At 41.6% G+C, this 115343-nt stretch carries 109 protein-coding genes, 6 tRNA genes, 3 rRNA genes and 1 pseudogene (2 of these 119 running past the window's edge); 66 read left to right on the top strand and 53 right to left on the bottom strand.

Annotated features, from left to right (window positions below; all coding sequences use genetic code 11):
* Together KFB94_05090 and KFB94_05085 are read left to right on the top strand one after the other, a co-directional pair.
* Positions 1-163 carry the end of a CDP-6-deoxy-delta-3,4-glucoseen reductase gene (locus tag KFB94_05090; protein QVL46463.1) on the top strand. It extends 839 nt beyond the left edge of the window, so 163 of the gene's 1002 nt are visible here — the last part of the coding sequence; its start codon lies beyond the left edge, outside the window; its stop codon occupies positions 161-163.
* A gap of 53 nt (positions 164-216) precedes the next feature.
* Positions 217-471, top strand: coding sequence for a hypothetical protein (locus KFB94_05085; GenBank protein QVL46462.1), 255 nt, complete (start codon positions 217-219; stop codon positions 469-471).
* A gap of 832 nt (positions 472-1303) precedes the next feature.
* On the opposite strand, the gene KFB94_05080 is transcribed toward KFB94_05085, so the two are convergent.
* The 3 genes from KFB94_05080 to hemC all read right to left on the bottom strand — a co-directional run bounded on the left by KFB94_05080 (position 1304) and on the right by hemC (position 3822).
* On the bottom strand, positions 1304-1924 hold the full coding sequence (locus KFB94_05080) for an FKBP-type peptidyl-prolyl cis-trans isomerase (GenBank protein QVL46461.1): 621 nt from the start codon (positions 1922-1924) through the stop codon (positions 1304-1306).
* A 186-nt stretch (positions 1925-2110) separates the two neighbouring features.
* Entirely contained in the window at positions 2111-2872 is a 762-nt protein-coding gene (locus KFB94_05075; protein QVL46460.1) for a uroporphyrinogen-III synthase, read from the bottom strand.
* On the bottom strand, positions 2872-3822 hold the full coding sequence (gene hemC / locus KFB94_05070) for a hydroxymethylbilane synthase (protein ID QVL46459.1): 951 nt from the start codon (positions 3820-3822) through the stop codon (positions 2872-2874). The genes KFB94_05075 and hemC overlap by 1 nt, the downstream gene beginning before the upstream one ends.
* A gap of 133 nt (positions 3823-3955) precedes the next feature.
* On the opposite strand from hemC, the gene KFB94_05065 reads away from it, so the two are divergent.
* Positions 3956-4630, top strand: coding sequence for a hypothetical protein (locus KFB94_05065; protein QVL46458.1), 675 nt, complete (start codon positions 3956-3958; stop codon positions 4628-4630).
* Between the two features lie 26 nt (positions 4631-4656).
* On the opposite strand, the gene KFB94_05060 is transcribed toward KFB94_05065, so the two are convergent.
* Positions 4657-5319, bottom strand: a complete 663-nt coding sequence (locus KFB94_05060) for a response regulator transcription factor (GenBank protein ID QVL46457.1) — start codon at positions 5317-5319, stop codon at positions 4657-4659.
* Positions 5319-6311 (bottom strand): annotated as a pseudogene (locus tag KFB94_05055) (histidine kinase). Before KFB94_05055 ends, KFB94_05060 begins: the two are co-directional and overlap by 1 nt.
* Positions 6312-6431: 120 nt before the next feature.
* Here KFB94_05055 and argH point away from each other — a divergent pair.
* Both argH and KFB94_05045 read left to right on the top strand, forming a co-directional pair.
* Entirely contained in the window at positions 6432-7850 is a 1419-nt protein-coding gene (gene argH, locus KFB94_05050; GenBank protein ID QVL46456.1) for an argininosuccinate lyase, read from the top strand.
* A gap of 11 nt (positions 7851-7861) precedes the next feature.
* Positions 7862-8389, top strand: a complete 528-nt coding sequence (locus tag KFB94_05045; protein QVL46455.1) for a hypothetical protein — start codon at positions 7862-7864, stop codon at positions 8387-8389.
* A 16-nt stretch (positions 8390-8405) separates the two neighbouring features.
* Here KFB94_05045 and KFB94_05040 read toward each other — a convergent pair whose 3' ends face one another.
* Positions 8406-9626: an oxygen-independent coproporphyrinogen III oxidase-like protein gene (locus KFB94_05040; protein QVL46454.1), complete on the bottom strand. Its 1221-nt coding sequence runs from the start codon at positions 9624-9626 to the stop codon at positions 8406-8408.
* Between the two features lie 259 nt (positions 9627-9885).
* Between KFB94_05040 and KFB94_05035 the strand changes: the two genes are divergently transcribed.
* Positions 9886-10881 (top strand): DUF2971 domain-containing protein, encoded by a 996-nt coding sequence (locus KFB94_05035; protein ID QVL46453.1) that lies wholly within the window; start codon positions 9886-9888, stop codon positions 10879-10881.
* A gap of 40 nt (positions 10882-10921) precedes the next feature.
* Here KFB94_05035 and KFB94_05030 read toward each other — a convergent pair whose 3' ends face one another.
* The 7 genes from KFB94_05030 to KFB94_05000 form a co-directional block, all read right to left on the bottom strand.
* Positions 10922-11899 (bottom strand): IS110 family transposase, encoded by a 978-nt coding sequence (locus tag KFB94_05030; GenBank protein QVL46452.1) that lies wholly within the window; start codon positions 11897-11899, stop codon positions 10922-10924.
* Positions 11900-12910: 1011 nt separating this feature from the next.
* Positions 12911-14731 carry a DNA helicase RecQ gene (gene recQ / locus KFB94_05025; GenBank protein ID QVL46451.1) on the bottom strand — a complete coding sequence of 607 codons (1821 nt, stop codon included), beginning with the start codon at positions 14729-14731 and terminating at the stop codon, positions 12911-12913.
* A 394-nt stretch (positions 14732-15125) separates the two neighbouring features.
* Positions 15126-15344, bottom strand: a complete 219-nt coding sequence (locus KFB94_05020) for a hypothetical protein (GenBank protein ID QVL46450.1) — start codon at positions 15342-15344, stop codon at positions 15126-15128.
* Positions 15345-15360: 16 nt separating this feature from the next.
* On the bottom strand, positions 15361-15957 hold the full coding sequence (gene rdgB / locus KFB94_05015; protein ID QVL46449.1) for an RdgB/HAM1 family non-canonical purine NTP pyrophosphatase: 597 nt from the start codon (positions 15955-15957) through the stop codon (positions 15361-15363).
* 6 nt (positions 15958-15963) lie between these two features.
* Positions 15964-16692, bottom strand: a complete 729-nt coding sequence (gene rph / locus KFB94_05010) for a ribonuclease PH (GenBank protein ID QVL46448.1) — start codon at positions 16690-16692, stop codon at positions 15964-15966.
* A gap of 57 nt (positions 16693-16749) precedes the next feature.
* Positions 16750-17679 (bottom strand): serine/threonine-protein phosphatase, encoded by a 930-nt coding sequence (locus KFB94_05005; protein QVL46447.1) that lies wholly within the window; start codon positions 17677-17679, stop codon positions 16750-16752.
* 2 nt (positions 17680-17681) lie between these two features.
* Complete coding sequence (locus tag KFB94_05000) at positions 17682-18629, bottom strand: serine/threonine protein kinase (protein QVL46446.1); 948 nt, start codon at positions 18627-18629, stop codon at positions 17682-17684.
* A 130-nt stretch (positions 18630-18759) separates the two neighbouring features.
* On the opposite strand from KFB94_05000, the gene KFB94_04995 reads away from it, so the two are divergent.
* From KFB94_04995 to recG, 6 genes are read left to right on the top strand one after another with little or no spacing between them, the layout of a single operon-like run.
* Entirely contained in the window at positions 18760-19623 is an 864-nt protein-coding gene (locus KFB94_04995; protein ID QVL46445.1) for a YicC family protein, read from the top strand.
* A 42-nt stretch (positions 19624-19665) separates the two neighbouring features.
* Positions 19666-20277: a guanylate kinase gene (gene gmk / locus KFB94_04990; protein ID QVL46444.1), complete on the top strand. Its 612-nt coding sequence runs from the start codon at positions 19666-19668 to the stop codon at positions 20275-20277.
* A gap of 17 nt (positions 20278-20294) precedes the next feature.
* Entirely contained in the window at positions 20295-20501 is a 207-nt protein-coding gene (locus tag KFB94_04985) for a DNA-directed RNA polymerase subunit omega (GenBank protein ID QVL46443.1), read from the top strand.
* Between the two features lie 17 nt (positions 20502-20518).
* On the top strand, positions 20519-22726 hold the full coding sequence (locus tag KFB94_04980) for a bifunctional (p)ppGpp synthetase/guanosine-3',5'-bis(diphosphate) 3'-pyrophosphohydrolase (GenBank protein ID QVL46442.1): 2208 nt from the start codon (positions 20519-20521) through the stop codon (positions 22724-22726).
* Between the two features lie 22 nt (positions 22727-22748).
* The gene (locus KFB94_04975; protein QVL46441.1) at positions 22749-23132 is read left to right on the top strand and encodes a RidA family protein; all 384 of its coding nucleotides are present in this window, start codon (positions 22749-22751) and stop codon (positions 23130-23132) included.
* A gap of 37 nt (positions 23133-23169) precedes the next feature.
* The gene (recG, locus tag KFB94_04970) at positions 23170-25209 is read left to right on the top strand and encodes an ATP-dependent DNA helicase RecG (GenBank protein ID QVL46440.1); all 2040 of its coding nucleotides are present in this window, start codon (positions 23170-23172) and stop codon (positions 25207-25209) included.
* On the opposite strand, the gene KFB94_04965 is transcribed toward recG, so the two are convergent.
* Positions 25206-25787: a hypothetical protein gene (locus KFB94_04965; protein ID QVL46439.1), complete on the bottom strand. Its 582-nt coding sequence runs from the start codon at positions 25785-25787 to the stop codon at positions 25206-25208. The two genes, recG and KFB94_04965, sit on opposite strands and share 4 nt — an antisense overlap.
* 96 nt (positions 25788-25883) lie before the next feature.
* Here KFB94_04965 and KFB94_04960 point away from each other — a divergent pair, with 96 nt between their 5' ends.
* Together KFB94_04960 and ubiA are read left to right on the top strand one after the other, a co-directional pair.
* A complete protein-coding gene (locus KFB94_04960) occupies positions 25884-26432 on the top strand; it encodes a chorismate lyase (protein QVL46438.1) in 549 nt (182 codons plus the stop codon).
* Positions 26425-27294 carry a 4-hydroxybenzoate octaprenyltransferase gene (gene ubiA / locus KFB94_04955; protein QVL46437.1) on the top strand — a complete coding sequence of 290 codons (870 nt, stop codon included), beginning with the start codon at positions 26425-26427 and terminating at the stop codon, positions 27292-27294. The genes KFB94_04960 and ubiA overlap by 8 nt, the downstream gene beginning before the upstream one ends.
* A gap of 28 nt (positions 27295-27322) precedes the next feature.
* Here ubiA and KFB94_04950 read toward each other — a convergent pair whose 3' ends face one another.
* The 3 genes from KFB94_04950 to KFB94_04940 form a co-directional block, all read right to left on the bottom strand.
* Positions 27323-27814, bottom strand: coding sequence for a hypothetical protein (locus KFB94_04950; GenBank protein ID QVL46436.1), 492 nt, complete (start codon positions 27812-27814; stop codon positions 27323-27325).
* An 81-nt stretch (positions 27815-27895) separates the two neighbouring features.
* Positions 27896-28429: a hypothetical protein gene (locus KFB94_04945; GenBank protein QVL46435.1), complete on the bottom strand. Its 534-nt coding sequence runs from the start codon at positions 28427-28429 to the stop codon at positions 27896-27898.
* A 53-nt stretch (positions 28430-28482) separates the two neighbouring features.
* The gene (locus KFB94_04940; GenBank protein QVL46434.1) at positions 28483-29205 is read right to left on the bottom strand and encodes a hypothetical protein; all 723 of its coding nucleotides are present in this window, start codon (positions 29203-29205) and stop codon (positions 28483-28485) included.
* A gap of 337 nt (positions 29206-29542) precedes the next feature.
* Between KFB94_04940 and rplM the strand changes: the two genes are divergently transcribed.
* From rplM to KFB94_04880, 12 genes are all read left to right on the top strand, one after another.
* Positions 29543-29971, top strand: a complete 429-nt coding sequence (gene rplM / locus KFB94_04935) for a 50S ribosomal protein L13 (GenBank protein QVL46433.1) — start codon at positions 29543-29545, stop codon at positions 29969-29971.
* A gap of 10 nt (positions 29972-29981) precedes the next feature.
* Positions 29982-30374: a 30S ribosomal protein S9 gene (gene rpsI, locus KFB94_04930; protein QVL46432.1), complete on the top strand. Its 393-nt coding sequence runs from the start codon at positions 29982-29984 to the stop codon at positions 30372-30374.
* Between the two features lie 101 nt (positions 30375-30475).
* Complete coding sequence (locus tag KFB94_04925) at positions 30476-31525, top strand: N-acetyl-gamma-glutamyl-phosphate reductase (protein ID QVL46431.1); 1050 nt, start codon at positions 30476-30478, stop codon at positions 31523-31525.
* A gap of 6 nt (positions 31526-31531) precedes the next feature.
* Positions 31532-31891 carry a hypothetical protein gene (locus KFB94_04920; GenBank protein ID QVL46430.1) on the top strand — a complete coding sequence of 120 codons (360 nt, stop codon included), beginning with the start codon at positions 31532-31534 and terminating at the stop codon, positions 31889-31891.
* Positions 31892-31953: 62 nt separating this feature from the next.
* Positions 31954-32337 (top strand): polymer-forming cytoskeletal protein, encoded by a 384-nt coding sequence (locus KFB94_04915; GenBank protein ID QVL46429.1) that lies wholly within the window; start codon positions 31954-31956, stop codon positions 32335-32337.
* 40 nt (positions 32338-32377) lie between these two features.
* A complete protein-coding gene (gene erpA, locus KFB94_04910) occupies positions 32378-32743 on the top strand; it encodes an iron-sulfur cluster insertion protein ErpA (GenBank protein ID QVL46428.1) in 366 nt (121 codons plus the stop codon).
* Between the two features lie 270 nt (positions 32744-33013).
* Positions 33014-35818 (top strand): monovalent cation/H+ antiporter subunit A, encoded by a 2805-nt coding sequence (locus KFB94_04905; protein ID QVL46427.1) that lies wholly within the window; start codon positions 33014-33016, stop codon positions 35816-35818.
* On the top strand, positions 35818-36186 hold the full coding sequence (locus tag KFB94_04900) for a Na+/H+ antiporter subunit C (GenBank protein QVL46426.1): 369 nt from the start codon (positions 35818-35820) through the stop codon (positions 36184-36186). The genes KFB94_04905 and KFB94_04900 overlap by 1 nt, the downstream gene beginning before the upstream one ends.
* Positions 36183-37706 carry a monovalent cation/H+ antiporter subunit D gene (locus KFB94_04895; protein QVL46425.1) on the top strand — a complete coding sequence of 508 codons (1524 nt, stop codon included), beginning with the start codon at positions 36183-36185 and terminating at the stop codon, positions 37704-37706. The genes KFB94_04900 and KFB94_04895 overlap by 4 nt, the downstream gene beginning before the upstream one ends.
* On the top strand, positions 37703-38191 hold the full coding sequence (locus KFB94_04890) for a Na+/H+ antiporter subunit E (GenBank protein QVL46424.1): 489 nt from the start codon (positions 37703-37705) through the stop codon (positions 38189-38191). Before KFB94_04895 ends, KFB94_04890 begins: the two co-directional genes overlap by 4 nt.
* Positions 38185-38454 carry a K+/H+ antiporter subunit F gene (locus tag KFB94_04885; protein QVL46423.1) on the top strand — a complete coding sequence of 90 codons (270 nt, stop codon included), beginning with the start codon at positions 38185-38187 and terminating at the stop codon, positions 38452-38454. Before KFB94_04890 ends, KFB94_04885 begins: the two co-directional genes overlap by 7 nt.
* On the top strand, positions 38451-38762 hold the full coding sequence (locus KFB94_04880; protein ID QVL46422.1) for a Na+/H+ antiporter subunit G: 312 nt from the start codon (positions 38451-38453) through the stop codon (positions 38760-38762). Before KFB94_04885 ends, KFB94_04880 begins: the two co-directional genes overlap by 4 nt.
* Positions 38763-38815: 53 nt before the next feature.
* Here KFB94_04880 and gltA read toward each other — a convergent pair whose 3' ends face one another.
* The 3 genes from gltA to KFB94_04865 all read right to left on the bottom strand — a co-directional run bounded on the left by gltA (position 38816) and on the right by KFB94_04865 (position 42649).
* Positions 38816-40114 carry a citrate (Si)-synthase gene (gene gltA / locus KFB94_04875; protein ID QVL46421.1) on the bottom strand — a complete coding sequence of 433 codons (1299 nt, stop codon included), beginning with the start codon at positions 40112-40114 and terminating at the stop codon, positions 38816-38818.
* Positions 40115-40199: 85 nt separating this feature from the next.
* Complete coding sequence (locus KFB94_04870) at positions 40200-41312, bottom strand: anhydro-N-acetylmuramic acid kinase (protein ID QVL46420.1); 1113 nt, start codon at positions 41310-41312, stop codon at positions 40200-40202.
* A gap of 2 nt (positions 41313-41314) precedes the next feature.
* Entirely contained in the window at positions 41315-42649 is a 1335-nt protein-coding gene (locus KFB94_04865; protein ID QVL46419.1) for a M23 family metallopeptidase, read from the bottom strand.
* Between the two features lie 117 nt (positions 42650-42766).
* On the opposite strand from KFB94_04865, the gene KFB94_04860 reads away from it, so the two are divergent.
* The 13 genes from KFB94_04860 (at position 42767) to pnp (ending at position 59153) form a co-directional block, all read left to right on the top strand.
* Positions 42767-43972, top strand: coding sequence for a tyrosine--tRNA ligase (locus KFB94_04860; protein QVL46418.1), 1206 nt, complete (start codon positions 42767-42769; stop codon positions 43970-43972).
* 687 nt (positions 43973-44659) lie between these two features.
* A 16S ribosomal RNA gene (locus tag KFB94_04855) occupies positions 44660-46195 on the top strand.
* 111 nt (positions 46196-46306) lie between these two features.
* Positions 46307-46383 (top strand) — tRNA-Ile (locus KFB94_04850).
* A 15-nt stretch (positions 46384-46398) separates the two neighbouring features.
* Positions 46399-46474: transfer RNA gene (locus KFB94_04845), tRNA-Ala, on the top strand.
* Between the two features lie 414 nt (positions 46475-46888).
* A 23S ribosomal RNA gene (locus tag KFB94_04840) occupies positions 46889-49772 on the top strand.
* Between the two features lie 202 nt (positions 49773-49974).
* Positions 49975-50088 (top strand): 5S ribosomal RNA (gene rrf, locus KFB94_04835).
* Together the 16S, 23S and 5S rRNA genes with 2 tRNA genes alongside form the textbook arrangement of a ribosomal RNA operon.
* 274 nt (positions 50089-50362) lie before the next feature.
* A complete protein-coding gene (rimP, locus tag KFB94_04830) occupies positions 50363-50830 on the top strand; it encodes a ribosome maturation factor RimP (GenBank protein QVL46417.1) in 468 nt (155 codons plus the stop codon).
* Positions 50831-50886: 56 nt separating this feature from the next.
* Complete coding sequence (gene nusA, locus KFB94_04825; GenBank protein QVL46416.1) at positions 50887-52353, top strand: transcription termination/antitermination protein NusA; 1467 nt, start codon at positions 50887-50889, stop codon at positions 52351-52353.
* 104 nt (positions 52354-52457) lie between these two features.
* On the top strand, positions 52458-55130 hold the full coding sequence (infB, locus tag KFB94_04820; GenBank protein QVL46415.1) for a translation initiation factor IF-2: 2673 nt from the start codon (positions 52458-52460) through the stop codon (positions 55128-55130).
* A 16-nt stretch (positions 55131-55146) separates the two neighbouring features.
* A complete protein-coding gene (gene rbfA, locus KFB94_04815; protein QVL46414.1) occupies positions 55147-55512 on the top strand; it encodes a 30S ribosome-binding factor RbfA in 366 nt (121 codons plus the stop codon).
* Between the two features lie 4 nt (positions 55513-55516).
* Complete coding sequence (gene truB, locus KFB94_04810) at positions 55517-56416, top strand: tRNA pseudouridine(55) synthase TruB (GenBank protein QVL46413.1); 900 nt, start codon at positions 55517-55519, stop codon at positions 56414-56416.
* A 221-nt stretch (positions 56417-56637) separates the two neighbouring features.
* Entirely contained in the window at positions 56638-56907 is a 270-nt protein-coding gene (gene rpsO, locus KFB94_04805) for a 30S ribosomal protein S15 (GenBank protein QVL46412.1), read from the top strand.
* A 128-nt stretch (positions 56908-57035) separates the two neighbouring features.
* Complete coding sequence (pnp, locus tag KFB94_04800) at positions 57036-59153, top strand: polyribonucleotide nucleotidyltransferase (GenBank protein ID QVL46411.1); 2118 nt, start codon at positions 57036-57038, stop codon at positions 59151-59153.
* Positions 59154-59233: 80 nt separating this feature from the next.
* On the opposite strand, the gene dksA is transcribed toward pnp, so the two are convergent.
* Both dksA and folD read right to left on the bottom strand, forming a co-directional pair.
* On the bottom strand, positions 59234-59659 hold the full coding sequence (gene dksA, locus KFB94_04795) for an RNA polymerase-binding protein DksA (GenBank protein ID QVL46410.1): 426 nt from the start codon (positions 59657-59659) through the stop codon (positions 59234-59236).
* Between the two features lie 102 nt (positions 59660-59761).
* On the bottom strand, positions 59762-60622 hold the full coding sequence (folD, locus tag KFB94_04790) for a bifunctional methylenetetrahydrofolate dehydrogenase/methenyltetrahydrofolate cyclohydrolase FolD (GenBank protein ID QVL46409.1): 861 nt from the start codon (positions 60620-60622) through the stop codon (positions 59762-59764).
* Positions 60623-60713: 91 nt separating this feature from the next.
* Here folD and KFB94_04785 point away from each other — a divergent pair.
* The 5 genes from KFB94_04785 to KFB94_04765 all read left to right on the top strand — a co-directional run bounded on the left by KFB94_04785 (position 60714) and on the right by KFB94_04765 (position 62279).
* Positions 60714-60790, top strand: a tRNA-Pro gene (locus KFB94_04785).
* A 52-nt stretch (positions 60791-60842) separates the two neighbouring features.
* A tRNA-Arg gene (locus tag KFB94_04780) sits at positions 60843-60919 on the top strand.
* 15 nt (positions 60920-60934) lie between these two features.
* A tRNA-His gene (locus KFB94_04775) sits at positions 60935-61010 on the top strand.
* 185 nt (positions 61011-61195) lie between these two features.
* Positions 61196-61510 carry a hypothetical protein gene (locus KFB94_04770; protein QVL46408.1) on the top strand — a complete coding sequence of 105 codons (315 nt, stop codon included), beginning with the start codon at positions 61196-61198 and terminating at the stop codon, positions 61508-61510.
* Positions 61511-61535: 25 nt separating this feature from the next.
* A complete protein-coding gene (locus tag KFB94_04765) occupies positions 61536-62279 on the top strand; it encodes a molybdopterin-synthase adenylyltransferase MoeB (GenBank protein QVL46407.1) in 744 nt (247 codons plus the stop codon).
* A gap of 4 nt (positions 62280-62283) precedes the next feature.
* Here the strand turns inward: KFB94_04765 and KFB94_04760 are convergent, their stop codons facing one another.
* Both KFB94_04760 and KFB94_04755 read right to left on the bottom strand, forming a co-directional pair.
* Complete coding sequence (locus KFB94_04760) at positions 62284-63126, bottom strand: SPFH/Band 7/PHB domain protein (GenBank protein QVL46406.1); 843 nt, start codon at positions 63124-63126, stop codon at positions 62284-62286.
* Between the two features lie 17 nt (positions 63127-63143).
* Positions 63144-63587, bottom strand: coding sequence for an NfeD family protein (locus KFB94_04755; protein ID QVL46405.1), 444 nt, complete (start codon positions 63585-63587; stop codon positions 63144-63146).
* A 181-nt stretch (positions 63588-63768) separates the two neighbouring features.
* Here KFB94_04755 and KFB94_04750 point away from each other — a divergent pair, with 181 nt between their 5' ends.
* On the top strand, positions 63769-66594 hold the full coding sequence (locus tag KFB94_04750) for a valine--tRNA ligase (GenBank protein QVL46404.1): 2826 nt from the start codon (positions 63769-63771) through the stop codon (positions 66592-66594).
* A gap of 63 nt (positions 66595-66657) precedes the next feature.
* Positions 66658-66912, top strand: a complete 255-nt coding sequence (locus KFB94_04745) for a hypothetical protein (protein ID QVL46403.1) — start codon at positions 66658-66660, stop codon at positions 66910-66912.
* A gap of 147 nt (positions 66913-67059) precedes the next feature.
* Here the strand turns inward: KFB94_04745 and KFB94_04740 are convergent, their stop codons facing one another.
* Together KFB94_04740 and KFB94_04735 are read right to left on the bottom strand one after the other, a co-directional pair.
* The gene (locus KFB94_04740) at positions 67060-67296 is read right to left on the bottom strand and encodes a sulfurtransferase TusA family protein (GenBank protein ID QVL46572.1); all 237 of its coding nucleotides are present in this window, start codon (positions 67294-67296) and stop codon (positions 67060-67062) included.
* 22 nt (positions 67297-67318) lie between these two features.
* Positions 67319-67639: a rhodanese-like domain-containing protein gene (locus tag KFB94_04735; GenBank protein ID QVL46402.1), complete on the bottom strand. Its 321-nt coding sequence runs from the start codon at positions 67637-67639 to the stop codon at positions 67319-67321.
* A 384-nt stretch (positions 67640-68023) separates the two neighbouring features.
* Between KFB94_04735 and KFB94_04730 the strand changes: the two genes are divergently transcribed.
* Entirely contained in the window at positions 68024-68557 is a 534-nt protein-coding gene (locus KFB94_04730; GenBank protein ID QVL46401.1) for a PepSY domain-containing protein, read from the top strand.
* 3 nt (positions 68558-68560) lie between these two features.
* On the opposite strand, the gene KFB94_04725 is transcribed toward KFB94_04730, so the two are convergent.
* Entirely contained in the window at positions 68561-68809 is a 249-nt protein-coding gene (locus KFB94_04725; GenBank protein QVL46400.1) for a hypothetical protein, read from the bottom strand.
* A 122-nt stretch (positions 68810-68931) separates the two neighbouring features.
* On the opposite strand from KFB94_04725, the gene KFB94_04720 reads away from it, so the two are divergent.
* The 6 genes from KFB94_04720 (at position 68932) to KFB94_04695 (ending at position 75446) form a co-directional block, all read left to right on the top strand.
* Positions 68932-70275, top strand: a complete 1344-nt coding sequence (locus tag KFB94_04720; protein ID QVL46399.1) for a sensor histidine kinase — start codon at positions 68932-68934, stop codon at positions 70273-70275.
* Positions 70276-70294: 19 nt separating this feature from the next.
* Positions 70295-70939 carry a response regulator transcription factor gene (locus KFB94_04715; GenBank protein ID QVL46398.1) on the top strand — a complete coding sequence of 215 codons (645 nt, stop codon included), beginning with the start codon at positions 70295-70297 and terminating at the stop codon, positions 70937-70939.
* 422 nt (positions 70940-71361) lie between these two features.
* A complete protein-coding gene (locus KFB94_04710) occupies positions 71362-72360 on the top strand; it encodes a mitochondrial fission ELM1 family protein (GenBank protein ID QVL46571.1) in 999 nt (332 codons plus the stop codon).
* 44 nt (positions 72361-72404) lie between these two features.
* Positions 72405-73529, top strand: coding sequence for a glycosyltransferase family 4 protein (locus tag KFB94_04705; GenBank protein ID QVL46397.1), 1125 nt, complete (start codon positions 72405-72407; stop codon positions 73527-73529).
* Between the two features lie 2 nt (positions 73530-73531).
* Positions 73532-74539 carry a glycosyltransferase family 4 protein gene (locus tag KFB94_04700; GenBank protein QVL46396.1) on the top strand — a complete coding sequence of 336 codons (1008 nt, stop codon included), beginning with the start codon at positions 73532-73534 and terminating at the stop codon, positions 74537-74539.
* Entirely contained in the window at positions 74532-75446 is a 915-nt protein-coding gene (locus tag KFB94_04695; GenBank protein ID QVL46395.1) for a glycosyltransferase family 9 protein, read from the top strand. Before KFB94_04700 ends, KFB94_04695 begins: the two co-directional genes overlap by 8 nt.
* A gap of 56 nt (positions 75447-75502) precedes the next feature.
* On the opposite strand, the gene KFB94_04690 is transcribed toward KFB94_04695, so the two are convergent.
* From KFB94_04690 to KFB94_04675, 4 genes are all read right to left on the bottom strand, one after another.
* Positions 75503-75694, bottom strand: coding sequence for a hypothetical protein (locus KFB94_04690; GenBank protein QVL46394.1), 192 nt, complete (start codon positions 75692-75694; stop codon positions 75503-75505).
* A gap of 77 nt (positions 75695-75771) precedes the next feature.
* Entirely contained in the window at positions 75772-77007 is a 1236-nt protein-coding gene (locus KFB94_04685; protein QVL46393.1) for an O-antigen ligase family protein, read from the bottom strand.
* On the bottom strand, positions 77004-78767 hold the full coding sequence (gene msbA / locus KFB94_04680) for a lipid A export permease/ATP-binding protein MsbA (GenBank protein QVL46392.1): 1764 nt from the start codon (positions 78765-78767) through the stop codon (positions 77004-77006). The genes KFB94_04685 and msbA overlap by 4 nt, the downstream gene beginning before the upstream one ends.
* On the bottom strand, positions 78760-79929 hold the full coding sequence (locus tag KFB94_04675) for a nucleotide sugar dehydrogenase (protein ID QVL46391.1): 1170 nt from the start codon (positions 79927-79929) through the stop codon (positions 78760-78762). The genes msbA and KFB94_04675 overlap by 8 nt, the downstream gene beginning before the upstream one ends.
* Positions 79930-80167: 238 nt before the next feature.
* On the opposite strand from KFB94_04675, the gene pepN reads away from it, so the two are divergent.
* A complete protein-coding gene (pepN, locus tag KFB94_04670; protein QVL46390.1) occupies positions 80168-82777 on the top strand; it encodes an aminopeptidase N in 2610 nt (869 codons plus the stop codon).
* A 111-nt stretch (positions 82778-82888) separates the two neighbouring features.
* Positions 82889-83206: a PepSY domain-containing protein gene (locus tag KFB94_04665; protein QVL46389.1), complete on the top strand. Its 318-nt coding sequence runs from the start codon at positions 82889-82891 to the stop codon at positions 83204-83206.
* On the opposite strand, the gene KFB94_04660 is transcribed toward KFB94_04665, so the two are convergent.
* From KFB94_04660 to KFB94_04650, 3 genes are read right to left on the bottom strand one after another with little or no spacing between them, the layout of a single operon-like run.
* A complete protein-coding gene (locus tag KFB94_04660) occupies positions 83203-84540 on the bottom strand; it encodes a sensor histidine kinase (protein ID QVL46388.1) in 1338 nt (445 codons plus the stop codon). The two genes, KFB94_04665 and KFB94_04660, sit on opposite strands and share 4 nt — an antisense overlap.
* On the bottom strand, positions 84537-85205 hold the full coding sequence (locus tag KFB94_04655; GenBank protein QVL46387.1) for a response regulator transcription factor: 669 nt from the start codon (positions 85203-85205) through the stop codon (positions 84537-84539). The genes KFB94_04660 and KFB94_04655 overlap by 4 nt, the downstream gene beginning before the upstream one ends.
* Positions 85206-85207: 2 nt before the next feature.
* The gene (locus tag KFB94_04650; protein ID QVL46386.1) at positions 85208-85555 is read right to left on the bottom strand and encodes a PepSY domain-containing protein; all 348 of its coding nucleotides are present in this window, start codon (positions 85553-85555) and stop codon (positions 85208-85210) included.
* Positions 85556-85760: 205 nt separating this feature from the next.
* Between KFB94_04650 and KFB94_04645 the strand changes: the two genes are divergently transcribed.
* The gene (locus KFB94_04645; protein ID QVL46385.1) at positions 85761-86558 is read left to right on the top strand and encodes a MipA/OmpV family protein; all 798 of its coding nucleotides are present in this window, start codon (positions 85761-85763) and stop codon (positions 86556-86558) included.
* A 112-nt stretch (positions 86559-86670) separates the two neighbouring features.
* On the opposite strand, the gene KFB94_04640 is transcribed toward KFB94_04645, so the two are convergent.
* Both KFB94_04640 and KFB94_04635 read right to left on the bottom strand, forming a co-directional pair.
* Entirely contained in the window at positions 86671-89244 is a 2574-nt protein-coding gene (locus KFB94_04640; GenBank protein QVL46384.1) for a DUF2309 domain-containing protein, read from the bottom strand.
* Positions 89222-90763, bottom strand: coding sequence for an NADH-quinone oxidoreductase subunit L (locus KFB94_04635; GenBank protein QVL46383.1), 1542 nt, complete (start codon positions 90761-90763; stop codon positions 89222-89224). The genes KFB94_04640 and KFB94_04635 overlap by 23 nt, the downstream gene beginning before the upstream one ends.
* A 95-nt stretch (positions 90764-90858) precedes the next feature.
* Between KFB94_04635 and KFB94_04630 the strand changes: the two genes are divergently transcribed.
* The 5 genes from KFB94_04630 (at position 90859) to KFB94_04610 (ending at position 94710) form a co-directional block, all read left to right on the top strand.
* A complete protein-coding gene (locus KFB94_04630) occupies positions 90859-91746 on the top strand; it encodes a LysR family transcriptional regulator (GenBank protein ID QVL46382.1) in 888 nt (295 codons plus the stop codon).
* Positions 91747-92179: 433 nt separating this feature from the next.
* The gene (locus KFB94_04625; GenBank protein QVL46381.1) at positions 92180-92329 is read left to right on the top strand and encodes a hypothetical protein; all 150 of its coding nucleotides are present in this window, start codon (positions 92180-92182) and stop codon (positions 92327-92329) included.
* Positions 92330-92501: 172 nt separating this feature from the next.
* On the top strand, positions 92502-93215 hold the full coding sequence (locus KFB94_04620; protein QVL46380.1) for a carbonic anhydrase: 714 nt from the start codon (positions 92502-92504) through the stop codon (positions 93213-93215).
* 341 nt (positions 93216-93556) lie between these two features.
* A complete protein-coding gene (locus KFB94_04615) occupies positions 93557-94102 on the top strand; it encodes a DUF1311 domain-containing protein (protein ID QVL46379.1) in 546 nt (181 codons plus the stop codon).
* Positions 94099-94710 carry a hypothetical protein gene (locus KFB94_04610; GenBank protein ID QVL46378.1) on the top strand — a complete coding sequence of 204 codons (612 nt, stop codon included), beginning with the start codon at positions 94099-94101 and terminating at the stop codon, positions 94708-94710. Before KFB94_04615 ends, KFB94_04610 begins: the two co-directional genes overlap by 4 nt.
* A 1-nt stretch (position 94711) precedes the next feature.
* On the opposite strand, the gene KFB94_04605 is transcribed toward KFB94_04610, so the two are convergent.
* Positions 94712-95314 (bottom strand): DUF4893 domain-containing protein, encoded by a 603-nt coding sequence (locus tag KFB94_04605; GenBank protein QVL46377.1) that lies wholly within the window; start codon positions 95312-95314, stop codon positions 94712-94714.
* Positions 95315-95568: 254 nt separating this feature from the next.
* Positions 95569-96171 (bottom strand): LON peptidase substrate-binding domain-containing protein, encoded by a 603-nt coding sequence (locus tag KFB94_04600; protein QVL46376.1) that lies wholly within the window; start codon positions 96169-96171, stop codon positions 95569-95571.
* 474 nt (positions 96172-96645) lie between these two features.
* Here KFB94_04600 and KFB94_04595 point away from each other — a divergent pair, with 474 nt between their 5' ends.
* Complete coding sequence (locus KFB94_04595) at positions 96646-97119, top strand: DUF2244 domain-containing protein (GenBank protein QVL46375.1); 474 nt, start codon at positions 96646-96648, stop codon at positions 97117-97119.
* 85 nt (positions 97120-97204) lie between these two features.
* Positions 97205-97945 carry an SDR family oxidoreductase gene (locus KFB94_04590; GenBank protein ID QVL46374.1) on the top strand — a complete coding sequence of 247 codons (741 nt, stop codon included), beginning with the start codon at positions 97205-97207 and terminating at the stop codon, positions 97943-97945.
* 314 nt (positions 97946-98259) lie between these two features.
* Here the strand turns inward: KFB94_04590 and KFB94_04585 are convergent, their stop codons facing one another.
* From KFB94_04585 to KFB94_04560, 6 genes are all read right to left on the bottom strand, one after another.
* Positions 98260-98718, bottom strand: coding sequence for a spore coat protein U domain-containing protein (locus KFB94_04585; GenBank protein QVL46373.1), 459 nt, complete (start codon positions 98716-98718; stop codon positions 98260-98262).
* Entirely contained in the window at positions 98715-100949 is a 2235-nt protein-coding gene (locus tag KFB94_04580; protein ID QVL46372.1) for a fimbrial biogenesis outer membrane usher protein, read from the bottom strand. The genes KFB94_04585 and KFB94_04580 overlap by 4 nt, the downstream gene beginning before the upstream one ends.
* A gap of 138 nt (positions 100950-101087) precedes the next feature.
* Entirely contained in the window at positions 101088-101822 is a 735-nt protein-coding gene (locus KFB94_04575) for a molecular chaperone (GenBank protein ID QVL46371.1), read from the bottom strand.
* Between the two features lies 1 nt (position 101823).
* Positions 101824-102324, bottom strand: coding sequence for a spore coat protein U domain-containing protein (locus KFB94_04570; GenBank protein ID QVL46370.1), 501 nt, complete (start codon positions 102322-102324; stop codon positions 101824-101826).
* 575 nt (positions 102325-102899) lie between these two features.
* On the bottom strand, positions 102900-103592 hold the full coding sequence (locus KFB94_04565; GenBank protein ID QVL46369.1) for a sel1 repeat family protein: 693 nt from the start codon (positions 103590-103592) through the stop codon (positions 102900-102902).
* Between the two features lie 13 nt (positions 103593-103605).
* Positions 103606-103983 (bottom strand): DUF4149 domain-containing protein, encoded by a 378-nt coding sequence (locus tag KFB94_04560; protein ID QVL46368.1) that lies wholly within the window; start codon positions 103981-103983, stop codon positions 103606-103608.
* Positions 103984-104151: 168 nt separating this feature from the next.
* Here KFB94_04560 and KFB94_04555 point away from each other — a divergent pair, with 168 nt between their 5' ends.
* Positions 104152-104853, top strand: a complete 702-nt coding sequence (locus KFB94_04555; protein QVL46367.1) for a sel1 repeat family protein — start codon at positions 104152-104154, stop codon at positions 104851-104853.
* Positions 104854-105142: 289 nt separating this feature from the next.
* Here the strand turns inward: KFB94_04555 and KFB94_04550 are convergent, their stop codons facing one another.
* From KFB94_04550 to KFB94_04535, 4 genes are all read right to left on the bottom strand, one after another.
* The gene (locus tag KFB94_04550) at positions 105143-105826 is read right to left on the bottom strand and encodes an outer membrane beta-barrel protein (GenBank protein QVL46366.1); all 684 of its coding nucleotides are present in this window, start codon (positions 105824-105826) and stop codon (positions 105143-105145) included.
* Between the two features lie 152 nt (positions 105827-105978).
* Positions 105979-107256, bottom strand: a complete 1278-nt coding sequence (locus KFB94_04545; protein ID QVL46365.1) for an SCP2 sterol-binding domain-containing protein — start codon at positions 107254-107256, stop codon at positions 105979-105981.
* Positions 107249-108046 (bottom strand): SDR family NAD(P)-dependent oxidoreductase, encoded by a 798-nt coding sequence (locus KFB94_04540; GenBank protein QVL46364.1) that lies wholly within the window; start codon positions 108044-108046, stop codon positions 107249-107251. The genes KFB94_04545 and KFB94_04540 overlap by 8 nt, the downstream gene beginning before the upstream one ends.
* The gene (locus KFB94_04535; GenBank protein ID QVL46363.1) at positions 108046-108486 is read right to left on the bottom strand and encodes a DUF2141 domain-containing protein; all 441 of its coding nucleotides are present in this window, start codon (positions 108484-108486) and stop codon (positions 108046-108048) included. The genes KFB94_04540 and KFB94_04535 overlap by 1 nt, the downstream gene beginning before the upstream one ends.
* Before the next feature lie 85 nt (positions 108487-108571).
* On the opposite strand from KFB94_04535, the gene KFB94_04530 reads away from it, so the two are divergent.
* Positions 108572-109198: a TetR/AcrR family transcriptional regulator gene (locus tag KFB94_04530; GenBank protein QVL46362.1), complete on the top strand. Its 627-nt coding sequence runs from the start codon at positions 108572-108574 to the stop codon at positions 109196-109198.
* A 370-nt stretch (positions 109199-109568) separates the two neighbouring features.
* Here the strand turns inward: KFB94_04530 and KFB94_04525 are convergent, their stop codons facing one another.
* The 5 genes from KFB94_04525 to KFB94_04505 form a co-directional block, all read right to left on the bottom strand.
* Positions 109569-110300, bottom strand: a complete 732-nt coding sequence (locus KFB94_04525; protein QVL46361.1) for a hypothetical protein — start codon at positions 110298-110300, stop codon at positions 109569-109571.
* 242 nt (positions 110301-110542) lie between these two features.
* Positions 110543-111115 (bottom strand): hypothetical protein, encoded by a 573-nt coding sequence (locus KFB94_04520; GenBank protein QVL46360.1) that lies wholly within the window; start codon positions 111113-111115, stop codon positions 110543-110545.
* Between the two features lie 557 nt (positions 111116-111672).
* Positions 111673-112776: a Fic family protein gene (locus KFB94_04515; protein QVL46359.1), complete on the bottom strand. Its 1104-nt coding sequence runs from the start codon at positions 112774-112776 to the stop codon at positions 111673-111675.
* 233 nt (positions 112777-113009) lie between these two features.
* A tRNA-OTHER gene (locus tag KFB94_04510) sits at positions 113010-113075 on the bottom strand.
* A gap of 128 nt (positions 113076-113203) precedes the next feature.
* On the bottom strand, positions 113204-114718 hold the full coding sequence (locus KFB94_04505) for an autotransporter domain-containing protein (GenBank protein QVL46358.1): 1515 nt from the start codon (positions 114716-114718) through the stop codon (positions 113204-113206).
* A 178-nt stretch (positions 114719-114896) separates the two neighbouring features.
* Here KFB94_04505 and KFB94_04500 point away from each other — a divergent pair, with 178 nt between their 5' ends.
* Positions 114897-115343: the beginning of a hypothetical protein gene (locus KFB94_04500; protein QVL46357.1), read on the top strand. Its footprint extends 543 nt past the window's final position; 447 of the gene's 990 nt are visible here — the first part of the coding sequence; the start codon lies at positions 114897-114899; its stop codon lies beyond the right edge, outside the window.

Raw genomic sequence — 115343 nt, 5'->3', positions numbered from 1 at the left:
CGTGCAACAAGCGATTACAGAGGATATCCCCAATTTAAGTGGTTATGAGGTGTATGTATGTGGTTTGCCAAATATGGTAGACGATGCACAGAAACAGTTTGCAGTGCATGGATTGGAAGAAGAAGCGTTTTTTAGTGATGCGTTTACCTTTGCGCCTAAGTGATAGGCTAGTGATGCCTATTTAGTTATGCGTATGATTTAAGTTAAGGGGAAATAATGACAACAGCAATTTTGTCCTTCTTGGGAGTAGTTATTGGCGCCTCTCTTCAATACATATTTACTCGGCATATTGAAACTCAGCGTTATCAAAGGAACCTACGGTCAACAGCTTACATGGACTATCTCAAGTGCGTCTGCGAGCAGGCTCAGTTTCGCTTATTAGAAAACACAAGGGAAAAACAAGAGCTATTTGCACTTACTGGCGACACCAAGGCTAGAATATGCCTATATGGTTCAAAAGAAGCAATTTAGGCTTTCTCCAAATTCGAAGAATTAGGTGCAACTATGAATACAGTAGAGCAACGTACTTCATGAACTGACATGGTTTCAATAATGAGAGCGGATTCTGGAAGTGAGCTAGGTGTTAAAACAAAAGATATGCAAAATGTTCTTTTAGGGCCTGAGAAAAAAGCCAAATAGGTCGCAATAACTGCAAAGCATTGCGCCGTATGAAGCTTCTTTGTGGTAATAACCAAGTCGGGGGTAGCCCGACAGCTAGTCACTTTCTTTTGCTTGTGCCAAAGAAAGTAACCATACCCGCACGGGGCATCCCCAATCTCGCTAAATGCTAAAGCATTAAGTCGGTTGAGGCGGGTTCCTTGCGTTGCTCAACAAAATAAGCGGCTGTACCCGTAGAGGGCTTCACCAACTTCGCTAGCTGCTAAAGCAGCAAGTCAGTTGAGACGGAACTCGCCCTAACAAGCCACACAAACCGTGACTTGTCGCGGTGCTCAAACAGGTCCTCGCCTTCATCTTATTTTGTCTGCGCTACTCAGCTTGATAAAGGGGAGGCAAGTCAAACCCAACTTAGAAAGTTGTCATTCAGTGATGCAATGATGAATCTTCGATTGGGTTTACGCCCCTTGCGGTCGTGGTGACGGGGTAGCCTTTTCTTTCCCCTGTTTCTTTTGGCTAAGCAAAAGAAATAGGGTCGCCGTCGCGCGAAATGGTTTAAGCAGGTATTTTGCAGAGCAAAAACTCGCAAAAGCGACTTGTCACAGATAATCACTTTCCTAAGAAGCATCACCAAACGTAAAAAAGCCCTCAAACGAGGGCTTTTTAGTCGATAAAACTAATTAGTTATTTACTCAATACCCAGCAATTCAACCTCAAACACCAATGTCGCATTTGGGCCAATCGCTTGACCAGAACCATTAGGTCCGTAAGCTAAGTTTGATGGAATGGTGAGTTCAAATTTATCGCCAACACTCATTAATTGTAGTGCCTCTGTCCAGCCAGCAATCACGCCACCAACTGGGAATACGGCGGGTTCACCGCGGTCGTATGAGCTATCAAATGGCGTGCCATCAATGAGTGTGCCTTTGTAATGTACTTTTACCGTATCGCTTTTTGTTGGCTTTTGGCCATTGCCACTCGCGAGGGATTTATATTGCAGGCCACTATTAGTGGTGATGACGCCGTCTTTTTTGCTATTTGCTTCTAAATAAGCAGCGCCTTCTGCAATATTGGCTGCATGCTTGGCTTGTTGTCGTTCTTCGCTTACTTTTTGAATTTCTTCAATCGCACTGCGCTTTTCTGCTTCTGATAAGCGTGGCTGATTGCCCGCAACCACATCGGCTACTGCCATTGCAAATGCATTGGTATCTAATTCGATGCCATCATTTTTTAATTGATGGGCCATGTTTTCACCAACAATATAACTTAATCGTTGATCCAAGGTTTCTAATTGTGCTTCTTTTGTCATTGGTCTTCTTTCTTTCTGGTCTCTAAACTAGAGATTGCGTTAAAACAGAATCATGTCTTTATTGATTTCAACCGGCTTTTGTTTGGATTGCGGTCCCAATTTTTGGTTTGGGTTCAGTCGCTGAGGATGGAATGAATCAACTAAACAGTATTTTACTTGCTATACGCTCAGGTTTCTAGTTTTGGCTTATCTGTTGATTAATGCAGCTAGCATCGCTTCATCGCCTGGTGCGCTCGCAATCTTGACATGCAATCCCATTTGCAATGGCTGTTCAGCCACTCTTGCATGATTAACATAGATAGTGATTTTTTTTAACCAATTCGCTTTGCCCGCCATGGCTAATAAGTAGCGCATGGCTTCTGAGCTGGTGACGACGACGGCCTGTAGTTTGCCGTCATCATACGCTTGCGCGAGTAATTGGCAGTTGGTTTGCGGATTAATGCGTCGGTAGCACTCGGCAAAAGAGACTTGCGCGCCACGCTCAGTTAGCGTGTTTGCCAATACATCGCGCCCGCCAATGCCACGAACAATCATGATTTTTTTGCTTTGCATGGTTTGCATTTGTGGCAAGGAGAGTAAAGACTCACTATCAAAGCGGCCTTGAGGTATAAGCACTTTATTAATACCAAACGCTTGTAGGCTTTGCGCTGTTGTTGGGCCAATGGCCGCAAATTGCAGATGGTGAGGAATGCCTTGTTTAATGAGCCTTGGCAAACTGTTTTGCACGGCGTTGCTACTGATAAATATTATCCAATCATAAGTATTAATATCAGCAATCACTTGTTCAAAGTGTGTGTAGTCATCTAATTCGGCAATCGCAATCAGTGGAAACGCAATCACATGGCCACCTGCCGTTTGGATGAGTTGAGTCAGCTTTTTAGCTTGGTCAATTGGGCGTGTTATGGCAACCCCGATATTAGCCAGTGCCAATTCTGGCGTTGCGCCCATTACTTAACGCCATCCAATTCAGCTAAGATTTTATCTGCCCCTAGACTGATTAATTTTGCAGCTAATGCCTTGCCAATTGGCTCTGCATCATTTGCATCACCTGTCATGGTTTCACGTAACATTTGTTTGCCATCAACGCTGGCAACAAAACCCGTGATGCTGATGGTGTTGCCTTGTTTGGTAGCAAACGCGCCTAATGGTACGGTACAACTGCCCGCTAATGTGCGGCTAAAACCGCGCTCGGCTGCAACACATTGCGCAGTATCAAGATGATTAAGTGGTGCAAGAACCTCTATCAAATCCGTTCGGTCCGATCGGATTTCTATGCCTAAAGCGCCTTGGCCCACAGCAGGAATGCTGTCTTCAGCTGAGATGAGACTGCGAATTCTATCGCCCAATTCAAGCCGTATTAAACCAGCCGCTGCCAATATAATCGCCGCGTATTGACCCTCATCTAATTTACGTAAACGTGTTTGCACATTGCCACGTAATGATTCGATTTTTAAATGCGGAAATCGTGCTTGAATTTGGCTTTGACGCCGTAAACTAGAGGTGCCAACAATACTGCCATTGGGCAAATCGGCTAGGCCATCATAATCATTTGACACAAACGCATCGTGCGGATTCTCTCGCTCGCCTGTTGCCACCAGCGCAAAACCTTCTGGCATATTCATGGGTACATCTTTCATACTGTGTACAGCTAAATCGGCACTGCCATCTAGCAAAGCATTTTCCAACTCTTTGATAAATAAACCTTTTCCGCCAATAGTAGCAAGCGGCTTATCTAAAATTTGATCGCCTGTTGTGGTCATGCCTACAATTTGCACATCACAAGTTGGGTATAAAGATTGTAATCTGGCTTGAATATGCTTGGCTTGCCACATGGCAAGCGCGCTTTCGCGCGAAGCAATGACTAATTTTGTTGGATCGGGTAAGCGTGTATTGTTCATAGACAGGATTTTAGCATAGGCGCAAGCGTATAAAGTGCTATAAGAAATAGTGATTTTTAGGGTAAGCTAATGGATTACTGAGTTGGTTAACCGCTATTGAAGCGGTGCTCAGGCTTAAATTTGGGAGATTTTTATGCAATATCAATTAGACGTTTTTCTTGCTTCATTAAATCAATTTTGGGTGCAGTTAGTTAATTTTGTGCCTAAATTGCTGGCAGTTATTGTGATTTTGTTTTTTGGTTGGATGATCGCAAAACTAGTTAGAACTGCAGTAAAGCACATATTAGAGCTGGTTAAGTTCGACAACTTTGCGCAAAAATCTGGGTTAGAAGCGTTTATGAACAGTGGTGATGTCAACGTCACACTCAGTGGCATTATTAGCCAAGTGGTGTATTGGTTAGTCATTATTATGTTTGTGATTACAGGCGCTAATATGCTGGGATTAAGCGAAGTTGCACAATTGCTACATGACTTGGCTGCTTATTTGCCGCGCATTATTTTAGCCATTTTAGTGATGATATTTGGTACCTTGTTAGCACGTTTTATCAATCGATTAGTGTTTGCTTGGTTGCACAGCATTAAGTTTGAACGCGCTTTAGTGGTCAGTACCACCGTTGAATATGGTATTCAAATTTTGGCACTATTTATTGCTTTAGAGCAATTAGGTATTGGGGTGCAACTAATTAACTCATTATTTGTGATTGTGTTTGGTGCAATATTCTTGGCCTTGGCTTTAGCGTTTGGTTTGGGTGGTAGAGACCGCGCTGCTAAAGTAATAGAAGAATTAAGTAACAAAAACAAAAAATAAATGCCAGCGTCGTGTGACAGCAGTATTTAAGGCTTGCGGATTAAATGCTGTTGTCGACGACTGACCTTAATGGTTTCAGTGACGCCTTTTAAAATGGCATGCCATTGCAAACGATGGCTGTCATCCTTACGTTTTTCATAGCCACTGATATGGCGTTGTGTGACTAAACAATTGCGGTGTAAGCGAATAAATACCTCACCAAACTCTGCTTCTAATAGGTATGCTTTTTGTTGTGTGCGTAGCGTAATATATTTAAGTTCAGCACGGCAATAAATAATGTCTTCAATCGGAATTAAGACAATACTGCCTCTTTCATGAATGCTTAAATGACTGCGCGTTTTTTGCAATGGTTTAAGAGCTTGCAATGCAGGGGTTGATATGGCTTTTGCCTTTTCAATCGCTGCTTGTAAGCGCTCTAGCCGAATCGGTTTAAGCAAATAATCAATGGCGTTTAAATCAAATGCTTTAATTGCATAAGCATCATAAGCAGTTGTAAAAATAATCTGTGGTCTGGGCATTAATTTTTGCATATGCTGTGCCGCCTCAAGCCCGTCCATCAGTGGCATTCTAATATCAAGTAGCAGCAAATCTGGTTGTTGCTGCGTGGCTAACTGTACCGCTTCTTTGCCATTCTTAGCTTCAGCAATCACCGCTACATCCGCAATTAATATGGTTAATGATGGCGGCATTATGGCGTTACATAAGGGATACGAATGGAGACAACATATTGACCATTCTTGATTTGATGAAGGATAGACGCTTCTTAATCAAAGTGCAGTGCTAGCCGCTCTTTAATATTATTTAAAGCCATTTTGTTACCCGTATGATGATTGCTGTTGGCACGGTATGGATTACTCATTTTGATGCGTAGTTCATTCGCTATGTATGTTATCACGACTGTAATCTCGCCGCCTTCTGCAATGGGTTCGATGCCATGATAAACCGCATTTTCGATCAACGGTTGTAAAATCAATGGCGGTACCAACGCATGTGCAGTGATATCATCGACTTGCCAGTTAACCCGCAAACGTTCTTACATACGCAAGTTTTCAATGTGTAAATATTGTTTGCAAAGCGCAATTTCTTTTTCTAGTGGCACTAAATCACGGTTTTCTGCCATTAAAACCCGAAATAAATCAGCCATATCTTCCAAAGCTGTTTCTGCGCGTTTGGGTTGGCTACGAATTAAAGACAGCACGGCATTAATACTATTAAACAAAAAGTGTGGACGAATACGCGCTTGCAAAGCTTGTAAACGGGCTTCTGTAATCGCAGGTGAATAGGCACGTTGCCGTAATTCAAAATAATAAAGCATGGCAGCCGCGGTTGCTATGCTAAGTATTGTTGTGCGATAAACGGCTGTATTGAATTCAAAAAAGAAGAATTGCGTAAACAGTGCAGAAATTAAAGCGGCAACTACCGTGACTACACCCAAAATAATAACAACACTTTGCCAATAACTGCGTTTTTTTAATAGGGGATAGAGCAGGTAAAGCACAAAAATGCTGAGTAACAGCACAGGTTGCACCACCGTTGAAAGCTCGGTGAGTATCGATACAAACGCATGTAATTGTGCGCTGATTAACACCGCAGCCAGCATAGTTAGCACATTCACACCCACTAAAATGCGTAGCAAAATGCCTAAATTTTGCAAATTGGGTAACTGTGTATTTTTACTCACCATTGCTCGCTTTTACTCATAGTGCGTTCTCAGTTAAAATGTCTATGAATCTTACCTGTAAGTGTATTATTATTAAACCATTTTTCAACAACCATAACCAACCATAAAGCTAGCTAAACTGTGTCAGAACATACTAAACAGACAACATCATCCCTCAATGCAAAATCACAAGCGTGGTCTGGGCGTTTTAACGAACCGGTGGCCGAGCTGGTGAAACGCTACACGGCTTCTGTTGATTTCGATAAACGCCTAGCCGAATTTGATATTCAAGGCTCAATTGCACATGCGCAAATGCTAGCGGCGCAGCAGATTATTTCAGCAGATGATTTAACAGCAATTGAAAAAGGTTTAGCTGAGATTAAACAAGATATTCAAGCGGGCAAGTTTGAATGGTTATTGGATCTTGAAGATGTCCATCTGAATATTGAAAAAGCATTAACTGATAAAATTGGTGATGCAGGTAAGCGCTTACACACCGGCCGCAGCAGAAATGACCAAGTAGCAACCGATATCAGACTTTATTTGCGCGCCGTGTGTGATGATGAAATTGTTGCCATTAAAAAGCTACAAATGAGTCTGCTAGATTTGGCCGAGCAACATGCAGATACCATCATGCCAGGCTTTACCCATTTGCAAGTAGCGCAACCTGTGACCTTTGGCCATCATTTGTTGGCCTATTATGAAATGCTCAACCGCGATGCATCGCGGTTTGCCGATTGCAGAAAACGCATGAATCAGCTGCCATTGGGTGCTGCGGCTTTGGCGGGCACTAGCTATCCAATTGACCGTGAAATGGTGGCAACATTATTAGGTTTTGAAGGTATTTGTCAAAACTCTTTAGATGCGGTTTCAGACCGTGATTTTGCTATTGAATTTACCGCTTGCAGTGCGCTAGTGATGACGCATTTATCACGTCTTTCTGAAGAGCTTATTTTATGGAGCTCGCCACGTTTCGCTTTTGTAGAAATTGCCGATCGCTTCTGCACGGGCTCTAGCATTATGCCGCAAAAGAAAAATCCAGATGTGCCTGAGCTGGTGCGCGGCAAAACAGGTCGTGTGAATGGACACTTGGTGGCGTTATTAACCCTGATGAAAGGTCAGCCACTGGCTTATAATAAAGACAATCAAGAAGATAAAGAGCCGCTGTTTGATACGGCAGATACGCTATTGGTCACCCTGGAAATTTATGCCGATATGATGCGCGGCATTACTGTTCATAAAGACAATATGCGCCAAGCTGCTTTTGAAGGTTATGCCACGGCAACTGATTTGGCCGATTACTTGGTTAAAAAAGGCATGCCATTTAGAGACGCACATGAAGTAGTGGCGTTGGCAGTGAAACAAGCCATGCAAAAACGTTGCGATTTATCTGAGCTCAGTTTGAGCGAACTACAAATATTTAGCCCAACCATCACAGAAGATGTCTTTTCTGTATTAACATTAGAAGGTTCGGTTGCTAGTCGCAATCATGTTGGTGGCACATCGCCACAACAAGTATTGCAAGCGATTGTAAAGGCTAAAAAAACGATTCATTCTTAAAGGCGCATAATATGCTGATAAAAACAATTCAATTGCCATTATTATTGATAATACTTATCTGCTTTAGTTTGAGTATCACGCAAACTAAAGTAGCCAATGCCCAAGAAACCATGCAATGGGAAATGCAGCCGAATGAAAGTTTAATCGAGCTAGCAGCCATGTTTTATCCCAAAAGCGCTGCTATGCAACGTGTGTTTATCGCCAAAACCCAGCAACTCAATCAAGAGACGCAAATGTATGCCGATGCCAATGCACGTTATCCAACCTCAACCCAAATTGTGATTCCAACTCTTAAATCACTCTCAGTAAGGGGCACTGGCGTCAAAAAAAGTAAGCGTTCAAGTAAAATGAGTAAACAGCTTATTTTGGATGAGCAAGAGTTAACAGGGAAAAAACAAGCCTTAGACTCAGCAATTGCAGAAAAAAATGCACACCTTAAAGTTCTAGAAGATAAAGTGAATCAATTAAAACAACAATTAGATACACTCAGTCAAATTACAATTAATAATCAATCCGCTGGTGGCGCACCACAAAGCTAATCTCTCGCGTTAGTTGCTACTCTAAAAAAATCGCCAGCAAATCATTTAAAAAGCGTTGCCCCAATAATGTTGGTTTAATCTGTTGCGCGTCTCGCGTAATCAAGCCTTTTTCCTCAGCTAGTTTCAAGCGTTTGGCAATGGTGATTAAAGGCAATCCTGTCCGCTCCTGAAACAAATCGGCATCAAAACCTTCCGTTAATCGCAAGGCATTCATCATAAATTCAAAGCCAAGATCTGCTTGAGCAATAAGCAAGGTGCTATCAACCGCATTGCCCGCTTCCGCGTTTTCCATAAAGGCTTTGGGGTGTTTATGCCGTGTCTCGCGCGTGATTTTATCGTGATAACTCAGCTTGCTATGCGCCCCAGCACCAATGCCCAAATAATCGCCAAACGACCAATAATTTAAGTTATGCCGCGCTTGCGATTTTGGCAGACAAAAAGCAGACGTTTCATAATGCACATAACCATTTTCCGCCAAGAGATGCTCTATTTCCTCTTGCATCTGCGCACTTACATCATCATTCGGCAAACTCGGCGGCGTGCGATAAAAAGGTGTATTCGGTTCTAACGTTAAATGATAAAACGACAAATGATCAGGCTTTAGCGCAACCGCCTGTTGCGCATCTTGCAAAGCATGCGCCAACGATTGTTTTGGCAAACCATACATTACATCCAAATTCACACGGTCAAAAGTGGCTAAAGCCAGCTCTGCCGCCGCAATCGCCTGTTTGTCATCATGAATTCTGCCCAATGCTTGTAAATAATCTGCATTAAAGCTTTGTATGCCCAAAGAAACCCGATTCACCCCAGCCGCTTTATACCCCGCAAAATGCGCCGTATCCACCGTGCCAGGATTCGCCTCTAAAGTCACCTCCGCCGCATACTCTAAAGGCGTCAACATATTCACCGCGCTCAGTATTTCTGCAATAGAATCAGGGCTAAACAAACTCGGCGTGCCACCACCAAAAAACACACTCCGAATTTTGCGCCCATATACCCGCGGTACAGACTGCTCCAAATCCGCAATCAACGCTGCTACATATCGTTGTTCAGGAATCTCCGCCCGACTCTCATGCGAATTAAAATCGCAATAAGGACACTTTTTCACACACCAAGGAATGTGAATATAAAGCGATAAAGGCGGTGAGTTTTTTAGGCCGGATTTGGTATGGCTGCCAGTGGTAGGGGCATGTTGGTTAATTGTGTTGAAATCAGCGACTGGGATAATGGGGATCATGGGGGTATTATAGCTTTCTAAGCAGCATAAATTAGTGATAAAAGAGTTGAATGAAATTTGAGCGTCAGTTTATATTCTAGTAAATTGAGGATTCAATCTAGTATTTAAGGAAAAATAAAAAATGGAAATAACAATAAACCTTTAAAATCATAAGCTTACAGAAATCTACCAGCATAAAAATCCCATTAAGCTGGAAACCGTCCAAATAATAATGTTATGCGGGACACCATCCTGTATAACAGACTGTTAGTAGACAAAAATGTCTGATAACTATTATAAATATAAGGCTATCTCCCTCACCTCAGAAGGTAAGCTGGATAAGCGTTCGGTCAATCAGGTCCTAGAGCCAATAGCTGAAAGTTATTTGTATTTGCCGACCCGTGAAAAATTGAACGATCCAAACGAAGGGATATTTCAAAATCAGATACAAGCAGGTATCACAGCATTTCTTCAGGGCTTGGTTGGTATTGGAGAGCGAACTGAATTAACCAAGTCACTTTATGACTTGGCGCGCCAAATAAGTCAGTCAACGGACAATAGCGGTGTGTTTTCGCTATCGAGTAACGTTACTGATGAATTGATGTGGGCGCACTACGCTGCAAGTCATTGTGGCATTGCAATTGAGTACAACCTTGCTCAATTAACACGGTTTTGCTCAAAGCAGCACCTCCACTGCTTTGGAGTGGATTATGTAGATAAGCCTCCTAGCCTTGATATGCAACATTTGCAAGGCAATGCTGAAAAAGCCGTTCGAGCAATGCTCGGGCATAAATCTCCGAGGTGGAGCTATGAAGAAGAATTTCGTATTCTTTTGGAGAATATTCACGGCCCAATCCCTCACGATTATCGTGCGGTAAGAAGTATAACTTTCGGGTTAAAGGTGCCTGAAGAAGTTCGAAAACAATTCTACGAAGCCACAAAACATAAGGTTCCGAAGTATTACGAGATTGTCAAAGTACCAGAAACATATCTGCTAGAAAGAAGGCCTCTAGAGGAACTTTCTGGTAAGAGCCCAACAGGCGAAAAGGCTAGAGTGGAATGGGCGGAGTATTTCACCACATTAAATGAAAATGTTAAGAAACACATGGTTGAAATTGCACAGCGGGAAATCGAGAATGATCCCCATTTCGAAGAGTTGATTCAAGCTGAGAAATCAACCATAGACCCATCCAAGGCCGTCCTGCAGTACGAAGCAAAGCATCACCTTGGCCTTGAGCATTGGTCAAAGTACACGAAGCACTATTATGCTCTATAGTTCACGTAGATACCGTTAGCCCCGTCAACTAATTAATCCGTTAATTTGCATGTAATTCAGGTTTAAATGGTGTTTGAGATTTCAACACAGCTTGAGCAATCGTAATAATTTTACGCATTAGCGCAATGATGATTTCTTTTGGCGCTTTGCCATTCGCTTTTAGCCTTTCAACAAACCCCACAAACGCTTTCTTACGCCCATAAGTGGCTAATGCCGGCATAAAAAGCACTTTTCGCAAATCAGCATGGCCTACCTTTGAAATGCGCGACCTTCCTTTGACGCTAGACCCAGACTGCCAAGGCCTAGGGTTTAAACCAGCAAAGGCAGCCGCTTGTTTGCCACGGCCAAAACGTTCGCCCGTGCCAAGATATGCCAATAGCCACGGCGCTGTTTTATCACCCACACCTGGGATGGAGTCTAGTAAGGTTTGGTTTTGTTTTAAGGTTGGGTCTTGGTCAATATGCTGCTCTATCTTTTTAGTGAGTTGTTTGATTTGCAACGCGAGGAAGTCAGCTGTTGCTGCAATACTTTCATTGACTGAGCCTGTGCTGGTTTTTAAACGATTACACTCAGCCTGATGGCTGTCCTTCAAATGCTCCAATTGCCGCATCAATTGCAACAGTTCTCGCTGGTTGACTGGCAATGGCTCCCAAACCTCAGGTTGCTCTCTATCACAAAAGCGCGCAATTAAACGCGCATCTTGTAAATCAGTCTTGCCACGTTGCAACATGCTTTTACCATAGGCTGATATTTGGGCTGGATTCACGACACTGACCTTGTGACCGTTATCGGCTAGGTAAGTAGCAAGTGCTTCCCAATAAACACCTGTGGCTTCCATACAGGCATGTACATGCATCACTTTTTGCTTCTTTAACCACTCAGCCAATGCATTACATCCTACTGGGTTATTTTCAAATACTTTGCTTTTGAATTTAGTCTTAACCATCAACGCAACATCAAACTTATGTTTCGCGATGTCTATACCTAAGATGTGTGTTTCTTTAATGATAGTGTCCATGATTGATCTACCTTGTAAATGCGGGCTACATTGTAAAATGTGCCTAGGATACCGTTCGAGCTTAGATGGATAAAACTGATGAAATGGGCTTTATCTACGCGACGGGCTTGAAAACCCAAGGGCGCACACAACTCCATCTCATCAGGTGTAACATAATTAAATATTACACCTAGTTATAATACAAGGGCGTACCCGCTTGCGGTACGCCGCATGAAATATATGCTAAGCACCAACCAAGTCGATTTTGCGAGCTTTTGCTCTGCAAAATGCCTGCTTAAACCATTTCGCGTGACGGCGACCCTATTTCTTTTGCTTGTCCAAAAGAAATAGGGGAAAGAAAAAGACACCCTGCTATCAAGCCCTACGGGTACCTTGCGTTGCTCAACAAAATAAGCGGCTGCGGAACTCGCCCTAACAGACTACACAAAACGTAGTCTGTCGCGGTGCTCAAACAAGTCCTTGCCTTCATCTTATTTTGTCTGCGCTACTCAGCTTGATAAAGGGACAGTAAAACAACCCAACGAGGATGGAATTTACATTTCCGTCATTCCCATGCAAATGGGAATCCATTTGAGTTTAAAGATTTAATTTGGATTCCCGCCTTCGCGGGAATGACGGTGTTTAATGTTTGTTCAGTGATGCAATCGTCCAAATACAGGAGGTGTTGCGCCCCCTTTAGCCATGCCGAGCAACGGAGGTAAGCAAGGGGATTTCGTCGAGGACTGTTTGAGCCATATGGTTTTTTATATGGCGAGTTCCGCAGACGCCTTGCTTGCTGAGTAGCACAGGGAAGCCGAAGGCCTTGGCGACGGGGTGCCGTTTTCTTGGGTTACTTTCTTTTCAGGCAGTTAAAAGAAAGTAACTCGCCTAAAGGCGAAAAAGAATCTATCAGAAGAGAGATAACTAATGCACTTAGCTCGGAGGGCGGAATCGTTTACAGTCCGCTGCATGACAAGTCACACAATTACATACGGCGTACCGCAAGCGTGTACACCTTACGTTAATGTTGATTTAATCCATCTCTGCAATCACTGCCAAAAACGCTGCCCCATACCGCTCTAATTTAGCCTGCCCAACACCGCTAATCAACCCCATGGCGTTCAAATCTTGTGGTTTTTGATTCAAGATTTCAATGAGCGTGGCATCATGAAAAATGACATAGGGTGGTACACCTTGTTCTTTGGCTAATTCCATGCGTTTGGCTTTTAACGCTAGCCATAATGGGTCGTCATTGGCGCCTTCAAAGGCTTCTTTTAAGCGTGCGGAGCGTTCGGCTTTGCTGGCGCGTTTTTCTGGGGTGGCGTCGCGGCGTAGCCAAATTTCTTGCTTACCTTTTAATATTGGTCTTGCTGATTCGGTTAGGCGTAATCCGCCATAGGCCTCAACATCGGCTTCTAAAAAGCCTGCGGCAATCAGTTGGCGATAGACGCTGCTCCATTGCGCTTGATTGAGCGCTTTGCCGATGCCGTAAGTGCTTACGTTGTGGTGGCTAAAGCGTTCGATTTGCGGTGTGTTTTTACCGATGAGCACATCAATTAAATGCCCTGCGCCAAAGCGTTGGCCTGTTCGAAAAACGCAAGAGAGTGCCATTTGTACCGCTTCGGTGGCTAGCCAAGTATCAACAGGGTCTAAGCAGTTATCGCATTGGCCACAGTTGCCAGGATGCGTTTCGCCAAAATAGCGCAAGATGGTTTGGTGGCGACAAGCGGTGGCTTCGCAATAGCCGAGTAGGGCATTGAGTTTCATTTGTTCTAAGCGTTTGCGTTCTTCCGATGCTTCGCCGCTATCGAGCATTTGCCGCATAGAAACCACGTCACCCATGCCGTATGTCATCCATGCGTTGGCGGGCAAACCATCGCGACCTGCGCGGCCTGTTTCTTGATAATAACCTTCCATGCTTTTGGGTAAATCCATGTGCGCGACAAAACGGACATTGGGTTTATCAATGCCCATGCCAAATGCAATGGTTGCCACCATGATAATGCCTTCTTCGCGCAAAAAGCGCCGTTGGTTTTGCTCACGGGTTGATGCGGGCAAACCAGCATGATAAGGCAATGCCGACCAGCCTTTATCGCTTAGCCAAGCGGCGGTTTCTTCGACTTTTTTACGCGATAAACAATAAATAATGCCGGCATCATGAGGGTGTTCGCGTTCTAAAAACGTGAGTAATTGCTGACGTGCATTATCTTTAATGGTGACGTGATAGCGAATATTGTGCCGATCAAAACTTGAGACAAATTGTGCGGCGTTTTCTAATGCCAGTTGCGAAATGATTTCTGCGCGGGTTGGCGCATCGGCAGTGGCAGTAAGTGCAATTCTTGGCACATGCGGAAAGCGGTTGTGCAATACCGTTAATTGTCGATATTCAGGTCGAAAATCGTGTCCCCATTGCGATACACAATGCGCTTCATCAATGGCAAATAGTGCCAAGCCGATGTGCGTGTTTACTTCTTCTAGTAAGCCTAAAAAACTGTTAACCGTAAGCCGTTCGGGTGCAACATATAATATTTTAATGTCGCCTGCTAATGCTTGGCGGGTGATGCGCTGATTATCTTCAGCGCTTAGGCTAGAGTTTAAAAACGCCGCCTTTACACCTAATTGTTGCAAGGCTTCTACTTGATCTTGCATGAGCGCAATTAAAGGCGAAACAACAATGGCCAATCCATCACGCGCAATGGCAGGAATTTGATAACAGAGTGATTTGCCACCACCTGTTGGCATTAGGACTAAAGCATCTTGCCCTGCAATGACATGTTCGACTATGGCTTGTTGCTTATCTCGAAAGCGGTCGTATCCAAATGTGGTTTGTAGAATTTGAATAGCGTCAGCCAAAACTGACCCCTTTGCGTGTACTGTTTGTTGAGTGATTACTTGATAGTGGTGTGAACATGTTGCGTATTGTACGCAAACTTTAAACTACAAAAGTAGAAAAATAAAAGGAAGTTGGGAAATAAGCTAAACACTGTTGGCGGAAAAGAATTTATCCGCCAACAATTGCTTATTTAGTGTTTCTCGCAATGCTCTTTCTCAGGATGGCACTCTTTGTCGCTAGCAATAGCAACGTTTGACATTACAGCGAATAGTACAAATAAAACTGCAGCAAATTTTTTCATCGTTTTTTCCTTTTAGAATATAAAAATAACTGCAAAACAGACTGTTGTTTAGATTGTTTTACAGTATGAATTTATATCGTCCAGCCTTTTATCAACTTGAGGAAAATGTAAAATTATTTTTTTTCGTAAGGATTGAATAGGCTATCCACCAACGCGTGCAATGCCTCGCGCATTTGTTTTTCTGATACTTCCATTAACAAGCCATCCTCAAATGCATCTTGCGTGATTTGTTGTATCTCATCAAAGTTTTCTTTCATCACGCGAATTTTTTCGGTGCAAGCGACAATACTTTTATCATCGCGTATCCAAATGGGTAAAGTTATTTTTGACATAATGGTATTGGGTATCTTAATACGTTAAGTGTTCAATCAGATGCAACATTTTGCGTAATGCTTGACCACGGTGGCTGATTTTATTTTTAATTTCTGTGCTTAATTCTGCAGCAGATTTTCCTGTCATGCTATCTAAAAACAGTGAGTCGTAGCCAAAACCATTTGTACCACGTGGCTTTTTAAGGATACTACCTTGCCACACGCCCTCTGCAATGAGCGGCTGTGGGTCATCGTGTCGGCGCACCAGCACCAAGCAACAGTAATAGTAGCCAAAACGGTTTTCATGTTGCTTTAAGGTATTGATTAAATGCGCGTTGTTATTAGCATCATTGCTTGGTTTGCCAGCAAAGTAAGCCGATTGCACACCTGGCTCGCCATTGAGCGCTTCTAAACACAGGCCAGAATCATCTGCAAGCGCTGGTAGATGGGTGGCTAGGCTAGCATGCCGCGCTTTAGCCAACGCATTTTCGATAAAGGTACAATGCGGTTCAGGCGATTCTTTTACATGATAATCGGACTGCGGCACAACGGTAATATTCAGCGGGGATAGCATGGCTTCTATTTCGCGCAATTTACCCTGATTGCCAGTGGCGATAACGAGCTTTTTAAACATATTGTTTTAGATACCTAACACTTGTTTTTGTAATGCGAGTAGTTGTTTGATGCCCTGCTCTGCCAAATCAGTCATGGTGGTCATGGTTTCGCGGCTAAACGGTGCGCCTTCTGCTGTACCTTGAATTTCAACAAAACCACCGCTACTGGTCATGACAATATTCATGTCTGTGTCACAATCAGAGTCTTCAATATAATCCAAATCTAATACTGGCGACCCCTTGTAAACGCCAACAGAAACAGCCGCCACCGCATTGGTAAGTGGAGATGCTGCGAGTAAGTTTTTACTCAGTAAATACGTAATGGCGTCGTGCATAGCAACATAGGCGCCGGTGATGCTAGCGGTCCGCGTACCGCCATCAGCTTGAATTACATCACAATCAAAATGAATTGTGCGCTCACCCAATTTTTTTAAATCAATTACCGCGCGCAAGCTTCGACCTATTAAGCGCTGAATTTCTTGCGTGCGGCCAGATTGCTTGCCCTTAGCCGCCTCTCGTTGCATGCGGCTACCTGTAGAACGCGGCAACATACCGTACTCTGCTGTTACCCATCCCTGTCCTTGTCCTTTTAAAAAGCCTGGTACTTTTTCTTCTACACTGGCTGTGCATAGCACATGTGTATCACCAAACTTAATCAGGACTGAACCTTCTGCATGTTTGGTGTAATGTCGAATGATGTCAATTTGACGTAATTGATTATTCTCACGGTTGCTGGGGCGATGAACAGATGGCATGTTGGATAAGCTTTTGATAAAAAAGCCTATTATAAAACATGCAACAGAGATAGGGCGCTAAATTCCTTTTTTTGGTTTGGTTCTATTGAGCGCCGCTTGAATCTCGGCTAAGGTTTTCTCAATGTCATCATCTGTAAAATCATCAACTTGATGCACATTGCTAGGGCTATAGGTGACAGGATTAATAATCGTTGTGGTTTCACTAAAGGGCATTGCCTGTGTAAACACAACATGATCACTTAATTGTTTATCACCCCATTGTAGGGTAATCGCGCTCAAATTATCACCATACTCATTGGATGCTTTTTCTGCGGCATCCATCAATACATTTGTTGCTTCTGCCACATTGTCATGCGTATTGAGGATTTTTTTAATTTCTGCGTCTTTTAAACAGCCCCAAAGCCCATCAGTACAGAGTAGTACTGTATCCCCTTCTGCGAGTTCCATTCTGTCTGAAAGATCAATTTTAGTTGCCTCTTTACCACCGATACAATTGTGAATTTTGTTTTTATAGGGATGCGTTGCCATTTCATGCTTGCTAATCAGGCCACGATTGTATAAAGATTGCACAATCGAGTGATCTTCAGTGCGGAAAAGTAAATGCTTGCCTCTAAAATGATATAGACGAGAATCGCCCGCATGCGCACAATACAGAAAGCCGCGTTGAATAATGGCAGCGACAATAGTGGTGCGCGGCGACTCAGATAACTGTTGGCTTTCGGTGACATTTTCAATCATATCGTGTACCTGTTGGATATGATCAGTCAAAAACTTGGCCGGACTATTAAGCAGGGGTCTAGCGAGCCTTTGAAAAGCATCGGTTAAGGTTTGAATGGCAAGTTGTGCCGCAATTTCGCCATGTCGATGCCCACCCATGCCATCTGCTAATACCAGTAATAAGCTATCTTTGCTATAGGAGTAGGCTAACCTATCTTCGTTGTAGGCTCTTTGACCTTGGCGACTATGTTGATATATCGTGAATTTCATCGTTATCGTAATGGGACTCTGCTAAAAACAGCTTGAATTTTTTGAGCAATAGTTAATTTTTTAGGTTGGGCAGCCGCGGCAGGGTTCATTAATGCTTTTTGTAAAGCAAATACCCTTTGTGGCCTATCTAAATAATCCAATTGCAAACAACTATCAATAATGGCGAGTAACTCAGGACTATAAATGCCCTCACCAATACTAAAGGCGGACGGTAGAAAATCTTTTTTAAGCCGTTTATTAGCGGCAATGGGCGCGGCTCTTGATAAGCAAGAATACATGCTTGCCCCAATGCTGTAGATATCACTCCATGGACCTAATTTCTTGCGGTCGTAATACTGTTCTGGTGGTGCAAATCCTGAAGTAAAGCTGGCCGGTAACTTCGATTGTGCTTCTGATAATGTTTGTCTGGCGGAGCCAAAATCTAATAATACGGGAGAGCCATCTAATCGGATATAAATATTGGCAGGTTTAATATCTAGATGTAATAGTTTTTGTGAGTGCACCTCTCTCAATCCATTCAGGAGTTCGCCAAAGACTCGCCGTACAAACTGCTCGCTGACTGGCTCGGTTTCAGCAAGAATTGAAGCTTGCATCGATCTGCCACGCTCGTATTGCATGACCATATAAACCGTGTTGTTTTCTCTAAAGAAGTTAGTGACGCGCACGATATTTTCATGATTAATCTTTGCAAGTGCCAAGCCCTCTTCAAAAAAACACTTGAGGCCGTGTTTAAAGGCTGTTGCATCAGCATTGGAACTTAACATGACCGTGGCGCCCTGCTCGCGTAACGCTAGTCCCGTTGGCATATACTCTTTGATGGCAACCGTATTGTTATCGCTATCTTGTGCAAGATAGACAAAACTAAAACCACCCGTGCTTAACACTTTGGTGATGGTATAGTGTTGTAGTTGATAACCAATGGGTAAAGTTTGATTATTCGCTTTTTCCATGTTAATTATTGTGTTGAAATAAGATATTACCCATCATAAAGTGCTAGACATTTTCTCATGAAATCAACTGGATTTGATACAATTATCAGTATTTACTTTAAGATTGAAATCTTTTTTTGAATAAACCGACATGATTACCAGTATGACAGGCTACGCATCACATGAGCGCAATACCAATAATGGCGTATTGCAAGTGGAGTTGCGCTCCGTTAATCAACGCTATCTTGAGCTGCAGCTCAAGATAGACGATAGTTTTCGAGCACTAGAAGCACAAGTGCGCCAGCTGCTAAAAGAAAAACTGGGTCGTGGCAAAGTTGAGTGTCGCCTGCATTTATCTAAGCCAGTGGACCAAGAAACGATTGAGCTGAATCATGCGGTTCTGCAACAGATTGCTGCATCGGTTGAAGCGGCGGCTGATTACTTTCCAGCTAGCCAAGCAGTGAATGTAATCGATGTTTTGCGTATGCCAGGTGTGATGGTGACCCCGGTATTAGACGGCGATGCTTTAACTCAAGATAGCATAGCGGTGCTAACTATTGCATTGGACAATTTAATTGCAGCCAGAGCGCGTGAGGGTGAACAATTAAAAGCCATAATTCTTGCCCGTTTAACAGAAATTGAATCGCTGATTGTGACGGTGAAGCCGATGTTGCCAACCATGGTAAAGGCGCATCAAGATAGACTGCTAGCAAAATTATATGAGGCGCAATTAAGTCATGACGAAGAACGTATCCGTCAAGAAATCATCCTATACACCCAGCGTATTCATGTCGATGAAGAGTTATCGCGTTTGGATGCTCATGTGCATGAAGTGAAGCGTCTTTTATCTACAGGCGGCATGGTTGGTAAGCAATTGGATTTCTTAATGCAAGAAATGAACCGCGAAGCGAATACATTAGGCGCTAAATCGGTTGCAATTGAAACCACACAAATTTCCATGCAATTGAAAGTTTTGATTGAGCAAATGCGTGAGCAGATTCAGAACATAGAATAATATTTCGTCATCTTTACCCATAAAATCAACTAAAATAGACGCATGATTTCAGGTAACTTATTTATTATTACTGCTGCATCTGGTGCAGGTAAAACCAGTTTGGTAAAAGCGTTGTTGGCAAAAGAGATGCGTGTGCGACTCTCTATTTCTCATACCACAAGAAAACCGCGACCAAGTGAACAAGATGGTGTGGATTATCATTTTGTGAATGAAGAAGCGTTTTTAGCAATTTTTGAAGCGGGTGGATTTTTAGAAAGTGCAACAGTGCACAGCGCGCGTTATGGCACTTCTGAGCGGTCGGTAAAGGCTGCTTTAGCAGCGGGTGACGATGTGATTTTGGAAATTGATTGGCAAGGCGCTGCACAAGTCAAACAGTTATTTCCAGAGGCGGTGAGTATTTTTATACTGCCCCCTTCTATTGAAACTTTAGCGCAACGCCTAAAGAATAGAGCACAAGATAGTGAAGCCGTCATTGCCGAGCGCTTGGCGGCGGCGCGTGAAGAAATGCGTCACTTAGTGGCGTTCGACTATGTTACAATCAATGATCGATTTGATCTTGCTTTGCAAGACTTGATTGCGATTATTCAAGCGCAACGACTAAAAACAGAGACACAACTAAAGCGCCATAGCGCGTTAATTCAAACACTGATTTAATTTAAAGGGTATTCACCATGGCACGTATTACTGTAGATGATTGTTTAAATAATATTCCAAATCGCTTTCAATTGACACTGGTGGCAGCCTACCGCGCACGTCAAATTGCCAACGGTTCTGATCCTTTAGTCAGCATGCATGGTTCGCGTGATAAACCAACTGTGATTGCGTTGCGTGAAATTGCAGCAGGCAAAGTAGGGTTAGAGCTATTAAATAAAAACTAGTTGTCTGTTTAAATTGTATGCCTAAAACCGCTCAACATTCGTCAGCGGCGCCTTTTGCAGAAGAGCAACCCTTGTTGCCTGCAGATACTGAGCATTCACAGCTAACCACGATATTAAGAGCCTACTTGTCGCAAGCCGAGATAGAGCAGGTTTGGGATGCTTATCGTTATAGTGATGCAGTCCACAAAGGACAAACGCGCCGTTCTGGCGAACCTTATATTTCTCACCCAGTTGCTGTTACTTGTATTTTAGCCAAATTGCATTTAGATGTACCAACGCTGCTGGCTGCTTTGTTGCACGATGTCGTTGAAGATTCTGAAGTGTCCAAGGAAGATTTGAGTGAGCGTTTTGGTAAACAAGTTGCAGATTTGGTTGATGGCCTTACTAAGCTAGACAAAATTGAGTTGCAAACAGCGGTGCAAGCACAAGCAGAAAATGTGCGAAAAATGCTGCTGGCAATGAGTCAAGATGTCCGGGTGATTTTGGTTAAATTGGCAGACCGTTTGCATAATATGCAAACTTTAGATGTGATGAAGCCAGCAAAGCAGCGGCGAATTTCACAGGAAACGTTGGATATTTACGCCCCAATCGCCAATCGTTTAGGGCTTAATGTGATTTACCAAGAGCTTGAAGATTTAAGTTTCAGGTATATCTATCCCAATCGTTATAACGTGATCGCAAAAGCGATTAAAACCGCGCGTGGCAATCGCAAAGAAGTGATCTATAAAATGTTAGAGTCGATTAAAACCAAGCTTGCTGAGTCGGGCATTGAAGCAAATGTGGAAGGTCGAGAAAAGCATCTTTACAGTGTCTATAAAAAGATGATTAACAAAGGCCTCAAATTATCGCAAGTGGGTGATATTTACGGGTTTCGCGTGCTGGTGAACGATCTGCCAACTTGTTATCTGACTTTGGGTAGCCTGCATAGTTTATACAAGCCGATTCCAGGTAAGTTTAAAGATTATATTGCGATTTCTAAAGTCAATGGCTATCAGTCACTTCATACGACATTATTTGGTCCTTATGGGACGCCAATAGAAATTCAAATTCGTAGTGTTGCCATGCATGATATTGCGCAGACTGGTGTTGCCGCGCATTGGCTTTATAAAACAAACGACGCGCATTTAACCAGACTGCAACAGCAAACCCATCAATGGTTGCAACGCTTAGTAGAAATTCAAACCGAAAGCGATGATAGCCACGAGTTCTTAGAGCATTTCAAGGTGGATTTATTTCCAGACGAAGTATATGTATTTACCCCTAAAGGCAATATTTTAGCTTTGCCTAAAGGCTCAACCGCGGTAGATTTTGCATATGCAGTCCATACTGATGTAGGTAATTGCTGTGTTGCGGTTAAGATTAATCATGAGCTGGCACCATTGCGAACAGAGATGAAAAATGGCGACCACGTGGAAATTATTACCTCTGCCTTGGCCAAGCCAAATCCAGCATGGTTGAATTATGTGGTGACCGGCAAAGCGCGCTCACATTTACGGCATTACTTGAAATCAATTAAGGCAACCGAATCTACGCACCTTGGTGAGCGTATGCTGAATACTGCACTAAGAGCATTGCATGTTGAACCTGGACAGATTACAGCACAACAATGGAATAAAGTGATGCGTGATTATGGTGCGCAAGATAAAACTGAAATTTTAGCTGATATTGGTTTGGGTAAACGGATTAGTTTAATGGTAGCGCATCAGTTGCTCGCTAGCGATCATCACCACGCGGAGCCTAATGGGCAAAAGTCATTTGATAAAATCACGATTCGAGGTTCTGAAGGCATGGCAGTTCAGTTTGCACAATGTTGCAGGCCGATTCCTGGCGATCCTATTTTAGGTTTCATCAACAAAGACAAAGGCTTGGTGATTCATACTCACGATTGCAACGCAATTAGCAAGTTTAAATTAGACCCAGATAAATGGTTAGATGTTGAATGGGATGCAGATGATAAGCGTTTATTTAGGGTTGATTTGCGGATTGTTGTGGTGAACGAAAGAGGCATGTTGGCAAAATTGGCGGCAGGGATTTCAGATGCAGGATCGAACATTGATAATGTGAGTGCAGAAGAGCCAGATGGAAGCCAGTACATTACGATTAATTTTACGGTGCAGGTGCATAATCGTGTGCATTTAGCAGAGCTAATACGAAACTTGCGTAAGATACCCGAAGTAGTGCGCATTAATCGTTTAAAAGGTAAATACAGAGAACAAAAAATTTAATGAGAGAGAGTGAATAATAGAGATGGCAGATAAGAAAATCATTCAAACTATACATGCGCCAGCCGCGATTGGTACCTACTCACAAGCGGTACAGGTTGGTAAAACAGTGTATTTATCGGGTCAAATTGGATTAGATCCAGAACACATGACGTTGGTTGACGGCATAGAAGCGCAAGTGCGTCGTGTGTTTGATAATTTAAAAGCGGTGACTGAGGCGGCTGGCGGGTCGATGGGTGATATTGTGAAGCTGAATGTTTTTTTAATTGATTTAAATCATTTTGCTTTAGTTAATACTGTCATGGCGGAATACTTTACTGAACCCTATCCAGCACGTGCTGCTGTGGGTGTGGCTTCACTACCAAAAGGTGCTTTGGTTGAGGCGGATGCAGTGATGGAGTTGAGTTAAATTATTCATCAATAAGCAACGTGAATGAGTGCAATCAATGCAACTTTCAGAAATAAAGTCATTTTCTAAGCCACTGATTGCTAACCTTGCTAAGTTAGGGATCAGTCATCCGCAGGATTTGCTGTTGCATTTGCCACTGCGCTATATTGATGAAACACGCATAGTCGCTATTCGTGATTTGCGGCTGGGTGAATCAGCGCAGGTGCAAGGTGAGATCGTACATGCAGAAGTCACTTATCAGCCAAGAAAAGCACTGATTGCACGTATAGAGGATGCTAGTGGACAATTAACGTTGCGTTTTCTCCACTTTTATCCAAGTCAAATTAATGCCTTAAAAGTGGGCAATCAATTGCGCGTATATGGTGAAGTGCGGCATGGTTTTTTTGGTTATGAAATGGTGCATCCCCAATGCAAAGCGGTGCGTGAGTCAACTGTAGTCAATGCACAACTAACACCAATTTATCCGACGACTGCTGGCCTTACCCAGCCAGCGGTTCGTAAAGCAATTGAAACGGTGATGCGAGATGCACAGTTGTTTGAAGAAACGTTACCAGCATCTGCCTATGCCGCGTTGAATTTGCCCACTTTTGCTAGCAGTATTCGTGCATTGCATTCTCCAGAACCAGATGCCGATTTAACTGCATTAGAGCAGCAGTCAACACCTGAGTGGCGCAGATTGGCTTATGATGAGTTATTGGCGCAACAGCTTTCTATGCGTAAACACTATGCAAAAAGACGCAGCATAGATGCGCCACAAATAGCTGTGTCGCACACATTAGTTAAGCAACTGTTACAAGACTTGCCATTTGCATTAACCACTGCTCAGCAAAAAGTCATTCAAGAAATTAGTCAAGATTTAACACAAGCGCATCCAATGCAGCGTTTGTTGCAGGGTGATGTGGGGAGTGGCAAAACCATCGTTGCTTGTATGGCCGCCTTGCAAGCGATTGAGCATGGTTGGCAGGTAGCTTTGATGGCGCCAACTGAATTGTTGGCAGAGCAGCATTATAAGAAGTTTGAAATATGGCTAGCACCACTTAATATCAATATTGCTTGGTTAACTGGTAGTCAACATAAAAAAGACAGAGAATCAGCCCAGCAAGCAATTGCCAGCGGGCAGGCCCAACTTGCAGTGGGTACCCACGCGTTGTTTCAAGATGCGGTGCAATTTGATAAGTTGGGATTAGCGATTATTGATGAACAGCATCGTTTTGGCGTCCAACAACGATTGGCATTACGCAAAAAAGGCCAACCCGAGCCCCATCAATTGATGATGTCTGCCACGCCAATTCCACGTACACTTTCCATGAGCTATTACGCCGATTTGGATGTGTCAGTCATTGATGAGCTGCCGCCTGGGCGAACACCTGTGGTCACCAAACTAATTTCAGATCAACGGCGTGAAGAGATTTTGCAGCGCGTACGTGAGGCTTGCCAAGCAGGCAGTCAGGCGTATTGGGTTTGCCCTTTGATAGAAGAGTCAGAGATTTTGCAATTACAAACAGCAACAGAAACATATGAGAATTTAAAGCAAAACTTTGTAGACTTGAGTGTTGGTTTGTTGCATGGACGTATGAAGCCCGCAGAGAAGCAAGCGGTGATGCAGGCCTTCGTCTTGGGTAAAATCCAGTTATTGGTAGCAACCACAGTGATAGAAGTTGGGGTGGATGTGCCCAATGCCAGTTTAATGGTGATTGAACATGCCGAGCGCATGGGGCTAAGCCAGCTACATCAGCTTCGAGGACGCGTTGGACGCGGTGCAGCAAAAAGTACATGTATTTTACTTTATCAAAATAAGTTATCAGAAATGGCACGTGCTCGGCTTAAAGTCATTTATGAAAACACAGATGGCTTCGCCATTGCGCAAGCTGATTTGCATTTGCGAGGACCGGGAGAGTTCTTGGGGACAAGGCAAAGTGGCGTACCCATGTTAAAAATTGCTGATTTAACGCGCGATGAAGATTTGTTACAGCAAGCTAAAAACATGGCTGATGATCTGCTCACACAACATCCAGAAGCAGTTGACCAACACTTGCAACGCTGGATGCGGCATGGGGTTGATCTAGTGAAAGTTTAGCGAACAATGAGGTGTCTTCTGATGATCATCAGTGTGATCAATAGTAAGCAGGCAATTGCAATGACTGCCGGAAATAAGACGGTTGTGGCGGAGTAATGCTCAAGTGCAAATAACACAAGCATATTGCGTACAAAGAACAGTGCAACAAAAAATATGGGTTCAGAATAAGGCGCGTGATAGACTTTTCTTGCAGTGGGTGCAAAGCCTAATGTGTCGACTAAAGTCAACATTACGACTGCCCATAAAGGATCGGACATCAAATACCAGAGGGGTAGAGCGGACATGGCAACACCAAAAAATAGCCAGTCTTTTTTGGTAATCGTGATGTCACTTCGTTTTAGATAGGCTAAAAAAGCAACCAAGACAGTCATTGCGCCCGAGACACCAATAGGCCAAGCGCCAATACCAGCATGACCCTCCAATTGCGCAAGAAAAACAATGAAAGTGGTTGAGCCCCAAATGATCCATGAGAAGACATGTGGTTTTGTGATGCCTTTTAAAATTCCAGTGATATAGGGCACAAAAGCGAGCAAAGTAAGCCCAATTGCAATAATACTGAGTATGGTTTTATCAATCATGTAACTGGCTATAAGTAAACATTAAATCAATGTAGCATAATTTTTTATCCGATGGTTTTTCGTTTCTAGGGTGTGTGTTATGCGATAATTTACTTTGTGAGAATCTACCCACATACAAAAAAATTACGCGAAAAATGGTTAAGAAAGCCATTATTAACATTGGCTTATCGACATTGGTTAATTGATGATACCTCTTTAACTGCACGCTTACAGCAACGGTATGAAGATTTTTATGTGCACGCCTTATCTCAGCTACATACCAAGCCAATCAAAGATGAAGCCGCTTTATTGAAGCTTAAGTCGTCCATGCATGTGAATGTTCGAGAAGTGTTGCTGATAGGCAAAGGGCGACCAGTTGTGTATGCACATAGTATTTTGCCGGATGCCAGTTTGCGCGGTGAGTGGGTGAAATTAGGCAAATTAGGTAATAAGCCCCTGGGCGCCAGTTTATTTAATGATCCACGTGTAAAGCGAACACCACTAAGCTATAAAAAGCTTTCTTATAATCATGATTTGTATCAAAAAGCAGTCCAATATTTGGACCATCCACCGCTTTATTTATGGGCCAGGCGTTCAATATTCAATTTACAATGCGCTACAATTTTAGTTACTGAAGTTTTTTTACCGAATATTCAAGATGAATAAATGCTTGCTCATGAAAAAATTAACTGCTTATCAACGCTTGATGCGGTTGGACAAACCAGTCGGCATTTTATTGTTGTTATGGCCTACGTTATGGGGATTGCTGCTGGCAGGCAAAGGGCGACCTGATTGGCAAATCGTTTTCATTTTTGTAACAGGCGTTATCTTGATGCGCAGTGCTGGTTGTGTAATGAATGATATTGCTGATCGACACTATGATGGCCATGTAGAACGAACAAAAAATAGGCCGTTAGTGATTGGCGAGGTCACCGTAAAAGAAGCCTTATTGCTGGCTATGGGATTAAGTTTGACTGCTTTCAGCTTAGTTTGTTTTTTAAACAAGCTGACAATATTACTCTCAATACCAGCTTTATTGTTGGCTGCAACCTATCCATTGACCAAGCGATTTTTGGCTATTCCACAAGCTTATTTAGGTTTTGCGTTTGGATTTAGTATTCTCATGACTTTTGCTGCGTTGACTAACCATGTCCCAACACTTGCTTGGTGGTTGTTATTGGCTAATGTGTTTTGGGCGATTGCATATGATACTGAATATGCAATGGTAGATCGAGAGGATGATGTAAAAATTGGCATTCAATCATCAGCCATACTATTTGGCCGCTATGATCTGCTAGCGATTATGCTCTGCTATGTAGCCATGCTTGCTATTTTTATCTATGTGGGCAAATTAATGGCATTTAGCTACTATTATTTTTTGCCGATTTTAGTCGTTGTGGGGCTAGTGATTTGGCAATATCAACTGATTAAAACCCGTAACAAAACCCACTGTTTTAAAGCTTTTTTATCGAATAATTGGATAGGATTAGTTTTGTTTATAGCAGTCTTTGCTGCATATTATGTGTAACCGCTCTTGATGCTTAATTAATCACAATTTATTGATCAATTAAGGTAAATTCAAAGCCCTCACCTTTATCGCCTTTATCTTGTTTATCTTGTTTGTCTTTGTCTGTTGTAATCTCACTCGATTTATTTGTGTTAGCTTGTTTTTTTGTTTTTATTTTCTCGAATAAAGCCTCTTTCTCTTCGGTCTCGGATAATTTATCTGTATTTACTGGCGGTACGGTAGTTGACTGGGGTTGATTGACACTTTGTTGGTTGTCTTGAGCGATTCCTTTTAATAGCGTTAATTCCTCAATTAAATTTCTAGGTAGTCCTTCGCCAGGTGTTGGTCGGTTGTTATAAATCAAGTCATATAAATAAGTCATTGCATTTGCTGTTCCCCATACTTGCGCCAATCCTTGTACTAAACGAGGAAAGTCTTCCAGCGATTCAACAGCATCAGTAGGCTCCTGAGACAAATCAGGAATGTTGATATTGTAGTAAAGCTTACAGTCTTTTTCTGTTTGCTTATACAAATCTACCAAGTTTTCTTTAGCCAGCAAGTCTAGTAAGAATAACCAAATTGTGACCGATTGTTTAGGGTGTTCTACTAAGTAATTCTGTAATCACTGAATCGCCAAGTTTGCGCGCCCATGGAATAAAAACACATCAGCATGATCAAGGACTGAAAAAATTTGCTCATCTTCAATGACGATAGGCTGCTCTTCATTAACGGCCGATTTAAACAAACTGCCAACTGGTGCAGGCGGTAGCGTGTCTTCTTCTATTTCCTCTACTTTGTTAATCTTGTCTTCTAATTCACTTTTTTTGTCAGTGCTTATTGGCTCTTCAGCAGTTTGATTGATATCTTGATTATTGACGCTTAACCATAAAGCTTCCGCATCATCAGCCTGTTTTTGAATCTGTCGTTTACGTAACCAAGTAAACACAATGTAGGCGAGTATCAATAGTAAAATCGCACTGATAAATACCAACAAATTAATGAGTTTATTTTGCTTTGAATGCGTTTGCGCTAATTGGGTTGTTTTTAATGAGTTGTCCGATGTGAGCTTTGTGTTTTGACTCTTTAACTGGTCAATTTGATTTTTCAAATGCGAAATACGGTTGTTGACAACAGTCATCTCATCTTCTAACAACATCTCTTCAGACGTTGGAATATTGCCCTGGTAGGCGTTGGGCGTAGGTTTAACTGCTAATCTAAACGCAGTTTAGCTTCGCTGATTGTCGGTACGCTTAATTGGCCTGAAATAAACAATCTTGGCTCATTAGCATTGCTTGTATTGTTATTCTTCTTCTGTGCAGTATTTTTTGTATTGTTTTGAACACCTTTGGCAGTTGCTTGATTGCCAGTTTGTTTTTTACTAGCTTGATTTGAGGCAGTACGGCGCTCCGTTCTTTTCTTTTTGGGCTGTTCTTTTGCTAGGCCTGATGGTTGCTGGATTTTTGAATCGATAGGGCTATTCTTGATATCATTATTTGTCAGTTCGGTTGTGCTTAATGCTTCAACAACAAGGTTTGTTTGTTGCAAAGAGTTGGCAGTGATGGGCGGATCTAACAGCAAAACATAATTGCGTTCTATCAAGTTATCGCAACCGGCAATGATTGATAAGTTAACAATAGGCTCATTAATGATATTCTGGCTTGTAAGCGTCAGCTTTGCGCTATCATTAGTAATAGGGCTAAGTACAAATTTTAATTGTTGTAGTTGACTGCTAGGGCCCAATGCCAAACAGTTTTCACTTTTTAATTCAGAGGCACCAAAAACAGTAATGCTTGCGTTAAGTGGTTCGCCAAGATTTGAATTCACATTAATCTCACTTAAGCCTAGCGCAAAAAGTGGGTGAGAGAAAGACATGGCAAGAAATCCAAGTGCAACCTTCGCTCTGATGGAGTCTAGTTTATAGCCAAAATACATAGATAAGCCATTATATTTATTTACACAATTTTTTGTTGTTAATTATTGCATTCATGAAACGTGTGCACAGTTGTGTTTTTACATTAAGTAAGCTTCATAAGCAATAGTGTTTTTTGAATTATTCGCTAATCTGATTGATTCGTTATTACAAGTTGTGCAATCTATCGATAAAAAAGGTTAAAATAACAAGCTAAAATCAGAACCGTAGACACTGTTATTATCGAATGCTACCAGATTTAATTCAATTTAGCGTTCAAATTTGTTTGACGGCACTCAAGCAAAAGCATATAATCCGCCCTCTTGATTTTAATTAGCTATATAAATTGGTCGTAATAATATGAAAACGTTTTCAGCAAAAACACATGAAGTAAAACGTGATTGGTTCGTGATAGATGCAACTGATCTTGTTTTGGGTCGCTTAGCCAGTGCTTGTGCGCATCGTTTGCGCGGTAAGCACAAGACAATTTACACGCCTCACGTTGATACAGGTGATTACATCGTTGTGATTAATGCTGATAAGCTACGTGTAACAGGTGCTAAAGCAACTGATAAAGAATACCACACACACTCAGGCTATCCTGGTGGGATTTCAACAACAACATTTAGCAAAATGCAAGATCGCTTTCCTGGTCGTGCATTAGAAAAAGCGGTAAAAGGCATGTTGCCAAAAGGCCCATTAGGCTACGCAATGATTAAAAAATTAAAAGTATATGCTGGTAACCAGCATGATCATGCTGCACAACAGCCGCAAGCATTGACTATCTAAGGTAAAAGAGATGATTGGTAAATATAATTACGGTACAGGACGTCGCAAAAGCTCAGTAGCGCGTGTTTTCTTGAAATCAGGCAAGGGCAACATTATTATCAATGACAAGCCAGCTGATGAATATTTCTCACGTGAGACGTCTCGAATGATTTTGCGTCAACCGTTAGCATTAACTGCAAACATGGAAAGCTTTGATATTAAAGTTAACGTTATTGGTGGCGGCGAATCTGGTCAAGCGGGTGCTGTTCGTCATGGTATTACACGTGCGTTAATTGATTTCGATGCAGCATTAAAACCAGACTTATCAAAAGCTGGATTTGTGACACGTGACGCACGTGAAGTAGAGCGTAAAAAAGTGGGCTTCCGCAAAGCGCGTCGCCGTAAGCAATTCTCTAAACGTTAATACGTTATTCCACTCTTGGAATCTGCTTACAAAAAAGGTCGCTAGCGCGACCTTTTTTTGTTTCAGGTATACTCTAAACAGATTATGGATGTTAGTGAGCTATGATAGATAAAAAATTGAAAGTTGGGATTGTGGGTGGCACGGGTTATACAGGTGTTGAACTGCTTCGTTTGCTTGCAAGACATCCTAATGTAACCATTGTTGCAGTGACCTCTCGTGGTGATGTTGGCATGCCTGTTGCAGATATGTTTCCTAATCTAAGAGGTTTTATTGATATTGCATTTACTGACCCAGAAAATGCTGATTTAACCGCTTGTGATGTTGTATTTTTTGCTACACCACATGGTGTGGCAATGAATCAAGCGCCGATACTATTAGCAGCAGGGACTAAAATAATTGATTTGGCAGCAGATTTTAGATTGCAGGACATCGCAGCATTTGAACATTGGTACAATATGCCGCATAGTTGTCCAGGCGTATTGAAAGACGCTATTTATGGTATCCCAGAGTTGAATAGGGAAAAAATTAAAGGGGCCAACGTGATTGGCAATCCTGGCTGTTATCCAACAACCGTATTATTGGGTTTGGCTCCATTATTAGAAGAAAAGCTGATCGATTTTTCAGTGCCAATCATAACTGATGCCAAGTCAGGTATTTCTGGTGCGGGTAGAAAAGCGTCTGTGGCAACTTTGTTTGCTGAAACAGGGGATAACATGAAAGCTTATGGCGTTGCTGGGCATCGCCATCATCCTGAAATTGAGGCCCAGCTGAAACATTTGGCTGGAAATGATTTACAATTCATTTTTGTTCCACATTTGATTCCGATGATTCGGGGCATGTTGTCTACGATTTATATTAAATTAGTAGAACGTGCCAAAGCAATAGATGTACAAGCTTTGTATGAGCTGCGCTACGCTAAAGAATGGTTTATTGATGTGCTTCCAAAAGGAGCGTTGCCTGAAACCAGATCTGTTCGTGGATCTAATCAGCTGCGTATTGCTTTGCAATTGCAAGCAAACAACTATTTAACACTTGTTGTTGTGCAGGATAATTTAGTAAAAGGGGCGGCAGGTCAAGCTGTGCAAAATATGAATGTCATGTTTGGCTTCTTAGAAAATGCTGGTCTAGATATTGTGCCATTGATGCCTTAATTAATAATGAGGAAACTGAAACGTCAAGTTCGTAATCATTATGGCTATACTGCTAGACGTGTTGCAGTCAGAGCGGATAGACCATGGTATTATAGAGTGGGGATTGGCTTTTTGTGTGTGGGTCTAGGTTTTGGCTTAGCTTATTTAATGATGCGTAATAGTGATTACGAAACAATGAGGGCACAATTAGAAGAAGTTGAGCATAAAAACAAGATGCTTGAATTTAAATTGATTGAAGCAAAGCGAGAGTTGCAAATCGAGTTGGCAACCAATAGTAATCTAGCAAAAGATCTTGCAAATGTTCAAGATGAAATTTTGAAGGCAAAAGAAGATTTATTATTCTATAAAAAAATGACGGTGGAATAGCGCGATTAATCTGTTCTTCTGTTTATAAAACAAGTGTTTTTAAAACAAGGTTGAAGGCTAAAATGTTTTTTAAAAAAGTAAATAAAATCGACAGCCGTATTGATACGTTAATTGGTAGCGACAGCGTGATTACAGGTAATATAGTATTTAGTGGGGGTTTGCGTGTTGACGGTACTATTCATGGGGATGTAAGGGAGCAGGCCGATTCACAAGGAACAATTGTGGTAGGCGAAAATGGGCGTGTGGAAGGTGCTGTTAATGCCACTAAAATAGTCTTGATTGGCTCAGTGACTGGGTCGGTTAAAGCTAGCCAGTTTATAGAATTACAAGCTAAAGCACGTATTAAAGGGGATTTGCATTACAAATCATTAGAAATGCACATGGGATCAGTCATTGATGGCAAGCTCGTGCATAGTGATGGAAATGAAACTGATGAATCACTTTAAAGTCTTAATTAATTGACATAATTGAATTGAAGGAGTCGAAATGAATACAGCAACGGATTTAGTAGATATGGACATACCAGCACCATTGGTATTTACCGATAATGCAGCAAAAAAAGTAAAAGAATTAATCGAGGAAGAAGGAACACCAGATTTAAAACTGCGCGTGTTTGTTAGTGGTGGTGGTTGTTCTGGTTTTCAATATGGATTTACTTTTGAAGAGGAAGTGAACGAGGATGATACGCAAGTTGAAAAAGATACTGTGACCTTGTTAATTGATCCGATGAGTTTACAATATTTAATGGGTGCGGAGATTGACTATCAAGATAATCTGCAAGGGTCACAGTTTGTGATTCGAAATCCCCAAGCAACGACAACTTGTGGTTGTGGCTCTTCTTTTTCAGTTTAGATTACATTAACTCATCGCAATTCGAGCTTTGTACTTTAATTAGATGCTTATGAAAATGAGCATCTTTTTTTTATAGATTGTTTGATTGATAAATGTTTACTAAGATTGTTTAATCTATTGCACAGCAAACGTTATATAGATAATAATGCGTGTTACATCATCTGGTTTTAAGTTCTAATAGTGTAAAAACATCGTTGGTGTATCTCATTCAGTCCCATTAACTTTAAAGGTGTGCGTAATCACCCATGACATTTTTGATTAATTTTCGCAATGATTGAGCACGCATATTTATCAGTATTGTTGCCTTTAACTATCTCAGTCGCTTTTATTGGTGTTGTATTGCCATTATTAACAGAGCGCTTCGGAAGAAAAGTCACTGCTATTACAGCAGCGGCTGTGATGGCGGTCTGTCTATTATTGCTTGCACCGCTTTTTCCAAGTGCTATTAATGGCGAATCGTTAATTACCCATTTTGACTGGTTGCCAAGTTTTGGTCTTAATCTTTCATTTCGCCTTGATGGCCTAGGTATGCTGTTCTCAATATTGATACTTGGCATTGGCATGCTAGTCGTTTTGTATGCGCATTATTATTTATCAGATGATGATAAGTTAGGGCGTTTTTATGCGCTATTACTTTTATTTATGTCGGCTATGCTGGGGATAGTGCTATCAGAAAATCTGCTCATGATGGTGATGTTTTGGGAGATTACTAGCCTTTCATCATTTCTATTGATTGCGTATAAATCAGCATCACACGAGTCAAGAATTGCTGCACGAATGGCGTTAATCGTGACAGGCGCTGGTGGTTTGGCTTTGCTAGCAGGCGTTTTATTGCTTGGGAAAGTGGCAGGTAGCTATGAGCTTACGCAGGTCATTGAAGCGGCTGCTCAGATAAAGTCAGATCCTTTGTACCCAACCATACTGATATTGGTATTATTGGGCGCCTTTACCAAATCAGCACAGTTTCCTTTTCAGTTTTGGCTACCCAACGCCATGGCAGCGCCTACGCCAGTTTCAGCTTATTTGCATTCGGCAACCATGGTTAAGGCGGGTGTATTTTTATTGGCAAGGTTTTATCCTGTACTTTCTGGTACGGATGCTTGGTTATACAGCGTCAGTACTATCGGTGGTATTACCTTGGTCTATGGTGCTTATCTGGCCATGTACCGTAATGACTTCAAAGGCTTGTTGGCTTACTCTACGATCAGTCATTTGGGGTTAATTACTTTGTTATTTGGGCTAAGCACGCCGATGTCAGTTGTTGCTGCAGTGTTTCATATTATTAACCACGCTATCTTCAAAGCCTCACTTTTCATGGCGGCTGGGATTATTGATCTTGAGTGTGGTTCACGTGACATGCGCCGTGTAAATGGGCTATTTAAGTTAATGCCTATCACAGCAACGCTGGCGATGTTGGCGGCAGGTTCTATGGCTGGTGTGCCTTTGCTAAATGGTTTTTTAAGTAAAGAAATGTTTTTTACTGAATCAATCGTTTTTAATGGATTTGGGAATGCACATTGGATATTGCCGATTTTTGCCACTATTGCTGGTATTTTAGCGGTCGCTTATTCAGCACGATTTATTCATGATGTGTTCTTCAATGGTGAGCCTGTTGATTTGCCACGTGCGCCACGTGAGCCGCCAAGATGGATGCGAGTGCCAGTAGAAATATTAGTGATATTGTGTCTACTGGTTGGTATTTTTCCCGCATGGTCCGTGGGCGCTTTACTTGCTTCTGCAGCAAGCGCAAGCTTGCAAGCGCCTTTGCCAGTATATGATTTAAAAATATGGCATGGATTTAATCTTGCTTTTGTCATGAGCTTGGTTGCTTTAGTTGGTGGTATCGCTATGTATATGAAGCGAGCTAAATTTATAGAGTGGTACGATCAACTGCCTACCATTAATAGCAGGACTTTTTTCGAGCGCGCCTATCATCACTTGGCAGATTATTCCGAGCGCATTATAGTATTCGTCGATAATCGATCATTACAACGCTATATAGCAGTATTGTTCAGTTTTGTTATGGTTTATGGCACATGGGCTTTTATCAGTGGTGATAGTGATGTCAATACAGCATCATTGATGCCGCTAGATACAACGAGTGTTATTGCTTTATTAGCCTTAATAATAGGCGTACTCGGTGCAACATATATGCACCATCGACGACTATTAAGCATTATTCTTGTTGGTGTGGTAGGTTTGGTTGTCTCGTTGATTTTTGTGCGTTTTTCTGCCCCAGATTTAGCGTTGACTCAACTTTCTGTTGAGGTTGTTACCACTGTACTGATGTTGCTTGCACTACATTATCTACCGCAATTTACACCTCAAGAATCCTCCCATATGCGCATGGGCAGAGACATACTGCTAGCGCTAGGTGTTGGGGTTGGGATGGCATTTGTTAGCTTTGAATTATTGACAAGTTCCTTTAGCACAATATCTGATTTTTATCTTCAGCAAGCCGTTCCCAAAGGCGGTGGCAGTAATGTGGTCAATGTGATTCTGGTTGATTTCCGTGGATTTGATACATTAGGTGAAATTTCAGTTTTAGCAATGGCAGCATTGGGTACGCACGCCTTGCTCGATCAGCTGCGCTTAATGCAACCAGAGCGTGATAGTGCTGGGCGTCTTTGGGCAGAAGATGCACATCCATTATTCTTAAAAATGTTAATGCGACCACTATTGCCTTTAGCACTGGCTGTAGCCGTTTATATTTTCTTGAGAGGACATCATTTGCCTGGTGGCGGTTTTGTGGCTGGCCTTGTGACAGGTGTTGCATTAATTTTACAATCGTTAGCTGGTGGGTTTTCATTCGCTCAGGAACGTTTACCAAAATCTTACGCACCACTATTAGGTGGTGGATTGGCGCTAGCCTCTGGCGTTGGATTGATAAGTTTTTTCTTTGTCAGCCCCTTTTTAACCAGTACACATGGTCATATTCACCTTGCAATCCTAGGTGAGATTGAATTGGCATCTGTGATTATTTTTGATTTAGGTGTTTATTTTGTTGTTGTAGCGACAGTTTTATTGATTTTGACAGAGTTGGGACGATTGAATATTAGAGGGGAAAAGATCTAATGGAGGCTATGATGGCAACCGCAATAGGCTTACTGTTTGGCTGCGGTGTTTTTTTGATCTTACGTGCTCGCACATTCCCCGTGATTCTAGGCCTCACGCTTATTTCTTATGGCGTTAATATGTTTTTGTTTGCTAGTGGCCGCTTAGTGATCAACGCACCGCCAATTATTCAAACAGGTGTTGTGCAGTATACTGATCCTATCCCTCAAGCATTAGCATTAACAGCGATTGTGATTGGCTTTGGTATGACCGCTTATATTGTGACATTGGCTTTGAGAGGTTTGTCAGAATCGGGTGACGATCATATCGATATGCTAGAAAAGCAAAGCGACACAATATCTAATCAATCACAAAAGCATCGCCCATGAATCATAGTCCGATATTACCCATATTAGTGCCGTTTATGGCTAGCATTATTTTACTCATGCTGACAGCGAGTAAACTGTGCTGGCAACGGGCTATTAGTGGATTTGCCGTGGTTCTGCTATTGGTGGTGTCCGTACATTTATTGTTACAAACTGATCAACAAATACCGCTTGTTTATGCACTTGGCAATTGGCAAGCGCCATTTGGGATTGTACTTGTAGCTGACAGATTATCCGCTTTGGTTGTTTTGACTACGGCAGTCTTGTCAGTCGCTGTATTGCTATATGCATGTGCTGGATTTGACAAACAGGGTCGCCATTTTCACGCAGTGTTTCAATTTCAGTTGGTAGGTATTAATGGTGCTTTTCTAACAGGGGATGTTTTTAATCTGTTTGTTTTTTTTGAAATCATGTTGCTAGCCTCTTATATTTTATTAGCACATGGTGGCGGTTTAAATAAAAGTCGTGCTGGATTCACCTATGTGGTATTAAACCTCGCGGGCTCCGCGGTATTTTTAGTTGCGCTGGGTTTAATTTATGGGACATTAGGCACACTTAATTTAGCAGATATTGCAATTCAATTGAAAATGGTATCCGCTGAAGACGCGTCGTTAGTGAGACTCTCTGGCGCATTGCTGATGACAGTCTTTTTACTTAAAGCCGCAGTATTACCACTTTCGTTTTGGTTACCTCATGCATACGGTGCTGCCGCTACGCCAGTTGCTGCTTTGTTTGTGATAATGACAAAAGTTGGTATTGTGGCTATTTTACATGTGCAGATGATTGCTTTTAGCGGCGCCCCTGTGATGCAAGGCTTACTGGGCAATTGGTTAATCATAGCCGCATTAGCAACAATAATATTGTCAGCGTTGGGCGTATTGAGTACAAAAAATTTACATGCAATTGTTGCGTGGCTCGTATTAGGTTCTGCTGGCTTGCTACTAATTGTGCCTTCTTTAAATAACGTGTTGGTTACCGCAGCTGGCTTATATTACTTAGTGCAATCAACGATTGTTGCAGCAGCCTTTTTTATGTTAGCTGGGTTAATAGAAGCTGCTGATATTCGTATTGACCATCATAAAGTTTCAATCAATAATCTGCTTAAGTTAGGTTTTTTTGTACTTGCAGCAACGGCTGCTGGTATGCCGCCATTTTCAGGTTTTATTGGTAAGTTGATGCTGCTTTTTGCAGTGAAAGATACTGCAATCGCGCCATTAATATGGGTGGTTTTACTCTTAGCTGGACTGATGACAACACTTGCGCTGGCCAAAACGGGTAGTCGACTGTTTTGGGAAACATTAAATGATGATGCGCCGGCAGCACGAGTCGATATCTTGCCAAATACACGTTATTCATATTTAGCCACCTTTAGCTTAATTGCTTGTTCTTTGTTATTAATGGTACTTGCACAACCTATATCCGCATTTACGCAACGAACAGCAATACAATTGCATGCGTCAGAACAATATATTAATGCCCTCATCCCTTATCATACGCATGTGCCAAGAGGAGTAAGGCCATGAACAGGTTGTTGCCACATCCAGCATTATCCGCAGTCATCTTTTTGGTATGGTTGTTACTGAATAATAGTCTATCGGCTGCCCATATGACCTTGGCTTTTGTGTTGGCGATTAGCTTGCCCATCATAACGCAACGATTTTGGCCAGAAAAAACAACCAGTCTGAAGCTCATACCCGCTCTTTTTTTGATTGGCGTCGTGCTATGGGATATTTTGCTTGCCAGTATTGAGGTCGCTAGACTTATTCTGGGACCAGCAAATAAAATTAAGCCAGCTTTTGTCGAGATTCCTTTAGATTTACAAAATCCCTTCGTTGGCACAATACTCGCTAGTATTGTGTCGTTAACACCAGGCACAGTTTCTATTGATATTGATCGTGCCCGATGGGTATTGCAGGTTCACGCGCTGAATGTAAATGATACAGAAAGCCTGATAAAATCCATTAAGACGCGATATGAGAAGCCATTAAAGGAGATATTTTCATGCTAAATTTAGTCATACCCATTGCGTTTACGATGATTGCATTAGCAATGGTTTTAAGTTTATATCGCATGGTGATTGGTCCAGCGATGACGGATCGGATTCTTGCTCTGGATACGTTATACATTAATACAATTGCTTTACTAGTATTGATTGGTATCTATTTAAACAATGCGTTATATTTTGAGTGCGCTTTGTTAATCGCAATTATGGGATTTGTCGGAACAGTAGCCTTATCTAAATATATTTTGCGAGGGAATATTATAGAATGAGTGGTTGGATAGAGTATTTCATTTCGTTTTTGATAATAGTTGGAGCGAGCTTTACGCTGCTCGGTTCTATCGGATTAGCCAGACTACCGGATTTTTTCATGCGCTTGCACGGCCCAACTAAAACAACAACATTAGGTGTTGGTGCAATGGTCATTGCATCAGCTATTTATTTTAGTGTGCTAAATAATGGTATTAGCTTGCACGAAATAGTAGCCACTGTATTTCTCTTTATAACAGCACCAGTTAGCGCTCATTTGCTGGCAAAAGCAGCATTACATCTTTCAAGTGGAACAAACAAAAAGCACTAAGTCATTTCTATGTAGCAAACGTTGTGTGCGCTTAACGCTTCAACCTGATGTCGTTATCGCTCACTAATCGGCACAAATTCACGACGTATCTCGCCAGTATATAGCTGTCTTGGGCGACCAATTTTATTGTCTGGGTTGGTATGCATTTCATGCCATTGCGCTATCCACCCCGCTGTACGAGCCAGTGCAAAGATAGCAGTAAACATCGAATTTGGAATACCCATTGCGCGCATCACGATGCCGCTGTAAAAATCGACATTTGGATAAAGCTTACGTTTAACAAAATACTCGTCTTCTAAGGCAATTTTTTCAAGCGCCATTGCCAGTTTAAACATGGGGTCATCATGAAGACCGAGTTCATTCAGTACTTCATGACAGGTTTCGCGCATGATAGCCGCTCGTGGATCCATATTGCGATACACTCGATGACCAAAACCCATCAGGCGGAAGCTATCGTTTTTATCTTTAGCACGCTTGATAAATTCATCTATGCGACTCACATCACCAATTTCATCGAGCATTTTCAGTGTCGCTTCATTAGCCCCACCATGTGCAGGGCCCCATAGTGAAGCAATGCCAGCTGCGATACAAGCAAAGGGATTTGCACCACTAGAGCCAACTAAACGCACTGTTGAAGTTGATGCGTTTTGTTCATGATCAGCATGTAGAATAAGGATACGCTCAAATGCTTTAGCCATGACGGGATTCACGACATACTCTTCACATGGTGTTGCAAACATCATATACAAAAAGTTTTCAGCATAGTTCAGCTTATTCTGCGGATACATAAAAGGCTGACCTGACGTGTATTTATAACTCCAAGCTGCTATGGTTGGCGCTTTTGCAAGTAATCGAATAGCCGCTATTTCACGAGACTTTGGATCGGTAATATCGGTGTGTTCCGGGTAAAAGGCAGCCATTGCGCCAACCACAGAAACCATGACTGCCATCGGGTGTGCATCCCGACGAAAGCCTCTGAACACATTGTTCATTTGATCATGCAACATGGTATGCCGCTCTATTGAAGTTCTAAAGGCTTTATTTTCATCTGTCTTGGGTAAATCACCTTTAATCAATAGATATGCTACTTCTAAAAAATCACAACGCTTAGCAAGTTGTTCGATTGGATAACCACGATGATAAAGAAAACCTTTTTCACCATTAATAAAAGTGATATTGGAGTTGCAAGAAGCAGTAGATAAAAAACCAGGATCATAAGTATAAATATCGTGATGACCTAATGTTCGGATATCAATGACATCGTTACCCATGCTGCCAGACAAAATAGGAAGTTCAACAGGCGGCTTGTCATTGTCAAATGTAATGGTTGCTTTTGTTGGTTTGGTTGCCATGGATGACTCTTCAGAATAGATTTGTATTAAGAATATTATACGCAAGACATTTAAAATGTTGAGTAAAAATTCTTATTAAAGTACGTTAATTAGGATAAATGGCGCCTAAAACACGTAATCCTGATGCGCCTGTCACGGCAGGTAGATTACTTGCTGCATTATTGATGGTTTGATTAGCTAGCCAAGCAAAAGCAGCCGCCTCAACCCAATCAACATCCACGCCTAATCGATCGGTTGTTAATAAAGGAATAGTATCCAATGCGGCTTGTAATGTATTGCTCAGTAATTGGTTATGTGCACCACCGCCGCATAAATAGACTTCATCAACATGTGGGCAGTGTTGCTGAATGGCTAGGTAAATAGTATGGCTTGTTAAGGTGACTAATGTGCGTGCGACATCTTCTGGTTTGCAAGAAACATTGGCTAAATGACGCATTAACCAAGTCTCATTTAATAAATCACGTCCTGTACTTTTAGGAGGTGGCAATGAGAAATAGGGATCAGATAACATACTTTTTAACAAGGCATCCTGAGTTGTGCCGGTGGCAGCCCATTTGCCATCCACATCATATTCTCTGCCTATTTTTAATTTAACCCAGTGATCGAGTAGCATATTACCAGGGCCAGAATCAAAGCCAATCACTGCACCTGTTTTCGCTAAGTAAGTGATATTGGCAATACCACCCACATTAACAATGGCGCGATTTTTGTGCGAACTTGAAAATACAGCGCTGTGAAAAGCAGGCACCAGCGGCGCGCCTTGACCGCCCGCCGCTATATCACGACTACGAAAATCACCAACAACAGTGATGTTTGTTAACTCACACAACAAAGCATTATTGCCTAGCTGAATGGTGTACCCAATCGCATCATTCAATTTCGGTTGATGGCGGATGGTTTGGCCATGGCAGCCAATCGCAATGATTTGCTGAGCCGGCAGATTACATTTTGTCAGTAAAGCATTGATGGCTTCTGCATATAAACAGGCCAAATGATTTGCCATTAAAGCCGATTTTTCTAGTTCATTTTCAGATTGGAAATGTAAAGATAATAATGATTGTTTTGTTTCTGTACTATATGCCTGAAAATGCGTTGCTACAACCTTACATTCATGCTTGTTGATTGCAGTCAGTGCAACATCAATGCCATCTAAACTGCTGCCAGACATGACGCCAATAAACAGCGGGGCGTTTTTCATTTTTATTTGCTAGCAATTACTGAGCTACGTTTTAGCATATCAATTTTTGCCATATGTAGTGCGGCATTCGCTTTAAACTCATCTATATATTGCGTCTCAAGCGGTGTGCCTGTAGGTAATTTGACTGTCATGGGATCGCGATGAATGCCATTGAGCAAAAACTCATAATGTAAATGGGGGCCTGTGGCCATGCCTGACATACCAACATACCCAATGATGTCGCCTTGTTGTATTTTCTGACCTTTACGTAGTCCTGTAGCAAAAGCCGATAAATGACCATATAAGGTTTGAATACCGTTACGGTGTTGCAGGATAACTGCATTGCCATAGCCGCCTTTTCTTCCTTTAAATTTAACTACAGCGTCACCAGATGCTTTGATACGGGTGCCAGTTGGCGCAGCAAAATCGACACCTTTATGTGCTCTTACTCTGTGCAGTACAGGATGAAAGCGTCCACGACTAAAAGACGAGCTGATGCGCGTGAACTCAAGCGGTGAGCGCAAAAAAGACTTGTGCAAACTCTTACCTTCTGGAGTGTAGTAAGCGGATTTAGTATCCGTTTTGCCAAAATGGATTGCTTGATACGTTTTGCCGCGATTTACAATTTCGACAGCGAGAATATTACCTGTTCGCATCAGTTCGCCGTGGCTATACAAGCCCTCATAGACGACATTAATCGTATCCCCAGGTCTGAGGTCCTGATTGAAATCAATCTCGCTAGAAAAAATATCAGCAATCTTTAACGCGATACTATCAGGAATACCTGCGGCATCAGTTGCGCCAAACAAAGAACTTTTGATAGTTGCCGACTTAAGAATCTGATGCGTAGTGAATGGAATTTTTTCCTTATTAATTTGATAGCCGTCAGCCATTAACCTAGCAACTAAACGATCATCATCTGGCAGTTTATATTCAAGATAAAGTAACTTTCCTTTCGCATCAATCTCAGTGTTGATGCCTCTACCAGGAATAAGTTGCGTATTCAATTCGCGCGTTTCTGGGGTATAGGTAAAAAACTTCAGCGCATCATTATCTTGTACTGATAAACGATTAAAAATCACATCAAGTGTGTCATTGCGCCGTACTTCATCCGTCTGCCAAAAAGTTTCGTTTTGGTTCGGTTGTTTTTGGATAGTTGGCAAAGGAATATTATGTATTGTCGTTTTAATTGGCAAATAACCAGCTTCACTATCGGGCGCAGCGCTCAGCGTAGCAATCAACAGCATAACGGGGAGCATGCAGACTACAAATAACCAATGAAATCTAATCTTGCGCGCAGCTAATAATTTGTTTTGCGTTAGAATAACGTACTTGGCAAATTGGTTTTTTTGAAACATAGTTTAATTAAAGACCATAAGTGCTTGAATAAAGAGTGTATCTTAGCAGAAAAATCGACGCATGAAAAAACAACCTGGCAATTAATAACATTCTTTACTAAAGTTATTGGAAATAAAGTGAATACGGACATCAATCAATCATTAGCGATTATTAAACGCGGCGCAGATGAACTATTAATTGAATCAGAACTAATCGAAAAGTTCAAAAAAGGTCAGCCGTTAAGAATTAAAGCAGGCTTTGATCCTACAGCACCAGATTTGCATTTAGGCCATACCGTGCTGATTAATAAGCTACGTCATTTTCAAGATTTGGGACACCAAGTCTTATTTCTAATTGGCGATTTTACTGGCATGATTGGCGACCCTACAGGCAAAAGTGTAACGCGACCACCGCTCACTAAAGAGCAAGTGGCAGAAAACGCAACCTCTTATGCCGCCCAAGTATTCAAAATATTAGATAAAGAAAAAACAGAAATTGTATTTAACTCACATTGGCTCACAGATTTAGGTGCAGCAGGCATGCTCAAGCTGGCTGCTAGTCATACCGTTGCAAGAATGTTAGAGCGCGATGATTTTTCTAAACGATTTAAAAATAATCAGCCAATTGCAATTCATGAATTTATGTACCCTTTGTTACAAGGTTACGATTCCGTTGTGCTAAAAGCAGATGTAGAGTTGGGTGGAACGGATCAGAAATTCAATCTGCTCATGGGACGAGAACTACAAAAGCAAGCAGGGCAATCACAACAATGCGTCCTGACTATGCCATTACTAGAAGGTTTAGATGGCGTGAACAAAATGTCTAAATCACTGGGTAATTATATTGGCATCAACGAGCCGCCGGAAATCATTTTTGCTAAATTAATGTCAATTTCAGATGCGTTGATGTGGCGTTATATTGAGTTACTGTCTTTCGAGTCATTAGCAACTATTGCAAAGTGGAAGCAACAAGTTGAGAGTGGAGAAAATCCGCGCAATATTAAAGTGCGTTTTGCGCAAGAAATTGTGACACGTTTTCACAGTCAAACGGATGCCGAAAAAGCATTAAGTGACTTTCAAACACGTGCCAAAGGCGGCATTCCAGATGAAGTGCCAGAAATGACTATAGCAATTGAAACTGACACCATAGGTATCACGCAAATGCTCAAACTTGCCAACTTGGTAGAGAGCACCAGTGAAGCCATGCGCGCGATACAACAAGGCGGCGTCAAGTTGGATGGCGCGAAGGTCGAAGATAAAAACTTGCAGCTTAGCAAAGGTGTAACAACAATAGCGCAGGTGGGTAAACGTAAGTTTGCCAAGGTCACTCTCGAATCATCCTAGGACTGCGTCAATGCTTGGCTATGATTAATACTGTTCTTAGTGCCAATCTGTATTCATAGCACGAGATAGATTAATAAAGAAAAAGTAGCTGCGCTCAACTACGCGCTTTATCACATTCCCCTTTTTCAACGCTTAAACAAAGCATTCGTTGTTATTTAATGATTAGTGAATTTATTCATAAAATTATTAAATTGTAATTAAATTGTAATAAACTCAAATTAGCACTTGACCAAATTGATAGCCACGTTAAAATGCGCCCTCGCTTGAAAAATTCAGCGAAAGCGCAACAAAAATACAGTGTCAAATAATTAATATAAAGAAACTTTAATTTAAGACTTGACCGGCTCTAAAAGCCCTGTATAATTCGCGCTTCGTTAAACGGGAAGCATTATTTAAACCGCTTTTAACACTGTTCTTTAACAATCAGAATGACTGATAAGTGTGGGTGTTTGTGGCTGAGGTATAGCCATTATATTTTCGGATATGATGGACTCAAGATACAAATGCTTACACTTAAATTTATGACAAGTATGTAATGACCATTGGTTAGCAATAACTGATGGGTACAAGACACACCTTGGAAATGAATTTGAGTTTTTATAGAGAGTAATCTTTATAGATATAAAAGCAAAAGCGAAATACCACCTTGCCTGTAAAAGGGTGAGGAATAAGTAATAGTTGTGAATTAAACTGAAGAGTTTGATCATGGCTCAGATTGAACGCTGGCGGAATGCTTTACACATGCAAGTCGAACGATGAACCTTAGCTTGCTAAGGGGATTAGTGGCGGACGGGTGAGTAATATATCGGAACGTATCCATTAATGGGGGATAACTAACCGAAAGGTTGGCTAATACCGCATACGCCCTGAGGGGGAAAGCTGGGGATCTTCGGACCTGGCGTTAATGGGGCGGCCGATACCTGATTAGCTAGTTGGTGGGGTAAAGGCCTACCAAGGCGACGATCAGTAGCTGGTCTGAGAGGACGACCAGCCACACTGGGACTGAGACACGGCCCAGACTCCTACGGGAGGCAGCAGTGGGGAATTTTGGACAATGGGGGCAACCCTGATCCAGCCATTCCGCGTGAGTGAAGAAGGCCTTCGGGTTGTAAAGCTCTTTCGCAAGGGAAGAAAAGATGCGAGTGAATAGCTTGTGTTGATGACGGTACCTTGATAAGAAGCACCGGCTAACTACGTGCCAGCAGCCGCGGTAATACGTAGGGTGCAAGCGTTAATCGGAATTACTGGGCGTAAAGCGTGCGCAGGCTGTTTGGCAAGTCAGATGTGAAATCCCCGAGCTCAACTTGGGAACTGCGTTTGAAACTGCCAGACTAGAATAGGTCAGAGGGGGGTAGAATTCCACGTGTAGCAGTGAAATGCGTAGAGATGTGGAGGAATACCAATGGCGAAGGCAGCCCCCTGGGATCATATTGACGCTCATGCACGAAAGCGTGGGGAGCGAACAGGATTAGATACCCTGGTAGTCCACGCCCTAAACGATGTCAACTAGTTGTTGGTGGAGTAAAATCCATGAGTAACGTAGCTAACGCGTGAAGTTGACCGCCTGGGGAGTACGGTCGCAAGATTAAAACTCAAATGAATTGACGGGGGCCCGCACAAGCGGTGGATTATGTGGATTAATTCGATGCAACGCGAAAAACCTTACCTGGCCTTGACATGTACGGAACTTTCCAGAGATGGATTGGTGCCTTCGGGAACCGTAACACAGGTGCTGCATGGCTGTCGTCAGCTCGTGTCGTGAGATGTTGGGTTAAGTCCCGCAACGAGCGCAACCCTTGCCAATAATTGCCATCATTTAGTTGGGCACTTTATTGGGACTGCCGGTGACAAACCGGAGGAAGGTGGGGATGACGTCAAGTCCTCATGGCCCTTATGGCCAGGGCTTCACACGTAATACAATGGTCGGTACAGAGGGTTGCCAAGCCGCGAGGTGGAGCCAATCCCAGAAAGCCGATCGTAGTCCGGATTGTTCTCTGCAACTCGAGAGCATGAAGTCGGAATCGCTAGTAATCGCGGATCAGAATGTCGCGGTGAATACGTTCCCGGGCCTTGTACACACCGCCCGTCACACCATGGGAGTGGGTTTTACCAGAAGTAGGTAGTCTAACCGCAAGGGGGACGCTTACCACGGTAGTATTCATGACTGGGGTGAAGTCGTAACAAGGTAGCCGTATCGGAAGGTGCGGCTGGATCACCTCCTTTCTAGAGAAATGTGCCTAGGTTGCAAGCATTCACACTTATCAGTCGTTCAGATATAGCAATATCAAAGATTGGCCAAAACATTAGCGGACACGCTAATTGAACCTTTAATTAGGGTCTGTAGCTCAGCTGGTTAGAGCACTGTGTTGATAACGCAGGGGTCGATGGTTCGAGTCCATCCAGACCCACCAGATATCGCCTTACATGGGGGATTAGCTCAGCTGGGAGAGCACCTGCTTTGCAAGCAGGGGGTCAACGGTTCGATCCCGTTATCCTCCACCAAAAGCCATGGAAGGTGTAAAGATCTTTGATAAGTAAAACCTAGAAGCAAGTCTTGTGAGGGTATTGAGTTCACAATATTTGCTTCTAGCTTTTTAGCTAGCGTGTTCTTTAACAAAATGGAAGAAGTAAAGAGAGTATAGAAGTTGTGATGACTTTTATATTCAAATGGGTAATATTATCTTAGTCGGATAATATTATTGATTGCAAAATCGAAAATCATTTTGCTTTGTTGTGTTTAATTGAATGTAAAGTTTGATTAAAGGCAAATGAAGTTGAAATAACAAACCATTCATTATTTTAATAACCTTGGAATAATGAAGAAGTTGCTTTAGAAAACCTATAATTGTGTCTCATGCACAAAGATTTGAATGAGGGAGTAATTCCGAAGAAGGCGTTCAGGTTTTAACGTTATAGGGTCAAGTGAATAAGTGCATATGGTGGATGCCTTGGCGATTACAGGCGATGAAGGACGTGATAATCTGCGAAAAGCTTCGGGGAGCTGATAAATAAGCTTTGATCCGGAGATGTCCGAATGGGGAAACCCACCCGCAAGGGTAACCGCTCCTGAATATATAGGGAGATGGTGGCAAACCGAGTGAACTGAAACATCTAAGTAGCTCGAGGAAAAGAAATCAACCGAGATTCCGTAAGTAGTGGCGAGCGAACGCGGAACAGCCTGTTATTTTTAGCACATGCGATAGTAGAACGGAATGGAAAGTCCGGCCATAGAGGGTGATAGCCCCTTATACGAAATCCCGTGTGTGGAACTAGGATAACGACAAGTAGGGCGGGGCACGAGAAACCTTGTCTGAACATGGGGGGACCATCCTCCAAGGCTAAATACTCGTAATCGACCGATAGTGAACTAGTACCGTGAGGGAAAGGCGAAAAGAACCCCGGGAGGGGAGTGAAATAGATCCTGAAACCGTATGCATACAAACAGTGGGAGCGGACTTGTTCCGTGACTGCGTACCTTTTGTATAATGGGTCAGCGACTTACATTCAGTAGCAAGCTTAACCGATAGGGGAGGCGTAGCGAAAGCGAGTCCGAATAGGGCGTTCAGTTGCTGGGTGTAGACCCGAAACCAAGTGATCTATCCATGGCCAGGATGAAGGTGCCGTAACAGGTACTGGAGGTCCGAACCCACAAATGTTGAAAAATTTGGGGATGAGCTGTGGATAGGGGTGAAAGGCTAAACAAACTTGGAGATAGCTGGTTCTCTCCGAAAACTATTTAGGTAGTGCCTCGTATATCATTCTCGGGGGTAGAGCACTGTTATGGCTAGGGGGTGCATAAGTACTTACCAAACCATTGCAAACTCCGAATACCGAGAAATGCAATTACGGGAGACAGACTGCGGGTGCTAACGTCCGTAGTCAAGAGGGAAACAACCCAGACCGACAGCTAAGGTCCCAAATGACGTGCTAAGTGGAAAACGAAGTGGGAAGGCACAGACAGCCAGGAGGTTGGCTTAGAAGCAGCCATCCTTTAAAGAAAGCGTAATAGCTCACTGGTCGAGTCGTCCTGCGCGGAAGATGTAACGGGGCTAAGCACGTAACCGAAGCTTCGGATACTAATTTATTAGTATGGTAGGAGAGCGTTCTGTAGGCCTGCGAAGGTGTTCTGTGAGGGATGCTGGAGGTATCAGAAGTGCGAATGCTGACATGAGTAGCGATAAAGGGGGTGAAAAGCCCCCTCGCCGAAAGCCCAAGGTTTCCTGCGCAACGTTCATCGGCGCAGGGTGAGTCGGCCCCTAAGGTGAGGCAGAGATGCGTAGCTGATGGGAAACAGGTTAATATTCCTGTACCTCTATACAATGCGATGTGGGGACGGAGAAGGTTAGGTCAGCCGGGTGTTGGATGTCCCGGTTCAAGCGAGTAGGTTGGTTCTTTAGGCAAATCCGGAGAGCTAAGACCGAGACGTGATAACGAGTGTACTTTGTACATGAAGTGATTGATACCATGCTTCCAAGAAAAGCCACTAAGCTTCAGTTGTATAAGACCGTACCGCAAACCGACACAGGTGGGCAGGATGAGAATTCTAAGGCGCTTGAGAGAACTCTAGAGAAGGAACTCGGCAAAATAACACCGTAACTTCGGGAGAAGGTGTGCCCCGGTAGTGTGTAGCGATTTACTCGTGAAGCACGATGGGGTTGCAGTGAAAAGGTGGCTGCGACTGTTTAATAAAAACATAGCACTGTGCTAACACGAAAGTGGACGTATACGGTGTGACGCCTGCCCGGTGCTGGAAGATTAAATGATGGGGTGCAAGCTCTTGATTGAAGTCCCAGTAAACGGCGGCCGTAACTATAACGGTCCTAAGGTAGCGAAATTCCTTGTCGGGTAAGTTCCGACCCGCACGAATGGCGTAACGATGGCCACACTGTCTCCTCTAGGGACTCAGCGAAGTTGAAGTGGTTGTGAAGATGCAATCTACCCGCGGCTAGACGGAAAGACCCCATGAACCTTTACTGTAGCTTTACATTGGACTTTGACAAGATTTGTGTAGGATAGGTGGGAGACGTTGAGATAGGGACGCTAGTTCTTATGGAGTCATCCTTGAAATACCACCCTGATGTTGTTGAGGTTCTAACCTAGGTCCATAATCTGGATCGGGGACCGTGTATGGTGGGCAGTTTGACTGGGGCGGTCTCCTCCCAAAGAGTAACGGAGGAGTGCGAAGGTAACCTAGGTACGGTCGGAAATCGTACTGATAGTGCAATGGCATAAGGTTGCTTGACTGCGAGACGGACAGGTCGAGCAGGTGCGAAAGCAGGTCATAGTGATCCGGTGGTTCTGTATGGAAGGGCCATCGCTCAACGGATAAAAGGTACTCTGGGGATAACAGGCTGATTCCTCCCAAGAGTTCATATCGACGGGGGAGTTTGGCACCTCGATGTCGGCTCATCACATCCTGGGGCTGTAGCCGGTCCCAAGGGTATGGCTGTTCGCCATTTAAAGTGGTACGTGAGCTGGGTTTAAAACGTCGTGAGACAGTTTGGTCCCTATCTGCCGTGGGCGCTGGAAATTTGAAGGGACCTGCTCCTAGTACGAGAGGACCGGAGTGGACGCATCTCTGGTGGACCGGTTATCACGCCAGTGGTATCGCCGGGTAGCTAAATGCGGAAGAGATAAACGCTGAAAGCATCTAAGCGTGAAACTCGCCTTAAGATGAGATTTCCCTGGGGGTTTAACCCCCCTAAAGAGTCGTTCGAGACCAGGACGTTGATAGGTCAGGTGTGGAAGCGCTGTAAGGCGTGAAGCTAACTGATACTAATTGCTCGTGAGGCTTGATCCTATAACCTTAAGACTTGAAGATAGTGAATATCTTTTAGGAAGAGGTTGGTTCTAAAGTGACCAAAAAAACGAAATAAACAATCAAAGCCCATTACTTTATATAAAATCTGTAACAGATTATATAAAGCATCTTTACTTCTTCCAATTTGTTAAAGGCTGTTAGATAAACTGATGTTTATAACAGCGTTACATTACCGTTTATGCTTGGTGGCAATAGCGGTTTGGACCCACCCCTTCCCATCTCGAACAGGGCCGTGAAACGAACCTGCGCCAATGATAGTATGCTCTTCGCATGCGAAAGTAGGTCACCGCCAAGCTCTTATTTAGTGTCTAACTAAGCTCCTTTATGGGGCTTTTTTAGTTTTTGATTTTAGCTTTTTTAAACAGATTTAGTTGGCTGCTAAATAATAATAGGCAATGGATATTGATATATAGAGAAAAAATGACAGTTTTGAAAAGTCATCATTCTTTATAAATCGATGCAACACATTCCAATTCACTGAATTTATTGATATAATTGTTGTTGTTTAGGGGCGGTAGGCCCTTTTTTTATTTCCGCGACTTTTGTGGTTGAAGTTAAAAGGATATGTTGTGCAGGATTTGCAAAGTTTAGTTGAGAAAACAGTTGCCCAGCTTGGTTTTGATTTGGTTGACTTTGAAATGTCGAACCGAGGTAAGCTATTGCGTGTTTTTATCGATAAGCTTAATCCGAAAGATATAAAGGATACTGTTAACATTGATGATTGTGTGTTGGTGAGCAATCAATTAGGCAATGTTTTAACGGTTGAACATGAGGTTGATTATGACAGGCTTGAGGTTTCGTCCCCAGGCATGGATAGAGTATTAAAGAAGGAACAGGATTTTGTGCGATTTATAGGTGAGCGTGCTCAGATTAAGTTGCGGGCTCCTTTGCTTGTGCAGAATAAAGAGCCAAGAAAGAATTTTGTTGGTATTTTGCGCGGGCTAGAGGCCGGATTATTACATATTGAATGTGATGGCATGATTGAGATTTTGCCGTTAACTGATATTGATAAAGCACGCTTAAGTCCACAGTTTTAATAATTGTTGAATTAGTTTTAATCGTTAAGTAATCATTTTTTAGTCGGAGAGAGACGATGAGTCGAGAAATTTTGTTATTGGTAGATGCGTTAGCGCACGAAAAAAACGTGAGCAAGGAAATTGTATTTACTGCGTTGGAATTGGCTTTAGCATCAGCGACTAAAAAAAATCATGATGATAATGCCGACATTCGTGTTTCGATTAACCGCGATAACGGGGAGTATGAGACATTTAGAAGATGGCAGTATGTTGAATATGACTTGTTAGAAAATTCTGATTATCAGTTTGATGAGGAAGATGACCGCGCAAAAGGAAGACAAATAGGTGACTATTATGAGGAGCCTTTAGAGTCTATTTCTTTTGGTCGCATTGGTGCGCAAGCGGCTAAACAAGTGATTTTGCAGAAAGTACGTGAGGCAGAGCGCGAGCAAATTTTAGAAGATTTTTTGGCGCGTGATGAAACGTTGGTGACTGGTGTAATTAAGCGTATGGAAAAAGGTGATGCGCTAATTGAGGTTGGGCGTCTTGAGTGTCGATTACCAAGAGAATCGATGATTCCTAAAGAAAATCTGCGCGTTGGCGATAGAGTACGCGCAAACTTATCACGAATTGACAGGAGTGGTCGTGGTCCACAACTTATTTTATCGCGTACTTCACCAGAGTTTCTACAACGATTATTTGAGCTTGAAGTACCGGAGATTGAAGAAGGCTTATTAGAGATTCGTTCGGCGGCACGTGATCCAGGTTTGCGGTCAAAAATTGCGGTTAAAGCAAATGATCAGCGTTTAGATCCTGTTGGCACTTGTGTAGGCATGCGTGGATCACGCGTCCAAGCCGTAACGGCAGAGTTGGCTGGCGAGCGTGTCGATATTGTACTTTGGAGCATGGAGCCTGCACAGTTTGTCATTAATGCAATGGCGCCTGCTGAAGTGTCTAGTATTGTTGTGAACGAAGATACCCATAGCATGGATGTTGTGGTCGATGAAGAACAGTTGGCGCTGGCAATTGGTCGCAGTGGGCAGAATGTGCGGCTAGCTTCTGAATTGACGGGTTGGACGTTAAACATTCTGACGGAGGAAGAAGCGGCCCAGAAGAATCAAGACGAGTACGCAAGCGTTAGCCAATTATTCATGGAAAAATTAGATGTTGATGAAGAGGTGGCGGATATCCTAGTGCAAGAGGGTTTTAGTACATTAGAAGAGATTGCTTATGTACCGATGTCTGAAATGGCTGAAATTGAAGCGTTTGATGAAGATACCATTAATGAGCTGCGTTCACGCGCACGTGCAGCACTGTTAACCGAGGCGATTGCTAAGGAAGAAAAAGTGGAAGATCCTGCGGAAGCCTTGGTAAAAATGGAAGGCATGGATGATGAGATGGCTGCTTTGCTGGCGAAAAAAGACATTATGACGATGAATGATTTGGCGGAGTTGGCTGTTGATGAGTTGGTCGAGTTAAGCGGGATGGATGAAGAGCGCGCAAAAACGCTCATTATGACAGCGCGCGCACCTTGGTTTAAATAAGCTGTGGTCTAAGCTTAGCTTAATCAATCGATGGTGATAATTAATCATGACTTAAGTAAGTCATTTAAAGTAGTAAGAAAAAAGTAAAGAGACTGGAGCAGTACATGGCACAATCAACCGTTTTACAATTTGCTAAAGAGTTGGGATTACCAACGGCTTTACTATTAGAACAATTGAAGAGCGCAGGCGTAAATAAAACTGCAGTTGACGATCAATTAGACGAATCTGATAAAACAGCACTATTAAATTACCTACGCAAAGAGCATGGTGCGGCACAAGCACCTAAGAATAAAATCACACTTACACGCAAACAAAATACAGAAATTAAAAAAACGGATAGCGATGGTAGAGCCCGCACAATTCAGGTTGAAGTACGAAAAAAGCGTGTATTAGTTCGTAATGAAGAAATTGTTGAAGCGCCAAAACCGGCTGTTGAAGATGTGCCGCCTGTCATTGAGCCAGTTATAGAAGTGCAACCAGTGTTAGCGCCAGAGCCCGTTGTAGAAGAGCAAGCCCCAGAGCCTATTGCTGATGCAGTCAATACTGTCGATGTTGAACAACAAGACGATCCAGTCGTTAAACGTAAAAAGCAAGTGCTGACACCTGAGCAGATTGCCATTCGCGAGCAAGAAGCAGAGCGGCATGCAAAACTAATCGCATTCCAGCAAGAAGATTTGCGTAAAAAAGAGGATTTAATCAGACGTCGAGCTGAAGAAGAGAAAAAGCGTAAAGATGAAGCAGATGCGGCAGCGGCAGCAGCGGCCAAAGAAAAAGCGAAAAGCCTGAGTGAGGGTACATTACATAAGCCAGCAGTCAAAGATGGCATTAAAACAGTCAGTAAGGATGCGAAAAAAGGTAAAGGAAGTAATAAAGATTGGAATGATGAAGAGAATCGCAAGCGCGGATTAAAAACGCGTGGTGCCACACCAGTCGGCAATGGATGGCGATCACCTAAAGGCAAGAATAAAGGGCGCGGTAGAGAGGAAGAAGTGGAACACGCTTTTACCGCTCCAACAGAACCTGTTGTGCATGATGTGCTAGTACCAGAAACCATTTCTGTTTCTGATTTGGCAAAAAAAATGGCTATTAAAGCCAGTGAGTTAATTAAAACATTGATGGGCATGGGCATGATGGTGACCATCAACCAAGTGCTGGATCAAGAAACGGCTATTATTCTGGTTGAGGAGATGGGCCATACTGCGATTGCTGCTGCAGACAATGACCCAGAAACCTTCTTGGAAGAAACCGCACATGAATACGCTGTATTCGAGCCTCGCCCGCCAGTAGTGACTGTTATGGGCCATGTCGATCATGGTAAAACCTCATTACTAGACTATATTCGCGCCAGTAAAGTGGCTGGCGGTGAAGCAGGTGGTATTACACAGCATATTGGCGCTTATCATGTAGAGACCCCAAACGGCATGGTGACTTTTTTAGACACGCCGGGCCATGAAGCATTTACTGCCATGCGAGCTCGTGGCGCAAAAGCAACTGATGTTGTGATTTTGGTTGTTTCTGCAGATGACGGTGTCATGCCGCAAACGAGAGAGGCCATTCATCATGCGAAAGCGGGTAATGTGCCGTTGGTCGTTGCCATTAATAAAATTGACAAACCAGAAGCTGAACCTGAGCGAGTGAAAATGGAGTTGGTCGCTGAAGAGGTGGTGCCAGAAGATTTCGGTGGAGAGGTGATGTTCCGTAATGTTTCAGCTAAAACTGGTCAAGGTATTGATGATTTGTTAGAAGCGGTGTTATTGCAAGCTGAGATATTAGAACTAAAAGCCCCCAAAAATACACCAGCTAAGGGTTTGGTTGTTGAAGGTCGTTTAGATAAAGGTCGTGGTCCGGTGTCTACAATTCTTGTACAGTCAGGCACCTTAAGACGCGGTGATATGTTGTTGGCTGGTAGTACATATGGGCGCGTGCGCGCAATGTTGGACGAGACTGGCGCAGAAATTAAAGAAGCGGGCCCGTCTATTCCAGTTGAGGTGTTAGGATTGTCTGATGTGCCAGCTTCTGGCGAAGAAGTAATTGTGCTGAATGACGAGCGCAAGGCACGAGAAATTGCAATGTTCCGTCAAGGAAAATTCCGTGATGTCAAGTTTGCAAAACAACAAGCGGCAAAACTAGAAAACATGATGGGACAAATGTCTGATGGCGAAGTAAAAACATTAGGTTTGATAATTAAATCAGATGTCCAAGGTTCAAACGAGGCGCTAGAAAGTAGCTTACGTAAACTGGCTAACGAAGAGGTGCGTGTCAATATCATTCATACTGGTGTTGGTGCAATTAGTGAGTCGGACGTGAATTTGGCGGTGGCATCAAATGCATTGCTAATCGGCTTTAATGTTCGTGCAGATACTGGCGCTCGTAAGTTGATAGAAGTTAACGATGTTGATGTCCGCTACTACAATATTATTTACGAGGCAGTGGATGAAATTAAAGCTGCGCTTGGTGGCATGTTGCCGCCAGAGCAGCGTGAAAGTATCATTGGTAGTGTAGAAATTCGTGAAGTTTTCCGTATCTCCAAAATCGGTTCTGTTGCAGGCTGTTATGTAAGAGATGGTCGAATTACACGTGAATCAAAAGTGCGTGTATTGCGTGACAATGTCATTATTCACACTGGCGAATTAGATTCATTAAAACGCTTTAAAGATGATGTTAAAGAAGTAAAAAATAACTTCGAATGTGGCTTGTCATTAAAAGGTTATAACGACCTTGAAGTGGGTGATTTATTAGAAGTCTATGAAGTCTTAGAAATTGCACGTACTTTATAAGTTATTGGGAAATTAATTGGCAAAAGCATTTTCAAGATCCAGCCGAATCGCAGAGCAAATGCGCCGCGAATTGGCAGATTTGTTGCAATTTGAAGTAAAAGATCCGCGTGTTGGTATGGTAACGGTTACTGAAGTTGAAGTAACCGGTGATATGGAACATGCTAAGATTTTCTACAGTGCAGCACAAGGGACGCCAGAGTTGCAAGCAGGCTTAGTCCAATCAGCTGGTTTTTTGCGCTCGCAAATAGCCAAGCGTATGTTGTTGCGTAAAGTACCACAATTGCATTTTGAATATGATGCATCAGCCGATTATGGTATGAAAATGACCAAGTTAATTGATGAAGCATTAGCGGATAGCCCCAAAGACAGCCAAGAAGATTAAACCTTTGCAGTTCAAACGTATCAAAAGAAAAGTGAATGGTATTCTTTTGTTGGATAAGCCGCTCGGCTATTCTTCTAACCAAGCGTTACAAAAAATAAAATGGCTATTCCAAGCTGAAAAAGCAGGGCACACTGGGACGCTTGATCCCTTAGCAACAGGCCTGCTTCCGATTTGTTTGGGCGAGGCGACCAAGTTTGCACAACAGGTTACTGATGCCGATAAAACTTATATTGCGCACATAAAGTTAGGTGTTCAAACGACCACTGGCGATGCAGAAGGCGCAGTGATTGCAACAAAACCAATTAATATTAACGCGTTACAATTTGAAGAAGCTTGTCAGCAGTTTGTTGGAGAAATCAGTCAAGTTCCTCCTATGTATTCCGCATTAAAACACCAAGGTAAGGCGTTATATGAATATGCAAGGGCTGGAATTGAAATTGAACGTGTTGCACGACAAGTCATCATTAAGCAGGTAACAGTGAATGCTTTTTCAGGGAGCGAAGCTGAAATTGCTGTCACTTGTAGTAAAGGAACTTATATCCGCACGTTAGCAGAAGATATCGGCAAGATGCTGAATAATCACGCTCATTTGGTTGCGCTGCGTAGAGTGCAGACAGCAGGTTTTGTTATTGATAATGCGATAACAATACCAGCTGTTGAGGCGCTGGCACTTGAAGCGCGCGATATGCTTTTACTACCAGTGGATAATGCGCTTGCTGATTTGCCTAAAGTCATTATTACTGGTGATTCTGCTTTCTATTTTAAACAAGGGCAAGCAGTTTGGCAGCCGGGTAAAATGCCTCATGGTGACTTGCGTGTGTATGAAGAAGGCGGTCATTTTCTTGGTTTAGGTCAACGATTAGCAGATGGCAAAATTGCACCAAAACGATTAGTTAATTTATAGCATTCATTGTTTCGATATTGGTGATGTAATCACTCATGCCCGTCATGTATTTAAAAACAAATAAAAACATCAACTTAACGCTAAAAATGTTTGGTGTTTTTTGCATTAATGACTATAATGCACGACTCATGCAATTTGAGCATGTAAATTGAATGTAAACGCAGGTTGAGTAAATGGGTTGCTTAGCTATGATTACATTGACGCTAACTAAAGGATAAAAGATGGCAGTTACAGCGCAAGACACCGCAAAAATTATTAAAGAATATCAACGTGCTCCTAACGATACGGCAAGCCCAGAAGTGCAAGTGGCTTTGTTAACAAACCGTATAACTTACTTAACAGAGCATTTTAAAATAAACAAAAAAGACAATCACTCACGTCGCGGCTTGTTGGCATTAGTTAGTCAACGTCGTCGTTTGTTAGATTATTTAAAAAGTAAAGACGTTAGCCGCTACCAAGATTTAATTGGTAAATTAGGTTTGCGTAAATAATTTCTATAAATGCGATTTTCGCTTTTATAGTGATGTAGAAAGCCGATAGCATCAATCATGCGTCGGCTTTTTTTATTGTTTGATTGCTATTGGGTAGTGAATAGTAATCTGTAGAAAAAGGAAATGAAATGTTTAATAAAGTAACGAAAAGTATTCAGTATGGAGACCATACATTAACACTAGAAACAGGCGAGATTGCTCGCCAAGCGGACGCGTCTGTTGTTGTGAGTTATGGCGATACCGTGGTCATGGTTAACGTAACCAGTCGCCGTGAAGTAAAAGAAGGTCAAGATTTTTTTCCTTTAACAGTCGACTATATGGAAAAAACATATGCGGCAGGTAAGATTCCAGGTAGTTTTTTTAAGCGTGAAGGCCGCCCTTCAGAAAAAGAAACATTAACATCACGTTTAATTGATCGCCCAATGCGCCCATTATTTCCAGAGGCGTTTTACAACGAAGTGCAAGTGGTTGCGACAGTATTGTCTTCTGATCCTGAAATTGATGCAGATATTCCTGCGATTATCGGTGCTTCTGCAGCGATGTCATTATCAGGTATACCGTTTTATGGCCCATTAGGTGCGGCGCGTGTTGGTTATATTGATGGCGAGTACATCCTTAATCCAAGCAAAACGCAAATGGAAACCACTCAATTAGATTTAGTGGTGGCCGCAACAGAAACCGCTGTGATGATGGTCGAATCTGAAGCGAAAGAGCTATCAGAAGAGGTGATGTTGGGTTCTGTGACATTTGGTCATGAAGCGATGCAACCAGTGATTAAAATGATTAGTGAGTTGGCCGAAGAAGCAGGCAAAGATGCTTGGGATTGGACAGCGCCAGAGCCAAATGCTGCCATTATTGCAAAAGTAGCTGAAATTGCAGAAGCTGATGTGAATGCTGCTTTTCAAATTAAAGCAAAAGGTGAGCGTTCAGCTAAGCTTGAAGAAATTAAAAACCGCGTCATTGCTACCCTTATTACGGAAGAAACATCAACAACAGAAGCAAATGAAATTAAAGGAGAATTCTTTAATTTAGAAGCAAAAGTTGTTCGTAGTCAAATCTTAAACGGTGAGCCACGTATTGATGGCCGTGATACGCGCACAGTGCGCCCTATTAGCATCCGTACTGGCGTATTGCCACGTACCCATGGTTCAGCATTGTTTACCCGCGGTGAGACGCAGGCGCTCGTTGTGGCAACATTAGGTACGGGTCGTGATGAGCAAAAGGTTGATGCGTTGCAAGGTGAATATGCAGATAACTTTATGTTGCATTACAACTTCCCTCCCTATGCGACGGGCGAAACAGGCCGTGTAGGTACACCTAAACGTCGCGAAATTGGTCATGGTCGCTTAGCAAAACGTGCATTAGTGGGTGCCTTACCATCAAAAGAAGATTTTGATTACACCATGCGCGTGGTATCAGAGATTACTGAATCTAACGGTTCTAGCTCAATGGCTTCAGTTTGCGGCGGTTGTTTAGCATTGATGGATGCAGGTGTGCCAATGAAAGCACCTGTTGCAGGTATTGCAATGGGCTTGATTAAAGAAGGTAACCGCGTAGCGGTATTAACGGATATTTTAGGTGATGAAGATCATTTAGGTGATATGGATTTCAAAGTAGCTGGTTCATTAAACGGTATTACAGCCTTACAAATGGATATTAAAATTACTGGCATTACTGCCCAAATTATGCAGGCTGCTTTAGCGCAAGCTAAAGAGGGTCGTGAGCATATTTTAGGCATCATGGCTGATGCTATGGCGAATGCAAGTACAGAAATGTCTCAATTTGCGCCACGCATTATTACCTTGAAAATCAATCCTGACAAAATTCGTGACGTGATTGGTAAAGGCGGCGCTGTGATTCAAGCTATGACTAAAGAAACTAACACGAGTATTGATATTGATGAAGATGGTACGGTAAAAATTGCTTGTACTAGCGCAGAAGAAGGCGAGGAAGCAAAACGCCGTATCGAAGCAATTACTGCGGATGTGGAAGTTGGTCAAATTTATGAAGGTCCAGTTGTTAAGTTGCTAGACTTTGGTGCAGTGGTTTCATTGTTGCCAGGTAAAGATGGCTTAGTCCATATTTCACAAATTGCACATCAACGTGTGAATGCCGTGAGTGACTTTGTGAAAGAAGGCGATATTGTTAAAGTGAAGGTTGTTGAGATTGATGCAAAAGGTAAAGTGCGTTTAAGCATGAAGGCATTAATTGAAGAGCCTACTAAAGCAGAATCCGCTGACGAGTAAGCAGCGCAATAATAAAAAAGCCCGCTAAGCGGGCTTTTTTATTATGCGTATCTAGTGAAAAACGCACAAATTAAGTTATTTTATTTCGCGACTTGTTTTTCTCTCAACTCATCCAATGTTTTACAGTCGATACAAAGCGTTGCTGTTGGGCGTGCTTCCAAACGTTTTAAGCCAATTTCTACGCCACAACTTTCGCAATAGCCATACTCATTGGCATCAATATTACGCAAAGTACCTTCAATTTTCTTAATCAGTTTACGCTCGCGGTCCCGGTTACGTAATTCAAGTGCCATATCAGACTCTTGACTAGCGCGATCATTGGGGTCGGCGAAGGTAGATACCTCATCTTGCATATTATGCACTGTGCGATCAATATCATCATTCAGCTCAGCTTTCCAACGTTCTAAAATCTCGCGAAAATGTTTGAGTTGCTTTTTATTCATATACTCTTCATCAGGCTTTGCCTCATAAGGAGTGAAATTAATATTTGGTGTTGTTTTTGCCATGATGTGTCCGAAAAACTACTTAAAAAAACAGAATTGATAATAATTTAATCGCGCGAGTTTACACTTATTATTTATGATATGCAAAGCTTTAGCGTTGATACACTAGTTGCTGGCCTCATTAAGCTCTAGCGCAAGCAAGGTATTTTCCATTAGCGTTGCAACTGTCATCGGCCCAACGCCGCCCGGAACCGGGGTAATGTAGCTTGCACGGGCTTTGGCGCTGGCAAAGTCCACATCACCACAAAGTGAGCCATCTGCTAAGCGATTAATGCCAATATCAATCACAATAGCGCCTGATTTTATCCACTCGCCTTTGATTAAACCTGCTTTACCAGCCGCTGCAACGACTAAATCTGCTTTTCGTATTTGCCCCTCTAAATCTTTGGTATGACGGTGGCAACTGGTAATTGTGGCACCTGCTAGCATTAATTCTAAAGCCATTGGTCGGCCTACATGGTTAGAAACGCCTACAATGACCGCATCCAACCCCATAGGGTTAATGTTACATGCTGCTAGCATCTTCATCACACCAAACGGTGTGCAAGACCGCAGTCTAGGCTGACGTACAGCTAATCTGCCAATATTGTATGGATGAAACCCGTCAACATCTTTGTTAACATCAATGTGCTCAATAAGCAAATCTTCATCGATATGATCAGGTAATGGCGATTGAACCAAGATGCCATCTACGCTTTTATCATGATTAAGCTGTTTAATTAATGCTAATAATTCAGCTTGTGAGGTAGCGGCAGGCAAATCATGCGATAGAGAGGTAATCCCAACTTTTTCGCAAGCCAGACGCTTATTGCGAACATAGATAGTAGAAGCAGGGTCCGCACCAATTAAAACGACTGCCAGACAAGGTGCGCGTTTACCAGCGGCAGTGCGATCTGAAATGCGAGATTTAATGCTATCGAGTAATTTGGCTGAAATAACTTTGCCATCAATGATTTGCGCAGACATGAATGTGTTTTACAGAAATGTTGAAATAATTGCGCATTTTAGCATATTTGATTTGACCAATTGCGCATATTCCAGTATATTTCTGCCTCTTCGGCGTGTAGCGTAGCCTGGTAGCGCGCCTGCTTTGGGAGCAGGATGTCGGGAGTTCGAATCTCTCCACGCCGACCAGTTTTTTTGGTCATTGCCCGTAACAGCGATATATCGTCACGTGTAACTAAATCTGCCCGTAGCTCAACCGGATAGAGCACCAGCCTTCTAAGCTGGGGGTTACAGGTTCGATTCCTGTCGGGCAGGCCATTTTTAGTCTCTATGGTGGCTGTAGCTCAGCTGGTAGAGCCCTGGATTGTGATTCCAGTTGTCGTGGGTTCGAGCCCCATCAGCCACCCCATCCCTTGATTGCTTGCAAAATGTAGTTTTTTCCTCGCGCCGTTAAACGTTTTAGTGTATTTATTGCAAACATTTTTGCTACAGGTGCAGTGAGTGTAGCAGTGTCTTGCTTAAGATGCTTGGCAAAATAGAATTCGCTATGCTATTACCAGAGCAAATAATGATGCATTTGCTAAGCCAAACGGCATGTATGACATTGGGTTAACAGCGCTAGAACCAGACTTGAGAGTGTGTGCAACCATGAGTGCCATTGTATGCACGAACCGTATACATTTAATCAACAACGCAGCAGCTGTTGTGTTTTCACTTGGCGCAACAGGCGGTCAAGCCAGTGGAGGCGTGGATGAGCGTCAAAATTTAACCGCACCATTGAATACCACATTTATTAGCCATCCTATTACAACGGTTGCTTCAACGAATGGCGAATTTGATCACATCGTCACTTGGCTATCGCCTTATATGCTATATAACGCTATGATTGTGGCAGGACAATTACATTAAATGACCAGAACATTGTTTTAAAATCATGAATGATCATCAACTATTGCGCTATAGCCGCCATATTTTGCTACCGCAAGTAGAATATGCAGGACAAGAAAAACTCATCAACAGTCATGCCTTGATTATAGGTGCAGGGGGTTTAGGGTCGCCCGTTGCCTTATATCTGGCCGCTAGCGGCGTTGGTAGGTTAACTATTTGTGATTTTGATACGGTTGATTTAACCAATTTGCAGCGACAAATTATTCACACCACACAATCGGTTGGCATCAATAAAGCGCTATCAGCGCAGCAAACGATTGATGCGGTGAATCCCGAAGTGAGCGTAAAAACCGTTCAGCAAAAATCAACGCAAGCAGAAATGGATGCGTTGATTCATGCGGCGGATGTGGTGATTGATTGTTCTGATAATTTTGCGACACGCTATGCACTTAATCGACTTTGTTTTGCGCAAAAAAAGCCGTTGGTTTCAGGTGCGGCAGTCCGTTTTGAAGGTCAAATTACTGTATTTGATTTTAGAAACGAAACTAGTCCATGTTATCACTGTTTGTTCCCAGATACGGGCGATGAACAAGAACAGCGTTGCGCGGAAAATGGCGTATTTTCACCATTGGTTGGCATGATTGGCACAGCGCAGGCGGCGGAAGCGCTAAAATGTTTAATGGGAATTGGTCAAACTCTGCAAGGCCGTTTGATGCTGTTGGATGCGCTGAGAGCAGAGTGGCGCACCATCAAATTGAAACGCGACCCTGCTTGTACGGTTTGCGGTTAGTGGTTTATTTGCCGCCAATCAAGTTTCTAACTGCTCCGATTAAATCACCAGGCATCACTACAATTTTACTATTATCTGAACTTGACATTTTTTGCAGCGCTTGAATGTAGCGGTCGCCTAATAAAAAGTTAGCCGAGTCAATGTTTTCTTTTGCTGATGCGGTAATAAATTTAATGGATTCTGCAGAGGCTTTTGCACCCACCATTTGTGCTTCTGCATCTTTACGTGCCGCCTCTAAACGCGCCTCTGCATTTAAAATTAAGGCTTGCTTTGCCCCTTCAGCCTCTGTCACCACAGCCACACGTTCACGTTCTGCAGCTGCTTGTCTTTCCATAGCATTTTGCATGTTGGTAGATGGTTTAATATCTTGAATCTCGACCGATTTAACAGTAAGTCCCCAGTCCAACGCTTCATCTGCAACGGCATTTTTTAACTCGGCTTTAATGCGGTCGCGTGAAGTGAGCGCATGATTGAGTTCCATGCCACCAATAATCGAACGTAAATTGGTTTGCACCATATTACGCATTGCTTCACGGAAATTCTCAATACCATAGACTGCCCGCTCAATACTACTGACTTTAATAAAGGCAACAGCATTAGCTAAAATAACAGCGTTATCAGAGGTAATCACTTCTTGCTCAGGAATTTCTAGGATAATATCTTTAGTCGTTACTTTGTAGCTCACTTTACTCAATATCGGGTTGATCACATGTAACCCTGGTGCAATAACGCCTGCGAATTTGCCTAAGCGCTCAACGACCCACTCTTCGCCTTGTGGCACAATGCGCACGCCTTTTACAATGGCGATTATCACCAATAATATAATTACAATACTCAGTTCTGTCATGATGTTTTCCTGTTTAATTAAATGGGTTTAATTCTTAACGCATTGCCTTCAACGGCAATCACCTCTGCTTCAGTGTTTTCTGTAATATGTTCGTCGGCTACCGCTGTCCATTCGCGTGCCCCCATTAATCCTTGTGTAAAGCGTATTTTGCCATTTTGGTTTGGCCCACAAGGTGTCATTACAATACCAATTCTACCGATTTCCTCGCCCTGTGCTTGACCTACACGAGCGTGCGTGCCAGTGTTTTTGTAATGAAAGCGCCAAGCGCCAAGTGAGATAAGAGATAGTGCGGCAAATATTATATATTGCCCTGCTGAAGGCATTTCAGGAAAAAACCACATAACAATCGCCACGCAGATTGCAGCAATCCCAAACCATACAATATCAAAGGAGCCAATCGCCATTTCAACCGATAATAAAATGACGCCTAATACGGCCCAAGCCCAAACTGCATCGATCATAATCAACCCATTCAAATGGAAAAGTGATGAAGGCATCTTAGCACTATTTATGGTTAATATTAAGCATAGATAAGCGCAATAATGGGCGCTCAACATGGTTAAGCCTACTTGATTTGCAATCACTCATGGCATTAAGACATGGCGTTAAGACTTTGCGGCGCTTGTGGTAAAATCACGCGCTATGATTACTACGCCAAAAAATGATTTAACAAAAGCTTTCGACCCGTCGACTATTGAGCATAAATGGTATGCATTTTGGGAGAGCAAGGGCTATTACGCCGCCGGCCTCAACCCAGAAATAACAGAAAATTTTTGCATACTACTACCGCCACCTAATGTCACTGGTACGCTGCACATGGGACATGGCTTTAACCAAACCTTGATGGATGCACTCACCCGTTACCACCGCATGCGCGGCGATAATACCCTATGGCAACCAGGCACAGACCATGCTGGTATTGCCACGCAAATCGTTGTTGAACGCCAACTGGATGCGCAAGGTGTGTCTCGTCACGACTTAGGGCGTGAGAAATTTTTAGAAAAAGTATGGGAATGGAAAGAATACTCAGGCGGTACGATTACGCAACAAATGCGCCGTTTAGGCACTTCGCCAGATTGGTCACGCGAGCGCTTCACCATGGATGCGGGCTTAAACAAAGTTGTCACGGAAACCTTTGTGCGCCTCTATAACGAAGGCTTGATTTACCGTGGTAAGCGTTTGGTTAACTGGGATGTCAAACTTGGCACAGCTGTTTCCGATTTAGAAGTGGTACAAGAGGAAGAAGATGGCTCTATGTGGCACATCAATTATCCACTTGCTGATGGTGCAGGCCATTTAACGGTCGCCACTACTCGCCCAGAAACCATGTTAGGTGACGTGGCGGTAATGGTGCATCCCGAAGATGAACGTTATGCCCATTTGATTGGGAAAAACGTCACGCTACCATTATGCAATCGTGAAATTCCAATTATTGCCGACGATTATGTCGATAAAGCGTTTGGCACTGGTGTAGTAAAAGTGACGCCAGCGCATGATTTTAACGATTATGCGGTGGGGCAGCGTCATGGGTTGCCAATGATAGGCATTTTGAATTTACAAGGTTTTGTTAACGAGAATGCGCCTAAACCATATCAAGGATTAGAGCGTTTTGCTGCTCGCAAGCAGGTGGTGGTAGATTTGGAAGCGCAAGGTTTTTTAGTAAAAGTGGACAAACATAAACTTAAAGTACCACGTGGCGACCGCACCAATGTGGTGATTGAACCAATGTTGACCGACCAATGGTTTGTGGCCATGACTAAACCCGCGGCGGACGGCAAGAGCATTACCGAAAAAGCATTAGAAGTGGTGGCGAATGGCGAAATCAAGTTTTATCCAGAAAACTGGGTGAATACCTATAACCAATGGCTGAATAATATTCAAGATTGGTGTATTTCGCGTCAATTGTGGTGGGGACATCAAATCCCTGCTTGGTATGGTGTTGATGGCCAAGTTTATGTGGCGCATGATGAAGCACAAGCGAAAACATTGGCTGAGAAAGACGGTTATACAGGCAACTTAAAGCGCGATGATGATGTGCTCGATACTTGGTATTCATCTGCGCTTTGGCCTTTCTCTACGCTAGATTGGACAGGCGACGCAGCGATGGACGCGCAAAACCAAGCCTTACAACAATATTTACCATCTTCTGTGCTGGTGACAGGGTTTGATATTATCTTTTTCTGGGTGGCGCGCATGGTGATGATGACCAAACATATCACCGGCAAAATTCCGTTTAAGCATGTGTATGTACACGGTTTAATCCGCGATGCGGAAGGCCAAAAAATGTCTAAATCCAAGGGTAACGTGTTAGACCCGATTGATTTAATCGATGGCATTGGGCTAGACGAATTAATCAAAAAACGCACCACAGGATTGATGAACCCTAAAGATGCAGAAAAAATTGAAAAGCGTACGCGTAAAGAATTCCCAGAAGGGATTAATGCCTATGGTACGGATGCATTGCGCTTTACCTTTGCCGCATTAGCAAGCCCAGGCCGTGACATTAAATTTGATTTGCAACGTTGTGATGGCTATCGCAACTTCTGCAACAAATTGTGGAATGCAACCCGTTTTGTATTGATGAACACGGAAGGTCAAGATAATGGCTTAGAGGCGTGTGAAACAAAACCACAAGGCTATTTAAGCTTTAGCCAAGCTGACCGCTGGATAGTCTCTATTTTGCAAAAAACAGAAGCAGATGTGGAAAAAGCATTTGCTGACTATCGGTTTGACTTGGCTGCAAAATCCATTTATGAATATGTGTGGGATCAATATTGCGATTGGTATTTGGAAATTGCGAAAGTCCAAATACAAATTGGCAATGCGGCGGAACAGCGTGCTACACGCCGAACCTTATTGCGTGTATTAGAAACTATCTTGCGCTTGGCACATCCGATTATTCCATTTATCACCGAAGAAATTTGGCAAACCATCGGTCCAATGAGCGGCCGAACAGGCGATAGCATAATGCTAGAAGCTTACCCAACAACCCAGCCTAACAAGATAGATGAAAGTGCCGAGGCTTGGGTGGCGCAATTAAAAATGTGCGTCGATGCTTGCCGTAGTTTGCGCGGTGAAATGGGTATTTCGCCATCTAACAAGGTACCTTTAATTGCGGCTGGTGATGTTGCTATGTTGAATGGTTATGCAGCGTATTTAAAAGCGTTAGCTAAATTAGAAGAGGTGCAAGTGGTAGCGGAATTGCCAGAAGCAGATGCGCCAGTGATGCTAGCGGGAGACTTTAGGTTAATGCTGAAAGTGGAAATTGATGTTGCTGCGGAAAAAGAGCGCTTAGGCAAAGAGGTGGCGCGTTTACAAGCTGAAATAGCGAAAGCCAATGGCAAACTCAATAATGAAAACTTTGTAGCTCGCGCGCCAGCAGAAGTTGTAGCGCAAGAAAAATCACGTGTAGCGGAGTTTGCAGCAAATTTAGAAAAGCTAGAAATGCAGCTTGCTAAATTAGCATAATTATATAGTGGGAAAAGTGTCTATTTTGTAAAATATCAATTTTGTAAAGTATTGGCGTTAATCATGAGTGATAGTATGCATGACGAAAAGAAGATTCCATTACCTCTGGGTATGCTGGTATTAGAGTTTTTTGGCAGTGTTTTAATCGCATTGGGTATCGCCAAAAAATGGGGTGATATTGATGTATTACCTGCTATTACAAAATATGATCAATCAGGCTGGTTGTTGATTGGTTTAGGTGTTTTGCTCACGTTGCCTTTTTTGCTTTATATCATCGCTAAAGTACGCGAAAAGACATTGCAAAATAGCACGCACTAAAGCGCTGTTGTTTCAAATGACATTGCGCATCGCGTCTCCTAACGCCCTCTCATCAATACCGTGTTTTGCCTTGTCACGCATTCAATCAATTGGCATTTTTGCGGGCAATGACTGGACGTTTTTTTCTAAATTAGGCATCCAACCAAATTAAGTGGCATCGCGTTTTTTAATATAAAAACTAAACACATTTTCTGATTTATCTAATTGCAATAATTCATGACCTGTTTGTTTGCAAAATGCGGCGAAATCTTTCTCTGAGCCAGGATCCGTTGCCATAATTTTTAAGATTTGACTGCCGCTCATGTCGCTCAACCCTTTTTTGCAACGCAAAATAGGGAGCGGGCAGTTTAGGTTGCGTGCGTCCACTTCTTTATCAAATTCCATCATGATTCACTCTATCGTTAACTTATAATTTCGGAGAAAGTGGGTAGCCAGCTTTTGCCCAAGCAACCACACCGCCAATTAGATTAATACCTTTAATGCCTTTTGATGCAACAAAATCTGCTGCATGGGCAGAACGTATGCCGCTATGACAATAGAAAACAACGGCATCTGCCTTTGACAGCTTTGTGTATTCTAATGGCAACAATGATAATTGAATATGCATTGCGCCTTCAATTATGCCATGCAACACCTCATCATTGTTTCGTACATCTACTAGCATAACATTTTGATTTGCCAATACGTGCGCCAGCTCAGATACATCAATTTCAGTGTAATTTTTCATCTTATATTCCTATTAATCGTTTATTGTACACATAAAAGGTTAAGTTAAACAGACAGTTAACACGCTTCATGACATTGTTTAGAATGAGAGCAGATATACAGCTTCAAGCGATGTAGGCAGTCATCGTCATGTCACTTAACAATGCGTGCGAATGGTTGCTGATTGTGCTGGCGGCAACGGACTAAAATGACAATTTGTTCAGCAGCGTCATGTTATAGCTGTGTGACAGTTAGCTATATATAGCCAAATTTAAAGACTGCTTTGGTTATTAATAGCCAATAGTGTTAATAAAATGTAAAAGAATCAATAACCTATTGAGGTTTTGTGCATGTTTAACCATAATGAGCGTGCAGAATTTTTTGTTTTTTATTAATGGAGATTGTAATGTTACGTTTATCTTTAGGTGCGGGTTTATTGGCACTTGCTTTAACTTCAAATAGCGCATTTGCTGACAGTGATCAGGGTGCATTTAAGGCGTTACCATACGATAGTTTAGGTAAATGCGTAGAGAAGGCGCTAGGCAAATATGATGGTGAAATTGTAAAGCTTGAATACAAAATGGAAGAAAAAACAGCAGTTTACGAGTTCGATATTCAAACAGCTGATGGTAAAGCTTGGGAAGTCGAGTGTGATGTGAAGACTGGCGCAATCACCGAGACAGAAGAAGAGGTAGCGGTAGATGACCCACGATTTGCATCACAAGCAAAGTTCTCAGAAGAGCAAGCTAGAGCCACTGCTTTAGCAGCTTACCCAGGCAGAGTGGTTGAGGTTGAATACGAGCTTGAGTCAGATGGAAAAGCCTCTTATGAAATCGATATTTTACAAAAAGACAACGATGAAGTGAAAGTGGAAGTAGATGCGACCACAGGTAAAATTGTTGAAGTGAGCTATGAAGGTTACCAAATTGGTGAAGAATAGTTGTTAATAATATTGCTCGATACAAAGCCCTCTTAGGAGGGCTTTTTTATAGCCGTCGCCTATACACTTGGCGACATAACCAAGCGATAGATGGATTGTGCGATTAAAATTGGTTAAACCACCACCATGTTGGTTTAAATTAACCATATCAATCAAATTGTGATACTCAGTTTGACTTAAAATCAGTAGCTTAAGGCAATATTTTACTGTTGGCACATAGGTTGCTACTACAATAGCGCTTGTTTTAATCAATTCAGTTGAATCAGGTATATTCGCCCAAGTTAACGCATGTCTTAATCATCGATTCAACTGTTTCTGCTCGGTGTTAAACTAAATAATATGATGACGCTCGTAACAACATGAAATTAAATAAAATGAGTTTAAAGCTTAGGCTCAACATGATGATTACGTGTTTGTTATTGATTGTGTTGTGCATCGGTGCATATTTTATGTTAATGAATGCACGTGAGAATGTCAGGGTTGAAATCGAGTCTACTGCAAACTTGACCTTGCATTTATTAGATAGAGAAATACTCGCTTTTTCTGACAAGCCTATAGGTGGGCATAGTGCGCTGCCGTTTCAATTGGCTAGTTTGCATCATATTCGACATTTGCGGATTGCATTTTTTAATATGCAAGGTCAATTGCTTGATAGCAATCAGGTCGATAAAACATCCGACAATCAGTTCGTCCCACCTGAATGGTTTGTTCAGCTGATGACCAATATGTCGCCATTAAAGAATAGTGTGCGTACCGTTATATTTGGGGGAAGGCCGGTAGGAAAGCTAGTCATTACGCCAGATCCTTCTTATGAAATTGAAGAAATATGGGATGACACCAAAGATTTGCTGGCATTGGTATTTATCTTTTTTATTTCAGTTAATTTGTTGGTTTATTTTGCAATTGATAAGGCATTAAAACCAGTGAATCGTATTTTAACTGCGTTAACTGACTTAGAAAATGGCAAGCTCGAGACGCGATTATCTGGCTTTGATTTGCCAGAATTGGCAAGTATAGGTCAAAAATTTAATGGGATGGCAGAAAAGCTTGAATTAAGTATTAAACGCAATCTCGGGTTATCAAGACAAATTATTAACTTAGAAGAAGTAGAGCGAAAGAGCCTCGCTAGGGATTTGCATGATGAGATTGGGCAGAGTATCACGGCAATTCATGTGGATGCACTAGCGATCTTAAATATTCAAGAGATTAATCAAACCTCAATAGGTAACTTGAGGTTAAGCGCGCAAGCAATATTGGGTGTTTCCAAAAATATGATGGGCATTACGCACCAAATCTTAGACCGTTTACGACCGGATGCCATTGATAAATTGGGTCTCAAAATGGCATTAGATGATCTGGTTTCTAGATGGCAAGCTAAGTTTGGTGATACGGTTTGTACTTTAAATATTTCTGGTCATTTGAATGGGTTTTCAGAAACGATTTCAATTACTGCTTATAGGATTGTACAAGAGAGCCTGACGAATATCGCGCGATATGCCGAGGCTAAAAAAATATATATCAGTATTCTGCAGGAAGACAGTACCCTAGTATTAATGGTAGAGGATGATGGAAAAGGTTTTGATTGTGCAAGCAAAACGGATGGCTATGGTTTGCTTGGCATGCGCGAGCGCGTTGAGGGCCTTGGCGGAGAGTTTGAATTAGATAGTGCGATTGGTGCTGGAACACGCTTAGTCGTTCGGTTGCCGCTATTGGCATAAGTGAAATGATAGAGACAAAATGAAGATTGAAAAAACAAAAATTATGTTGGTCGATGATCACGCGGTTGTTCGCGCAGGATTAAAACGCTTAATGGAAAATCAAGCCGGACTAGAAGTGGCGTGGGAGGCTGACAACGGTGAAACAGCATATCAATTGTTGAATAACCATCAAGTTGATGTAATTGTCATGGATTTGTCTATGCCAGGGATGGGAGGTTTGGAGACCGCTAGACGCATTTTAGGGCGCTACCCAACGGTGAAAATTGTTGTCTTTTCAATGCATGATAATGCGACGTTTGCTGCCCAAGTGCTAAAAGCAGGTGTAAAAGCCTACGTAACAAAAACAGGTGCCGACAGCGATTTATTGCAAGCGATACATGAAGTAACCAAGGGTAGAAGTTATCTTAGCCCAGAGGTTGCCCAAAAAATTGCTCTTGAAAGCATGGGCGGAGATGATAATCCGCTGAAAATGCTCTCTGCGAGGGAGTTTGAGGTATTTAGATTGCTAACAGAGGGTGTTAGTGTTGAGGTGGTAGGTGAAAGATTGAAGATTAGTCAAAAAACAGTATCAAATTACTATACGATGATTAAACAAAAGCTTGGCGCAAATAGCCCAATAGAAATGGTACGTATTGCTATTCGACATGGCATTATTGATGGCTAGTATCCTTGTGTTGTAGAGGTCACGTTATATGGGGTACGGGAAAAAATCCCGATGTTTTCAGGACAAAAGAACAAGCTTAAAATAAAAGTCGTCATTATACTGAAATTTCGTTACTTGCATGTGACTGCTATTTAAATAGCCACCATTGTGAAATTTTAATAAAACAATGGTGGCTATTTTTTTACGGTGTTCTACTGATAATGTAAATTAATCAAAAGTGGTTTGCGTTAAAAATTAAAATAATAACTCTTCAATAGCATTCTAATGGATGCATGTTTAATTTCAAATTAAGTTACTTAAGCTAATATCGGCCGACAAATTTACCAAGAACATGCTTATTAACTAGTAAAAATTACTTCTTTGAAAAACTGTTGTCACAAAACTATTTTAAATTACAAGCTCATTTAATAAGGCTTTTTAAAATAGGTGAGGTGAGTAGATTGAAGCAAATAACTCAATTAAACAACGGTAGCCAGTTAACTATTTGGCGATTAGTGGATGGAAAAGCAGGGCATGAAAGTCAATCGTTAGGCTTGGTGAAAGCCCTATCAAAACAGGCCGATTGCCAAACCTTTGATATTAAAGTGAGTAATGGTTTTGAAGCCATTGCTTGCTGGCTTTCTTCCACTTGGGTTTTGGGTGCAGGCTTGCCATTGCCTGATCTAATTATCGGTGCAGGACATTCAACCCATTTACATCTACTTGCGGCAAAGCGTGCATACGGCGGTAAAACAATTGTATTGATGCAGCCGACTTTGCCTGTTCGGCTATTCGACTTATGTTTGATTCCAGAGCATGATCGATATCAAGGCAGCGGCGAGTATCTGCAGACGAGAGGCGTGCTTAATCCGATTCAGCCAGAGGGTGAGCATGCAGTTAATCAAGCATTGATTATGATTGGAGGTCCCTCTAAGCATTGCCATTGGGACACCTTAAAGTTAATCGCCCAAGTGTATGAATTACTTAATCATAATACACACATTCATTATACCTTAACAACTTCGCGTCGGACGCCAAAGGCATTCATATCTGCAGTTAAGAGAATTCACTTTCGTAATTTAACAGTGGTGCCGCATGAAGAAACGGAAAAAGGTTGGGTGGCGAAGCAGTTATCTAAAAGTGCATTTGCATGGGTGACAGAAGATTCAGTTTCAATGGTTTATGAAGCGCTAACAGCGCAAGTGATGGTTGGTTTATTGAATATGCCAGTGAAGCGAAAAAGCCGAGTTAGCCGGGGTGTGCAGAATTTAATTAACCAAGGCATGGTTGCTCGATTTGATTTTTTGCAAACCTACCAGCAAAAACTAAAAGTGGTAGTTGGTTTTATGGAAGCTGAACGGTGTAGTCAATGGATTCTTCATTCTTGGATGCAATCAAGCAGAGTTAATCAACCTGTGTTTGATGCAGCATTTGAAATTTAACACGATACTTACTTGTTTAACAAAATCATTAAGATGGGTTTAATATGCAGTTAACAGTAGTGCAGATACTACCTGCATTAGACTCTGGTGGTGTGGAACGCGGCACGTTAGAAGTAGGCGCTCACTTGTCTGCAAATGGTTGCCGATCGATTGTGATTTCAGCTGGTGGCCGTATGGTTCATCAGCTACAAAAAGAAGGTAGCGAACATATTGCTTGGCCTATTGGCAAAAAATCACTATTGACGCTTAAGCTAGTACGTCAATTACGTCAGTTTTTAGAAAAAGAAAAAGTTGATATTGTGCATGTACGCTCACGCTTCCCCGCTTGGATTGCTTATCTTGCATGGAAAGAAATGGACTCTAAAACGCGACCTGCTTTTGTGACGACAGTTCATGGTCCATACTCCGTTAGTGCTTATAGTCAAGTGATGACTAAAGGTGAGCGGGTGATTGTGATTTCTGAAATGATTCGCGAGTATGTGGTCAGTCAATATCATACGAAGCCAGAGAAATTAAGATTGATTTATCGTGGTGTAGATGACAAACATTTTCCTTTTGGTTACCAGCCTAAGCAATCTTGGTTAAAAGATTGGTATCAAACCTTCCCTCAGACAAAAGATAAAAAATTATTAGTATTACCTGCGCGGGTGACCAAATGGAAAGGTCAAGAAGATTTTATTCATCTGGTGGCGCAATTAAAAAAGCATAAAGCAAATGTGCATGCATTGATTGTAGGGGAAACTAAAAAAGGCAAAACCAATTTTCTCAAAAAATTACAGAAAAAAGCGCAAAGTCTTGGCGTGTGTGAGAATGTTACATTCGTTGGGCATCGTGATGATTTGCGTGAAATTATGGCAATTTCTAGCATTGTTTATTCACTATCGTTAGAGCCAGAAGCGTTTGGGCGAACGACGATAGAAGCGTTGAGTTTAGGGGTGCCAGTGATTGGCTATGCTCATGGTGGTGTGCAAGAGCAGTTAGCTACATTATTGCCTGAAGGACAGATTGATGTTGGTAATGTTGCAGAGGCTGCGACACTGACTTTACGCTGGTTAGATCAGCCACCAGATGTTGCCAAGAATCAAGCTTTTAGTTTAGATACTATGCTGCAGAAAACGATGGATGTCTATCAAGAGCTTGCTCAAGCAGGTCAACGAGGAGCAGATTAATCATGTTTATTGGTCAAATCATTGCTAGTCAAGGCAATGGTGGTTTGGAAAAGCATGTGCGAGAGTTAAGTCAGTCTTTAGTGACACAAGGTCATCGCGTACTGGTAATTGGCGATCCTGTATTCATCAACACCTTAACGCCAGAAGTAGAGCGTGTTGCCCTTAACATGCGCTTAAGTCGATATAATCCTTATTTGCTTTATCAGCTATATCGTTGTTTACGACGTTATCCATTTGATGTGATTCATGCACAGGCAAATAAAGCGACCGCAATGCTGGCAATGCTTCAATGGTTTATCAAAACACCAAAGGTGGTTACTTTACACAATATAAAGAGCCGTCTTGCATTATTTAAGCGATTTAAACATGTCATTTGCGTGAGCCGCTATTTAGCAAGCCTCATTAATCATGCCGGTGCTGAAGTGATTTATAACGGTATTGATGTTCCAAAAACAGCGACCATTGATGTGAAGAAACACTATCAGTTACCAGATAATAAGCCAGTTATTTGTGCAGTTGGTCGTTTAGTCTACGCAAAAGGATTTGATTTATTGCTAGATGCGATTGATGGTTTAGCAGTGAGTTTACTGATTGTAGGTCAAGGGCCAGAGCGTCAAATGTTAGAGGCAAAGATTGCTTTACTGCATCCAAATACTGTCGTGCGCTTGATTGGACATTATGATAATCCAACTGCAATCATGCGTGGTGTTGATGCTGTGATTATCTCTTCTAGGCGTGAAGGCTTTTCTTATGTATTTAACGAAGCACTCATGTGTGGCGTCAATATATTATCAACTGATGTACCTGTAGCAAATGAGGTATTGCCACGCGATTTAATTGTAACAGTTGGCGATGTTGTAATGTTACGTCAACGACTAGAAATGCTGTTGCAGAACCCTAAGCAATGGACATCGTTGATGCAAGCCCCGCAAATGCTGGCACAGCAGAAAATGACGCTTAGCTATATGACGCAAGAAACGATTAATTGTTATCAACGCATGTGTGATTGAAGTGAAGAATATCCAGCAATTATTAATCATTAAACACGGCGCTTTGGGTGATTTGATGCAGTCGATTGGATTAATCATTGATATCAAACAACACTATCCTAATCACGAGATTACCTTATTAACAGCGCCAGCTTATTGTTCGCTCATGCAGCGGTGTCCTGCCATTGACCAGCTTATTGCTGATAATAGAGCGCCAATTTGGCGTGTCGATCAACAGATTAAACTAAAAAAGAAATTGCACAAAAAGCAATTTGACCTAGTGATTGATTTGCAAAACTCTGAGCGCTCACGTATGTATCAACAATTTTGGTTCGCTCAAACTAAGTGGATAGGCCGTCGTGCGGAAGCAGATGAACCATCTTCTGGGCTAATTGGTTTGATTGACTTATTAAATGACGTGGGTATTGCAACACCTCATGCCCACCAATCAGTATTGACATGGCTGGCAGACGATATGAGTGTGCTACTCAATGAGCGAGACATTGTAGCAGGTGAATATATCGTGTTAATTCCTGGTTCGTCGGCACAACACTTGGAAAAACGCTGGCCTTATTATGAAGAGTTAGCTACAGCATTAATAAACAAAAATTATCAAGTAGTCGTGGTATTAGGGCCTGATGAATCTACATTAGCCAAGCAAATGCCAGGACATGTTTTACAAGGACTTAATTGGTTTCAGTTAGCTGGTGTGTTAAACACGGCGCTGTATGTGATTGGTAACGACACAGGGCCTAGTCATATTGCCTCTTATTTAAATAAAGCAGGCTTGGCTATTTTCGGACCTAGCACATCTGCTACGAGAGCTGAAATTGGTCGCCGCAAGTTTGAAGTGATAGAAGTGGATGACTTGGCAAATTTAACGGTTGCAGAGGTGCTTCAGCGATTTAAAGCATCTAACATAAAATAATCCAATTCAATAAAAGACGGATGTTGATTTACATGCGTTTTTTGAGTGCTTTCTTCTTAATTGTCTGCCTGCACAACCCACCAAGAAGCTTCTATTGTATGACTGCGTTTTAGCATTTCCTTTCGCCTTCGTGTAATTTTGCCATTGGCGATATGATTCAAATCAATTAGGCTCAGTTTCCATTGTTTTAATCGTTCGTGAATGCCACCTAGAAAGCGCATGTTTTGCGCATCATCGATCATTTTCATTTATCTGAATTTAGTAATAAGGGAAAAAGCGATATTTTAAATTAATGAAATTTTGTTAGAGAGTTGTCAAATGGACATTATGGTTTCGATATCTTGGTAGTTGATACGGAAAGCGCCCAGCCAACCCCTAGCCAAACTAATGCGGCGACCCCATTATTCAAAATGCTGATGCCACCAATGAGTGGCCAAAAGCTGACGCTGAGAATAGTGAAGCTTAAACATGAGATAAACCATTGTTTAGTCTTAATAGGTTGTGAAAGTGCACTAAAGTAAATACTCACTACTATGCTAATAAAAAGTAGTAGTCCAATCACACCTGTTTCTGCGCCAATTTGTAGATAAAGATTGTGCGGGTGTGAGCACGGTATTCCCCACAGTGGTAATAGTCCTAACTGTTCACAAGCAGATCGATAGGTATGGAAGCCGCTACCAAATATCGGATTTTCTTGCCAAGCGGCTATTGCAGCTCGAAAAACAAGGCCATAGTCAGAATCCATAAACTGTATGAGTTTGCTGACAGTGCTATAAATCGACCGCTCCGCCATCTCAGGATTAAATGAAATGGTGAACGCGAAAAAAGCTAAAATAAAAGCGAAGCCTGATAACACTTTTGTTTTATGCATTTTTTGGTCTAATACCAAGCCAACAAGAACGACAATACTTCCTGTAAAGAATAAAAGTAATGCCATGCGCTCACCAGTAATAAACATAAACAATAAACCAATGCATAACACCGACAGCGTGACAAAAATGCGCCGTGTTGCTGCTCTGAATAATGGACTGACGACTGTTATTAATAACACAATAAATAAAACTCGCAACATCATAATGCCGGGAATCGGCCTGCTGTATGGGCCAGTGAGTCGAGTTGGACTCGGTTTGGTGTGACCAAATAAATCCGTGCCAGTGATATATTGCAAACTGGTGTCTAATAATATAAATGCGCAGATAACCATGAGCGCGATAAGAAAGTGCTGTTGAAACTTCTGATTATTCAGTAACCAATAAGCAAGTGCAGCGGCAAATAGTGGCCATCTTAAATATAAAATGGCATGCATGAAGCTATCAGCAGAGTCGATACTAAGCGGTGCATTGATGCATAATAAATACAACCAAAATAGAAGATTCAGCTTGAACCACGTTTGTTTTGTCCATTCCCAATCCTTAGACTGATAGCTTTTGAATAGAAAGGCTACACCGATACAAAGCACTGTGATATCAGCTCCAGCTCTAGAAAATAGTAACAAAAGTGGGAGTATCCAAGGCAAATAGCCCATGAAAGAACTAAATATAGAAATGGTTGTTTGCATCATGCTAATTGGGTTTGGTAAAGTTTGGCATAGCTGCCATTGATTTTTAATAAATCGTGATGGCATCCACTTTCAATGATTTTGCCTTGTTCCATCACCAAAATACGGTCTGCATTTTCAATGGTCGATAGCCGATGTGCAATCACAATGGTCGTTCTGTTGTGCATTAAAACATCCAGTGCTGCCTGCACATGTTGCTCAGATTCAGTATCTAAAGCTGACGTTGCTTCATCTAATAATAGAATAGGCGCATCTTTGAGGATTGCACGCGCAATAGCAATGCGCTGACGTTGCCCGCCAGAAAGGCGTACGCCGCGATCGCCAATTTCATTATATAAGCCGTTAGGTAATTGTTGAATAAAATCCCAAGCATGTGCTGCTTTAGCTGCTTCAATGACTTGTGATTCATTGACATGACGTAGTGCGCCGTATGCAATATTATTGAATATGGTATCGTTAAATAAAACGATCTCTTGGCTGACCATGCTAAATTGTTCGCGTAAATTTTTTAGTGACATGGTTCGAATATCCAAACCATCAATCATGGCAGTGCCTTGTTGCAATTCATAAAATCTGGGTAATACATTAACCAAGGTTGTTTTGCCGCCACCAGAGCGGCCAACTAAAGCAATTTTTTCACCAGGTTTAATGGTTAAATCAATATTGCTCAAGGCAGGACGTTTAGCATTTTCATACTGCAAACTCACACGCTTAATGCTAATTGCTCCCTTGGTTTTACCAATATCTTGTTTACCTTCATCGATTTGCGCTGGCGTATCAATAAGACCAAAAATACTTTGGGCTGCAGCTAACCCAATCTGAATATCTGTATTTAGAGAAGTTAAACTTTTAATCGGTGCAATCAGCATCAATAATGCGCCAATAAAAGCGGCAAACTCACCAGCGCTAAAGCGACCAACGGCATAATAAACAACGAGGCCTAAAGCAAAAGCCGCGAGTAGCTCGATGACCATGCTATTGAGTCCAGACACTTTGCCTAAGCGTGTCATCATCTGGCGGTTTTCTTTGGTTATCGCTGCAAAGCGCTCATATTCATAGTGTTCACCGCCAAATATTTTCACCATACGTTGACCGCTGGCGGCTTCTTCAATCACTTGGGTCATATCGCCCATCGATTGTTGAACTGACGTGCTGGCAAATTTTAATTTAGGTGTCATTTTCTTCAAAAAGAACACCATCAATGGCGCAATCAAAGTAAATATTAAGGTCAGTCGCCAATCTAGATAGAGCATATAAGCCACCATGCCAACGATGGTGAGGCTATCGCGCACCATGCTTACTGTCACCTTGGTCACCGCGTTATACATTTGTTCGCTATCAAAGGTGAATTTAGATGTAATGCTACCGACAGCATTTGCATCAAAGAAGCTTACTGGTAATGTCATTAGCTTTAAAAAAGCATCCAACCGTATTTGTTCAATCACTTTTCTACCTACCCATCGCATTGTATAAGTAGAGATAAAGCCAGATATTGCACGTAACGACAACAGACTAATAAGCAATAGTGGCAATAGCGCATGGTTGTCTTGCTGTGTGTTGACAAAGCCATCATCTGTAATGGTTTTAATAGTGGCTAAAAATCCTGTATTGGTTGCTGATAAGGTGATTAACGCAAGGATGCTAATGCCAAAGATAAACCAATGTGGTTTGACATAATCAAGCATGCGTCTATACAGTACATTGGCGCTTAATATAGGTGTTTTTTCTTTGGCTTGCATGCGACAAATAGGTTTACTAGGCATCGTGTCCAAATAAATCGCGGCTATAGACTTTTGATTTTACATCTGCGATTTCAGGTGATAAGCGATTGGCAACAATGATGTCGGCTTCCTGTTTAAATTGGGTTAAATCATTCACAATACGAGAGCGAAAAAAGCTTGCTTCATGGTGCATGGGCTCATAGATAATGACTTCTATCCCTTTTGCTTTAATGCGTTTCATGATGCCTTGAATGGAAGATGCACGGAAATTGTCAGAGCCACTTTTCATGATTAAGCGATGAATGCCCACCACTTTTGGTTTCATACGAATAATCTCGTTCGCAATAAAGTCTTTGCGAGTGGTGTTGGATTCTACAATGGCATGAATTAGGTTTTGTGGCACATCCCGATAATTTGCCAATAGTTGTTGCGTGTCTTTTGGTAAGCAGTATCCACCATAGCCAAATGACGGGTTATTGTAATGAAAGCCAATACGCGGATCTAAGCAAACGCCGTTAATGATTTGCTCGGTATTTAAACCATGGGTGGCCGCATAGGTATCGAGCTCATTAAAGTAAGCCACTCGCATTGCCAAATAGGTATTGGCAAATAGCTTAATCGCTTCCGCTTCTGTGGCATCGGTAAATACAGTTTCAATCTCGGCTTTAATCGCACCTTGCTTTAATAAATTGGCAAAGGTTTCTGCCCGTGCAGAGCGCTCGCCAACCACAATGCGAGAAGGATGTAAGTTATCGAAAAGTGCTTTACCTTCACGTAAAAATTCAGGTGAGAAAATAATATTGTTGCAATTAAATCGTTGCTTGAGTTGCTTGGTATAGCCAACAGGTAAGGTTGATTTAATAATAATGACAGCGTTTATATGAATGGATAACACATCTTGAATCACACTATCGACTGATGATGTATCAAAGTAACCTGTTTCTGGATCATAGTCTGTTGGTGTAGAGACGATTACAAAATCTGCGCCTGTGTAAGCTTGTTTTTTATCAAGCGTTGCCGTGAGATTGAGCGATTGATGTTGCAAGAAATGCGCAATGTCTTGGTCGGGAATAGGCGAGATTTTATTATTTAATGCATCCACACGTGATTGCGAAATATCGAATGCAACCACCTCATTATGTTGCGCTAATAAAACTGCATTGGCTAAGCCTACATAGCCAATGCCTGCGATAGCAATTTTCATTGACTCTTGCTCATTTGTAAAAGCGTTGAAAGGTGAAATAAATGTTCAGCCATATCCGCGCATACTAAACAGCAAATGAGATATTTTCATGAAAATAATATGGCATTTTTATTAAATAGCGGTCATCAATTGCTGTAAAAGGGCTATTTTCTTAGTGAGTTGTGTGTGATAAGGCCTATCGCACTAGCTAATCTCTTTTATACTATCGTGATAGTAATTAAATTAAATAGAGATCGTCATGAACAAAGTTGAAACCAATCTAACACCTAAAACCATTTATTTAAAAGACTACTTGCCAGCACCTTATGCGGTAAAAAACGTAAACCTCAAGTTTGAATTGTTGGCAAACAAAACCATTGTGACTTCTAAAGTGAGCTATGTAAAAAATCCAGCCAATGCATCAAAAGCATTGGTGTTGAATGGACAACATCAAATGATTATTAGTGTTGAAAAAGATGGACTAGCATGTGATGACTACACCATGACTGACGACAAAATGACCATTTCCAATCCTGGCGAGCAGTTTACCTTAACAATCGTTACAGAAATTGATCCAGCCTCTAATACTGCTTTGGAAGGTTTGTATCAATCGCAAGGTACTTATTGCACACAATGTGAGGCCGAAGGCTTTCGCCGCATTACCTACTATCAAGATAGACCAGATGTATTGAGTCCATTTACTGTGCGGATAGAAGGCGATAAAACGCGTTATCCCATTATGCTATCCAATGGTAATTTAGTAGAAACGGGCGAACTGGCCGATGGACGCCACTTTACGGTTTGGCATGATCCATTCCCAAAACCTTGTTATCTATTTGCCTTGGTTGCAGGTGATTTGGTGCGTACTGAAGATACGTTTACCACCATGACTGGACGCACTGTTGATTTACATATTTATGTGCGCGCTGGTGATGAACAACAATGTGGTCACGCCATGCAATCATTAAAAAAAGCCATGCAATGGGATGAGGAAGTATACGGCCGTGAGTATCAATTAGATTTATTCAATATCGTTGCCGTGAGCGATTTCAATATGGGCGCAATGGAAAATACGTCGCTGAATGTATTCAATACCAAGTTAGTACTTGCGCATCAAGAAACAGCGACCGATATGGATTTTTTAAGTGTGGAAGGTGTAATTGGGCATGAATATTTTCATAACTGGACAGGCAATCGCGTCACCTGCCGTGATTGGTTTCAGCTGTCTCTCAAAGAAGGCCTCACCGTTTTTAGAGACCAAGAGTTTAGTGCCGATTTAAATTCACGTGCAGTCCAGCGCATTGATGATGTTGACCGTTTACGTCGTTTACAATTTTCGGAAGATACCAGTCCGTTGGCCCATTCGGTGCAACCAGATAGTTTTATCGAAATTAGCAACTTCTACACCACGACCATTTATGAAAAAGGTGCAGAAATTATTCGTATGCAACACACTTTACTAGGTAGCGAAACCTATCGAAAAGCAACTGATTTATATTTTGAACGCTATGATGGCCATGCTGTGACCTGTAATGATTTTGTGCAATGTATGGCTGATGCATCAGGCCGCGACATGGCGCAATTCTTTTTATGGTATAAACAAGCAGGAACACCAACGCTAACAGTGACTAGTCAATACGAGCCAACCCAGCAACAATTCTCGCTCACTTTTAAACAAGCTCAGGCAGACACAGCAGGGCAAGCGCATAAAAAACCATTAGTCATTCCAATAGCTGTTGGTCTACTGGATGCGCAAGGGAATGAAACCCATGCAACCCAGATTTTAGAAATGACAGAGCGCGAACAAGCATTTGTATTTTCAAATATCGATGCACGTCCTATTCCCTCTATTTTGCGCAGCTTTTCTGCACCTGTTCAGTTAATAACCGATTTAACAGATGATGATTTGCGACTGTTGCAGCTACACGATACCGATGGATTTAATCGATGGGAAGCAGGGCAAACGTTGGCTTTGCGTACCATTAAGCGTGTGATGGCCGATAAACAAGCTGATATTAGTCAATTTGTTGATGACATTGGCACGATGATTGCTCAAGGCCTTGCAGAACAGGGCGATAAAGCATTATTAGCGCGTGCATTAACCTTGCCTGAATTTGCAGTGATTACGCAATCATTAACAGTGATTGATCCAGCGGCCATTGACCAAGCTTTAACTATTATGCTCACCGCGATTAAAAGCGCACATAAAGATGCACTCATGCGTTTGTATGATGCCAATGGCAACACCGGTCGTTTTTCATTAACGCCAGAAGCCATGGGTAGAAGAGCCTTACAAAATACAGTGCTCACTTTGTTGACAGCCACTAACGGTAGCGGTTGCGCAGCACGAGCCAAAGCACATTATGATGCGGCAGATAATATGACTGATCGTGTGGCTGCGCTAGCTTGTTTGGCAGACAGCACACAGCCAGAGCGAGTAGCAGTGTTTAATGACTTTTATCAACGATATAAAGGCTACCAATTGGTGGTTGATAAATGGTTTACCTTACAAGCCATGGCTAATCGAAGTGCCATATTTGATGATTTTGCGCAATTGCGTCAGCACCCAGAATTTAACATTAAAAATCCTAACCGCGTTCGCTCATTGTACTCAGTTTTTGCAATCAATAATCCCGTCAAATTTCATGATCCAAGCGGCAAAGGCTATGCTATTTTAAGAGACGTGATTATCGAATTGAATGCCATTAATCCACAGATTGCATCGCGTCTGGTTACGCCATTACGCGAATGGAAACGCTACACACCCGCATTAAAGGCGATGATGAAACAAACATTAGAAGCGATTTTGGCAACACCCAATCTATCAAACGATGTGTTTGAAATCGCGAGTAAATGTTTGCAAGATTAGCCAATTTGGCAATCTATTTACCAATGATTGCGTTTAATCCTGTTGTTAAGCTTGTGTTAAGGCAAGTCATATAAAGTATGACACTCATGATAAATAGATTGGAGTGTTAACATGAAATACCCACTACAAACATTGATTGCAGTTGCGACCTTGAGTCTTGGTGCCATGCATACAGCTACAGCTGATGATGATTTTGAAGAAATGGAATCAATAGCCAAGGCATTTAATTTGATCCCTTATGAAGAAGCAAAAACCAAAGCTTTGGCAGCTAAACCCGGCGTGATTGAAGAAGCTGAACTTGAGAACAGAAAGTTCAAGAAAGGCTGGGATTATGAATTTGAAATTATCGATGCGGATGGAAAAGAATGGGAAGTGAATATTGATGCCAAAACTGGCAAAGTGACCAATATCAAGCGAGATTGGTTCTAAATTTGGCTTGTACGTCGCGGAAAACTCACCGTGACGCGCAAGCCACCCAGTCGTTTAGATGTTGCAAATGCAATTGTGGCCCCATAACTATTGACAATATCATGGGTAATCGCCAGTCCAAGACCGCTGCCTGGTTTGGATTCATCAGCACGAAATCCCCGTCGTATTAAGTTGTCCAGTGTATGCTCTTCACAGCCTGGCCCATCGTCTTCAATGATAAAGTCGATGGTTTGGGTTTCGTCGATGGTCAGCAAGACCTTGCTTTCACACCACTTACAAGCGTTATCAAGTAAGTTGCCCAACATTTCTAACAGGTCTTCTCTATCGCCATAAAACTGAGCATTGGGTGCCATTTCCCACATGATTTGTATTTTTTTGGCCACATAGATTTGTTGTAATGTAGTCGTTAGTTGCGTGACTTCTTTATGTAAATCTACGCGTTGTGTTGGATGTATATCGCCCATCATTCGGGCTTTTTTGAGTTCGCGTTCTATATGCTGACTAATGGATGCGGTAGCGGAATAGATACTATTGCAGATTGTTGGATGCTCACTCATTTCCGGCCGCTCTGCAACTTGATTGAGCAGGGTCAATGTTGTTTTGAGTGCATGTGCTAAATTGCCGAGTGACTCTCTAGAGCGCTTAGATTTACTTTGTACTGCCACTAGAATGCGGTTGAGCTCTTCAATGAGTGGTGAAATTTCTGCTGGGCCATGGTTGTCTATTTGACTTTTCTCACCACTGATTAATTTTGCAATACTGTCTGTCACTTGTTGTAAAGGGTTTAACGCGCGCAACACAATCAAGCGCTGTATTAACAGTAAGGCAAACAAACCCAGCAAAGAAATACCTGCATACAGCAGTTGAAAGCGTGACATGCTGCCTCTTATTGGTGCGAGGTTTTCTGCAATCGCTATGGTCACTATATTGCCTTGTTTTTGATAAGCATGAGTGACTACAAGTAAAGGCTGTTGCTCTGGTCCATTCACATAACTTCTCATCTGTTCAGTTTTATTGAGTGGTTTTACTGACATCTCTTCATCCCATAAAGAGCGGGATTGATCAGTGTGTTGATTGGCAACAATCACATAATAGTGGCCAGAAAAAGGACGTTGATAAACAGCGCTGACATATTTAGAATCGACTAGAAATGAACCTGAGGCATCAAACTCAATGCCTGCCAACAGATTTTCACCCTCACGTTCTAAACGACTAGCCAATTGATTCTGCATTAATTCATTAATCACATAGGTCACCACCATCCACTGCAAAGTTAATAGCGTGACTAAACTAAAGGCAAGGCCCCACGAAAGCTGTCGTTTCAGAGAAATCATCGTGACTTGCTACCAAATACATAACCTTGCCCACGTTTGGTTTGGATCAGATCGGCACCAATTTTATGTCGTAGGCGGTTGATAAACACTTCGATGACGTTGCTATCTTTATCAGCATCATATTCATAAATATGTTCTGTTAGCACCGTTTTAGATAACACATGACCTGGGTGCAACATAAAGTAACGCAATAACCTAAATTCGACACCAGTTAACGCTTGTCGCGTTTTATTTTTAAAAATCACTGCTTGGGCTTGCTCATCTAAAGTGAATTGTTCATGTTGCAATGTGCCCATGGCAATGCCAGCACTGCGTTTTAATACGGCATTCATTCTTGCCAATAACTCTTCTATTTGAAAAGGCTTGCCAATATAGTCGTCTGCGCCTGCATCAAAGCCACTCACCTTATCTTGCCAACTACCACGTGCAGTGAGAATAATAATCGGTGTTTCACAGCCGCGCCCGCGCAAATGAGTCAGTACATCTAAGCCTGGTCGCTTTGGCAAACCCAAATCGAGTATGATCAGATCATAAGGCTCAAGCTCGGCTTGTGCTTCGGCGGCAACGCCATCAGTCGCTAAATCAGTGGCATAGCCAGCACGTTGCAACGCAGTCTGCAGTTGTGGTCCAATAGTGGTGTCATCTTCAATAAGCAGGACTCGCATGATTAATCGTCGCGCTCTAGCTCGATGAGTGTTCCAGTTTTTGCATTAAATTTTAGCTCCCAAACTTGATCTTGATGATCAAGTATCTCAACCTCATACAGATAAAAACTTTTTTTTCGCTCTAGTTCTATTTCTAAAATCTGGCCAGGCTTAATTTTTTTTGCAGATGCAACGATGTTTTCTATAGGCAATATCTCGCCAGATTCAACGAGTTTGCGTATCTTAGTTATGCTCTCTTCTGCACTAGCCATCATAGTGCTAACACTTAACGCAACAAGAAATACCATGCGCTTGTTGCTTATCAAGCGAGTCATTTGTTTAACAAAAAAATGGACTTTGTTGATGTTCATCCAACGCTTCTACCTTTAGTTTACCCTGTTAAAAGTCTGATGCAAAACAGCGCATTTTTAATGATTTTATTGTATGCCCTTATTCTAAAGTAAACAGCTTAACGTAAGCTGAATAAAAGCCAGTGCCGCAAACCATTTAGTTTGTTCATACACTTTATCATGCCCAAGCGGTATAATTTATTGCTCGCTATCATATGGATTATCAATGACATTTATTCAGCATCATGTTGCAGTCACCAGCACTGTTTTGTGTATGTGCTTCGTTTCTCTAAGCACAGCATTGGCTAACGATAAAATTGATCGTAATACTGAAACAGCCATACCAAGAAGCAAAAATCTGTATGGTTTTGGTGTTGCAATACTACCTAAAACATCAGGTTCAGATGAGTTTAGGGCCATTGCCTTGCCCATTATTAATGCCAATTATGGTGATTACTATATCAACGCGCTTCAAGCAGGTGTTTGGCTCGTTGATTCTGAAGACAAACGTCTGAGATTTGGATTGTCAGCACAAGCGCGATTTGGATGGGATGCCAATGACGGGCAACTAACGCGCGGTATGCAAGATCGCGATTTTTCGTTTGATTTAGGCCCTACTGTGCGCTGGCAGACCGATTACGGTACCTTTAATGCGCAGTGGGGATTTGATGCAGGTGGTGCGAGCAATGGGCAAACAGTCGATTTACAATATATTAAAAGTGTATTTCGTAGGAGTGCATTAAAGTTAAATGCCAGCGCTGGTATGACATGGAATAACCAAAAAATGAATGACTATTATTTTGGCGTCTGTGCGAATGAAACCGCTCCGCTCAGACCAGCTTATTCTGCTGGCTCTAGTACCGAGCTTAGAGTGGGTATCAACGGCGCTTATGCGGTGGCGCGCGAGCATTATTTACTGTTTGGCGCTGCCATCACAAGGTTAGGTAACGCACAGGCAAACAGCCCAATAGTAGAAACGCGTATGCAACCTTTTGCATATATTGGTTACTCAATTGCTTACTAAATAATCGTGATTGTTTGAGTTGTATTTGTGCTGTGCGCTAGAGTCAATACATTCAGTCAACAAAGCCCAGACTGATCATCTGGGCTTTGTTAATTTGGATGATTTGCTTGAGCTAGTGATGGGTCAATCGCTGCTGGCTCGTCGTTTTATAGTCTTCGGTTTTAATCTTTTTGCCATTAATAACGATAATCTTTTTATTGATCGAAATATCATCGCCATTGATTTCAATCGATTTATGCATCATTGGCGCACCAGTTGGCATCACTTTTTCCCAGCCATGATCTTGATAAGCCCAAACAGCATCGTTTTCAATATCCCATTGAAACAAGCATAACCAATGATGCAAAATTAAATCTTTTACCATCGCATGTTTGTGCATAATGTCTTCGATTGCATTCCTAGGCGCAGCAATATAGACGTTTAATCGAATCGGGTGATGGCGCAATTGTTTACCGTCATGCAAGGATTGTTGGGCCAAGCCTATTCTTAAATCACCGCCATTACCCTCAAATACACCATAATTGCCACCAACTACGTTATGCAACATTTTATTGCCGCTACCATAGTGTTGATTATCAGTAACGCTGGCATAGTATTGTAGGTTAATCCAATTAGTGACAATCATGGGTGCGGTCATAATTTGTGTTAATAGCGCGAAATGGTCATCAGTTTGCCAATGGTAGTCGTGCAAAAAACTGCGGCCTTCAAAGTCTATGCCTCTGGTACGTGACCTGGGGGCAACAACAAATGCGGCATTATTAGCTAAACCCCATTCTGGTCTGAGTTCGGCCCAATCTTGACTCCTTTTTTTAAGAGCCTTTTGCATCTTACGCTCATCTTTATATAGGTGCTTATCTTTTTTATAACGCTGTTGCTGGCAAGCGGCTGTGGCAGCTGCGAGCCAAGATATCCAAGCGCCTTCTTGTTGATTCAGCACCATTATTTCATCCGTCACTGTGTGATGTAGACATGGTACAAAAGTGGTTGTTTCTGGAATCACCACCCCATCAACTTGTAATGCTGCTCTAATATCCTTGCGATTGAGTAGATAGCAAAGTACAGTGGCATTCACCTCGCCAGATTGTCCACCGCATGCGCCACAATCTAGTGATGAGGCATGCGGGTTATTGTTAGAGAGGCTACCATGACCCACAATCAAAACCGTGGGCGCGTATGGCTTTGTGAGGCCAATGCCGTTCAAAATGGCTTTTGCTAATGCGGCAAGTTCGGCTGTGCTGACAGGTTTGCCATCACTGTTCACCTGCCATTCAAGATGACTATCATTGATGATATTCGGTTTGGTATGCGCCCCAAAAATAGATTGCTTGAGTAAATCAAACATTTTTAATAAGCCTTGTGACTCAACAATACCGAAAGTCGCTGGTGCTGCCTCCGCCGCTTTTTTCCAACTCATTTTCTTTTGTTGTTTAGACACTGCCTGATGCGATTGCACCATTGCAGCCGTTTGTTGCGCAACTAACGTTGGTTTAAATAATCCTGGTAACTGTGGTCTGGTGTTTTTACTAATCGTGGGTAAATAAGCGATTGGTAAGCCAAAAAAACCAGCAAAACCGTAGGTTTCTATGGCAGCATGTTGTGCTTCTAGTTTGCTACGATAAATGGCTGATCGCACATCAATACAAAACACGGCTTGTAATGCCGGCGTGGTAATCTCGTGGTTATTGGCGAGCAATAATTGGTCTTGCATCTTGGCTTGAAATGCTAACTCTAACGCCTTGTGCCAAACCCATAACCATCTATTTTCATTAAAGCACTGTAGTTGTTTTTGTTTGGCTTGCGCCAACTGTTGGTTAACCGTATATTTTAATTGGGTAAACAAATGGCTATCGGTCAAAGCCGTATTTTGCCACAGCACCCAATCCCAAGCCATTCTGATAACAATCAGTTGTCTTAACAGATGTTGGTGTTCTTTTTGGTATAAATTGGCTTGCCACTGATCGTAAGCGAGCCAAGACGCCCAGCCGTTAATATCTAGCACTAACGCATACACATAGTCTTCCCATGCCGCTTCATCAACATTATGATTGGTCAGATCAACAACATGCTGCGCAACAAATGCCTCCGCATCGTCGGGTAAGCTGGCAAAGAGTTGATTGAGGTTATTTTCACCAGTCAAAATCTGCATACCATGATCTGCAATAGCAGATGCCCGCCATGCTTTATAAAAAGCATTTTCGTCTGCTGCTTGACCATCAGTATTTTGATGATGTTGTAAATGAAAAGCGCAGAAATTACTCATCTGCTGTAACACTTCTTCGCGCCATGAGATTTTATATTGATGCGATTCTTGAGCATCAAGAAAATCGCTGATATGTAACCAGTGTTGATGGTGGTCTGCACCCTCTACATATTCTACTAACTGCGCATTACTAGCGCTTACTTGTAGTTGTTTTTTTGCTTCATTTAAATGCCAATCTTTAATCTCAACTAACCACAATGAGCGGTAGTAGTGTTTGGGCATGAGCATATTCATATTGCCCAAAAACCGTAATTTTGCAGCAGCCTCAGCCATGTCCATGCCTCTTAGCTCCCACCAAGGATTAACCGCAATCGACTGATCCAAAGGCCAGGTAGGGGCAATTTTATTGGCGGCTATGGCAACAGCATCAAATGCATTCAGACTGCTGTATTGCGACTGCCCACTATGCTTTATTGCTGATTTCATTGGCAAACTCCTGTTCTAATTTATATGCCGTTTGTTTTTTTGGCAGACTAATCGGCCATAGTCTCAAGGTAATTCTGGTTGACCATTCGTCTAAATAAAATCCAGCGTTTAAGTGCGGTAAAACACGTTGCCGAAGCGCCTGGTGCTTCATTTCAAATAATGCAAAATAGGCAATAAACAAACCAATAAATAATAGACTAACCAACCAATCTGACTGCCAATAATACGTATGTTGAATAGTTGGAAATAAGCCAGCCACACCGCCTTTTAAAACAATATAAGTCGTTACCAAGGCAATGACAGGCACAATAGCTGCAAAGGGTGTGGTGATTAAGCTTCGGTTTGCCAGCAACACAATGGCAGTGCCAGTCAATAATATCCATGGGCTATAGGGCGCGTTGACCCAGCCTAAATAGATAGAAGCAAAGAGAATGCTTGCGGCAATCAGCCCAGCAAACAGCCAGTCTAATCGGGTGTTTTCTGCAAGCGAATTCTGCTGTAAAACATGCTGATTGACCGCTTCGCCAGCGGTTAAGAATGCATACACTTTATAGACGGAATGCGCTAATAAATGCAGTAACGCGAGTGTATATAAGCCTAGCGCACATTCAACCAACATCAGCCCCATCTGCGCAATAGTCGACCATGCCAGTCTTACCTTAATGCTGGTAATCGTCATCATCACCAAAGATGCACAAACAGCAGATAGGCAAGCAACAACCAAAACGAGCGCTTGGGCAGGTAAAGACTGAGAAAATAACGGGGCAAACATTAATAATAGTAAGCCGCCTAAATTGATGATGCCAGCATGTAATAAAGCAGATACTGGCGTCGGCGATTCAACCACTTGCACCAACCAACCATGAAGCGGTAGTTGTGCACATTTAATTAACACAACATTGGCAATTAAGAGTGCTGCAATATGTAGCTGTAAACTTAATTGCGGTAACGGATATTGATTAAAAATGCGATCGATATAACCTGTCCCATGTTCAGCATAAAGAATTAAAAAAGCAATCCCTAATAGCAATTCTGCCGCTCTGGCAAAAATAAACTTTTTATGGGCAGCTAATGCGGCTCGATAGCGCGTTGGATAAAAGATCAGTAGCTGGTGCAAGCTAATACTAATAGACACCCAGCCCAACCAAAGTAACAATAAATGGTTGCTCACCACTGTCGCCATCACACAAAATAATGTGATTAAAAACCATTGTAAAAAGCGCTGATTATCAGCATCTAACTCAAAATTTTTGCGGGCATAATTCAGAACAATAAATCCAATAAAATGGACCAATAACAATACGGTGCTGGATACGCCACTTAATTGAATCAGTGGAAATGCATGAATCAAATCAACCTTAAAGACGACACAAAACCAAATTGCTGCACTTGACAATAAGCCAGCCAATCGCACCATGTAAGCAATTTCCCAGCGGTGTTTTGTCGTCGAAAAAAGCAACGAAATCAATGGACTAAACAATGCTAAGTTGATTAAAGTGTTAATAATGGTTTGGTTCATTGCGCATATCCTCATTAAGCAAAAAACATTGTCCATCATTCAATTAATCAAGTAAAATATATTGTTTATAACAAACCATTCTGTTTTAAAGAACAATGTCAAAACTTAACTATCACCATCTCAATTACTTTTGGCAAGTAGCCAAAATTGGTAATCTGACTAAAACAGCTGAAATATTACATGTCTCTCAATCTGCTTTATCCTCACAAATCAAGCAGCTGGAAGAGAGTGTGGGCAATCAACTCTTCACGCGAGAAAAGCGTAGGCTGGTATTAACCGATGTTGGCAAAATCACATTTTCTTACGCAGAATCTATCTTTAATTTAGGCAACGAGTTAGAGGGTATTCTCACCAAAGGTTATCAATCAGAAGAGCAAACCATCAGGATAGGCATGCTATCAACCATGTCACGTAACTTTGTTGAAGCTTTTGTGACCCCCTTAATGAATAACGCCAAGATTAAATTAGTGATTGCAGCAAGAGGCCAAGCAAACTTATTGAGCGAACTCTCCAACCATGAGCTAGATTTGATTCTCACCAATATTGAGGTAAGAGGCTCTAATCAACAATCTTGGCAATGTCAATTATTAACCAAACAACCCATTTGTGTGATTGGGCATCCTGGTTTGCAATTAGGCCCCAATTTTAATGAGGCCTATAGACATGTCGATTGGATACTTCCTTTATCCAATAGCCCCATTCGATCTGCGTTTGATGGTCTTTGTGCCCAATATCAATTTCAACCCAATATTCTTGGAGAAGCCGATGACATGGCGATGCTCAGGTTACTTGCCCGAGATACAAAAGCAGTGGCGGTTATGCCTAGCGTGGTGGTAAAAGATGAGATTGCCAATGGCAACCTCACTGCATATACCATTTTGCCAAATATATTCGAAAATTTTTATGTCGTGACAGTAAAAAAACACAAATATAATCAAGTCGTGATTGATTTAATCAAAGACTTCAACATACAAAAGCATTAACAAACCCTATCTATTGATAGCCGCCTGGCATATTCAATACGCTTGTGGCTAACTGTGTGTTGTTGCAACTAGGTAACTGAAGCAGATAAGCGAGCGCATTGATACAGAATACTGGATCACTTTAAAGTCAGTCCTTCATCCGTTTTATCCAGCCATTTTTTTCAGCCAAATCAGCTATCAATAGTTCTATAAATTAGAATTATTTGTTATCAATATAATATTGTACTTAAAGACAAAAAAGTTGAATATAGCCCTGTAACAGGCGATGAGAGCGAAAACTGGCTTTCATGCTTTAAACGGCAATGCTGTTTTTAGAAGGAATAACATGACAATAAGAAAGGTGTGCAGATGGCTAAATGATGGCTAAATCGTTACATATTATCTTTGTTATTTCTTTTCATTTGGAGCGCATCTTCCAGCGCAACCATGCATTATGCCAGTGCAATCTATCCAACTAGAGGAGGCGCATCAACAACGCGATAAAATTTCGCAGCTTCTACCGCATGTATCTATTCACCATGCAAAGGAAATTGCAAATCGGTGGAGCATAGGGCAAGCCATGCCTGCCATTTCGCATGATTAATATAATGAGCGATTACGCACATAACTTAGCCATTATCTGTTTTAACCAGCCATTCAATAGCAATTGTAATATCGGCAAGGCTAGCCTGTTTTTAGTAAAAAGTGCTCTCGGGCAAAATGTCATCTGATTTACCCACTTCATGTTGTTAAAAATAACCAAAAGGAGAATTAACTTGAATAAAACCATCATCATGAGTTTGTTATTAGCCGCTGGCTTCAGTACAGGCTGTATGCAAGACGCGCCCACCACTGTAAATAGCGTGTTATCGAAAAATGATCGTGCAGCAATGACGCCAGACGATGTCTTGCAGTACCTTAAAGAAGGTAACGAGCGCTTTGTAGCAGGCACAATCACCAGCAGAGATCATTCTGCACAAGTGCGATACGCCTCAAAGGGGCAATATCCAAAAGCCCTTGTGCTGTCTTGTTTAGATTCTCGAATCCCAGTTGAGGATGTCTTCGACTTGGGTATTGGTGATCTGTTTGTGGCACGTGTTGCAGGTAATTTTGAAAATATTGATATCCTAGGTAGTATGGAGTTTGCTGGCATTCATGACAACGGTGATGGCGTTAAAGTCATTGTTGTGATGGGGCATGGCAGTTGTGGGGCAATTAAACATGCTGTTGATCACACCCAACTAGGCAATGTCACAGCAATGCTTGCCAATATCAAACCTGCGATTGATGCGCACGCTAGTTACCAAGGGGATAAAACGTCAAAGAATAGTGAATTTGTGCAGCTTGTAACAGAAAGTAATGTCAATATCACAATCAACGATATTCGTGAACGCAGCTCAGTATTAAAAGACTTAGAGCAGCGTGGGAAAATAAAAATCGTAGGCGCATTATATGATATGGATACTGGCGTCGTTACCTTTCAAGAATAGTCAGGCTTATTCCAAAATAAAGCAGTTGATGATGTGGGTGATTGATTGATAGCCCTGCCGTGAGCCTAAATGAACCCCCAGTTTAAATAGATGATAGTGGGGGTTTGAAAAAAACCAAGACTAAAGTAATCAAGTTGTAGTGATGATGGTAGACAATATGTCGTCACCGATTCATCATCATAATCAGCGCGCCGTAAACCTAATAGAACGAAGTAATGCTTGCCTTAGCAACCTGAAATTCCATAAAAACGCTAGCCTAAGATGGCTTTTTAGCGCATGAACTGATTGCCTAATTTTGCTATGATATTGATTGTTATCAACTAAATTGAGGTTAGCGCGCGATGATTACTTTACCCATTAAAAAAACGATCACACCAGTTTATTGGGGTATTGTGGGATTGATTTTAAGTCAAGGTGCTATCGGGCAATCAGATCCGGTTTTTACTTCAGCAGCGACCAACCAATGTTTAGTTGAGGCTTATAAAGCATCGCCTAGTTTATCTGGCTATAGTGTATTGGATTGTGTTGGCTTATCCGCAAAAGTATGTATGACATCTCCAAGCGGAGATACCACTATGGGCATGATGTCTTGTCTTGAAGGAGAACTTCATTATTGGGATAAAAGGCTTAATCAAGCTTATATCAATCGCCTGCGAAACGCTAAAAAAGAAGATAAGGAAATGACCAGTATTCGAGCAACTGCTATTACGCTCACCGATACATTACGCGATATGCAACGAAACTGGATATCGTTCCGTGATGCGACTTGTCTTTATGAGCAAGCGCAATGGTTAGGTGGTACAGGCGGTGGACCCGCAACGATGGCTTGCCACATGCACGAAACAGCAAGACAAGCACTTAAACTTGAAGGGTGGTGGTCACAATGATAGTGAACGTGCTGATTGCTGGTTTGATTTTATTGGCTGCGACTGCGAATGATCAGTCGAGTAAAGATACGCAAGCACTTCCATCCCAACCCAATTGGCTCACATCTGACCATGACTGTTCGTGGCGATGGATTCAAGGAGGTGGTCTTGGCATGTGGAGTGAAGTTTGTCAATTATCAACAGGTCAATGGCGTATTGATTGGGATGATGTGCGCAAAGCCTTTGTACTGCAACATGACAATCAACAGATAGAGTTGGTTGTTCAGCCTTGGAAGATCGCTAAAGATACAGGGATTTCATCGCTCAGCACATCACTTGGCGAGGCTGGTTTTTTACAATCTGATCATCATTGCTATTGGGAGCGCGTTTCAATAAGCACATCCACAGCCAACATGCGTTTGTTTGAACTTCGCTCTTTGCTGACTGATGACATTGAGCACAATGAGACAAGCGAGGTGCCTGAAGACCGTTGCGGGCCTTACGGGCAATCAACCCATGGCGTGCGATATTTCATGGTTGATCGCCGTTCACCTGATCTTGCTATTTTTGTCAATGAAGGTCAGGAGCGCCCAATGTTTGATCCTTCAAGCATTACTGTATTGCATTAAATTAAGGCGCCCGTATGGGTGCTAATTCAACAATATCAAATGTAGATTCGGATAGCGGAGCAGGAAACTCAAGACGTAAACGGCCGTCTGTTAAGCTGGTCAAAATGGCCACTTGTTTACGCTTAATATCTGCACCAAATGCTATTGGGTCTTCATATGCGTAGTGTAATGATCCTAAAAATAGTAATTGCTCATGCGTTAAACGATAAAGTCTACCCACAAAACGCTGTGAACCTGACTCTTTTTTGAGAATCCAGCCTGCGCCGTCATCAAAAATTTTACAACTATACCAATTATAAATGACGACTTCTTCTGTTAACCCTAGTTTAAGGTAGCGACATTTCCATTTCCCAATTGGATCGTAACCGTCGTCAAAACTTCTCAATGTGCCTGCTAATGTTGCGTTCAGTATACTTAGTTTTTTTTCATCAGCTATTGTTCTAGCACTTTCGATGGCGCTAGTTCGTCTAGCAGCAAACTCATCCAAGACTAATTGATCTTTAGCTGTTAATAAGCGCACAATAGCCCCATCCGCTTTACAGATTTGAGTGAACAATAACACAAGCATCATTGGCAATAGTGTTCGATATATAGCGTATTTCATCCTTAATATTTCCTAATTCTGGTTTAGTTAAACTATAACGGTATCTATTGAAAGTGTGTAGTCTAGCGCAATTTGCATCAATGCTTTTATGCTAACCCTGCAGAGCATGTTGAATTGTATGGGAGTTGATTGAGGCGAGCATTTGATAATAATAAAGCCCAGCATGGGCTGAGCATTATTATTGTACAATTGAACGGCTATTAAATAGTTGTTTTAGTAAAGCTTTGCTGATGGTTGAATCGCTAATCGTAATCTCAAGACATTTTTTTAATGTCCTGATTCAAAATATCATTAATTAACTCCAGCCGAATTAAGGGACTCTCAAGATCGAGCAAGCGTTGTTTCTGAATTAATGGAAGTGACAACAGTTCACTCCAACGATTAGCAAGCCAAGCGCAGTCATTAAACTGATAAGGTCTGACAAAAGGCAAATCTTGTTCAGTCAAGCCTTGTTGCTTAAAACTTTCAATCAAGCGCTCAAAGCTTTCCTGAGCAGACATTAAGTCCTTAGGGACCTTGATTGTTGGCTCAGCATTAAAAAACTCTACTTCGCCTACCCACAAGCCGTCCGCCTGTTGTTTGACCGTAGCTAGCTTAAATTTTTTCAAGCCTATGCATTTAATATCAAACAAACCCGGACTTGGCACATCTATATCTGAAATTTCGACAGATGTACCAATACGTGCAAATGGCCATTGCGTATGATCATCATGCATCGCACTCACAATACCAAAGTCAGTATTATTGCGTAAACAAGCGCTCACCATATCAACATAACGTTGCTCAAAAATATGTAACGGTAATAGGCCGCCTGGAAATAACACAAGATTTAATGGGAATATTGGTAAAGTTTGCATGATGTTATTGATCTTCAAAATAGTCACAAATTAAGTCTATATTTATTCACCAAGGTTCAATTACTAGGTTCAATTACTAGGTTTAATTGCTAGGTTCAATTACTTGGTTCAATTACTTGGTTTGAATGCGTAGAAATCAATCATACAGCAAGCGAATCATCTCTTGTCATTGATTGGTGACCACCAGTAGATTGCACGAAATCTTCATCTACATTAGTTAAGCATTATTGAATACAACGGCTTGATTGGGCTCATTTTGTTAGCATTAAGTCAGCGTGTACTTACTGTTAACAGAGACCCATCACGAAGCGATTACAATGCCATAGGAACTAATGCTAAAAATTGAGTCATAGATACAAGGTAATTTCAATTTTATAACTGCATTCAGATAAGATGGTGGTGGTGTTAAGCGGAGATTGGGTATTTTTAATCGTTATAGGCCGCGGCAATTTATCTCAATAAAATGATACGAACATGATTGAACAAAAATTTAATACAGAAAAAGACATTGAAGCGATTGTCATCAGGCCTAATCCTGCAATGCCTTGGCATATCATTAAAAAGATCTATTTATTTTTTGGATGTTTTATTTTGTTAATTACGATTGCCCTTTCTTACGTCAACTTATACTTGGTCATTCCTTTTTATGGCATTGAGTTTATATTTCTAGGCTACGCCCTATATATCACCGCGCTTAAAAGTAAGTTTTATGAAGAGATTGTCGTCAGTGCCTACAATATTAAAGTCCGCTTTGTGATGAAAAAAAACATCGAAGAATATGATTTAGTCAAAGACTGGACGCGTTTTAAATATGAGCCACCAACCAAATTAAGGCGTTCAATACTGTACTTTTTTCATAAAAATAAAAAGATTTTCATAGGACAAATAGTGACGGATGAAGAGCGAGCAGAGCTAAAAAATATAATAAAAAATATAGGGCTTTCCTAGATTTGACCTGCCCTTAATAAGCCAGCCAATATGGATAAAAAAGAACGTCAATGTCAATAATTGCATTTGTAGAATAGAGTTGAATATGGAAAAAATTGCATTAATAACAGGTACCACTGGAGGCGTAGGGCAGTCGCTGTGTAAAAAGCTCATAGCTGATCATTGGCAACTAATTTTAGTCAGTCGCGATCAGCAGCAGCTTGCCTCAATATATGGTAACGATCATATTGGCATAGCAGGTGATTGCACAACCATGCAAGGCGTTAAAAGTATTTTTGAAGAAATCAAAGCAAACAATTTAACACCAACAGCGCTCGCGCATTGTGTAGGTAATATTCATCTTGGCCCATTGCACAGAATGACGGAATCTGATTTTTTAGCTTGTATGCAGGTGAACTTATTTAGTGCTTTTTACACCCTTGCAACATTCGTCGATCATTTAAAAAATCAATCACTGCCGGGAGCCGCAGTCATGGTTTCTTCAACTGCTGCCCAAATTGGCACGCCCAATCATGAAGCGATTGCCACGGCAAAAGGAGGCCTGGATGCATTAGTAAGAAGCGCAGCCGCCACCTATGCAAGTGCGAATATTAGAATTAATGCAGTTGCTCCTGGGATTTTAAACACACCAGCAGCTAAGAAAATTTTAAGCAATGATTTAATGCGTGAAATGGCAGCAAAACAATATCCGTTAAAAGGCATTGGCCATCCAGAAGAGGTTGCCGATTTAATGGCATGGCTGTTGTCAGAATCGGCATCGAGAGTCACAGGTCAAGTATGGTCAATTGATGGTGGCTTTTCGGTGATTAGGCCGATTGTGAAGTAAAAGCAAGTCTGTTACGGTGATGCGCTTTTGCTATTTTAAAACTGATATGGCGCATATTTTTTGAAGATGAATGGATGGAATGCATCTGCTAGCCTTTGCCTATCGTTAAAAATGCTGCATGTTAATTTCATTTTTTCTTGTCTACTAAATGGTTAATGTGTCTTTCAATATCAATGATTAGTCACTGGTGACTCCACACTAGCGCACTTTGCGAATGTTGAGATCAATCTGGTGATGTAAAGCCTATATGTTCATATGCCTATTGCATTGGAGGTGAAGGAACAGAACGATTCACCCAATGATTGCCATCTAGATTAGTAAGTAATTGTCACGGCAATGTGATCAGTATACGTGCCAGCTACGGTATTTGATAATCCAACGTTAGACACTTTGCCATACAAAACATAAGCGACGGATAAGCTATCGCTAGAGGATAAGCCGGTGATAGGAAGGCTGCCTGCGGTGCCATCACCTAAAATAGTGACATGCGTATTGGAAGTGTAGAGATTGTATTTTAGCCCGTTTAAGCCGCTCTTCATCATGCGTTGTACCATGGTGCCATTTCCTTGTGACAGGGTAATGGTGTAGGCAACCGGACCGCCCATGCAATTTAGATTGAGCGCACCAACGCCGGTAATCTCTACTGAAGACAATGGGTTTATCAATCCAAAAAACAACCCTGTTGAGCCAAGCGTGCAACTTACTTCAGCCACACTTAGGGGTATATTAAAAATTAAACTTAAAGTGAATGCAATTGTGATTTTATTTGTCATGATCGACAAGTCACTATGATGATGGCATGTTTATCAGTACTGGCCACTGGGGCAGTTAAATCCGCGTAGCAAGTTTTCTCTTGTGAGGAAACCACCAGGCTATTTTCGTTATTCAGATCAGTTAAATAAACTTCTCCACGTTTAGCTACAAAAAAATACGTATTACTCGGCATTACATGCACCTTTGTACCCATGGGGATGAACGTACCATCAGTGTTGAGTAATCGGATGAGGCGATTATTGGTTTTCTTAACATCCATGCTTGCAAATAGCCCACTACGGGCAAAAGGATTAAGAAAAAGAGTTGTTTTATTAATATCTAAATCAAATGGTAAATCTTCAGCAAGGATTGAAACCTTATTTTGCTGGTAGGGTAAAAGATTGGGCACTAGCGCTAAGCCGCTGGAGTTTGTACGGGCAACCTTGCGGTTACTGAGATAAACATCGACATTAGCTTCGTCAGAGACTTTAACGACCGCAAAACTACCATGTCCAATATGTTGTGATGCAAATGATAGTCCACCAAGAATGCCCAGTGTTCCACTAGTACTGAATCTGATGGATGTATCTGACTGAGATTGACCTGCATCTAGCGTCATTATATTAACTGGTGTTCTAGCAGAAAGGCTTGCCAATAACTGTTGTGCGGGATCGTCACTTGCACGAATGCGGTATCCAATACCAGTACCGTGCACGATGCCCTGATTCAATTCAATGTTACTGTATGTTGCTCCCTCTGCATTTTGAATGCTGGATATTGCTGCATTTCTAGCGTTACTAAACGGTATGTTGATATTTAAGCCGCCTGTCAAATCTTTGTTCTGTCCAAACTGTTTACGCACATATACGTTCAGGTTGATATTGTCTATCAGGGGTATTGATAAATTAGCCGATGCCAATTTAAATGTATCAGAGTTCCAGCTGGATTGACTAATCAGATTGTGACTAATCCATAAGTTTTTATAGAAATTGACGCCCAGCCCCATAAGCAACTTTTGACGCGGTTTTATTTCACCAGCCAAAGCGCCCATCTGTAAAAAACCTTGGTCAAAGTGATCAATTTGGAAGTTTACATTCAAGTTTTTAGACACACGTTCAATGCCGAATATCTGATGCAATCCCGCTTGTTTGTCTGTATTGGATGCGGCTAGTGCGTAATGCATGACTGCATATTGTTGAATGAGGCCAGCAACTCCAATCCCCAATGCTTGCCTGGCTACCTGAAGTTCGGTACGAACTTCCATGGTATAGCCATCACGCCCATGACGATAGGTTTGTGCAACAAAAGGCTTGTTGTATGTATTGCTCGCATAGCCATAATTTCTTCTTTCCATCCCAGCCTCGAACGAGAATTCGTTTAATCCCGCTTTCAGTAAACGCGGCGTTGCGTAATAGCGTTGCATCGTTAAGGTTTCAACACCTAAAATATCTTTTACAACCACATTGATTTGTCCAGCACCTGTTACTGTAGGAAAATTAATGATCTCAAATGGGCCTGCAGTAACTGAATCAGACTGTCTTTTTTGGTTGTTAATTAATATATCAATAGTCGATGGTAAAGCTGCAGAGCCCTTAATTGAAGGACGCGCTGCACTGATAAACCCTTGTTGAAGGCTAAAGTCTGTTGACCAAAGGACCCCGCCGAAACGGACGGGCCGACTCCATGCACCAGCGCTGCTAATAGCATCACCGATGATTAATTTTTCCATGCTTAAAGGCCTGTCTTTTTGGAAGTAAGTTTGCCCGCGAATGCGTCTAGACTGGCCATTCACAGAAGATAACACCAGGCCAGATATGAAAGAACCATGCCGATTGAAAACAACACCTTCAATAAACGCCACATGATTGTTGGCGGCTTGGTTGCCAGTGGACTTTGTTGATGTAAGGTTGTAATTGAGATATGCGCCTAAGGCTGATTTGTTGATTGGGTCCGTAAGAATCAAAGGCTTGCTCAGATTGTTAATACCAAATGAATTGGCTAACGCATCTATCTTAAGCGATTGTAACTGTTTATCGACCACATAACGTGCTCCTTTTAAGGATACAATGTCATAACCGAATCGTCCATGACCCATAGTAGCCTTGGGCCCAGAAAAGTTTAAGTTTGCAGCAATCCAAGCTTTCTCCTCCAAAATGAGTCTACCATTGGCAACTTGCTCTGCGTAAAACAGACCACTGATTATTCTGCGATTGACTTCAATACTTAACAGTAGTCTCTCAGGTGAGTCCATATTTTTATTGGGTAATACCGTTTTTTTGTCAATGTAGTCAGTTGCTGCGTATATAATTTGCGGCTTTACGCTTATTAGCAAAAAAAGTGAAGCGATTAAAGCCTTAACTAACGTTGAAATAGCCTTGGGGTTCACTGATTATTTAAATCTAGGCAGCTCTTTTATGCTGAAGGTTAAAGGGCCTTGATGAGTGATTAACTCGATGCTGTTAGTTTTCTCAATACCAATCATTGTCGGGAACATCCATTGACTTGAACTGCCCGCTAGCAGTGTTTTACTGATGCTACTGGATTCTTTGGCCGTGGCAGATACGGCAGTAAACCTGATAATTTTTGCATGTTGGTTACCTCTATTTTCCATCTGTAAACAACTTTGCCCTTGTATTTGCGATTCACATATTGACCAAACGACTAAATCAACACCACGCAATGGCGCATAGAAAACAGGTAGATTGTGATTAAATCGAAAGCTAAGTCCAGTTTGCTCCACTTTACTGGCGTCCACAGATATATCTTCCAATACGATGCGATACGACTGCTCCACCAAGCTTGGCGTCGGTTTTAGTAAAGCCACTCTAAAAATTTGCGCACTTTGTGGGCCAATACTAACGATTGGCGGAGTCACTATCAGATCGTTAGTGTCTTGTTGAATATCCTGACCATCAATTTGTACCCAAGATAGTGCAAGCGATTGATAGGTGAGTGTTGCGGCAGAATCATTCGTTATGGTAAAGCTGCCGACAGGATTTTTGACGGAAAGATTAAGTTGAATAGGGGAGATAATAACGGAATGTGATACTGGCACCATTAATACAAACAAGCTTAACCCCAAAGCGGTTGCAATCAAATTGCGTTTGAGCTGCTCGGTTAACACTTTAATAGACCAAGGTTAGATTAATCACTTGCGCATAGTTGCCACTAAAAACATGATGTCCCTTGATGACCTTGCCGTAGATGATTGCGGTTTGAGGCGAGCCGGTACCTGTGCCAGTAATAGTGCCAGTCGTATTTGTGATGGCTAATGGAATTGTCATGGCAGCATCGGTATACAGTGTATAGGGAAGTTGATACATGGCAGTTGCAGTTGCAATAGTCGTGTGTTGCATAATTTTAGTGACTTCTGACTCAGTGGAGTACATAGTCCAAGTTGTCTCGCCGTTGCAAGTAACCTGGAGTGACGTGCCAGTATCCGCTGTCGTATCCGTCATGCTGTTCGCATCGTAGATGCCGAAATTAAGCGTGCCTCCACTACCAATCGAACAAGTACTTAATGCTGTCGCTGTGACATTAAGTGTGCCTATTGCAGTTTCAGCTTCTATACTTGTACAAACGAGTAAGAACCAACTAGTGGCGAGTATTGATATTATATTTTTCATGTTAATTACCTAAGTTTGAAATCTATTAAGTCGTAGGCGATTAACCGCTGCTAATCGCTGCTAGAAATCATGGCGGCAATCAAAAAAATAGATTGCCATTAAAGTGAATACAGTTTTCTGTTATTGGATGGGACGAGTCTGATACTAAATACTGAGAACTTACTTAAATAATTGAATATAAATTAAAAGATAAGTCAAATTAGAGGATGTTGTACTATTCATACAGTGTACTCCTATAAGCAAGTAGCGGTGTATTTAATTGAATAAATGGTCAGTAACCACGATTTGCACATCACGGAGAGCTTTATTGAAGGAGGGTAGAACAGGACTTGAACCGGCGGCATCTGCCAATTGATGATCTACAGCGAGTAACATGACGCGAGCGCCAGCTAATCGCAACGCTTCAGATTTTGATTTTACTGCCGCAATGTTGACGCAATATTGACGGTTAGTCCTTTAGCGTAGATTGGGTTAATGCACCATGCAAAAGATAAAAACTCACAAGTGATGGTTGTTGATGATGATGCATTTGACTCATTGCGCTAATGATGTCAAAGCATGCTATCTCAGATGGTTTAACAGTTTTTGTAATTATTCGTTTGACATGCCTTTGCACGTTTTTGTGCAATGCGCATTTGTGCTTTGGTTAATTTTTTTGCAACAGCATCGCTTGCTTTAACAGCATGTGCGTTGCCATTTGCAGCGTCAATGTTAAACCACATATAGGCTGAAATAAAATCTTGCTTAACACCGTCACCGTGTTCATACATGAATGCAATTTTAGATGGTGCTGAGGCATCCCCTTGTTCAGCAGCTAGCTTATACCAAGTGAGTGCTTGCCGTTTATCTTGCGTTACGCCTATTCCATTTGCATACATAAAGCCAATATTGGATGACGCAACAGCGTCACCTTGCTCGGCTGCTTGCTTGTACCACCTAAAAGCTTGTGCATTATCTTGCGCTACACCTTGACCATTTTTATACATAAACCCAAGATTAAATTGGGCATCAATATTGCCTTGTTCTGCCGCCAAGCCAATCCACTTTACCGCTTCTGCATAGTCTTGCTCAACGCCTCGACCATATTGATACATCAGTCCAATTTTATATTGCGCTTCTGCAAGTCCATTATTAGCAAAAGTAGTGAATATGTTAATAGCATCGGCGTAATGACCTTCATCATAAGCCTTTATTCCGTCTTCATAGGTCTGAGCGGCACATCCAGTTAAAGAAATCACAGCTATCAAAAGCACGCTCAGCAATCTCATCTTGTTGTATTGCCTAGCTATTCAGTAAAAAGCAGTAAACCAACGCTAGCATAATAAGCATATTCACCAACACACTCAAAGCGTGTAAAACTTTAAAAGCTTTTGTGTTATTGGCATCACTTGCCTTATTGATAGCGGGGGTCAATACCCAAAGTGATAGCGCAAATAATAGGGCGCTTACAAAGGCAATCACAGCTAGCTGAAAAGACGCTGCAAATACACCCGCTACAACGCATAAAACACCAAGCACAAGATAATACTTAGGGAAAAAATTTCTCACATAAACGCTAGCCCACTCCTGCGGCAACACTTTAAAAATGATAGGCGCAACACACACGCTAAAAAATAACATAACACCTAAAATACCAGCGACTAAATACATACTTAACATTGTTTTACTTTCCAGGTTGTCGATTAAAAATAATTAATTTTTCATCAGGCAATCAACCCAATTGAAAGTTGCATTTAAATGATTGACGCCCTCAAATGCACTGGTTAGATTGAACTTAAGTGATAACAATAGTCATAATGATGAATATCAATTTGATGAGGTGTGGCAATGCAAAAAAGATGGTTATTTTTATTTTTATTGGTTCATGGTTTGGCGCAAGCCAATACCTTAGATGAGGCCAAACTTAAGGTGCAGCAAAAAGATTTTGCGGGGGCTCGCGCTATTTATTTAGATTTAGCCAACGCCGGCGATGCAAAAGCCTGCTTCAATTTAGCCCTAATGTATCACGATGGCGATGGCGTGACGCAAAACATGGAAGAAGCGGTTAATTGGTATAAAAAATCGGCACAATTGAATTATAAAGAAGCGCAGTACACCTTGGCCTCTCTAGTGTTTAATCGTGAAATTCAAAGCATCAGTTATGCCAATGCGGTACAATATTATCAGCAAGCCGCAGAATTAGGCCATATAAAATCTCAGTTAAATTTAGGGATGTTGTACTACCGTGGCGATGTCATCACGCAAGATCTAAACGCAGCTTTAAAGTGGCTAAGCCTTGCGGCAAGCAATAATAACAGCGAGGCCCAGGGCTATTTGGCGCACCTGTATTTACAAGGCATCGCAGTAGAACAAGATATTGTCAAAGCGGCGATGTGGCTAATGCTCGCCACGCAAAATGAAGACAAACGTTTTATCAATAAACACACCAAAATACTCAATTACACAGCCTCTCAAATGAGCCCTGAGCAAAAAGAAGCCGCCATTAAAATGGCAAACAATTGCAAAAATCAAGACTTTATTTCCTGCTGAATTTGGTTAGACAATGCCCTGTAAAAGTAATGATTAAAAGTAGAATGAACAGTAATAGGATATTAACAACGTGCAGCAATCGAAATTGACGCATGGTTAGATTATTGAAGGATTAATAAGATAGGTTAAAGGTTGCTTGCATTAGCCCAACAAACTAGGAAGCTCATTAGCAACATCACCAAGGCGATGTCAAACGTAACGAGCATCAATATTAATAGCAAAAAATCAATGGGGTCAGCAGTCTGAACCCATTGATTGTGGCTTTTTATAGCGGCTCACGCATAACAATTTAGAACTGATATCCCAAAGAAACCAGTCCGCTAGTCTGCTTTACTTTTGAAGAGATATTGACGTCAAGAAAACTAAGCCGTGCGCTATCTTTGCTTTTACCATACCAATACTTGGTCAGATCGGCGCCAATAAAAATATTATCCGATACGAGGTACTTTACACCGATACCCCATAGATTGCCCTCTATTGAGTTATCTAGATTAATATTTTGAGCCTTACGTAAATACGTTTGATCTGCATGCACATAGCCCACTTTTAAAAATATTAAAGCCTTAGAATGAATGTAATAGCCGGGCGCGATATATATGCCCGCGCTATTTTTGATACCCTGCTTAACCGTATCCTGAAAAAAAGTTGCTTTGATATCGTCAACGTCATCATTGCCAAAGTTATAAAATAAATGAATAGAGACATTAAATTTTTGTCCTAAGTCATAACCATAGCCGGCTGATAATTGACCAAAAACATCTTGTTTAGATGCTCCAGGCTGGTCATAAGATGGGGTTCCAGAGACAGACTGAACGTTTTGCTGATAAATATTGTTATTGAGATAGCCGACACCTAAACTGATAGATGGGCCTGCAAATAGTCCTGTTGCCTCTTCTGCATTCACCTGTGAAAAGCTCACCAACAAAGCAACACTAAAAAAAATGTGACACAATTTACTCATAGAAACTTTCAAAATATTGAATGCCGCGAATGGCTTAAGGACTAGTTATTATTGAATACGTTCATTATCTCATGGTTTGCGCAGATCGATGAGGACTGGCCCGGTTAATTCTCAAACTGGGCAAAGCAAGTAGTATAAGCGATGTGTTACGCGACGCTTATATACTAATCAGGGAAACATTTTCCAAAGGCAGGGAGTAATTTTATAGAGCCTTTCAATTTAATTTTTCTTGTTGCTAGACATCGAAATAGTGAAACTTCTTTATTCAGAAATTTAACCCAAGCAATTGAATCTGCTTCACCCTCGAGATTTGGTTTGTCGATATGACCTTCAAAAACTTCCAGTTTCCCACCGTATATTTTAATGGTTATTTTTTGCGCCTCTAGTCCAGTAAAGCTGAAATGATAAGTTGCATTTAGGCCTTTCGATTGCCCTCTCTGGAAACTTAACTTCATGCCTAATATGAAATTCTTAATATTGGTTACTCGACCATTTGACCTGACTACACGAGGCTTTTTATTGGGGAACCTTTTTAATACATGAGCTTCAGCATCAGAATCTTTTGTCACATAGATCTGCTCAGTCTTATTTTGAAATGGCTTTAATACTTCATTAAGATGCTGTTTCTTGTCATTTAAATATTCACCAATGACATTTTCTCCAGCAGGGCATACTGCAACACAGTATGCTGCGTTGTAATTGGGTTTGTAAGATAGGCTTTGCCATCTCAGTACCGTCTCGGGGTATGACACTTTTTCTCTATAATCTTTGGCTGATTTACTGTCAGCTATATCCTCAACCCAGTTCACAAAGCCGCCCATAAATTGCTGGTAGTTGTGCGTATAACAAGATGAAAAATCGAAGTAACCATCTGATTTTATTGCACCTAAAGGACAAGCTGCTACACATAATTTACAATCAAAGCATGGATTGAAATCAATAGGTGTTGATAGCTGGTCAACTTCAGCCTCTATTAAGACCGTGCCCAATAAGATAAAACTACCAAATTTAGGGTGAATTAAATTTCTGTGGATTCCTATTTCACCAAGCCCTGCTTCTTTGGCTACAAGCTTATGAGAAACCACCCAGCCTCGACCGGGAAAGTCCTCTAGCTCCATAGGAAAGGCCATGGCTGGGTTGACTGCTTTAATGCCTTGCTGCTCTAGCTTACTTACTAGGTTTCTTGCGATCTCATCAACTTGAGTGCCGACATGATGAAACTCTAAATTAGCGACTGATCTTTTTAGGGATTTAACTGGCTCTCTATTCATATGGCAAACAATAGATACCAGTGTTTTAGTTTTTGGGAAACATGCATCTATATACTCACGATCCACCTGTATAGCTGGATTTTCAATATTCACAAAGCCATAGTCATCCGCCCCGAGATCGTTTAAAAGATTAGCTAAATCAGTGGCTGCTATTGTTTTAAGGTCAGCCATGTTTTTTTATCATGGTTTTCATGACCATTCCCATCACCATTACTTTTAGATTTCTGAAAACCAACATACATAGTGATAGATATAAAAACTTTGTTAGGAATCCAGGCAGTAAAGTGATTTTTCTACCTAAACACGCAATCGACTGTTTAGCAACATCCTCTGGCTTAAGTGCCATACTGAATTCCATGCCTGCTGCTGCAGCAAACCCGGTATTAATTGGTCCGGAAGCTACTGTGATGACATCTACATTATGTTTTCTCAATTCAAAATAGAGTGCTTCACCTAAAGCTTGCACATAAGCTTTGCTGGCGGCGTAATTTGCTGTGCCAAATGCACCATGGAATCCCAATAGAGAGCTTATTAGAATGATTCCACCTTTTTTCTGATCGGAAAATTTCTTACCAAAGATATGACTAATTTCCATTAATGATCGACAGTTGAGATCAATCAGTTGCTTTTCAACCTTGATATCAGCTTCAACTAAGTTTGTTGAGGTTCCAAATCCTGCAGCGGCAACAATTAAGCCAATATCTAAATGATTTGTTTTTTCGTATAGCGCATTCACTGCATCGTTAGTACTTAAATCTAAATCAACTGAAATACATTCAATTTTATATGTTGAATGTAGCTTTTTAGATAAGTCTTCTAATAAGCTTTTCCTTCTGGCTACTATCACTAGGTTTAAGCCAATCTCGGCAAGCTGCATTGCGAATTGCTTACCTAATCCGTCGGTCGCCCCAGTAACAATTGCCCAAGCGCCATACTTCTTTAAAAAAGTAGATTTGTTCATTATTTCTGTATCCTTATTTTTAGGGTTAAATCACTTTTCTCATTTACCTCAAAAAGTGCCTCTTCAAACTTAGGTGCCCTTAGAGTAGGCCTAATATTATTGGAAACGCCCCATTCCTCTTTAGGGATACCAAGTAGGTTTTTATCTAGAAGCTTGTTGCCGTTTTGGTCATTCATAACAGAAACTGCGTATTTCCCAGATTTCAAATTACTAAAAACAAACGTAGTGCCTGTTGGCGTGTTTTGTGAAAACTGTTGAATTGCTCCTGCGGAATCCATAGGAAATCCATTAGGGTTAGAAAATAGAGCACAACCAATATTTCCATCAGTTGAATCACTTTCAACTTCAACTGTTAGTTCCGCTGCCTTAGCCGTTATATTGTTTAAAGATAGCAATGAAACTAGTATGATTAATAATTGATAGATGGCATTTAAATGCATACACTCTCCCATTTGTTTTATACATATTTAATTTGGTATACTATGCGTTATATTAATTATAATAAATATACTGTCAAGTATAATAATGGTCATGAATCAAAATAAAATTATTCAAGAAAAAAAACGTGGTAGACCATTTGATCCAGTAAAGATAGAGCTGGTCGTTTCCACTGCAAAACGTATGTTCTCTGAAAATGGGTTTGAAAGAACAACGCTTGATGCGATCTCAAAAGAATCAGGAGTCACAAAAAGGACTATCTACAGTCACTTCAACTCAAAAGAAGCGTTATTTGGTGCGACTGTATTAGATAGAGTGAGGGAGGAGTTTTCAATTAATAGTACCGATTTAGATGAGAATAACCCATCGGCTGGCCTGACAATTATTGCCAATCAATTCTTGGGTTTGATAAGAAGAGATGAAGTTTTAGGCGCACATAGAACAATGTTTTCTTGTGCAACAACCCATACTGAGCTTTGTGATAATTTTTATAAAAATGCACCAATGAAAATTCATGCTGAAGTGGCTCAATATTTATCAAAATGTAAGATGCTTAAAATTAAAGATCCTAATATTGCATCAGATCAATTCCTATCATTATTTTTAGGGTTAGATCATATTAAATGTATGCTGGGCTTTGATAAACCAACAAAATCAAAAGATCAGGATCTGATAAAAAACAATATCGATTTTTTTATTGCAGCGTATTCATAATCATCGATTAATCATAGTTAGCTAAGAAAACATATATAACCTGTTGAATACAATAAATGGCGTCAAACACGATTAACTTTTTTAGCTTGAGAGTTAACCACAATCAACTGAAGATAACAAAAAAGCCAACATCACTGTGGGCTATTTCTGTGTATGTTTGATTGTGTAATTGAGCTATTTATTAGTAACGGTTTATTTAAAATTATTTTAAATAAAAACCAGTCCTAAAGCGTTAATTAGAGCAAAGCTGCTTGTCTGTAGCAGCTTTTATTTCTATTCATAGCCCATGTGTTAGATAGATAGTTTCCGAAGAATTATTATTAACTAGCATTGAGCATATGTATCTATAGCCTAAATTATGACAGATCTATTATGGTAGAGGCATTTGAAAAAGTGTCGGATCCCACGTCTTATTTCCTAGTGACAACTCATGTCCAACAATATTAATTGAGCCAAACTCAACATTTGACTCAACTCTAACACCCACGGAGCCAACTGGTTTTCCACCAGAAATGTTAAAATCAAAATCAGTACAAAGATTAGCTGTTACACCAGGGTAATTAATACTCGCAAGATTTACACTGCCAATCTTACAAGATGCACCTGATGCATTGCTTTTAGCAAATGTGCCTGTGAGCATGTTTAAGCAAACAGTTGATTTTGTTCCAGCCGAAACAGTACAAGTCATTGGAATAACAACGTGTCTGCTAAACAAAGCAACTGAAACAGTATTTTGAACTGAAATCTCTGTATCAGAAATTCCATCGACACTAGTAAAAACACCACCATCAGCTTTTACGCCAAACGTGCCTAGGTTTTTACCACCACATTGCTTAACGTCGGGACTGCCAGGAATCGCTGGAGTACAGGGGCCTGCTATCGTATGATGGCAAGTTTTAGTAGGATGATTCCATGTTGGGCATGGATAAGGTACTGATTCTGATGGAGCACACTGCCTTGCTACACCAGGTGTCCCAGGAATAGTCACGCAACCATTCACTTCAAAATTTTGTTCAACATTTTTACTCCAGTTTACTAACTCTGCTGCAAAAGGTTGAAATGAAAAAAACAAATAAAACAAACAAACAAAAAATCTTAACATTTTAAACTCCAGTGAAATATAAATTGCACAATTTAAGTTAACTAGATGTTAAAAACAAAAATACAAATTTAGTACACGTGCCATTTAATCTAAATGTAATCTAACTATATTGGTGGCGTCAAGACAAACTGTGATATTGATTAAGTAAAATACTGGTTGTTAAAGAAGCGCAAAATCATTAAGAGCATGACTGTGTGTTCTTTTCCATTAAAGATTGATAGTAAATTATCTATCTTATTTATTTATTCACTATTTGAACTCTGAACTGGACTTTGGGTTAATGAGCCGTTTGAATTACTCAAAGATAAAGCATTTGAATCTGGATTGTCTGATTTTATAGCATTACCATCAAGAGACTGTTTATTGATTTGCGTGATGGCATCGAGACTGGATTTGTATAATTCGAGCATCTGAGCTGAATTAAGTCCCGCCCGACCAATTAACAGACACGTTTCAAAAAGAATTTCTCTGGTTATCAGAACGTTAGGGTTCCGACCACCTAGCCCTAACCTTTGATGTGCGTTTTCGATTGAATCAGAAGATGCGTTGTTATCTCCTGTATTCACAAGTGTAAGATTTAGTCCGCCTGCACTGGAGTCTGTAAATGCGGCATCAGGTGCTGGGCTAACGCAGTAGCTCCCGTCTTTATTTTTAATAATATATCGACTGCTTGAACCAGATAATGTGATTGATCCATTATGCTGAGGGTCAGGTTGAACACTCCCTAATTCGTGACCTGGTATAGAAGCTGTAGCACATCCATAAAGTAAGTTTGTTACTAAAACCATCACTATTAACGAAAAACGCTTATTCATTGTTATCAACCTTTAATTAATAAAATAAAGTATATATCAATATTTCTATTTAGCGGTTTAATTCGATTAATCCAATAATATTATGCTTCAATTTCATCTACTTTTATTTTGTATAACGTTGAGAATTTCGTCACTTCAGTTCAAACACACCTTTGCAACAAATAAAAAATAAATGGGGGGTCTGTACGATTAGTTTTAGTAGTCCGAGACTGAGCCGCAATAAACTGAAGACAACAAAAAAGCCCACATCACTGTGGGCTTGATTTTATTGGTGGCCTGAACTGGAATTGAACCAGTGACACGTGGATTTTAATTAAAATTAATACTATTTTTTGATTACAATCAATAGGTTAATTTTTTTGATCAGCGTGCGGTCAGCGCTATTCTTTTAACCGTTACCTATGTAACGGACGAGTCAAATATAATTGCTACCCCTCATTTAAACAATGGTCACAGGTGGCTACTGAAATCCTGCGGACAATTTAAAAATAATGCTAATCTAGCAAAAAGGGGTGATTATCAGATTTTATTGAATGGCGTTTTTATTCATGTTTTTCTTAGTATGTTTTGTAATGATTGTTGTCGGTAGTTAGTAATTGCAATAGTTTAGTGTGCACAAATAGTTTTTCTTTACCAACTGACACCTCTGTAAGCACGCCAATTTCCGCAAGCTGTTTCAGATATACTGATGCAGTCTGTCGCTTGGCAATACCAGCATCGGTCAGGCTGCTGATGCGGCTATAAGGTAGCTCAAATATCAGGCTTATAAGCTCGTAGGTGTAGATTTTATTGGCGTACTTAGCAACGTGTTCGCAAGTATGTTCAAACAAGGCTTTAATGGCTGCAATTTTTGCAGTTGTCCAAGTGGCTGTTTCTTCTACGCCTCGCAGTATGTATAAGATCCAAGCTTCCCATTTATTGTTAGTTGTGACGTTAAGTAGCAGCTGATAATAGTTTTGTTTGTTTTGAATAATGTAGCGGCTTAAATACAAAATTGGCAAGGTGAGCAAATTTTCTTGTATCAAAAACAAGCTATTCAGCACACGGCCTGTACGGCCATTGCCATCATTAAATGGGTGTATCGCCTCAAACTGATAGTGCCCTATCGCCATGCGGATAAGCGGGTCTAAATCTGTGGCTTTGTGCATGAATTGCTCCCAATTAGCGAGCATGTCGCGTAGCAGCTTTTCACCTTCTGGCGGCGTGTAGATGGTTGCGCCTGTTTTGTCGTTCATTAAAGCTGCACCAGGCGTCCGCCTTACAGCCATTTCAATACCTTTGATTTGCGTACAGATTGTTTCTGCCACTCTAGTATTGAGTGGATGATGCGTAAGCGCTTGGTAACCTTGAAATAGTGCGGCTCTATAACGTAAGGCCTCTTTGGTGGCGGCGTCTGCATGCTCATCGTTACGCAGATGCTGAAAAAGCCTATCTGTGGTGGTAACAATATTTTCAATTTCAGAGCTAGCGCGCGCTTCTAACAAAGGAAGTGTATTGATTAAAATTGCTTGGTTAGGAATAAGCTCAGCAGATTGCTTGAGCTCAGCAATAGCTGCGCGCGCAGTAATGCACTGCTTTAAAACAGCTTTTGTTTCCATCTCTGCCTTAGGTGGCAAAGATGGAAGTTCGTTATATGGTTTATCTGGCTGCCAATTGCTCATGTTGATACTTTGATTGTTTTTCGACATTAAAAGCAGTGTATGTCGATGCAATCGACACGTCAATAATTTGTGTCGATATTTTCTATTTATATCGACATGTTCAGTGAAACATGTCGATAAGAGCGACATCATAAAAAATAGGGTCTGTACGGTTAGTTTATTAGTAATCTGAGACTTAACCGCAATCAACTGAAGACAACAAAAAAGCCCACATCACTGTGAGCTTGATATTTTGGTGGCCCGAACTGGAATTGAACCAGTGACACGCGGATTTTCAATTTAAATTACCAATATTTTATCAATTAAATCAATAACTTAATTTTGGTGTGTGATAAAGTGTGTGATTGAAGTGGCAGTAAACCGTCGTTTAAACGACGGTATTCAGATAATAAAAGCCCCCAACGTATTAGGTGGGCATTTGGCCATTTCAGAAAGGCAATCTCACATTTAATCTAAATGTATTTACATGGTATGAATTTGAGCCCACAGAAGCTAACCAACTCACATCACTGCTAATACCATTCTTAGCGTGATAGGTTAAACCTAAGCCATACGACTGAACGTCAGTTGGTGCTGGCGTTAAGCTATACACAGTCGACTCAGTAGGCGTATCTGCATATGAGACTAACTGATTAATTGAGCCGCGCGTATTATGCCTAACTTCAAGTTTCGCACTTGGAGTTAACTTACCGCTTTCAAGCAGAATGTCGTATGCGGCAGTAATACCAGCAGACATTGTTCGACTTTCAACAGTCTCTTTTTCATAGGCAAGCGCGTTGGTATTGGATCCTTCATCATAAGCATTCAATGAAGAAGTCATCTGAGTAAATCTTATATACGGCTGAAAGATAGCTTTCTTTATTACAAAAGTTTTACCTACGCTGATAGCACCGAATATTGTTTCACCATTACGTGTCGCTTTAAATACACTATCCGCAGCACTTGAATATCGACTGTTCTTTAATTTTAGATCGCCATATCCAAGTAATGCATCAGCAAACCAATCGTTATCTGCTTGATAAATACTATATATCGTTCCTGTTGTTTGATCAGAGTTTACTTTGGAACCTAATGAATCAAGATCAACATGCTGCCAACCGTAACCAATCGCAGCACCTAAAATCACACGCGGATTTAATTGGTAATCAATCCCAACGGTCACGCCAGAAGTTTTAAAGTCGTTACGGCTAAGAGAACCATAATCAAATGTGCCTGATGCCCAAATACCCATCTGCTTATCACCAAATAAACGGTCATTTAAATTAGCTGACTGCGTATTGGAATCGATCACTGATATATCACTAGGCAACGCATTAGCTTCGGATAATTTAATGTAGCCCCCACCAACATCCGTCCTAGTTGATGAGCCATTAGCAGAAATATTATTTTGAACCAATTGAATCGGTGCTCGATTTACAGCACTACTCAATTGTTGGTAAGCCTGTTTCAGTTCATTTAACTGAGGTGAGTTAACATCTAAAGAAATCTGATTATTCTTTACATTAAAGTTACGACGCAATCCTTGAATATGGTCTGTGACATTTCTAATTTGACTATCAGATAGACGTTGCGCCGATGTTACTTGCGCATTAATTTGTCTAATAACCGTCAAATCCTGATTATCTAATGCAGCTCTGACCTGCCTCAGCACTAAATGTAAGGTGGCCTCTTTTTGAATATTATAATCACTCAACGTTCGACCATCCTCAAGCTGTTTTCCTGCAAAAATAAGTCTCTGTTGATCAGGAGGGATACCTTCCTTGTCTTGAATTTTTGCTTTTACGTTTTCAACACTATCACTAGGCTCTACTTCTAAAGTAATTGTCTTACCAGTGAGAGTTCTAACGAATATCTGCATAGCAAAAGCTGATGAAGAAAAGATAAAGACTGTTAAAAACAAGACTATTTTACTTATTGTTTTAAGTAAAATATTTTTATCCACTTGGGATGATGACGTGAATTTAATTCCGCCCGACTCGGAGACTAGATTCAAACGTAATTTATTATTGTATAAATTTAGTAATGACATAATGAAAAAATTAAAATTAAAATTAAAATTTGTTATAACAGATATGTATTAAGGATAACATAAGTTCTACGAAATGACTGATTAAGTAAAAATGATATTTGCAGAAATACTAGAAAAATTCAGGGCATTAGGTGGTGTTGCAGATAATGTGGAACTCCGTCATGGTGAATATGGCCGTGGCATATTCCCTAAAAACCCAAATTTACCCATCAAAATAATAACGCCAACTCACCTTCTCGTATCGCCCAGCTGGTTAAAATTAGATCGGGAAAATCATATTAGAATAAATCCAAAATTAGGCCTGGATCCAGCGTTTGTTGATTTTTATGAAAGCTATCAAAAATTCTTTGGGTGGAGCAATGTTGGCATTAATGAATTAAGTGATTATCACAATGATCTCGTAAAACTACCAAAGTCGATTAAGCAGTTTCTACTTCTTTTTGGTTGGCAGAACACTGATTTTGATAAAAAAAACATTACTTGTTATTTAAATGAGTACCTTGCAAGTCGGCAAATTCGAATTGGAAACGAGTCGAAA

Source organism: Methylophilaceae bacterium (assembly GCA_018398995.1).
Taxonomy (GTDB): Bacteria; Pseudomonadota; Gammaproteobacteria; order Burkholderiales; family Methylophilaceae.
Note: the sequence above shows the minus strand (reverse complement) of the source record. Positions and strands in the feature narration are given on the sequence as shown.

What these genes read in the sequence shown, in the direction of transcription:
- KFB94_04750 (QVL46404.1), top strand. Translation starts at nt 63,769, where the DNA reads ATGATTACTACGCCAAAAAATGATTTAACAAAAGCTTTCGACCCGTCG.
- rpsO (QVL46412.1), top strand. Translation starts at nt 56,638, where the DNA reads ATGGCAGTTACAGCGCAAGACACCGCAAAAATTATTAAAGAATATCAA.
- KFB94_04975 (QVL46441.1), top strand. Translation starts at nt 22,749, where the DNA reads ATGGCAGATAAGAAAATCATTCAAACTATACATGCGCCAGCCGCGATT.
- KFB94_04625 (QVL46381.1), top strand. Translation starts at nt 92,180, where the DNA reads ATGCCAGTGCAATCTATCCAACTAGAGGAGGCGCATCAACAACGCGAT.
- KFB94_04735 (QVL46402.1), bottom strand. Translation starts at nt 67,639, where the DNA reads ATGAAAAATTACACTGAAATTGATGTATCTGAGCTGGCGCACGTATTG.
- KFB94_04760 (QVL46406.1), bottom strand. Translation starts at nt 63,126, where the DNA reads ATGACAGAACTGAGTATTGTAATTATATTATTGGTGATAATCGCCATT.
- KFB94_04525 (QVL46361.1), bottom strand. Translation starts at nt 110,300, where the DNA reads ATGTTAAGATTTTTTGTTTGTTTGTTTTATTTGTTTTTTTCATTTCAA.
- KFB94_04730 (QVL46401.1), top strand. Translation starts at nt 68,024, where the DNA reads ATGTTACGTTTATCTTTAGGTGCGGGTTTATTGGCACTTGCTTTAACT.
- KFB94_04685 (QVL46393.1), bottom strand. Translation starts at nt 77,007, where the DNA reads ATGATGCAAACAACCATTTCTATATTTAGTTCTTTCATGGGCTATTTG.
- KFB94_04555 (QVL46367.1), top strand. Translation starts at nt 104,152, where the DNA reads ATGCAAAAAAGATGGTTATTTTTATTTTTATTGGTTCATGGTTTGGCG.
- KFB94_04900 (QVL46426.1), top strand. Translation starts at nt 35,818, where the DNA reads ATGGAGGCTATGATGGCAACCGCAATAGGCTTACTGTTTGGCTGCGGT.
- KFB94_04635 (QVL46383.1), bottom strand. Translation starts at nt 90,763, where the DNA reads ATGAACCAAACCATTATTAACACTTTAATCAACTTAGCATTGTTTAGT.
- KFB94_04715 (QVL46398.1), top strand. Translation starts at nt 70,295, where the DNA reads ATGAAGATTGAAAAAACAAAAATTATGTTGGTCGATGATCACGCGGTT.
- KFB94_04865 (QVL46419.1), bottom strand. Translation starts at nt 42,649, where the DNA reads ATGTTTCAAAAAAACCAATTTGCCAAGTACGTTATTCTAACGCAAAAC.
- KFB94_04885 (QVL46423.1), top strand. Translation starts at nt 38,185, where the DNA reads ATGCTAAATTTAGTCATACCCATTGCGTTTACGATGATTGCATTAGCA.
- KFB94_04945 (QVL46435.1), bottom strand. Translation starts at nt 28,429, where the DNA reads ATGTTGTTAGAAGATGAGATGACTGTTGTCAACAACCGTATTTCGCAT.
- KFB94_04980 (QVL46442.1), top strand. Translation starts at nt 20,519, where the DNA reads ATGCCTAAAACCGCTCAACATTCGTCAGCGGCGCCTTTTGCAGAAGAG.
- recG (QVL46440.1), top strand. Translation starts at nt 23,170, where the DNA reads ATGCAACTTTCAGAAATAAAGTCATTTTCTAAGCCACTGATTGCTAAC.
- dksA (QVL46410.1), bottom strand. Translation starts at nt 59,659, where the DNA reads ATGGCAAAAACAACACCAAATATTAATTTCACTCCTTATGAGGCAAAG.
- KFB94_05075 (QVL46460.1), bottom strand. Translation starts at nt 2,872, where the DNA reads ATGGGCGCAACGCCAGAATTGGCACTGGCTAATATCGGGGTTGCCATA.
- KFB94_05080 (QVL46461.1), bottom strand. Translation starts at nt 1,924, where the DNA reads ATGACAAAAGAAGCACAATTAGAAACCTTGGATCAACGATTAAGTTAT.
- KFB94_04610 (QVL46378.1), top strand. Translation starts at nt 94,099, where the DNA reads ATGATAGTGAACGTGCTGATTGCTGGTTTGATTTTATTGGCTGCGACT.
- KFB94_04940 (QVL46434.1), bottom strand. Translation starts at nt 29,205, where the DNA reads ATGTATTTTGGCTATAAACTAGACTCCATCAGAGCGAAGGTTGCACTT.
- KFB94_04915 (QVL46429.1), top strand. Translation starts at nt 31,954, where the DNA reads ATGTTTTTTAAAAAAGTAAATAAAATCGACAGCCGTATTGATACGTTA.
- gltA (QVL46421.1), bottom strand. Translation starts at nt 40,114, where the DNA reads ATGGCAACCAAACCAACAAAAGCAACCATTACATTTGACAATGACAAG.
- KFB94_04880 (QVL46422.1), top strand. Translation starts at nt 38,451, where the DNA reads ATGAGTGGTTGGATAGAGTATTTCATTTCGTTTTTGATAATAGTTGGA.
- KFB94_05040 (QVL46454.1), bottom strand. Translation starts at nt 9,626, where the DNA reads ATGATCCCCATTATCCCAGTCGCTGATTTCAACACAATTAACCAACAT.
- KFB94_04650 (QVL46386.1), bottom strand. Translation starts at nt 85,555, where the DNA reads ATGAACATCAACAAAGTCCATTTTTTTGTTAAACAAATGACTCGCTTG.
- KFB94_04870 (QVL46420.1), bottom strand. Translation starts at nt 41,312, where the DNA reads ATGAAAAACGCCCCGCTGTTTATTGGCGTCATGTCTGGCAGCAGTTTA.
- KFB94_04985 (QVL46443.1), top strand. Translation starts at nt 20,295, where the DNA reads ATGGCACGTATTACTGTAGATGATTGTTTAAATAATATTCCAAATCGC.
- KFB94_04690 (QVL46394.1), bottom strand. Translation starts at nt 75,694, where the DNA reads ATGAAAATGATCGATGATGCGCAAAACATGCGCTTTCTAGGTGGCATT.
- KFB94_04920 (QVL46430.1), top strand. Translation starts at nt 31,532, where the DNA reads ATGAGGAAACTGAAACGTCAAGTTCGTAATCATTATGGCTATACTGCT.
- KFB94_05035 (QVL46453.1), top strand. Translation starts at nt 9,886, where the DNA reads ATGTCTGATAACTATTATAAATATAAGGCTATCTCCCTCACCTCAGAA.
- KFB94_04605 (QVL46377.1), bottom strand. Translation starts at nt 95,314, where the DNA reads ATGAAATACGCTATATATCGAACACTATTGCCAATGATGCTTGTGTTA.
- KFB94_04755 (QVL46405.1), bottom strand. Translation starts at nt 63,587, where the DNA reads ATGATCGATGCAGTTTGGGCTTGGGCCGTATTAGGCGTCATTTTATTA.
- erpA (QVL46428.1), top strand. Translation starts at nt 32,378, where the DNA reads ATGAATACAGCAACGGATTTAGTAGATATGGACATACCAGCACCATTG.
- hemC (QVL46459.1), bottom strand. Translation starts at nt 3,822, where the DNA reads ATGAACAATACACGCTTACCCGATCCAACAAAATTAGTCATTGCTTCG.
- rdgB (QVL46449.1), bottom strand. Translation starts at nt 15,957, where the DNA reads ATGTTTAAAAAGCTCGTTATCGCCACTGGCAATCAGGGTAAATTGCGC.
- KFB94_04905 (QVL46427.1), top strand. Translation starts at nt 33,014, where the DNA reads ATGATTGAGCACGCATATTTATCAGTATTGTTGCCTTTAACTATCTCA.
- KFB94_04700 (QVL46396.1), top strand. Translation starts at nt 73,532, where the DNA reads ATGTTTATTGGTCAAATCATTGCTAGTCAAGGCAATGGTGGTTTGGAA.
- KFB94_05020 (QVL46450.1), bottom strand. Translation starts at nt 15,344, where the DNA reads ATGTCAAAAATAACTTTACCCATTTGGATACGCGATGATAAAAGTATT.
- KFB94_04545 (QVL46365.1), bottom strand. Translation starts at nt 107,256, where the DNA reads ATGGCTGACCTTAAAACAATAGCAGCCACTGATTTAGCTAATCTTTTA.
- KFB94_04645 (QVL46385.1), top strand. Translation starts at nt 85,761, where the DNA reads ATGACATTTATTCAGCATCATGTTGCAGTCACCAGCACTGTTTTGTGT.
- KFB94_04585 (QVL46373.1), bottom strand. Translation starts at nt 98,718, where the DNA reads ATGACAAATAAAATCACAATTGCATTCACTTTAAGTTTAATTTTTAAT.
- KFB94_04675 (QVL46391.1), bottom strand. Translation starts at nt 79,929, where the DNA reads ATGAAAATTGCTATCGCAGGCATTGGCTATGTAGGCTTAGCCAATGCA.
- folD (QVL46409.1), bottom strand. Translation starts at nt 60,622, where the DNA reads ATGTCTGCGCAAATCATTGATGGCAAAGTTATTTCAGCCAAATTACTC.
- KFB94_05060 (QVL46457.1), bottom strand. Translation starts at nt 5,319, where the DNA reads ATGCCGCCATCATTAACCATATTAATTGCGGATGTAGCGGTGATTGCT.
- KFB94_05000 (QVL46446.1), bottom strand. Translation starts at nt 18,629, where the DNA reads ATGGAAAAAGCGAATAATCAAACTTTACCCATTGGTTATCAACTACAA.
- nusA (QVL46416.1), top strand. Translation starts at nt 50,887, where the DNA reads ATGAGTCGAGAAATTTTGTTATTGGTAGATGCGTTAGCGCACGAAAAA.
- KFB94_04595 (QVL46375.1), top strand. Translation starts at nt 96,646, where the DNA reads ATGATTGAACAAAAATTTAATACAGAAAAAGACATTGAAGCGATTGTC.
- KFB94_05030 (QVL46452.1), bottom strand. Translation starts at nt 11,899, where the DNA reads ATGGACACTATCATTAAAGAAACACACATCTTAGGTATAGACATCGCG.
- KFB94_04515 (QVL46359.1), bottom strand. Translation starts at nt 112,776, where the DNA reads ATGAGCAATTGGCAGCCAGATAAACCATATAACGAACTTCCATCTTTG.
- pepN (QVL46390.1), top strand. Translation starts at nt 80,168, where the DNA reads ATGAACAAAGTTGAAACCAATCTAACACCTAAAACCATTTATTTAAAA.
- KFB94_04530 (QVL46362.1), top strand. Translation starts at nt 108,572, where the DNA reads ATGGTCATGAATCAAAATAAAATTATTCAAGAAAAAAAACGTGGTAGA.
- KFB94_04720 (QVL46399.1), top strand. Translation starts at nt 68,932, where the DNA reads ATGAGTTTAAAGCTTAGGCTCAACATGATGATTACGTGTTTGTTATTG.
- KFB94_04740 (QVL46572.1), bottom strand. Translation starts at nt 67,296, where the DNA reads ATGGAATTTGATAAAGAAGTGGACGCACGCAACCTAAACTGCCCGCTC.
- KFB94_04640 (QVL46384.1), bottom strand. Translation starts at nt 89,244, where the DNA reads ATGAAATCAGCAATAAAGCATAGTGGGCAGTCGCAATACAGCAGTCTG.
- KFB94_04745 (QVL46403.1), top strand. Translation starts at nt 66,658, where the DNA reads ATGAGTGATAGTATGCATGACGAAAAGAAGATTCCATTACCTCTGGGT.
- KFB94_04570 (QVL46370.1), bottom strand. Translation starts at nt 102,324, where the DNA reads ATGAAAAATATAATATCAATACTCGCCACTAGTTGGTTCTTACTCGTT.
- KFB94_05005 (QVL46447.1), bottom strand. Translation starts at nt 17,679, where the DNA reads ATGAAATTCACGATATATCAACATAGTCGCCAAGGTCAAAGAGCCTAC.
- KFB94_04560 (QVL46368.1), bottom strand. Translation starts at nt 103,983, where the DNA reads ATGTTAAGTATGTATTTAGTCGCTGGTATTTTAGGTGTTATGTTATTT.
- KFB94_04600 (QVL46376.1), bottom strand. Translation starts at nt 96,171, where the DNA reads ATGCAAACTTTACCAATATTCCCATTAAATCTTGTGTTATTTCCAGGC.
- KFB94_04535 (QVL46363.1), bottom strand. Translation starts at nt 108,486, where the DNA reads ATGCATTTAAATGCCATCTATCAATTATTAATCATACTAGTTTCATTG.
- KFB94_04590 (QVL46374.1), top strand. Translation starts at nt 97,205, where the DNA reads ATGGAAAAAATTGCATTAATAACAGGTACCACTGGAGGCGTAGGGCAG.
- KFB94_04925 (QVL46431.1), top strand. Translation starts at nt 30,476, where the DNA reads ATGATAGATAAAAAATTGAAAGTTGGGATTGTGGGTGGCACGGGTTAT.
- KFB94_04765 (QVL46407.1), top strand. Translation starts at nt 61,536, where the DNA reads ATGAATGATCATCAACTATTGCGCTATAGCCGCCATATTTTGCTACCG.
- KFB94_05045 (QVL46455.1), top strand. Translation starts at nt 7,862, where the DNA reads ATGCTGATAAAAACAATTCAATTGCCATTATTATTGATAATACTTATC.
- KFB94_05065 (QVL46458.1), top strand. Translation starts at nt 3,956, where the DNA reads ATGCAATATCAATTAGACGTTTTTCTTGCTTCATTAAATCAATTTTGG.
- KFB94_04580 (QVL46372.1), bottom strand. Translation starts at nt 100,949, where the DNA reads ATGGACTCACCTGAGAGACTACTGTTAAGTATTGAAGTCAATCGCAGA.
- gmk (QVL46444.1), top strand. Translation starts at nt 19,666, where the DNA reads ATGATTTCAGGTAACTTATTTATTATTACTGCTGCATCTGGTGCAGGT.
- KFB94_04890 (QVL46424.1), top strand. Translation starts at nt 37,703, where the DNA reads ATGAACAGGTTGTTGCCACATCCAGCATTATCCGCAGTCATCTTTTTG.
- KFB94_04895 (QVL46425.1), top strand. Translation starts at nt 36,183, where the DNA reads ATGAATCATAGTCCGATATTACCCATATTAGTGCCGTTTATGGCTAGC.
- KFB94_04520 (QVL46360.1), bottom strand. Translation starts at nt 111,115, where the DNA reads ATGAATAAGCGTTTTTCGTTAATAGTGATGGTTTTAGTAACAAACTTA.
- rpsI (QVL46432.1), top strand. Translation starts at nt 29,982, where the DNA reads ATGATTGGTAAATATAATTACGGTACAGGACGTCGCAAAAGCTCAGTA.
- KFB94_04540 (QVL46364.1), bottom strand. Translation starts at nt 108,046, where the DNA reads ATGAACAAATCTACTTTTTTAAAGAAGTATGGCGCTTGGGCAATTGTT.
- pnp (QVL46411.1), top strand. Translation starts at nt 57,036, where the DNA reads ATGTTTAATAAAGTAACGAAAAGTATTCAGTATGGAGACCATACATTA.
- KFB94_04660 (QVL46388.1), bottom strand. Translation starts at nt 84,540, where the DNA reads ATGATTTCTCTGAAACGACAGCTTTCGTGGGGCCTTGCCTTTAGTTTA.
- KFB94_04965 (QVL46439.1), bottom strand. Translation starts at nt 25,787, where the DNA reads ATGATTGATAAAACCATACTCAGTATTATTGCAATTGGGCTTACTTTG.
- KFB94_04630 (QVL46382.1), top strand. Translation starts at nt 90,859, where the DNA reads ATGTCAAAACTTAACTATCACCATCTCAATTACTTTTGGCAAGTAGCC.
- KFB94_04615 (QVL46379.1), top strand. Translation starts at nt 93,557, where the DNA reads ATGATTACTTTACCCATTAAAAAAACGATCACACCAGTTTATTGGGGT.
- rph (QVL46448.1), bottom strand. Translation starts at nt 16,692, where the DNA reads ATGCCATCTGTTCATCGCCCCAGCAACCGTGAGAATAATCAATTACGT.
- rplM (QVL46433.1), top strand. Translation starts at nt 29,543, where the DNA reads ATGAAAACGTTTTCAGCAAAAACACATGAAGTAAAACGTGATTGGTTC.
- KFB94_04655 (QVL46387.1), bottom strand. Translation starts at nt 85,205, where the DNA reads ATGCGAGTCCTGCTTATTGAAGATGACACCACTATTGGACCACAACTG.
- KFB94_04565 (QVL46369.1), bottom strand. Translation starts at nt 103,592, where the DNA reads ATGAGATTGCTGAGCGTGCTTTTGATAGCTGTGATTTCTTTAACTGGA.
- KFB94_04705 (QVL46397.1), top strand. Translation starts at nt 72,405, where the DNA reads ATGCAGTTAACAGTAGTGCAGATACTACCTGCATTAGACTCTGGTGGT.
- KFB94_04665 (QVL46389.1), top strand. Translation starts at nt 82,889, where the DNA reads ATGAAATACCCACTACAAACATTGATTGCAGTTGCGACCTTGAGTCTT.
- ubiA (QVL46437.1), top strand. Translation starts at nt 26,425, where the DNA reads ATGAATAAATGCTTGCTCATGAAAAAATTAACTGCTTATCAACGCTTG.
- KFB94_04995 (QVL46445.1), top strand. Translation starts at nt 18,760, where the DNA reads ATGATTACCAGTATGACAGGCTACGCATCACATGAGCGCAATACCAAT.
- msbA (QVL46392.1), bottom strand. Translation starts at nt 78,767, where the DNA reads ATGCCTAGTAAACCTATTTGTCGCATGCAAGCCAAAGAAAAAACACCT.
- KFB94_05085 (QVL46462.1), top strand. Translation starts at nt 217, where the DNA reads ATGACAACAGCAATTTTGTCCTTCTTGGGAGTAGTTATTGGCGCCTCT.
- KFB94_04770 (QVL46408.1), top strand. Translation starts at nt 61,196, where the DNA reads ATGTATGACATTGGGTTAACAGCGCTAGAACCAGACTTGAGAGTGTGT.
- infB (QVL46415.1), top strand. Translation starts at nt 52,458, where the DNA reads ATGGCACAATCAACCGTTTTACAATTTGCTAAAGAGTTGGGATTACCA.